Below are 115,343 nucleotides of genomic sequence, written 5' to 3' on the forward strand. Positions count from 1 at the left end.
GGTAGTAGATGCGCCCGAACCAGATGCGCATGTCGTCGAGCCCCGGAAAGTTCGTGAGCTGCACGTACGATTGCGGCAGGCGGATGCGCCCGTGATCGCCGTTGAAGGTCGGCGTGCGATCGAGATCGTTGACGAGGCTCGCCATGCCGACCGCCGACAGCTGCATGCCGTTCGAGAACTTGTACAGCGTCTGGTCGATCTCCAGTTCGCTGTAGACCTGGCATTCGTTGCCGAGCCGGTATTTGCTCTGTGCGCCCGGCAACTGGAAGCAGGCCTGCGAGTGACTGTCGCTGGTCCCGACGCCGGCCCGCAGATAGCCGTGAAACTGCGTCCACGGCGTCAACTGGTTCCAGGCCGACGACGGCGTCGGCGTGGCCACGTTGGCGGGGCTCGTGTCGGCCGGCACGACGCCGGTTGCCTGCGACAAGCCGCCCGCCGTGCCGTCCGCGGCGACCGTCGTTGCCGGATCCGGCGCCGCATGCAGCGCGGCCGACGCGACGGCCAGCGAGAAGGCGGCGGCGAGCCGCGTGAGCCTGAGCGGGGTGCGTGCGGGGCCACGCGCGGCCCGGCCTGCTTCGTCGATCATGAACGTGTCTCCAAACGTTGTCAGTGCGCCGCGTGCGATGCGCGGCGTCATCGAATAGCTGTGTGTGCTGCGTCGTCCGTCATGTTGCTGTCGGGCCGGCGCGGTGGACGATCCGCGCGCCGGCCCCGTACGAAGTCAGCCGGCGACGTCAACCCGCGACGTCGAGGTCCAGCACCGGCGGCGCATCGACGGCCGCCGGCCCGGGCGCGTGAATGCGAATCGGCTCGCCCGCGGCCGCGCTCGCATAGATCGCGTCGAGAATTTCCATCACGATCAGCCCTTCCTCACCAGGCGCCGGATGCGGGACGTCGCACAGGATCGCTTCCGCGTAGTCGTACATCGCGGAATGCGCGCCTTCCGCGGGCGGATTCAGGCGCATGTCGAACTGCGCGCCGTTCTGCTCGATGAACACATGCGCGTCGAACGTGTAGCCCTCGTTCAGGTTCTTCTGCAGCAGCCCGGCACGCGTGCCGAGCAGGCGCGTCTCCATCAACTCCGCTTCCTGGATGTTGGTTGCCCACGACGCCTCGAGCGCGAGCGTCGCGCCGTTGTCGAAGCGGATCAGCGCAGCCGCGAGATCCTCGACGTCGAACGTCTTGCCCGCGCGCGCCGCGAGCTCGCGCGCGATCGGATCGTAAGTGCTGCCCATCACCCACACGGGTTTCGGATAGCCCATCAGCCACAGCGCGAGATCGAGGCGATGCACGCCGAGATCGATCAGCGGCCCGCCGCCCGCCAGCGCCTTCGTGCCGAACCAGCCGCCGAATCCGGGCATCCCGCGCCGGCGATGCCAGACCGTCCGCCCGAAATAGAAATCGCCGAACAGGCCGCTATCGACCTGCGCCTTCAGCGCGCGCGACTGCGCGCTGAAGCGGTACGAGAAATTGATCATCAGCCGCTTGCCCGCGCGCTGCGCGGCGATCAGCATCTCGCGCCCCTCGTCCGCGTTCAGCGCCATCGGCTTCTCGCACAGCACGTGGCATCCCGCATCGAACGCGGCGAGCGTCAACTCGCGATGGAACTTGTTCGGCGTGCAGACGCTGACGACATCCAGCTTCTCCGCTGCGAACATCGCATCGGCCGATGCGTAGCGTGCGTCGATGCCCAACGCGTCGCCGACCTTCGCGAGCCGCTTCGCGTCGGGGTCGGCAATCGCGACCACGTCGACGTCCGGATGCTCGCGCCAGCCTTCGATATGCTTGCGGCCAATCCCCAGCCCGATCACGCCCACGCGCAGGCGGCGGCCGCGGGCAATCGCCGCCGCTTCCGGCAGCTCCACCTTGTAGTCGTCGTTCATGCGAGGTCTCCCGCGGTTTGTTGGATACCGACATGCGCGAACTGCCCGCTCTTCTCGCTGAGCGTTTCGAGCGGCGGCGAGTTCGGGCAGCGGTCGGCGAGATTCACGCGCGGCGCGGCCCACTGCACCGCGTTCGCGATCACGCGTTGCACGTTGCGGTCGTGGTAGGTCGGGTACGCTTCGTGCCCGGGGCGGAAATAGAAGATCCGGCCGTGACCGCGCTCCCAGCAGCAGCCCGAACGGAATACTTCGCCGCCTTCGAACCACGAGATGAACACGGTGCTGTCCGGCTGCGGGATATCGAAGCGCTCGCCGTACATCTCCTCGTGCTGCAGCTCGAAATACTCGCCGAGCCCGGCCGCGATCGGATGCGACGGTTCGACGACCCACAGCCGTTCCTTCTCGGCGGCCTCGCGCCACTTCAGCGAACAGTGCGTGCCGAGCAGGCGGCGGAAGATCTTCGAGAAGTGCCCGGAATGCAGCACGATCAGGCCCATTCCCTCGAGCACCCGACGCTGCACGCGCTCGACGACTTCGTCGGACACCTTCGCATGCGCCTTGTGCCCCCACCAGATCAGCACGTCGCATGCGGCAAGCCGCGCCTCGTCGAGCCCGTGCTCCGGCTGATCGAGCGTCGCGACGCCGATCTCGAGCGGCAGCGCGCCGTGCCCGAGCGCCGGCGTTTCCGCGAGCGCACTGGCGATCACCTGGTGCAGTCCGTCGGGATAGATCGCGCGCACGCCGGCGTTTTCGCGTTCGTGCTCGAATTCGTTCCAGACGATCACCGAAAGTTTCTTGTTTTGCATAACTATCCTTTTTGCATGAATGGGCGCCGATTCGACAGCGGCCGCGCGCCGTGGCCGCCTGAAAACCGTGAACGGATTGCGTGCGTCGTGCTCAGGCGGTCGCGCGCGCCGCGGTGGCGGCCTCGCTCGGCATGCGCACGGCCGCGCGCCCGTCCGGGTGAAACAGGTGCAGCGCGCCGGCCGGCAGGTCGACGCGGATGCGCTCGCCGATCCGCGCGCCGGGGGCGTCGGTCTTCGCGACGATCGGCTGCGCGGCAAGCGGTGTATCGAGGTAGAGATAGGTGTGTTCGCCCATCTGCTCGACGTGCGCGACTTCTCCCGTGACGTCGCCGGCCCCGACCCGCACATGCTCGGGGCGAATGCCCAGCGTCACTTCGCCGCCTCGCGCGAGGCCGTCGCCCGACACGCTCGCGCCGAGCGCGTGCCCGCCGGTCAGCACGCGCACGTCGCGGGCGCCCGCCGACACGACCGTCGCCGGCAGGAAGTTCATCGCCGGCGAACCGATGAAGCCGGCGACGAACTGGCTCGCCGGGCGGTGATAGAGGTCGAGCGGCGTGCCGACCTGCGCGACGCTCGCGACGCCGGCCCGCCCTTCGAGCGGGCGCAGCAGAACGATCTTGTCCGCGAGCGTCATCGCCTCGACCTGGTCGTGCGTCACGTAGATCATGCTGGTGTCGTCGAGGCTGCGATGCAGCTTCGCGATCTCGACGCGCGTCTTCACGCGAAGCGCGGCATCGAGGTTCGACAATGGCTCGTCGAACAGGAAGACCTTCGGCTTGCGCACGATCGCACGGCCGATCGCGACACGCTGCCGCTGGCCGCCGGACAGCGCGCCGGGCTTGCGCCCGAGCAATTCGTCGAGGCGCAGCGACGCGGACGCATGCCGCACCCGCCGGTCGACCTCGTGTTTCGGCAAGCCGAGGTGCCGCAGGCCGAACGCCATGTTTTCATAGACCGACATGTGCGGATACAGCGCGTAGCTCTGGAACACCATCGCAATATCGCGGCGCGCAGGCGCCAACGCATTGACACAGTGCCCGTCGATCCATACGTCGCCGGCGCTCTGTTCGTCGAGTCCGGCAATGATCCGCAGCAACGTCGATTTTCCGCAGCCGGACGGGCCGATGAACACGCAGAACTCGCCGGGCTCGACCGTCAGGTTCACGTCATGGAGGATCGGGGTTGCACCGAACTGTTTGTGAAGACCGCTCAATTTGATCTGGCTCATGCTTTCGCTCCTGTTTGACGACGGCGGGGGGTTACCCGCTCACCCCTTGACCGCGCCGGCCGTCAGCCCGGATACGATCTGACGCTGGCAGACCATCACCAGCAGCACGAGCGGCACCGTGACGATCACCGACGCGGCCATGATCGTTCCCCACGGCAGCTCGAAACTGCTCGCCCCGGAGATCATCGTGATCGCGACCGGGACCGTCCGCTGCCCGGACGAGATCGTGAAGGTCAGCGCGAACAGGAACTCGTTCCAGGCCGACACGAACGCGAGCAGCGACGTCGCGGCAAGCGCGGGCCGCAGCAGCGGCATGAAGATCCTGAAGATCAGCGTGAACACGCCCACGCCGTCGACCAGCGCGGCCTCCTCCAGCTCGCGCGGCAACTCGCGCATGAACGTGACGAGGATCCAGATCGTGAACGGCAGCGTGAAGATCAGGTCCGACAGCACGAGCGCGCCGAGGCGGTCGTACAGGCCGAGTGCGCGGATCAGCTCGAACAGCCCGGACAGGATCGCGACCTGCGGAAACATCGACACGCCGAGGATGCACATCATCAACACGCCGCGCCCGCGAAACGACACGCGGCCGAGCGCGTACGCAGCCAGTACCGACACCGCGAGCGACAGCGCCACCGCGCCGCCGGCGACCCAAGCCGAATTCAGCAGGTACGCGCCGAACGGCTGATCGCGGAACAACTGCCGGTAGTTGTCGAGCGACGGGCGCGACGGGAACAGCGACGTGTCGAACAGCGCGTCGCCATGCTTGACGGACGTGCCGATCATGTAGACGAGCGGGAACAGCGCGACCGTCAGCACGAGCGCCGACAGCACCGCGTATACCGCCGTCTCGAGCGGATGCTTCTTCATGTCAGCCCTCCTGGATCCGGCGCCGGCTGACGGCCATGTAGCCGACGGTGAACAGCACGATCGTCGCGAACAGCAGCATCGCCGACGCCGACCCGAAGCCCACCTGCTGGAAATCGATCAGTTGTTCACGCACGTACACCGACATGCTTTTCGTGATGCGGCTGTTCGACGTCATCACGTAGATCAGGTCGAACACGCGTAGTGCGTCGAGCGAGCGGAAGATCATCGCGACCAGCACGCCGGGCAGGATCAGCGGCAGCGTCACCGACCGGAACACCCGCCAGCGCGGCACGCCGTCGACACGCGCCGCCTCGTAGCAGTCGCGCGGCACCGTCTGCAGCGCGGCGAGCATCAGCAGCGCCATGAACGGCGTGGTCTTCCACACGTCGACGAACACGATGGTCGGAAACACGAGGCGTGCATCCGCGGTGAACGCGAGCGGTTCGTGAATCGCGCCGATCGCCATCAGCATTGCATTGACGATCCCGAACTGGTCGTTGAGCATCCAGCTCCAGATCTTCGCGGAAACGACGGTCGGGATCGCCCACGGCACCAGCACGGCCGCGCGCAGCAGCGTACGCAACCGCGACGGCACGTCGAGCAGCAGCGCCACGCCCAGCCCCGCGGCCGTCTCGAGCAGCACCGAGACGACCGCGAACAGCACCGTGTTGCCCACCGCTTGCCACCACGACGGATCGCGCAGGACGCCCGCCGCGCCGATGTAGTTGTCGAGGCCGACGAACCGCCGCTGCGTCAGGTCGGACAACTGCGCGTCGGTCAGGCTGAACCAGGCGGTGCGCAACAGCGGCCAGCCGGCGATCGCCACCAGCATCAGCATCGCCGGCGCGACCAGCAGCCACGCCTGGCGGCGGCGCGCCCTCGCCAGCCCGGTTCCCGTTCGCGCCGGGCTCCCGGCTAACAAAGGAGTCCTGTCTATCTGGATGCTTGCAGTTCTCATGGAAAGTCTCCCGTCAGGGCCGGCGCCGTCGGGCGGCCGGCCGGGTCGATCGGTCGTGAGGCGCCGCGCTCAGCGCCAGTTGCCGGCCGGCGCGAGCCGGTTGAGCGACGAGGCGAGCTTCGCGAGCGCGCTCGCCGCGGTGTCGCTGCCCGCGAGCACGTCGTGCGCGGCATTCCAGAACTGGTTGCTGACCTGGTTGTACCGGGCGCCGGTGACCGTCGACGGCCGCGCGACCGCGCTGTTGAAGGTCAGCAGCAGGTCGGCCATGAACGGGTTGGCCTGGAGGACGTCCTTGTCATGGTAGAGCGCGGGCATCGTCGGATTGAACGACGCCTGCACCGCGCGCATTTTCTGCACTTCCGCGCTCGACAGGTACATCACGAGATCGGCGGCGAGCTTCGGGTTCGGCGAGTAGCGCGACACCGCGAGCTGCCAGCCGCCGAGTGCGGCGGCCTGGCGGCCGTCGGCGCCGCCCTTCGGCAGCGGTGCGATGCCGACCTTGCCTTTCATCGGACTGCCTGCGCGGTTCGCGATCGCCCATGCGTACGGCCAGTTGCGCATGAACACCGCGTTGCCCGCCTGGAACACGCCGCGCGACTCTTCCTCGCCGTAGTTCAGCACCGCCTTCGGGCTGATCGTGCCGACCCATTTCGCCGCCTGGTCGAGCGCCTTGACCGCGCCCGGGTTGTCGATCGTGACGCGCCCCTTGTCGTCGATCACCGTGCCGCCGTTGTGGCTGGCGACCCACTCGAGCGCATCGCAGGTGAGCCCTTCGTACGCACGCCCCTGCCACACGTAGCCCCACACCTTCTCGTTGCCGGCTGCGCGCTCGCTCGCCTGGATCCTGCGCGCGGTCGCATCGAGTTCGTCCCACGTCGCGGGCACCTTCGCCCGGTACTTGTCGAGCAGGTCCTTGCGGTAGTAGAGCAGGCCCGTGTCGATGAACCACGGCATCGCGACCAGTTTGCCGTTCACGGTATCGTTCGCGACGACGCTCGGAAACGACTGGTTTTCCTGGCCTTTGCTGTAGGGCTTCAGGTCGACCAGGTGGTTTGCGAGGATCCCCGGCCAGACCGTATCGATCTGCATCACGTCGATCTTGTCCGATCCGCTGCCAAGGAGCTGCTGGTAGAGCGCGAGCGTCTCGCTCGAGTTGTTTGGCATGCTGATGAACTCGACCTCGTTGCCGGTCTTCGCGGCCCATTGCTTCGCCGAGACCTGGCAGATGTCCTGGTCGACGCCTGCCGCGCCGCACGCAATCCTCAGCGTCGCCGCGCCGGCCGTCGCGGCCGTCGTCGCAAGCGCCATCGCCAGCAAGACCGACTTGATCTTCGTCATAGGGTGTCTCCGTCCGTTTTTCGATTTTCGCGCCGTGGCGTCGCGACCGCGTCGCCGGTGCCGTACCGCTATGAAACACCCGTCGCGTTAATCGAACATTTCGGAAACACGCGTTGCCATTAACAATCGAAACAATCGGCGCCGGGCATCAGCCCAGCAACGCGACGAGCGCCGCCAGGTCGAACGGCTTCTGCACGAACGGCAGGTCCGCCCGCCAGTCGGGATGCGACTGATGCATCTCGGGCGGCAGGCCCGAGGTCAGCGCCACGCGTTGGCCCGGCCAGCGTTCGGCAAGCCGCGCGGCGAACGCGATGCCGCTGCCGCTCGCGCCAAGCGAAATGTCCGACAGCACCAGTTCGACCGGACCATGCCCGGCCAGCCAGCGCAGCGCAGCGTCGCCGTCGGGCACCGCCTCGGCCCGCGCACCGAGCGCCGCGAACTGGCTGACCACCGTGTCGCGCACCTCGGCATCGTCGTCGACCACCAGCACGCGCGCGCCCCGGTGTGCCTGCGCAGGCCGGTCGCGCGCGGCCGCGGGGCCGCCGCGCCGCACCGCCGGCCCGCCGGCGGGCGGCCCGCTGTCCGGCAGCCGAAGCTCGACCCGCGTGCCCCGGCCGACCTCGCTGTGAATCCGCAAATCGCCGCCGCTTTGCCGGACGAACCCGTACACGCTGCTGAGCCCGAGCCCGCTGCCTTCACCGGCGGCCTTGGTCGTGAAGAACGGCTCGATCACCTTGTCGAGCAGCACGGGCGCGATGCCGCACCCGGTATCCGTCACGCTCAGCACGATCGACGCCGGGCCGCCCGCCGCATCCTGCGCCGGCTCGCGATGCGCGGACAGCGTGAGCGTCCCGCCGTCCGGCATCGCCGCCGCGCTGTTGAGCGTCAGGTTGAGCACCGCGTTCTCGAGCTGGCCGCGGTCGACGTTCACCCACATCGTGTCGGCGGACGGCTCCAGCACGACGGTGACGCGCTGCCCCGCCGAATATTCGACCAGGTCGAGCATTTCCGCGAGCATCGCCCGTACCGCCACGCGCTCGGCCTGCAGCGGCTGACGGCGCGCGAACGCAAGCAGCCGCCGCGTGAGCCGCGACGCTCGCTCGGCCGCGCGGCGCGCACGTTCGGCCATCGTCTGCGTGTCGTGTTGCCCGTCGAGCCGCGGCAGCAACAATTCGAGGTTGCCGAGAATCGCGACGAGAAAATTGTTGAAATCGTGCGCGACCCCGCCCGTCAACTGGCCGAGCACGTCCATCTTCTGCGCCTGGCGCAGTTCGGCCTCGACCGCGCGGCGGCTCGTCAGGTCGCGGCATACCGATACCCATCCGCCGTCCGGCAACGGCTGACAGTGGAATTCGAGCGTCCGCCGGTCGCTCAGGTGCAGCTCGGCGGACGCGGCAACGCGCACGCCGTCCGACGTATGCGTCGCGGTCTCGGACGATACCTGGTGCCACCGGGCGGGCCGCGCCAGCGCGGCGCGCAGGGCAACGAGCGGCAGGCCCGCCCGCAACGCGGACGCGTCGATGCCGAGCAGCTTCGCGAACGTCGGGTTCCACGCGACCAGGCTGCCTTGCGTGTCGTGCACGGAGACGCCGTCGTTCATCGAGTTGAGCACCGACTCCTGCAGGCGGCGCTGCGCTTCGAGCCCCTGGGTCAGTTGCTCCTTCTCGATCAGGTTGGTGCGAAACACCTCGAACGCGCGCGCCAGCTCGCCGATTTCGTCGGGCCGGTGCATCGACGGCATCCGGTCCGACGTGATGCCCTTCGCCAGGCGCGTCATCACGCGCGTCATCGCCTGCAGCTTGTGCAGGATGCGGCTCGCGTAGGCCACCCCGAGCAATGCCACCGCGACGCCCGCGACGGCCAGCAGCAGCAGGCCCGACTGGCTCGACACCGCGACCTTGCGCACCTTGTCGCTACGCTCGCTCGCGATCTGCCGCAAGCGTTCGACGTAGCGGGCGGACTTGCCGCTGAGGTGATCCGCGTGACCGCGCAACAGCGTGACGAGATAGCCCGTCTGCGCTTCGCTCGACAGAAACTCCCGACGCACCGCGAACACGCTGCGCGCGCCGCCGTCGAGGCGCTGCAGCGCCTCGGCGAGCGCCGGCTGGCTGCGCTCCTCGCCGCGCTCGCGCACCCGCAGCCACAACGCCTCGTTGTCGCTCTCCGCGCTGCCGAGCTCCGCCGCGTTCGCCGCCTGCAACACGCCGGTCGTGCGCGCCCAGATTTCCAGCAGCGTCGGTGCCTGCCGCGCGATCACCCCTTTCTGGCGCGCGATACCGTCGCCGATGCTGTCGGTCGCGGCACGCAGGTCGCTCAGCTCCGCCTTGAGCTGCCGCTGCCGGCCCGATACGAGCAGCAGCCGCGCCAGATCCTGGTCGATCGCATCCAGATCGTCGATCACCGCGAGCCGGCCGCCCGCCTTCTCCGCCGTACCGGCCGGCTTGCCGAAACCCGGCGACAGCCGCCGGATGTCGCCGAGCAGGCCGCGCAGCAGTTCGGAATCGCTGTGCAGCAGGTCCGGCGAATCGGTCAGCATCATGCTCGGCGCCACCGCGGCCAGTTGCGCGACCTTGTCGGACAGCTCGAGCGCGCGCGCGATCTCCGGCACGACGTTCGCCTCGTATTCGTCGAGCGCGTTCTGATTCGCGCGCATGCCGAGCACGCCGACCACCACGACCGCCAGCGTGATGCCGAACAGCACCAGGAACGTCGCGATCAGCTTGGCCCGCACGCTCCACGGCAACAACGGGGTAGGGGGCATGCGCATCGCGTCACACGCGCACGACCGGCACCGAGAACACGTAACCGGCGCCGCGCTGCGTGCGGATATAGGTCGGGTGCTCGGGGTTCGGTTCGATCTTGCGGCGCAGGCGCAGGATCAGCACGTCGATCGTGCGATCGTAGACGTCGATGCCGAAACCGCGCGTGCGCTCCAACAACTGCTCGCGGGACCAGACGCGCGACGGCTGCTGCACCATCGCCGCCAGCAGCTCGAACTCGCCCTGCGTGAGCGCGCACGGATTGCCGCCGTGCGTCAGCGTCCGGGCGGCGAAATCGAGCGTCCAGCCGTCGAAGCAGAAGCGCGGGCCGCCGCCGTTCGGAGCGGGACGCGGCATCGACAGCTCGGTCGTGCGGCGAAGCTGCGCGCGCACGCGTGCGATCAGCTCGCGCCCGGACACCGGCTTCGTGATGAAATCGTCCGCCGCGGTTTCGAGGCCGAGCACGCGGTCCGTCTCGTCGCCCAGCCCGCTGATCATGATGATCGATACGTCGGACCGGCGCCGCAGTTCGCGCGCGACCGTCAGGCCGTCCTCGCCGCGCAGCTTCAGGTCGAGGATGACGAGCGCGTGCGGCGCGGCGGCCAGTTGCTGCTGCATCACCGCGGCGCTGTCGGCAGTCGATACGTCGAACCCCGCCTCTTCCAGCACGCCCCTCAACCAGGCGCGCACCTCCGGATCGTCGTCCAGCACCAGGACCCGATGTTTCTCTGACATGCGTGTTCTCCTCCATGCCGGCCGCGCTCGGAACGCGCGGCCGTGCCGGATGCGAATGTTGGCTGAAGCCGACCGACTCTGGCAAGTTCCGTCGGATGCGCGCCGGGGAGGAGAACCGCGACCCTGCGCGCGGAACGAGGCGCGCAGATATGAACGGGCGCGCGATTCTAACGCTGCAAAAAATTCGCCGGATACCCGTCGATACCGGTGAATACCCTGCACGGCGAGCGGACGCGACGCGTTCCCCGCATTGCCAATTCACGGTTACGACTGCACGCGTCGCACGCGGCATTGCCGCGCCGTTCGCAGGTTTGCCGACACTCGGCATGCCCGCATTCCGTCGTCACGTCCGGAACGCCGCGATACCGGCCCGGCCGGCCTCCCCCGCTCCCCCGACCGCTCGCCCGAAACCGCCGCCCTGCCTGGGCCCGCGCGGCTTTCGGGTGACCCATTCCACAAATACGCCGAATGTGCGCGCGCAACAATGTCGATGCCTCGCGCCCGGCGCCTGGCGGGACATTCGCTTCCCGCACGGCACCGGGCGCGACGGTCTTCAAAAACCACATCTCACGAGGACATACCATGCAACTCCAATCCCATCCCGCTTGCCGCCCGTTTTACGAAGCCGGCGAACTCACTCAACTGACCGCCTTTTATGAAGAGGGACGTAATGTCATGTGGATGATGCTGCGATCGGAGCCGCGGCCGTGCTTCAACCAGCAACTCGTTACCGACATCATCCATCTCGCACGCGTCGCACGCGACTCGGGCCTGCCGTTCGACTTCTGGGTGACGGGCTCGCTCGTCCCCGAGCTGTTCAACGTCGGCGGCGACCTGAGCTTCTTCGTCGACGCGATCCGCAGCGGCAAGCGCGACCTGTTGATGGCCTATGCGCGCTCGTGCATCGACGGCGTGTACGAGATCTACACGGGCTTCGGCACCGGGGCGATCTCGATCGCGATGGTCGAGGGCAGCGCGCTCGGCGGCGGTTTCGAGGCCGCGCTCGCGCATCACTACATGCTCGCGCAGAAGGGCGTGAAGCTCGGGTTTCCCGAGATCGCGTTCAACCTGTTCCCGGGCATGGGCGGCTATTCGCTCGTCGCGCGCAAGGCCGATCGGGGCATTGCGGAGCAACTGATCTCGACCGGCGAAGCGCACGCTGCCGAGTGGTACGAGGATCGCGGCCTGGTCGACCAGACGTTCGACGCGGGTGACGCGTACCTCGCGACGCGCACCTTCATCGACGTGATGAAGCCGAAGCTGAACGGCGTGCGCGCGATGCTGCGCGCGCGCGAGCGGGTGTTCCAGCTGACGCGCTCCGAGCTGATGGACATCACGGAAGCGTGGGTGTATGCGGCGTTCACGATCGAGCCGAAGGATCTCGCGTACATGGAACGCCTCGTGATGCTGCAGAACCGGCGCGTGTCGAAGCTGCGCACGGTGTAATGCGACAGGCGCCGCCGCTTGCCGGCGGCGCCTGTTCGTGAACGAAGCTCAGGCGATCAGCCTGAGCTTTCTCGTCTCCGCGAGCCACGCCTCGAACGCCTGTGCCGGCATCGGGCGGGCATAGTAGTAGCCCTGCGCATGATCGACGTCGATCTGCTTGAGGAATTCGGCTTCCGCATGCGTTTCGACGCCTTCGGCGACCACCGCGAAATTCAGCGCCTTCGCGAGCGACACGACCGAGCACACCAGCGCCTGCGAGCGCGGATTGCGGTCGATGCCCGTGATGAAGCTGCGGTCGAGCTTGATCGCATCCAGCGGCAGGCGCGACAACTGCGACAGCGACGAATAGCCGGTGCCGAAATCGTCGAGATGGATCTGCGCGCCGAGCTGGCGGAACTGCCGCATCAGCCCGTTGGCCGCATCCTCGTCCTCGATGAAGCAGCTCTCGGTCAGCTCGATGTCGAGCAGGCCGGGCTTCAGCCCCGCGGCGTCGAGGATCGACGCCATCTGGTGCACGATGTTCATGTCCTGCAACTGCCGCGCGGACACGTTCACCGCGATCCGGATGTCGAGCCCCTTCGCCTTCCATGCGGCAGCCTGCGCGGCCGCGGTACGCATCACCCAGCGCCCGAGCGGCGCGATCAGGCCCGACTCCTCCGCGAAGCGGATGAACTCGATCGGCGCGACGAGCCCGCGATCGGGCGACTGCCAGCGGATCAGCGCCTCGACACCGTGCACGTCGCCGGTCGCGATATCGACGACCGGCTGGTAGTGCAGCACGAACTGCTCTTCCTCGAGCGCCTTGCGCAGGTTCGTGTCGAGCCACATGTACTTCGCGACCTTCTGGTTCATCTCCAGCGAGAACACGCGGTACGTATGCTTGCCCTCTTCCTTCGCGACGTACATCGCGGTGTCCGCGCTGCGGATCAGCGTCTCGAGCGAATCGCCGTGCTGCGGATACATCGCGATGCCGATCGAGCAGCTCGTGTAGACCTCCATCAGCCCGAGATGAATGGGCGTGCGCAGCCGTTCGAGAATGATCTGCGCGGTCGCTTCGAGCAGCGGCCGCGTGCCGTGCTCGAACAGCACGAGGAATTCGTCGCCGCCGAGCCGCGCGAGCGTCGCGCCGGACGGCAGGCAGCCGCTGATGATCGCCGACACGTCCTGCAGCAGCCGGTCGCCGGTGATGTGCCCGTAGTGATCGTTGACGCGCTTGAAGTTGTCGAGATCGAGGAACAGGATGCCGACCTGCCCGCGCGATGCGGCGGTCTCGGCCGCAATCGCCGCGTGGATGCGCTCGCTGATCGCATGGCGGTTCGGCAGCCCGGTGAGCACGTCGGTGTTCGCGAGTTCGATGAGCCGATGCTGCGCGTTGCGCTCCTCGGTGATGTCGATGCCCGAGCAGATCAGGAACTGCTCTTCGACGCCGCTGCCGCTCTGCACGAACTTGTTGCGGAACTGGAACAGGCGCGGCCCGTTGACCGTGTTGATGTAGCGCTCGACCGCGAACGAGCGGTTGCTCGCGAAAAAGCCCGTGACGTTGCTGCGCGACTGCGCGCCCTGCTCGGGGCTCATGAACAGTTCGAACGCGCTGCGGCCGATCACGTCGACCTCGCGCTTGCCCGTCACTTCCTCGCACAGGCGGTTGAAGCGCTGCACCATCCCGTTGCGGTCGAGAATCACGACGAGCGAATTCACTTCGGACACGACCTGCTCGGCGAACGCGAGCCCGTGCGCGAGATCGCCCGCGACGGATTCGGTATCGGAATAGGCGGAAGCCGTGCCGGCCCAGTCGGTCGTGTCGACTTTCCGCCCGACGAGATGAAGGCTCACCGGTTCGCCGAACAGCGTGATGTCGAGCACGAGGTGCGACGTGACGCCGGTCAGCGCGCGGATGCGCGCGGCCTGTTCGCCCGTCAGCGCGACGGCGACGTTGGTCAGGCCGCGGACGGCCGCCAGTTCGAGGGCATTGCTGTCACTGCCGAGACGCCAGCAGGGGCTGCGCGTACCTACGTGCGCCTCGAGCACCGCGCTATCGTTTTCGTCATCCATGGAGACGCCCCGATCCAGAAAAAACGCACAGTGTAGACGGAGGCGACCCGGCCGGCCGCCCTTCCGGGGCGCGCATCGCGCGTTCCCGGCAGGGCAACCGTGATTGCCGTGATGATGGGCCTCGTCCCATACTTGTTTCCCGCTAATGCGACCCGGCGTTCGCGCGTGATGCGCGCAGGTGCTGCCAAACGAATGATGAGAGCCATCTTATCAAATGACGATCAGGAATGGCACTCACATTTAGAGCGGAGTGTCAAGGAATTGGGACTCGATTGGCAAGCCGGATTTTTCATGATTGGCAGCCTGCTCAATCGCGGTTGCGGCGGCGCGGGACGGGGTCGGCGAATTGGGCTGAGCGCCCCGCCGGGCGGGCGTTTGCGGCCGATTCCAGCAGCCATGGGCAGCGCTGCGACAAGCCATCGGCGACAGGGTCGGATCGCCTCGCGGCGCTCCGACTTTCCGTCGATTTTGATTCCTTCCGTGCGCTAATACGCAACTTTATTCCACAGTTCGCCGCAATGCCGTTCGAGCCCCGGCGCGGCGCGCCGGCGCCGGTCGCACGGCTCAGCCCGCCGCGCCGTATCCGCCGCCGCCCGGCGTTTCGACCACGAACACGTCGCCCGGCGCCATCTGCGCGCGGCCGATATGGCCGAGCGCCTCGACCGTGCCGTCCGCGCGCTCGATCGTGTTGCGGCCGAGCGCGCCGGCCTCGCCGCCCGCCGCGCCGAACGGTGCGTGGATCCGGTTGTTCGACAGGATCGACGCGGTCATCGGCTCGAGGAAGCGGATCCGCCGCACCGCGCCGTCGCCGCCGCGCCAGCGCCCGCCGCCGCCCGAGCCGGCGCGGATGCGATGCGAGTCGAGCCGCACCGGAAAGCGCCATTCGAGCACCTCCGGATCGGTCAGCCGCGAGTTCGTCATGTGCGTCTGCACCGCGCCGACGCCCGCGAAGCCGTCGCCGGCGCCGCTGCCGCCCGCGATCGTCTCGTAGTACTGGTAGCGATCGTTGCCGAATGTGAAGTTATTCATCGTTCCCTGGCTCGACGCGACGCAGCCGAGCGCGCCGTACAGCGCGTTGGTGATGGCCGACGACGTCTCGACGTTGCCCGACACGACTGCCGCCGGATACTCGGGGTTCAGCATCGAGCGCGCCGGCACGATCACCGTGAGCGGCTTCAGGCAGCCGGCGTTCAGCGGGATCTCGTCGCCGACCAGCGTGCGGAACACGTACAGCACGGCGGCCATGCACACGGCCTTCGGCGCGTTGAAGTTGTTGTCGAGCTGCGCCGACGTGCCGGTGAAATCGATTTCCGCGCGCCGCGCCGCCCGGTCGACGCGGATCGCGACGCGAATCTCCGCGCCGTTGTCGAGCGCATAGCGGTACGCGCCGTCCTGCAGCGCGCCGATCACGCGCCGCACGGCTTCTTCCGCGTTGTCCTGCACGTGCCCCATGAACGCGAGCACGACGTCGCGGCCGAACTGCGCGACCATCCGGCGCAGCTCGTCGACGCCCTTCTGGTTCGCGGCGACCTGCGCGCGCAGGTCGGCCATGTTCTGCTCGACGTTGCGCGCCGGGTAACGTCCCGACGCGAGCAGCGCGCGGGTTTCCGCATCGCGCAGCGTGCCGGCCGACACCAGTTGCCAGTTGTCGATCAGCACGCCCTCCTCGTCGATGTGGGTCGAATCGGGCGGCATCGAGCCCGGCGTCGTGCCGCCGATGTCCGCGTGATGGCCGCGCGAGCCGACGTAGAACAGCGGCGCGTCCGAGCCGTCGGCGAACACCGGCGTGATGACGGTCACGTCCGGCAGGTGCGTGCCGCCGTGATACGGGTCGTTCAGCATGAACACGTCGCCGTCGCGCATGCGGCCGCGGTTGCGCTCGATCACCGTGCGGATGCTTTCGCCCATCGAGCCGAGGTGCACCGGCATGTGCGGCGCGTTCGCGATCAGGTTGCCGTCGCCGTCGAAGATCGCGCACGAGAAGTCGAGCCGCTCCTTGATGTTCACCGAGTACGCGGTGTTCTGCAGCCGCAGCCCCATCTGCTCGGCGATCGACATGAACAGGTTGTTGAAGATCTCGAGCCGCACCGGATCGGCGTCGGTGCCGAGCGAGCGGCGCGTCGGCAGCGGCGTCGTGCGCGTCAGCACGAGGTTGCCCTGCGCAGTCATCCGCGCGCGCCAGCCAGGCTCGACGACGGTCGTGCCGTTCTTCTCCGCGACGATCGCCGGGCCGTCGATCGCGTCGCCGGCCAGCAGCGTGTCGCGCACGTAGAGCGCCGCATCATGCCATTGCCCGCCGGAATGGAAGCGCACCGCGGAATGGGCGCGTAGCGCGGCATCGTCGCCGTTGCCCTCGTTGCGCGGCGCGAGCGGCGCGATCTCCACCGGCGCGTCGGAGCGGCCGATCGCCTCGACCGACGCCAGTTCGGCGACGAGCGGCGTGCCGGGCATCAGGAACGCGTAGCGCTGCCGGTATGCGGCCTCGAACGCCTGCCGCATCGCGGCGACGCTGCCGGCCGGCACGTCGAGCGCCGAGTCGGTGCCCTGGTAGCGCAGGTGCACGCGCCGCTCGGTCGCGATCCGCTCCGGCGGCACGCCCTGTTCGAGCAGCGCGCCGACGGCTTCGTCGGCCAGCCGGTCGAGCGCCGCGTTCAGCGCCGGCAGCGACGCGTCGGACAACACGGCCTCGACCGCGCGCTCGCGCATCGCGGTCTGGTCGGCCAAGCCCATCCCGTATGCGGACAGCACGCCCGCGAGCGGATGCGCGAACACCTGCGTCATCCCGAGCGCGTCGGCCACGCCGCACGCGTGCTGGCCGCCCGCGCCGCCGAACGTCGTCAGCACGTAGCGCGACACGTCGTGGCCGCGCTGCACGGAAATCTTCTTGATCGCGTTCGCCATGCTGCCGATCGCGATTTCCAGGAAACCCTCGGCGAGCGCCTCCGGCGTCTCGCGCCGCCCCGTCGCCGCATGGATTTCATCGGCGAGCGCTTCGAACTTCGCGACCACGCCGTCGCGATCGAGCGGTTCGTCCGCATGCGGGCCGAACACGCGCGGGAAATGATCGGGCTGGATCTTGCCGAGCATCACGTTGCAGTCGGTCACCGTCAGCGGGCCGCCGCGCCGGTACGCGGCCGGCCCCGGGTTCGCGCCGGCCGATTCCGGCCCGACGCGCAGCCGCGCGCCGTCGAAGCCGAGCACCGAGCCGCCGCCCGCGGCAACCGTATGGATGCTCATCATCGGCGCGCGCATCCGCACGCCGGCCACCTGCGTCTCGAACACGCGCTCGAACTCGCCGTGGTAATGCGACACGTCGGTCGACGTGCCGCCCATGTCGAAGCCGATCACGCGCTCGAAGCCGGCCGCCTGCGCGGCGCGCACCATCCCGACGATGCCGCCGGCCGGGCCCGACAGGATCGCGTCCTTGCCCTGGAACGCGTCGGCGCGCGTCAGCCCGCCGCTGCTCTGCATGAACTGCAGGTTCACGCCCGGCATCTCGTGCGCGACCTGCTCGACATAGCGGCGCAGGATCGGCGACAGGTACGCGTCGACGACGGTCGTATCGCCGCGCGACACCATCTTCATCAGCGGCGACACCTCGTGCGACACCGACACCTGCGTGAAGCCGATGCGGCGCGCCAGGTCCGCCAGCGTGCGTTCGTGCGCGGTGTAGCGATAGCCGTGGATCAGCACGATCGCGAGCGCGCGCACGCCGGAGTCGAACACGCGGCGCAGCGACGCTTCGGCACCCTGAACATCGAGCGGCACGACGACGTCGCCGTGCGCGCCGATACGCTCGTCGATCTCGACGACGGTCTCGTACAGCGCGTCGGGCAGCACGATGTCGAGATCGAACAGGCGCGGCCGGTTCTGGTACGCGATGCGCAGCACGTCGCGAAAGCCGCGCGTCGTCGCGAGCGCGGTGCGTTCGCCCTTGCGTTCGAGCAGCGCGTTGGTCGCGACCGTCGTGCCCATCTTCACCATCTCGACGCGCTCGGGCGTGATCGGCTCGCCGGCCGCGAGGCCGAGCAACTGGCGGATCCCGGCCACGGCCGCGTCGCGGTACTGCTCGGGGTTCTCCGACAGCAGCTTGTGCGTGACGAGCGTGCCGTCGGGCCGGCGCGCGACGATGTCGGTGAACGTGCCGCCGCGATCGATCCAGAATTGCCAGCGTGCGGCGTCGGAGGGAACGGGGGAAAGGTGTCGGTCAGTCATGATGTCGGGTCGATGCGTCGTTGAGTCGAGGGGCGAGCGCCGCCGCACGGCGCGCGTCGCGCGCCATGTCGCCGGGTCGGTCAAAGGGGGAGAAAAAACGAAGGGCCGGCCGGGCCGCCGCTCAAGCGGCGTCGAGTTCGCGGCCGCGCGTCTCGGGCAGCGTCAGCGCGGCGACGATCACCACGCCGTACGCGGCGACCGCGAAGATGCCGATGCTCGTGCCGAGCCCGTATTGCTTGGACAGCGCACCGATCAGGAACGGGAACAGTGCCCCGATCGCGCGGCCCACGTTGTAGCAGAAGCCCTGGCCGGAGCCGCGCACGCGGGTCGGGAACAGCTCGGTGAGGAACGCGCCCATCCCCGAGAAGATGCCCGACGCGAAGAAGCCGAGCGGGAAGCCGAGCCACAGCATCGACGCGTTGGTGAGGTTCAGCGACGTGTACGCGAACGCGATCGCCATCGAGCCGACCGCGAACAGGATGAAGTTCGGCTTGCGGCCGAGGCGGTCGGTCAGGTACGCGCTCGTCAGGTAGCCGACCCACGAGCCGAGGATGATCATCGCGAGATAGCCGCCGGTGCCCATCACCGTGAGGTGCCGCTCGGTCTTCAGGAAGGTCGGCAGCCACGTCGTGATCGCGTAGTAGCCGCCCTGCGCGCCGGTCGTCAGCAGCGCCGCGCGCAGCGTCGTCGTGATCAGCTTCGGCGCGAAGATCTCGGTGAGGCGCGGCGCATCGGCTACTTTCGCCTGCGCGGCCTTCTCCTTCTCGTAGACGTCCGGCTCCTTCACGTAGCGGCGGATCGCCACGACCAGCAGCGCGGGCGCAAGGCCGACGAGAAACAGCGCGCGCCACGCCTGCTCGGCCGGCAGCACCGAAAACAGCAGCGCATACAGCAGCGCGCACAGCCCCCAGCCGATCGCCCAGCCCGACTGCACGAGCCCGACCGCCTTGCCGCGGTCGCGCGCACGGATCACTTCGCCGATCAGCACCGCGCCGGCCGTCCATTCGCCGCCGAAGCCGAAGCCCATCAGCGCGCGCGCGGCGAGCAGCTGGTGGTAATTCTGCGCGAGCCCGCACAACGCGGTGAACACGGCGAACCACAGCACGGTGAGCTGCAGCGTGCGCACGCGGCCGATCCGGTCGGACAGGATGCCCGCGATCCAGCCGCCGAGCGCCGATGCGAGCAGCGTGATCGTGCCGATGAAGCCCGCGTCGGCGAGCGAGATGCCCCAGGTCGCGACGAGTGTCGGGATCACGAACGACAGCATCTGCGTGTCCATCCCGTCGAGCATGTAGCCGACCTTGCAGCTCCAGAACGCGCGGCGCTCGCGCGGCTGCGCATCCCCGTACCACGAGAACAGGCCGCTACGCTCGAGGGGCGCGGGCTCGGCGGCGGGGGCCGCGAGGGTCTTGCTTTCCATGGTGATGCTCCTGTCGTTGTGCGCCGTCAAATGGCGATCGTGCGTGCGGTGTGTCGTGCGGGTGGTCGTCGCCCCGGCTCAGAATACGGCCAGCGATGCGTTCGTGATGTCGGTCATCAGCATGTGGCCGGGCGTATGCGCGATCGCGATCGGCAGCTTCGCGTCCATCAGCGCGGTTTGCGGCGTCACGCCGCAGGCCCAGAACACCGGCAGCTCGCCGTCGCGGATCGTCACCGCGTCGCCGAATTCGGGGGCGTTCAGATCGTCGATGCCCAGTTCGCGCGGATCGCCGAGATGGATCGGCGCGCCGTGCACGCCCGGAAACCGGCTCGTGATCTGCACCGCGCGGATCGCGTCGGCGCCGCGCATCGGCCGCATCGACACGACGAGCTGGCCGCCGAAGATCCCCGCGCGGCGGTTCGGAATCGACGTGCGGTACATCGGCACGTTACGCCCCTCCTCCACATGGCGCAGGCCAATCCCTTCGCGGGCCAGCATGTCCTCGAACGAAAACGAGCATCCGATCGCGAATACGACGAAATCGTCGCGCCACAGTGCTTCCAGCGACTCGACGCGTTCGGTCAGGCGGCCGTCGCGGTAGACGTTGTAGCTCGGCACGTCGGTGCGGATGTCGAGATCCTCGCCGAGTGCGTCGACCCGGAACGCGCCCGGCTCGCCGACGCCCAGCAGCGGGCAGGCTTTCGGGTTCGCCTGGCAGAAGCGCAGGAAATCGTGCGCGACCGCCTCGGGCAGGATCGCGAGGTTCGCTTGCGCGTACGGGCCGCAGTGGCCGGCGGTCGGGCCGCGGAACGCGCCGTGGCGCACGGACTGGCGGAATTCGGAAGGGGTCATGAGGGTCTGCCGCAGATCGGTATGTCGTCGGGATGACGGTGCCGTGTCATCGGATACGGCGAAGAATAGAAAAGAAAAAATTTTGTCGCCAACGAGTTTTTTTGCGCTCCGTGTATAGAATTTCTTAACGGATCTTGGGGTTTTCCCAGGCTCCGTTCACTTTTCCTCACCGGCAAAGTGCACATCCCCCCATCGCCCGACCGCCATGAACACGCGCTTTCTCGAAACCTTCGTCACGCTCGCGAAGCTGCGCAACTTCCGCACGACGGCCGCCGCGCTGCACGCGACGCCGGCCGCGATCTCGCAGCGCCTGAAGGCGCTCGAGGACGAACTGCAGACGGGTCTCGTCGACCGCGACAGCCGCGAATTCCGGCTCACGCCGAACGGCGAATACCTGCTCGGCTATGCGAAAGCCGTGGTCGAGGCGACCCAGGAGCTGCTGGCTGCCGCCTCCGGCGAGCGCGCGCTGCGCGGCAAGCTGCGGCTCGGCGTGATCGAGACCGTCGTGCACAGCTGGCTGCCGCACTACATGCGGCGGCTGGCGGCCGACTATCCGCAGCTCGAGATCGACCTGACCGTCGACGTCAGCGTCGTGCTGCAGCGCCGGCTGATGGCGGGTGAGCTCGACCTGATCATCCGCGTGGAAGGCAGCGACGAGGCGTCGGTCGTGTGCGATGCGCTCGCGAACTATCCGGTGCGCTGGATCGCGCGCGCGGGGCTGCTGCCGAACACGCGCACGGGGCTCGCGCGGCAGGTGCTGCGCCAGCCGATCCTCACTTACGGGCGCGGTACGGCGCCCCACCGTGCGCTCGAGGATATCGTCCGCACGCTCGCGCACGCGCACGGCGTGCCGCTGTCGGACACGCGCATCACCGGGTCGCCGTCGATCTCGGTGATCGTGCAGCTCGTGCGCGACGGGTTCGGCGTCGCGGCGATTCCGGTGCTGTTCGTCGATGCGTTGATCGAAAGCGGTGAAGTCGTGGAGCTGCCGCTGCAGCCGTCGCCGCCGTCGATCGTCGTGTCGATGTCGCGGCGGGCGGACGCGCCGAGATTCGTGCATGGCGCATCGATCGCGGCGCGGGCCGCCTGTCACGAGTACTGCGAGAAGAGCAAGCGGTTGCTGGTCGAAGCGCTTTGATGCGGTGCGGGCCGGCGGGTGGCGAGGCCGGGCAGCCGGCACGGATTCGACATCGCCGCCGGAATCACCCACAATCGCCCACAGTCGCCAGCGACGCGTGCGCGCCACGTGTCGTGAATGCCGGCACGGCCGTCCGGCATTGGCCGCTTCGCACGCCCCAGCACAACGAGAAGGCAACATGCAGACTCGCCCCGCTTCCGCTCGCCTGAACCTCGCGCGCGCCGTCATCGTCGCGCTGTACGTCGTATCGCTGCTGCTGCCGGTCGCCGCCGAACCGCCGAATGCGGCTGGCGCAACAAACTGGTGGCGCGGTTACATGGTGCTCGCGATCGGCCCGCTCGCGATCCTCGACCTGCAATTCGCCTGGCTCGGCAACCCGCTGCTGGTCGTCGCGCTGATCAAGCCGAACCGCATCGTGTCCGCGCTGCTCGCCGTGGTCGTGGCCTTCGCACTCGGATGGCACACGATACCGACCGGCCCGGACTTCAAGCCCATCCACGCATTCGGCATCGGGTACTACCTGTGGATTGCGTCGATGGTTGGCGGCGCCGCATTGCCGTGGATTGGCGGGCGCACGAAGAAGGACGCCGTCGCGCCAGCGGCGGTGATCGCGCCGGATGACCCGGTCGATCCGATGAATGCGATGGATTCCGCAGCGCCTGCCGATTCCAGCGACGCGGCGCAACCCCGCACCGCGCCGTCACCGCCCGTTTCGCCCATCCCGCCGAGCCGCTGGGTCGTGACCGCGACCGATACGCGCATCGAGGCGACCGACCCGAAAGGCGCAACGCACGGAATCGCACTGTCCGATCTCGGCGCGGTCGCGATCGAAACCAACGACCAGGGGCCGTACGAATCGGATGTGTGGTGGATCCTGTTCGATACGAACAAGCAGTTCGCGTGCGGGTTCCCGCAGGACGCCGAAGGCGCGAAAGCGGCCGTCGATCGGTTGCTCGACCTGCCTGGCATCGACCACCGCAAGGTCATCGACGCGCAGACGTCGGTCCAGAACGCGATGTTCCCGATCTGGCAGCGCGCGGCGCGGGCGGAGCCGAAAGACGGCGTAGTGCAACGCACCGACTGAACCCGCACCGCGACAAAGCCAAAGGGCACGGCCACGCAAACCCACGGCCGTGCCCGTGTCACCCGGCATCAGCCCGCCGGGCGCTCGCCTGCTTCAGTGCCACCGCCCCGTATCCGTCCCCGGCGCGAATGCGATCCCCCGCAGCACTTCCGCAAACTTCGCCGTCCTCAGCACCGCGAACTGCTCGTGCGCAGCCGTCGCCGCGCTGGTGTTCTTCAGCACGTCACGCACCGCAACCAGCCGGTTCGGATCCGCACCGATATCGCCGTTGCCGCTGACCGTCGACGTGATCGCCCAGATCGTCACCGTGCCGTCGCGTTCGACGCGGCCCGTCAGGTTGCGCAGACCGGCCGTCGCCGGTGCCCACGGCAGGCCCGTCGCCGAATTGTTGCCCGCCGGATAGCCTGCGACCGAATACGGCTGACCGAGGTTCAACCCGTTCTGCAGCGTGTATGCGAGCTTCCACTGCTTCGCCCCTGCGTCGTACACCCACTTCTGCAAGCCCGCCGTGGTCTGCGCGGCGGCATGCGTATACAGGTCCGCGCCGCCCGTATAGCCGTCGCCTTCGTCCGCGACATAGAGCGTGTTCGCGTCGGCGAACCAGATCCCGAACGGATAGGAGAGCGTCGTCGCGGTCTTGTTCAGCGTGGTCGGGAAGCCGGCCAGCACGCACATGTTGTTCGGCAGGCCAGCCGTCTGCAGCGTGGCCGCGTTGTAGGCGAGCGGCGCCGTCGGCAGCACGGCCTTCGGCGACGGCACGCCGACGCCCGACGGGCACGCGGTGCCGGTCGTATCGACGAAGTACACGGTGTTCACGCCGTTGCCGCCGCTGCCCTTCGTGTAGTACACGACGTTGTCGTGCACCGCGATGCCGCGGAAGTTGTCGTCCTTGCCGATCTTGTCGGCCTTCGCGCCGAGTTCCGCGACCGAGAAACTCGCGAGCGGCGTCGGCACGCCCGGATCCTGCTGCGCTTCGCGATGCTTCGCGCCGTCGATGAGCTGTGCGCCCGCGCCGAGGATCACGTTGTCCGGCTGCGGGTTCGAGCCGTTGCCGGCGTTGCCCGACGTGTAGTAGATCTCATGGCCGTCGCGATTGTTCAGGATCGCCGCGCGGCCGTTGTTGCCGCTGTACGCATTCGTCTCGGTGAAGCGGAAATGCCCGTGGCGATCGATGCGCGCGATCGCGCGGTAGAAGGTCTGCCCGTCCGGGTTCGTCGTATCGACCGCGAGCGGCGTGTTCGAGTTCGACACGTCGATCGCGTTGACCGGTGCGACGTAGCCCATGAACGTCAGATAGTTGCCGTCGAGCGACAGGTGCAGGCCGAGTTCCGACTTCGAGCTGAAGCTCGTCACCATCTGGTCGTGCGTGAAGCCGTTCTGCAGGCTGTTCGGCACTTCGAGCGTGCCGACGACACCGCCGGCCGGCGTGATCTGGTCGAGGAAGATGCGCGAAGTGATGCCGAAGTTGCCGTCGTAGCGGTCGTTGTTCCACACGTACGGATAGGTGCCGTCGTTCGGCGCGCCGGATGCCGTGCCGCAACCGCCGGTGGTCTTCGCGCAGTTCGGCGGCAGGATCTCGCCGGGCTGGACATTGCTCGACACGTTGTCGTACACGCTGCGGCTGAGGACCAGGAAGCCCGGCACGAAGCCCGGCGTAAAACGGCTGTCGCCGTCGTTGTCATGCGGGGCAGCGTGCACGCCGATGCTCGCGGCAATCAGCGTCAGTGCGAAGACAGGAACGGTACGATCGCGCAGCGCGCGGCGGCGCTTCGCGGACAAGGCGAAATTCGGCATGGACAAGGCTCCGTACGACATCGAGTGAGGATGTTGTTGGTGGACAGACTGACGACGTGAAGCCCCGCCACCTTAGCCATGCTTGATGAAGAATTGATTGCACGCGAGCGCGGGGAAACCCGCGCGCCAACCCGGGCTGCCGAGCGCGGCGCCTCGTTATTGATCCGTAATGCGAAAGAAATGCATCAGACAGCCATTCAGGCGGGTTGCCCCGCATGCGGCTGCGTGAGCTTGCCGTCGCCATACTCGCGCAGCACTTTCGAAATCACGACGCGATAGCCGTCCAGCCAGCGCGCCTGCTTCGTCTTTGCCTCGAGATGCGCCGGGTGCTGCATCAGCTGCTGCAGCGCGGCCTCCGACTCCCAGTAGTAGACGTTCTGGATCAGCCCCGATTCGGCGCTCTCCCACGTCTCCTCGCCGAGATAGCCGGGCGTCGTGCGCGCCATGTCGGCGATCTGCCGGTCGAGCCGGTGGAATTCGTCGTCGTATTGCCCGGCACGGAAAATGAAAGTCGACGCGTACATGCCCGCTCCATCGAAAGCGATTGAAAGAGCGCGAATTGTAAGACAAATGCGGCGTGCCGAGATCGTCACGCGGCGAGCGTATCGAGGTCGGGCCGGCCGGCGAGCCACGCGTCGATGCGCGGCGCGTCTTCACGCATGCCGGCCGCGGGCGCCGGCAGCGCCGCCAGCGCCTGTCGTGCGCGTTCGAGCGCCTGTGCGAAGCCACGCAACTCACGCGTCGCGGGACGGTCGTCGGCCAGCCGGCGCGCGAGTGCCGCTTCAATATTCACACCGATCAGCGCGAGTTGCGCATCGATGAATGCCATGCACAGCGCGTGGCAATGCGCGGACACCGATGCAACGGCCAACAAGACCGGCGCGATCGACACGGTCAGGTAGCCGCCCGGCGCAAGCCGCGACAGCGCATGCCGCACGTCCTGCCCGCCATCGGTCAACGACGCGAACACCGCATCTCGCCACACCACGCGCTCGAACACGAGCGCTTCGCGATATGCGTCGAGCGCCGCACGATCCGCGACCTCCCCGGCCGTCACCAGCGGAATCGGAAATGAAGATTCAGCGGACGATTGCGTGCGCGCCGTTTCGACGATGCAGTTCGCGCCGAGCCACGCAGCATCATCGCGCCGCGCGGCCAGCACGCGGGGCTGCAAGCGGTCCGGCAACATCGGATCGAGCGGCACCGCGCGGCAGATCGACGGCTTGTCCGCATGCACGCTGCAGCGTCCGTCGCCGGCCAGCGCCGCGCAACGGCCAAGCGACGGATAGTCGTAGCCCTGCAGCGTCAGCGCGATCCATTCGGCTCCCCCGCCGCCGGTGCGATGAAACAACCGCGCCGCCAGCGCATCGGAAGCCGCGACGTCGTCCGCATCGAGCGCGTGCTCGCGGCCGCCCGCACGCCAGCGCTCGCCGATTCGCCGCTTCGGCACGCGACGGATCGCCAGCGCACCGACGAAGCGATGCCGATGCCGGAACAGTTCGCGCAACGACAGCGCCGGTGCGCTGTTGCAGCAGCGTCCGCATGCGTTGCACGCGAGCAGATAGGTCTCTACCACGGCCGCCGCACCGAATCCTGGTAGCGCGTGAGGATGAAGCGCGCGACGTCGTCCGAGTGATATGCGGCGACGAGTTGCGTCACCCACGGCTTCGTGCGATCGGCCTCGCGCACCGTCAGCACGTTCGCATACGGCGAGCGTGCATCCTCGAGGCTGATGCTGTCGCGCGCGGGTTGCAGCCCGGCGCGCGCGGCATCGTCGCTGTCGATCGCGACGAACGCGGCCGTGTCGAGCGCCGCGTAAAGGCGATCGCGCCGCAGTGCGACGAGCTTCAGCCCGAGCCGGTTGCCGGTCACGTCGCGCAGCGTCGCGTGCAGGCCGGCCCGCTCGCGCAGCGTCACCAGCGTGTCGTTCTGCAGCAGCACGAGCGCGCGCGCCATCCCGCGCGGATCGGCGGGAATCGCGACCGTCGCACCGGGCCGCAGTTCGTTCAGGTTCTTCAGCCTGCGCGAATAGAGCGCCATCGGCAGCGTGACGGTCGGCGCGATGCCGGTCAGCGCGTAGCGTTTCCGCGCGCGCGTCGCGGCAAGCTGTTGCGCATCCTCGAAACTGGCCGCGTCGATCCGGCCATCGGCCAGCGCCGCGTCGATGCGCGATGCATCGTCGAATTCGACGACGTCCACGCCGAATCCTCGCGAGGCGGCGACCCGCTTCACTTCATCCAGGATCTGCGCATGCACGCCGCGTGTCACGCCGACGCGCACGGCCGGCGCAGCCGATTCGGCGGCAACGCTCAAACCCGAATGAACGACCGCGCACGCGGCCATCAGCCACGCGCCCGCGCAAACCATGACGCGCTTCATGACGCATCCCTCAGAATCGTGCGAAACCCGATATGCGACGCGCCGAGATCGGCTTCCTGCTGTTCGCGCGACGACGCGCGATAACGCACGCAGTAGTCGCGCGAGCACAGGAACGAGCCGCCCTTGATGACCATCGGCGTATCGTGCCGGCGCGTCGGCGGCGCGACGGCCGCCGTGTCGCCGTTCGTGTGCGACTGGTGCGGGCCCGTGTACGCGTCCTTGGTCCATTCCCATGCGTTGCCGATCATGTCGTAGAGCCGGAACCCGTTCGCCGCGTAGCAGCCGACGGGCGCGAGCCCCGCATGGCCGTCCTCGGCCGTGTCGAGCACCGGGAACACGCCCTGCCAGTAGTTCGCGGCCGGCTTGCCCTGCGCATCGCGCGGCGCCGCGTCGAGCGATGCGTCGTCGCGGCCGGCCTTGCCCGCGTATTCCCATTCGGCCTCGGTCGGCAGGTCGCGGCCGAGCCAGCGCGCATACGCGAGCGCATCGCGCTGCGTGACGAGCGTGACGGGCAGGTTGCCGAGCCCGTCGACGCCGCTGCGCGGCCCGCGCGGATGACGCCACGATGCCCCCTTCACCCACGACCACCACGCCAGGTCGCGCGCGTTCATCTCGTCGCGGGTCGGCACGTGAAACACGGCCGCCCCATCCTGCCGTTCGGCCTCGGTCACGTAGCCGGTCGCCTGCACGAACGCGGCGAACTGCGCAATCGTCACGTCGGTCTGGTCGATCCAGAATCCGCCGACACGCGTGCGACCGTCGCCGACCGGGCGCTCGTCCGCGTAGCCGCGCGTGCTGCCGAACACGAACGCGCCGCCGCGCAGGTGCACCATCCCGGCCTTCGGGTCGTCGCGCCACCCGGCCGGCAGCCCCGAATAGCGCGCGCATTGCCGCTCCGAGCCGAGCGGGGCGAGCGCGCGGCCGCGATTCGCGTCGTCGAATGCGTCACCCGCCGGTGCGACGGGATTGGCATAACCGGCCGCGAACGCGGCGGCGAACAGTGTGGCGGCAAGCGCCGCGCCGATTGTCCGGAACCGGAACCGCATCGTGTCGCCCCGGTTCAGTAGTAGCCGCGCGGACGCAGCGGTTCGACCCCGCCGACGTTGCTCATGTAGGTCTTCCACTGGTCGACGAGCGTGCTGATCACCGACGGGTTCTGCGCGGACACGTCGGTCGTCTCGCCGCGATCCGACGCGAGGTCGTACAGCTGCCAGTGACCGTCGAGCGGCCCGAGCGGCGGCTCGGTCCACAACGCCTTCCAGCGGCCGTCGGCGCTGCGCAGGTAGGCACGGCCGTATGCTTCGTCGCCGAACGGCGCGGTATGCACCTCGCCCGTCGCCGTGCCCGTCAGCACCGGCAGCAGCGACTGGCCGGTGACCGGATACACGTAGCGGTTGTTGTAGATCACCTTGCCCTTGTTCTGATCGACGCCCGTCAGCGTGTTGACGAGCGGCGGCGCCGGCTGCGACGGCGGCGTGACGCCCGCGACCGCGAGGAACGTCGCCGTGTTGTCGGTCACGTGCGTGAATGCGCGCAGCGTCGGCAGCTGCTGCGTCTGGCCCGGCAGGCGCACGATCGTCGGCGTCGACACACCGCCTTCGGCCGAATACCCCTTCGTGAGCCGGAACGGCGACGCACTCACCTCGGCCCAGCGCAGCCCGTATTGCAGGCGCTGCGCGTTCTGCTTGCCGTTGTCGGTGCCGAGCGTCGCGTAGATCGGCGCCTGCCCGTTCGCGGTGTCGGTCGCCGTCGGGTCCGCGCCCGAATCGATCGGCCAGCCTTCCGCGCCGTTGTCCGACTGGAACATGATGAACGTGTTGTCGTATTCGCCGATGTCCTTCAGGTGCTGGATCAGGAGGCCGATGTTGTAGTCGAGGTTCTCGACCATCCCTGCATAGATCTCCATGTAGCGCGCCTGCGCGCGGCGCTCGGCCGGCGACAGGCTCGACCACAGCTTGTCGACGTTGCCGGGGCCGTAGTCGCTGTAGCCGTCCGCGGCCGAATGCACCGCGCTGATGTATTTCGCGGCGGATGTGCCGTTGTTCGCGGTCGCGGGCGACGCGGCCGTCGTTTCAGGCAAGCCGTCGAACGGCTTGAAATCGGCGGGGATCAGGCCGAGCGCCTTCTGCCGCGCGATCCGCGCGTTGCGGATCGCGTCGTAGCCGGCGTCATACACGCCGGCATACTTGTGCAGCCACGGATCGGGCACCTGCAGCGGCCAGTGCGGCGACGTGTAGGCCGCGTATGCGAAGAACGGCTTGCCGTCGCGCCGGTTCGAATCGATGTACGAGATCAGCTTCTGCGTATAGAAATCGGTCGAATAGAACACGGCCGGACTGCCGCCCGCGCCGCCCGGCTGCCCGGGCTGGCCAGGCTGCACGTAGCGGCCGTCTTCCGTGTAGTTCGACGAGCCGGCCGGCTCGTGCGCGAAGTGGTTCGTCGCCGCGCCGCCGAGCAGCACGTAGCTGCGCTCGAAGCCCCACTGGTCGGGCGTCTGTCCGCTGCCCGTCGCGCTGCCGACGATCCCCGAGCCGATATGCCACTTGCCCGCGATGTAGGTGTGGTAGCCGGCATCCTTCAATAGTTGTGCGAACGACAATGCCCGGTCGTTCAGGTAGCCCTCGTAGCCGGGCAGCCCGCGCCGTTCGTCGGTCGGCACGCCCATCGTGCCTTCGCCGACGAGATGGTGGTCGGTGCCGGACACCAGCATCGCGCGCGTGATCGCGCAGACGGTGCCCGTGTGATGGTTCGACAGGATGCGGCCCGACGCGACGAGCGCGTCGAGGTTCGGCGTGTTGATCTCGCCGCCGAATGCATGGATGTCGGAATAGCCGAGATCGTCGGCCATGATGTACAGGATGTTCGGGCGTTTCGCGGCCAGCGGCGGCGTGGTGTTCGTCTGCGGCGACGGCGTCTCGCTGTCGACGCCGCCGCACGATGCGAGCGACAGCGCGCCGGCAATCGCGGCGCAGACGACACGGAAACGAAAGGCATGCAACGGCGACGCGGACTTTTTCATTGTTCTGAACGCTCGATCTACGGGAGCGGCGATCTTAGCGTCGCGCGCGCGGCGCCCAAAGTCCGATTCGTCACATGCTAACGGGGTGGCGGAATATGCGTGCAAGCAGAATGCCCGCTATCAGCGCGCGCACATGGGCGCGCCCCCCCGCCCCCGATACGTGCCGAAACCGGCCGCTGCCGGGCCCCAGCGTCTACGGCGCCCGACGCTTCAGCTTCGGCGTCAACTCCGCCCGCCGAGACTGCCGCCGCCATCCACGGCCAGCACCTGCCCCGTGACGAAAGCGGCTTCGTCCGACAGGAAGAACACGACTGCGGCCGCCACATCGCCGGACGTGCCGAGCCGGCGCGCGGGGATCGTCGCGAGCACCTTGCGTTCGGCTTCGCTGCCGACGGGCCGCGTCTGCCGGAACAGTTCCGTCTCGATCGGCCCCGGCGCAACCGCGTTGACGGTCACGCCATGTTCGGCCAGTTCGAGCGCCCATGTGCGCGTGCAGCCGACGAGCGCACTCTTCGCGGCGGAATACGCGGTGCGATCGAGGCTGCCGAAGATCGCGCGGCTGCAGATGTTGACGATGCGCCCGTAGCCACGCGCCTTCATCGCATCCGCAAAGTGCTGCGTAACCTGGATCGCGGCCCGCACATTGAGATCGAACACGGTCTGCAGCGACTGGAAATCAATCTGTCCAAGCGGTTGCGGCAACACGATACCCGCGTTGTTCACGATGCCGTCGACGTCGTGCTGCTCACTGACGCGTGCAAGGGTGGCCGCCGTCTGTTCGATGTCGGCGAGATCGCACGCGCGCAATTCGCCGGGGAAGTCGATGTCCTGTGTGTGACGCGCGAGACCGATGACGCGATGGCCTCGCTGTGCGAGCAACGCGCTGACCGCAAGGCCGATGCCGCGCGATGCGCCGGTGACGAGATACGTGCGAGATGACATGAGTGCTCCCGAAGTCCGTTCACATGAATGGCGTGGAAGGTGTTTTCCGGGCGGAGGCCCGGAACCTGCGCTTTCATCGGACGATTCTACGTGCGTAACGGGACGTTACGTCGTGTCGTTACGCGCGAACCCGTAGCAACACGTTACGTTTTCTCCGCGTCAGCCTCGCCGGGAATTTCCAGATCACGATTTTCCTTAAATATCGTCTGATTAAATTGCAATACTCCATTTGTAAAAGAAAGCTTGTTAATGAATATCCAATTCGAAAACGTTTTACATGACAGAAATATGCAGCCGAACAATTAGACGAATAACGACTTAAAAAAGTATGCCGTTTAAAAAATTGGCAGGCACGCCTCTTGCTGCCTCCCCCCACCATGTGCCGCGTTCGACCAGGAACGAATCACCCGAAAATCGGGCGGCGCCCTATTTCGTACAAATGATTCCGGGGTCGGGGAAATGGTATCGAACGCAAGCAGGCGATGGGCCTGGGGGGCCGCGAACGCGATTTCGATCACGCAAACGGACGGCACGGCCAACGCCAACGTGACGCAGTTCGCCGAAGGGGACGACGCAGAGCGGCACCGAAACCGCCAACGTGAACTCGTCGTTCGGCGGCGGCAACGTGACGACGATTTCGCAGTCGGGCGGCGTGAACGGCAACAACGCAACGGTGAACCAGCTCGCGGCGGCCGGCAACACGACGTCGATCACGCAGACCACGGACGGCAACAACGCAACGGTCAATCAGTGGTTCGAGTTCGGCGACAACGCGACGATCACACAGCAGTTTGGATACGGCAACGGCGCGTCCATCACGCAAACGGCCGCGTTCAACACGGCGTCGATCACGCAAAGCAGCTCGGCCGGTTCGACGGCATCCATCACGCAAGGTTCGGCGGACAACCAGGCGTATGTGACGCAGTCGGCAGCATCGGGCTCGACGGCGACGGTGAACCAGTCGGGTGACACCGGCAACTACGCCAATGCGTCGCAGACGGGCGCGGATGACGTGCTGAGCCTCACGCAGGCCGGCGGCTTCAACCTCATCAACGCATCGCAGGTGTCGGGCACGGGTAACCTGGGCTACGTGACGCAGATCGGCTACAACAACAACGCCACGCTGGTACAGCAAGGCAACGCGAACTACGCGAGCATCAGCCAGAACGGCCTCTACAACACCGCATCGATCAAGCAGCACTGAGCGCCGCCGGTGTAACGAAAAGGCCGGACGGTTGCCCGTTCGGCCTTTTTTCATTCGACAGGGGACGATCATGGTTGGCATTCACGATCTCGACGCCTATTTCGACATCGCCGCCAGCGCCGGCGGCGTGAACATCGTGCCGCACGTGCGGGCGGCCGCACCGGTCGACGTGTCGTACAGCCTGCGCATCGTCAAGACCGGCGAAGCAGGATCGGCCACGCTGACGCGCTCCGGCGAGTCGCGGCTCGCCGGCGGCGAGGACCGGCCGCTCGCGACGCTGAGGCTGAGCGTCGGCTCGGACGACATCTGCAACGCGACGCTGGTGCTGCACGTCAATGGCGAGCACGCGGAGTATTCGGTGGACTGCAATCCGAATCGGGCGTCGAATTGAGCGAGCGGCGCCGACGCATCAAGCCGCATGCCGGGCACGCGGGGAGCGGCGCGGTGAGCGCAAGGCCAACCGCGTACCGCGCGAAGTTCGCGGTGACAGGATGCACGTCGGCGCCGAAACGCGTTTCCCGAAGCGGGCCGCCGGGATCCTCGGCGTGAGACGATCATGCGCCGCGTCGGCCGGTCATGCTTCGTGGAAATGCCGCCCGCCTCAATCGTCCGACGCCAGCACGCGCGGTATCTCGTCGACGAGCGCATCGATGACGACACGCACCTTCGACGGCACCTGACGCGAGGCCGGCCGCACCGCGAACACGTCGGTACCCGACACGCTGTTGCTGTCCATCACGAGCGCGAGGCGGCCGTCGCGCAGGTAAGGCGCCATCAGCCAGCACGGCAGCCACGCGAGGCCCGCGCCGGCGGCGGCCGCATCCGCGATCGCCTGCAGGTCGTCGAGGCGCAGGCGGCCGGCCGGGCGATGGTCGTGCACCGCGCCGTCCGCGCCGACGACCCGCCACGGTGTCGGTTGCCCGCCGCGCGAATACGCGATGCCGACGTGCGACGCGAGTTCGTCGGGCCCCGCCGGACGGCCATGACGTTCGAGATAGCCGGGCGACGCGCAGATACCCATGCGCTGCATGCCGAGCTTCCGGCCGACGAGCGCGCTCGTATCGGCCAGTTCGCCGATACGCACCGCGATGTCGAAGCCGTCGTTGACCAGATCGGCCACGCGATCGCTGAACGACACGTCGATTTCGAGCCGCGGATGGCGCTCCACGAGGCGCCGCATGACGGGCGCCACGCATTGCCGCCCGAACAGCACAGGCACGCTGACGCGCAACCGCCCCGCCGGCTCGCGCTGCCCCACGTCGAGCGCGGCCTCCGTCTCGCCGAGTTCGGCCAGCAGCCGCCGGCACTGCTCGTAATAGACGAGCCCTTCGTCCGTCAGGCCGAGCTGGCGTGTCGTGCGCTGCAGGAGCCGGGTGCCGAGACGGCGCTCGAGCCGCGCGACGACCTTCGCGACGGCCGAGCGCGTGACGCCGAGCCGCAGCGCGGCCGCCGCGAAGCTGCCCGACTCCACCACGTCGACAAATTCGGCCACGCCTCTCAGCCGCTCGTCCATGCCATTCCGCTCCGGTTGGGTCACATGATTGTTGCCGCAAGGGCGACACGCATCGGCAAAATTCTCGCCAATGCGTCCCCATGCGCAACACTATGATAGTCCGCTCTATCTCGAAATATCGAAAAGGAGTCGACATGCACGCATGGCAAGTGAAACCGGGCGACGGCGTGGCCGGGCTTCGGCGCATCGACGCGACACGCCGCGCGGTCGGGCCGACCGACGTCGTCGTGAAGATCCACTCCGCCGGACTGAACTACCGCGACCTGATGTTCGCGCGCGGCGACTACCTCGGCATCGGCACGGACGCGCTGATTCCGGTTGCCGACGGCGCCGGCGAAGTCATCGAAACCGGCCGCGACGTCACGCGCTTCAAGCCGGGCGATCGCGTGATCAACACGTACTTCCCGCACTGGACCGACGGGCCGCCCACGCCGCGGAAAGTCTCCGGGTCGCCCGGCGCGCAATTCGACGGCGTGCTGGCCGAACACTTCGTGTCCGACGAAGCCGCGCTGGTCGCGATTCCCGCCCATCTGAACTACGACGAGGCGGCGACGCTGTCGTGCGCGGGCATCACGGCGTGGAACGCGCTGTTCGCCGACGGCGGCTTGAGGCCCGGCGCGACCGTCGTGCTGCTCGGCACGGGCGGTGTGTCGATCGTCGCGTTGCAGCTCGCGCATGCGGCGCGGCTGCGCACGATCGTCACATCGTCGAGCGATGCGAAGCTCGAACGCGCGCGCGCACTCGGTGCCAACGCAACCATCAACTATCGTGCGATGCCCGAATGGCAGGACGAAGTCCTGCGGCTCACCGGCGGCGCGGGCGCGGATCGGGTCGTCGAAGTCGGCGGCAAGGATACGCTGCTGCGCTCGGTCGCCGCGACGAAGATGGGCGGCATCGTGTCGGTGATCGGCGGCCTCAGCAGCTTCGCCGGCCCCGAACTCGGGCTGCTGTCTCTGATCGGCGGGATCCGGCAGCTGCACGGGATCATGGTCGGCAGCCGCGCGATGCTCGATGACGTCGTGCGGCTCGTCGACGCGAAGCAGATCAAGCCGGTGGTCGATCGCGTGTTCGGCTTCGACGAAGCGCCGCAGGCCTATGCGTACCTGCAGTCGGGGCAACACTTCGGGAAGGTCGTGATTCGCGTCGCGCAGTAAGCGCATCGAGGCGACGGGCCGTTCGGCCCGCCGCCTCTTCCGTCATCGCCCCGTCAGAACTTGTGACGGATCCCCGCGTGAACCATCAACTGCTTCGAGGTCGACGACAGATCCGCTGCGCCGGGAACATAGGCCTGGTCGAGCGACGAGCCCGTCGCATCGCCCGCGATCCGCTGGTACGCGCCCATCAGGTACACGTCCGTGCGCTTAGACAGGGTGTAGTCGGCCATCAGCCCGAGCGAATGGATCTTCGGCTTCGCGCTGCCCGTCGTCGCGTCATAACGCACCGTCGTGTACACGTACTGCGCACCGACGAACAACGCCGGCGTGAACTGGTATTTGCCGTCTATTTCGAAGTTCTGGTACTTGATCGACGACACCGTGCCTCCCGCGAGCGGGCCGGTCACCGGTTCGATCGTTTCGTCGCCGAACAGGTAGCCGACGTTCGCGGTCGGCCGCGTGACGTTGCTGTTCGTGTACGCGAACCCGACCGTCGCGGGCCCCGCCGTGTAGTTGATGCCCGCACCGAAGATCCGCAGCCGCGCCGCAGCGAAGTTCGCATCGGCGCCGACCGATCCCGAACCGGCGATCGCACCGCCCGACGTCGCGCCGGGGTTGTCCGCGTTCAGGAACGCCGCGCCGACGAGCAGGCCGCCCCGCTCGTACTGCGCGCCGACGCTCCATACGCGGTTGTTCGCAAAACCCGTGTCGTTGCTGAAGCTGTAGGTGCCGCCGAACGAGAAGCCCGAGAAATCCGGGCTCGCGTACTTGACCGTGTTGTTCACGCGAAACGTATTGCCGGTATTGTCGTTGTCGAGCGGGTGCGAGAACGGATAGACGCCCCAGCTCCCGTTCGCGGTCGTCGGCGCGAGATAGTCGACGACCGAATCGTATTGCCGGCCGAGCGTCAGCGTGCCGAAGCGCGTGCTGCCGAGCCCGACGTAGGCCTGACGCCCGAACATGCTGCCGCCCTGCGCGAGCGTGCCATTGTTCACGTTGAAGCCGTTCTCGATCTGGAACAGCGCGCTGTAGCCGCCGCCCAGATCCTCGGTCCCCTTCAGCCCCCAGCGGCTGCCCTGTGCGAAGCCGCTCGCCATCTGCCACGCCCCATGGCCACCGACGTTGTTCGTATAGTCGATGCCTGCATCGACGAGGCCGTAAAGCGTGACACTGCCTTGTGCGAACGCGGGCGCTGCGCACAGCGCCGGAATCGCGACAAAAACCGATCTCCAGTTCATCCGTATTCCTTATTTATTTTGGTTCGACCGCGCACGTTCCGTGCGCTGCCGCTTACTTCGCGCCGTAGATATCGAAGTCGAAATACTTGCGATTGATCCGCTGGTACGTGCCGTTCGCGAGAATCACTGCGAGCGCGTGGTTGAACGCATCGCGCAGGTCGTTGTCCTGCTTGCGCAACCCGAGGCCGTCGCCTTGCCCGAAGTATTTCGCGTCGTCGATCGGCGCGCCCGCGAACATGAAATCCTTGCCCTGCGGCTTCTTCAGGAACCCGTCGCTGGCCGCGATCGATGCCTGGAACGCCGCGTCGAGCCGCCCCGTCACGAGATCGGCGTACACCTGGTCCTGGTTCTGGTACGACACGACCTGCACGCCGGCCGGCTGCCAGTTTGCAATCGCGTAGTCGGCCTGTGCGGAACCCTGCTCGACCCCCACGCGCTTGCCCTTCAGCGACTCGGCGCTCGGCAGCAGCGGCGACCCCTTGTGCACGACCAGTCGCGCCGGTGCGTTCGAGATCCGGTTCGTGAACGCGATCTGCTGCATTCGCTTCGGCGTGATCGTCATCGACGACGCGATCACGTCGAACTTGCGCGCGAGCAGCCCCGGAATCATCCCGTCGAAGCTCGACTCGACCCACACGCAGCGCGCGTGCAGTTCCGCACACAACGCGTTCGTGATGTCGATCCCGAAGCCCGTCAGCGTGCCGTCGGGCAGCTTGTATTCGAGCGGTGGGTAAGTCGGATCGACCGCGAGGCGGATCTCCTTGCCCGTCCAGTCGCCGGCATGTGCTGTCCCTGCCGCCAGCGCCACCGCGAGCGCCACCATCCACTGTTTCATTGCCAGTCTCCTTGTGTAAATCGTGATTCGTGAACCGAAATCTTGCGACCGCATCACGCGAGGTACCGCTCCGCGAGCGCGACCCAGTAGCTCGCGCCGGTCGCGAGGCACGCATCGTTGAAGTCGTAACCCGGGTGATGCAGCCCGCATCCGGCGGCACCGTCGCCGTTGCCGATCGACAGGTAGCTGCCCGGGCAAACCTCGAGCATGAACGCGAAGTCCTCGCTCGCCGCGATCGGCCGCAAATGCGGAATCAGCGCCGCGTCGCCGCCCCACTCGCGGGCCACGTCGCGCGCAAAGGCCGTTTCCGCCGCATGATTGACGAGCACCGGATAACCGTATCGATAGTCGATCTCGGCCGTCGCGCCGTAGCTCGCGGCCTGTCCGTGCACGATCGCGCGGACACGCCGCTCGAGCAGCGCGCGCACGTCCGGCGACAACGCGCGCACGCTGAGTTCGAGTTCCGCATGCGGCGGAATCACGTTCGACGCGGTGCCCGCATGGATCGAGCCGGCCGAGACGATCGCCAGTTCCTGCGGATTCACGTTGCGCGACACCACCGTCTGCAACGCCATCACGATCGACGCACACACCACCACCGGATCGATCGTCGTGTGCGGCGCGGCGCCATGCCCGCCGCGCCCGATCACGCGCACGCGCACCTCGTCGGCCGACGCCATCGCCGCGCCGTCGCAGAAACCGAGCACGCCGGCGGGCAGGCCCGGCACGTTATGCATCGCGAACACGGCGTCGCACGGAAACTGTGTGAACAGGCCGTCGTCGATCATCCGCCTCGCGCCGCCGAGCCCTTCTTCGGCCGGCTGGAAAATCACGTTCAGCGTGCCCGCGAAGCGCGCGCGTTCCGCCAGACAGCGGGCCGCCGCGAGCAGCATCGCCGTATGACCGTCGTGGCCGCACGCGTGCATCACGCCGTCGCACCGGCTCGCATGCGGCAGCCCGGTGGTCTCGCGGATCGGCAGCGCGTCCATGTCCGCGCGCAGCCCGAGCCGTTTCCCGGTGCCGCGCGTCAGCGTCCCGACCACGCCCGTGCCGCCAAGCCCGCGCGTCACCCGATAACCCCACGTTGTCAGGCAATCGGCAACCAGATCGCTGGTCGCGTGTTCCTCGAAGCCGAGTTCGGGATGCGCGTGCAGCCGGTGGCGCAGCGCAATCATCTCCGTCTCGATGGCCGCCATTTCCGGTGGAATATGTTCGTGGTCCAACCCCGATTCTCCTCGATTCGTTCCGCGGGTCGATCGCCCGGATGACCGATCGTGGCCGAATCGTATGCAGCGAAAATCCCGGCGAACAGCCGCGGTTTCGTTATGATGAAAACCTTTCGTTGTCGGGTATCGCACCATGAGCACGATCAAGCTGCATCAGTTGCAGGCGCTCGTCGCGAGCGCGGAGGCCGGGAGCATCCGCGGCGCGGCGCGTTCGCTCGGGTTGTCGCAGGCGGCCGTCACGCGCGCGCTGCGCGAGCTGGAGGCGAGTGAGCGGCTGCCGCTGCTCGTGCGCGCGCCGGAAGGCATCGGCTTCACCGAATACGGCAAGACGCTGCTCACGCACGCGAAACTCGTGCTGAAGCAGCTCGAACACGCGCAAAGCGATCTCGAACGCATGCGCGGCCGCGTCGAGGGCCGGCTGAGCATCGGCGTGACGCCGTGGCTCACGGTGACGTTCCTCGCGGAAGCCGTGCTGCGGTTTCGCCAGCAGATGCCCGACGTGCGCCTCGAACTCTACGAAGCGCTGATGGCCGTCGCACAGCCGCTGTTGCGCGACGGCGGCATGGACTTCGCGCTCGGCCACGTCCAGCCGGGCGGCACGCAGGAATTCGCGTTCGAGCCGATGCTGCGCTACGAAACCTCGGTCATGGTGCGGGCCGGCCATCCGTGCGAACGCGTGCGCTCGATTCACGACCTGCTCGACCAGGACTGGGTGCTGAATTTCGCGGCCGACGGGCAGGCCGCACTCGTCGATTACCTGTTCACGCGCCACGGCGCGCAGATCGACGAGCGGCGCATCGTGCGCGCGCAATCGGTCGCGATGCTGCAGACGATGCTCGAGCAGGCCGACATGTGCACGTGGTGCCCGACGATTCTCGCCGCCGTGCCGCCGTTCGGCGACCGGATGCGTGCGTTGCAGTTGCAGGAGACGTTCGAGCCGCGCGACCTCGGGATCGTCACACGTCGCAGCAGCACGCTGAGCGACGCGGCACGCTGCTTCATCGACTGCCTGCTGCACGTGATCCGCCGACATGCGCGATCCGCGCGCAAGGAGGATCTCGCGCTGTTCAGGACGGTATCGCTGCTGATCTGACGGCAGCCCCGCCCGTCTCCCGTCCATAGCGCATCCGCGCGAATGCATTTCCGAATCCGTTATTGGATCGCGGCGCCGCGCATTTTTATACTCGTCAGCACTCTCTGTTAAAGAGTGCCAGCCAATTTCGACAGATCAGCACAGGACGAACAAATGAGCCTACGCCCCTTGCACGATCGCGTGATCGTGAAGCGACTCGACCAGGAAACCACCACCGCGTCGGGCATCGTGATCCCCGACAGCGCCGCGGAGAAGCCCGATCAGGGCGAAGTGATCGCCGTCGGCCCCGGCCGCAAGGATGCGGACGGCCAGCGCATCGTGCCCGACCTGCAGGTCGGCGAGCGCGTGCTGTTCGGCAAGTACGCGGGTCAGGCCGTCAAGCTGGACGGCACCGAGTTTCTCGTGCTGCGCGAGGAAGACATCGTCGCGGTCGTCAATCACTAACGGAGCGCAATCATGGCAGCGAAGGAAATCATTTTCAGCGACGTCGCACGGGCCAGGCTGACGGAAGGCGTGAACATTCTCGCCAACGCGGTGAAGGTCACGCTCGGGCCGAAGGGCCGCAACGTCGTGCTCGAACGCAGCTTCGGCGCCCCCGTCGTCACGAAGGACGGCGTGTCGGTCGCGAAGGAAATCGAACTCGCGGACAAGCTGCAGAACATCGGCGCCCAGCTCGTGAAGGAAGTCGCCTCGCGCACCAGCGACGCAGCCGGCGACGGCACCACGACGGCCACCGTGCTCGCCCAGGCGATCGTCCGCGAAGGCCAGAAATACGTCGCGGCCGGGCTCAATCCGCTCGACCTGAAGCGCGGCATCGACAAGGCCGTCGCGGCGGCCGTCGACGAACTGAAGAAGATCAGCCGGCCGACCACCACGAGCAAGGAAATCGCGCAGGTCGCGACGATCTCCGCGAACGGCGAGGAATCGATCGGCCAGCGCATCGCGGAAGCGATCGACCGCGTCGGCAAGGAAGGCGTGATCACCGTCGAGGACGGCAAATCGCTCGCGGATGAACTCGACGTGGTCGAGGGGCTGCAATTCGATCGCGGCTACCTGTCGCCGTACTTCATCAACAATCCCGACAAGCAGATCGCCGAGATCGAAAGCCCGTACATCCTGCTGCACGACAAGAAGATCTCGAACATCCGCGACCTGCTGCCGGTGCTCGAACAGGTCGCGAAGTCGGGCCGTCCGCTGCTGATCATCGCGGAGGATGTCGAAGGCGAAGCGCTCGCGACGCTGGTCGTGAACAACATCCGCGGGATCCTGAAGACGGTGGCCGTGAAGGCGCCGGGCTTCGGCGACCGCCGCAAGGCGCTGCTCGAGGACATCGCGATCCTCACGGGCGGGCAGGTTATCGCCGAGGAAACGGGCCTCACGCTCGAGAAAGCGACGCTGGCCGAACTCGGCCAGGCGAAGCGCATCGAGGTCGGCAAGGAAAACACGACCGTGATCGACGGCGCGGGCGATGCGAAGAACATCGAAGCGCGCGTGAAGCAGATCCGCGTGCAGATCGACGAAGCCACGTCGGACTACGACCGTGAAAAGCTGCAGGAGCGCGTCGCGAAGCTCGCGGGCGGCGTGGCGGTGATCAAGGTCGGGGGCGCCACCGAGATCGAGGTGAAGGAAAAGAAGGATCGCGTCGACGACGCGCTGCACGCGACGCGCGCGGCGGTCGAGGAAGGTATCGTGCCGGGCGGCGGCGTCGCGCTGATCCGCGTGCGGCAGGCGATTCGCGAGTTGCACGGCGTGAACGCCGACCAGAACGCGGGCATCAAGATCGTGCTGCGCGCGCTCGAGGAGCCGCTGCGCCAGATCGTCACGAACGCGGGCGAGGAAGCGAGCGTCGTCGTCGCGAAAGTCGCCGAAGGCTCGGGCAACTTCGGCTACAACGCGCAGACGGGCGAATACGGCGACCTCGTCGAATCGGGCGTGCTCGATCCGACCAAGGTCACGCGTACGGCGCTGCAGAACGCGGCGTCGGTCGCGGGGCTGTTGCTGACGACCGATGCGACCGTGTTCGAAGCGCCGAAGGACGCGGCGCCGGCGGCGGCGCCAGGCGGCCCGGGTGCGGGCGGGCCGGGGTTCGATTTCTGACGGTGCGGCGCGTGTGCCGGTTCGCCGGCATGCGCGCGTTCTCATGGACTCCCGCGGCGCGTGGCGATGAAAGTCGTCACGCGTTTTTTTTAAACCCGGTCTGCCGTTACGTCCATCCCGCGTCGACCACCCTCACCCCCTTGCTTCCACTCGCCGGCGTCCTCCTGACGGGCGTCGCCCGCCCGGGCCAGCGCATCGTCAACCTCTGGCAGCGCACGTCACACGCGGCGCCATCCCGCATGGCCCCCGAAACCTTTACGACCTTTTTACTTGCGCCCGCGCATGCGTTCACTAGAATGTGTTCGCAACCCATCCCTCACCGAGCACGCACATGCGCATCCGAAGTCCTCGCCCTCCGAGTTGCTTTTCTGCCTGACAGGCAGGACGCCTGCGTCTCTCTCTTCCCGAGCCACCGTCCTGCCAGCAGGCGGACGGTGCGCGCCGTAGTCATTCCCGTGCACGCTTGAACACGACGTCGATGCGTTAGCCGCGCCTCGCGCGACGCAAGCGTGTTCGCGCGGACATTCCCGTCACGACGCGCCATCGATCCGCCGCCGCGGCAACGATCGATCGGCATGCCCGCATCCGACCTGTCGATCCAGCCTCATTGATTCGCATACCTGATTCAATCAACGGAAGTTTCCGATACCGGAGCCCGATCATGTTCGAGATCGACAAGCAGTACACCCGCGAATTCATCCACACCGCCTGTGGCGGCAGCAAGCAGGCGTTCCTGCCGACGAAGAACGGCAAGGTCGTGGCCGCCTGCCTGCGCACGGACCTCAACCCGCACGCGCCCGACGTGATCCTCTGCGACGGCAGCGCGTCCGCGCGAGCGGCCGGCAGGACGCTCGCCGCGCAACGCGATGCGATTCCGGTGTTCATCCGCATGGCGACAGACGCATACCGCTTCGTCGGCCAGTACGTCGTCAGCGAATCGCTCACCGCGCCGCTCGACTGCGCGCCTTACGTGCGCAACAGCAGCTTCACGCCCGGGCAGATCTCGCGCGTGCTCAAGCTCAAGCGCTGCTGATACGCATGTGGGGCGCATCGCGCGCCCCGTTCCGGCCATCTTTCATACAGGAGCAATCATGCTTGGCCTGACGTTCTGGAAACACGTGATCGGCGAGCGGACCGATGCAATCCGCGATGACAGGGCGGCTGCACACGACCGGCACCGGCTGGTGTCGAGAACGCTCGTGCTGACCAGCGCCGCGGTGGCGTTCGCGGCGATTGCGTTCGGCGCGCCGGTCGTCGGCATTTCGGTCTTTTTGCTGACGACGCTGCCGTTCGTGCTGTCGGGCACCTGAAGGCGTGCGTATCGAGCGCGTCGCGCGAGCCGCGACGCAATCGATACACCATTTTAATGCCGCACCCCAGCGTATCTGACACCCTCTTTACGCGGTTTTGTCTAGGATTTCCCTGTCATCCCGACACGGAGAGATCCGCATGCAAACGCAGCAGGCCGCCTCTGGCGGCCACCCCGACCTTCCCCGCCGACACAGCGGTGCACCGGACACGACCCGGCTGGCCGCCGCCTGCCCGCCGGACCACATCCTGCTCGACGTGCCGGTCGAAAGCGCGATCCAGTTGTTCGACCTCGTCGCGCGATATATCGAGCGCAGCAGTGGCGTATCCGCCGAACGGGTCAGGACCGAACTGGTCAAGCGCGAACAGCTCGGCTCGACCGGCCTCGGCCAGGGCGTCGCAATTCCACATGCGCGTGTCGACGGGCTTCGCTCGGCCGTCGCGCTATTCGTTCGCACGCGGTATCCGTTCACCTTCAACGCACCGGACCGCAAGCCGGTGCGCGAATTCATCGTGCTCGTCCTCCCGAAAGAAGACGACCGCGCGCATCTCGAACTGCTCGCCGACGCGGCGCGGTGTTTCAGCGAACGCCCGTTCCGGCAGGCATCGCGCGACGCGCAGACACCGCACGAGATTCACCAGCTGATGCAACGCATGCATTGATGCCGCACCGTGCGGCGACAGGCATTCCCTTCATCCAATCGGACTCCCATGTTCCCAGACCCTGAAAGTCCCACCCCTACGTCGCGTCGCGTGGCCGGCCTGGCACGCTCGCTGCCGTTCATGCAGGCCCTGCACGGGCAGACCGTCGTCATCGTCGAGGGCGGCGCCGCGAGCGATGCGCGCGCCCGCCAGGCGTTCGCGCAGGATGTCGCGCTGCTCGCGCTCACCGGCGTTCGACCGATCGTCGTCCAGAGCTTGCCGGCCGCAGCCGGTACGCAATCGATCCACGCCGTGCACGCGGCGATGGCCGGCGTCAATCATGAGCTGGTGCGCCTGATCGGCAGTCACGGCGCCAAGGCAATCGGCATCGACGGTCACGATGGCGGCCTGCTGGTGGCGAGCGCCGATGCTGACCGCACCGGCACGAGCGCAATCGCACGTTTCGACGGCACCGCGCTGAACGCGTTTCTCGAAAACGGTCTGGTGCCCGTCGTGATGCCGGTCGCCCCGGACGACGCAGGCCACGATCGCCTGCTGCGTGCGGAACGGCTCGGCAGCCTCTTCGCGCAGCGCACGGGCGCCGTCACGCTGGTGATGATGGTTGGAAGCACGCTGCTGCGCGAACTCGGCGAGCTCGCCGGGCTTTACGGCATCACGGAACTCGAGCACTGGCTTGCCGAGCACCCGGCCGCTACTGCCGCGTCCTGCGTGCGCGAAGCGCTCGATGCACTCGCGCACGGCGTGCAGAACGTCCATCTCGCCGATATCGGGCAACCCGAATCGCTGATCGACGAACTGCTCACCGAAGAAGGGTCGGGGGTCGTGTTCTGCCGCCGCGGCAACACCGACCTGCTGTCGGAAACCCGCCGCTACTTCGCGGATTCGGCGAGCGTGCTGCGCGACGGCTTCAGCGTCGAGCAAAAGCAGGTCGTGCGGTTCTGAAGCGTGTAGCGATCGAACGCTTGCGGCGACCCGCGCGGGCCGCCGCAAGCGAATGGCGTCAGCGCCGCGTCGCGAGACGCCGCACGACGCTCACCAGCGCATCGACCTCGTCGCACGTGTTGTAGAACGCGAGCGACGGCCGCACGGTTGCCTCCAGGCCGAAACGCCGCAGGATCGGCTGGGCGCAGTGATGCCCCGAGCGCACCGCGATGCCCTCTTCGTTCAGCGCCTGCCCGACCTCCTCGGTCTCGTAACCCTTCAGCACGAACGACAGCACGCTCGCCTTGTCGCGCGCGGTGCCGACGAGCCGCACGCCCGGCACCGGCGCGAGCACGCTCGTTGCATACGCAAGCAGGTCGTGCTCATAGCGCGCGATGTTCTCGATGCCGACCCGGCTCACATAGTCGAGCGCGGCGCCCAGCCCCACCGCATCCGCGATGTTGCCGGTGCCGGCCTCGAACCGGTTCGGCGGCGGCTGGAACACCGTACGCTCGAACGTCACGTCCGCGATCATGTTGCCGCCACCCTGCCACGGCGGCATGTCGTCGAGGATCGCGCGCTTGCCGTACACGACGCCGATCCCGGTCGGCCCGTAGATCTTGTGCCCGGAGAACACGAAGAAATCCGCATCGAGCGCCTGCACGTCCACGCGCATGTGCGAGATCGACTGCGCGCCGTCGACGAGCGCCTTCGCGCCGGCACGATGCGCAAGCTCGACGATTTCCTTCACCGGCACGACCGTGCCGAGCGCGTTCGACACCTGCGTGACGGACACGATCCTGGTGCGGTCGTTGAGCAGCTTCCGGTATTCGTCGAGCAGCACCTGCCCCGAATCGTCGACCGGGATCACGCGCAGCGTCGCCCCCTTCTGCGCGGCAAGCTGCTGCCACGGCACGATATTCGCGTGATGTTCGAGATGCGACACGATGATCTCGTCGCCTTCGCCGACGTGCTGCACGCCCCATGTCTTCGCGATCAGGTTGATCGCCTCGGTCGTGCCGCGCACGAACACGATTTCATCCGGGGACGCCGCGCCGATGAAACGCCGCACGGTGTCCCGCGCATGCTCGTATGCATCCGTCGCGCGACCGGCCAGCGCATGGGCGGCGCGGTGGATGTTCGAGTTCTCGTGCGCATAGAAATACGCGAGCCGGTCGATCACGGCCTGCGGCTTGTGCGTCGTCGCCGCATTGTCGAACCACACGAGTTGCTTGCCGTTGATGCGCTCCTGCAGGATCGGGAAATCGCGGCGGATCGCGTTCACGTCGAACGGCGGGTGCGCGCCGCGATGCCACTGACCCTGCGGCTCGGGTGCAGGCGCATCGTCGATGAAGTAGCGCGGCACGTCGGCGCCCGACGCACGCGACACCGGCACGTCGCGATGCACGGCGAGCAGCTCGCGCAGCACGTCGTCGCCGGGCAACCCGAACGCTTCCGGCGATGCGAGGCCGTTCGACGGCACGACGATGTCCTGCGGCGTCGCCTGCCAGCCCTGCAGCGAACCATCGGTGAAGTAGTACGGCGATGCTTTCGCCGCGCCTTCCTGCACCGGCGCATTCGCTTGCGGCACGCCGAGCGCCGCGCCGCCGACGCGCGGCTCGAGCGCCGGCGCGATCGACACGACGTTGTCCGGCAACCCGTTCTGCGCGGCCGCATGCGGCGCGAGCGCGGGTGCGCGGTTGCCGAGCGACAGCACGTGCGTCGGTGCGGACGGCGCGAGGTTCGCGCCGGGCACTTTCCCTTGCGGGAGCGCGAGACCGGGCACGCCGGTGCCCGCGCCGCCCGGCCCTGCGAGCGGCGAGCCGCCCGGTACCGGGTTGCTCACCGACGCGAGGATCGGTGCAGCGGCCGGCAATGCCGACGGCACGCCGCCAACCGCACCGCTGCCCGCCGACAGCCCGGGCGCGGTGGCCTGCCCGGGCGGTGTCGCGAAGAACTCGGACGCGAGCCGCGCAAGCGTTGCCGGGTCGGGCAAGCCGGCCGGCAGCGGCGCATGCGGCAGCGCGTGCGCGTCGCCGCCGGCCAGGCCGGGATTAACGGTAGGTGTCGGGATAGTCATGGAACTTGGCGATTTCGACATCATCGAGGACAGCCAGCGCATCCGGCGAATGGACCGCGAGCGAGCAATACAGCGAGATCAGGTACGACGCGATCGCCTGGTTGTTGATCCCCATGAAGCGCACCGACAGGCCCGGGCCCTGCTCGCCCGCGACGCCCGGCTGATACAGGCCGACGACGCCCTGCCGCTTGTCGCCGACGCGCAGCAGCAGGATCTTGGTCTTGCCGTCCGCGACCGGCACCTTGTCCGACGGGATCAGCGGAATGCCGCGCCACGTGAGGAACTGCGAGCCGAACAGGCTGACCGTCGGCGGCGGCACGCCGCGCCGCGTGCATTCGCGGCCGAACGCAGCGATCGCGAGCGGGTGCGTGAGGAAGAACGCGGGTTCCTTCCACACCTTCGTCAGCAGCTCGTCGAGATCGTCGGGCGTCGGCGCGCCCGTCAGCGGGAAGATCCGCTGGTCGTCGGTCACGTTTGCCAGCAGCCCGTAGTCGGGGTTGTTGATCAGCTGGCTTTCCTGCAGCTCCTTGATCGTCTCGATCGTCAGGCGCAGCTGTTCCTTGATCTGGTCATGAGGACTGCTGTAAAGATCGGAGATCCGCGTATGCACGTCGAGCACCGTGCTCACCGCGTTCAGGAAATACTCGCGCGGCTGTTCCTCATACGGCACGAAGGTCTGCGGCAGCACGCTTTCGTCCTCGAGCTGCGTGCACGCGGCGCGCACGGCTTCCGGGTTCTTCACCTGGTTCAGGCGATAGATGCCGGCCTCGACCGGCACCCATTGCAGAAGGTGGGTCAGCCAGCGCGGCGTGATCGTGGAAAGCTGGGGGACGGTCTTGGTAGCGTTCGCTAGTTGGCGGGCGGCGTGATCGCTCAGCGCGGCCGTGCCGCTTGCAACGGTCGACATGTGGGGCTCCGGGTTCTTTAGATGAAAAACGGGATTGCTTATGACGCTCGACGATTATCGGAAGCACGCACCTGCCGGCTCAACATGCTATAGCCGTCATGTCGCGTGCAACCGAAAGGGAAACGGAACGGGGCAGCCTCAGGTAACGTACGCCCCCGGCAGCAGCGTCGAGATCGACACGTCGAACGCACGCGCGATCTTGTCGGCGGTGACGATCGACGCGATCGCCTCGCCGCGCTCGATCTCGCCGACATACGAGCGGTTCAGCCCCGCATGCTCGGCAAGCTGCTCCTGCGACCACGTGCGCGCTTCGCGCAGCTTGCGCACGTTGGCGCCGAAGTGATGGATGAGGTCGCTCATCGGGCCTCCTATGCGACCCGCGCCGCCGCGTGCGGCGCGGCGTTCGCTTCGCTGCGCAGCACGGCCTGCGTGATGTTCGCGCCGGCCGGTACGTCCTGCGTGAGCCACACGTTGCCGCCGATCACCGCGCCGCGCCCGATCGTCACGCGGCCGAGGATCGTTGCGCCCGCATAGATCACCACGTCGTCCTCGACGATCGGATGGCGCGCCAGGCCCTTCTCCAGATGGCCGGCCGCGTCGCGCGGAAAGCGTTTCGCGCCGAGCGTGACGGCCTGGTACACGCGCACGCGCTCGCCGATGATCGCCGTCTCGCCGATCACGACGCCCGTGCCGTGGTCGATGAAGAAGCCCGCGCCGATGCGCGCGCCCGGATGAATGTCGATGCCCGTCTCCGCATGCGCCTGCTCGGCGATGATCCGCGCGAGCAGCGGCAGGCCGAGCCCGTACAGCTCGTGCGCGAGCCGGTGATGGATCATCGCGAGGATGCCCGGGTAGCACAGCAGCACCTCGTCGACGCTGCCGGCTGCCGGATCGCCGTGGAATGCGGCCAGCACGTCGCTGTCGAGCAGCCGGCGAATCTCGGGCAGGCGGGCGGCAAATGCCTGCACGGCTGTCGACGCGACGTCATCGACGTTATCGGCCAGCACGTCGGCATTGCGCTGTCGCGCCGCGTAGCGCAATTCCAGCTTCACCTGTGCAAGCAGCGCATTCAACGCCGCATCGAGCGCATGGGCCACGTGAAAATTCTCGCTCTCCTGGCGCAGGTCGGGCGGCCCGAGCCGCATCGGGAACAGCACGCCCTTCAGCCCGCCGATGATCTGCGCGAGCGCCTCGCGCGCCGGCAGGTCGCGCCCGCCCGGCTCGAGCGAGCGGCGCTGCTTCTCGCGCCACGCGCGGCGCACGGTCTGCAGCGATTGAACGATGTCGTCGATGTCGAATGCGGCCATGCTGCTTTCTCCCTGTAACGGCCGTGAATCAGTCCTGCGCCCACGGCAGGCCGCGAAAACGCCAGCCATTGCTGCCGCCGCGATGCTGCCGTTCGTCGAGGTCGCCCTCGAACCCTTCGAGCACGTTGAATACCTGCGCAAAGCCCCCCTTCGTCGCGGCCTCGGCCGCCTGCGCCGAGCGGTTGCCGCTGCGGCACAGCAGCAACACGACGGCCGCCTTGCCGGTCTTCGCTTCCAGTTCGCGCACGAAGCGCGGGTTGCGCGTCAGGCTCGTGCCCGTTGCCCACGGCACATGCAGCGACTCCGGCACGTGGCCGACGAATTTCCGTTCCTCGGCGGTGCGCACGTCCACCAGCACTGCGTCGCCGGCGGAGAACAGCGCCCATGCGGCTTCCGGCGCGACGCCGCCCGCATAGGGCGTTCCGGCCGCTGCTGCCGCCGCGCGCGCGTCTTCGAGCGCCTGCTGCGCGGCGGTTCGTTGTTCCAATGCAACCGTCATGACACGTCCTTGTTTTCGTTGATTCGTATGATCAAAAAACGCCGGGAATGCGGCCGTTGCAGCTTGCGTGCTGTCTATAGCCGTCAGCGCCACTATGCGAGCGCGGCCGGGCAAGCAGAACCAATAAAAATTCATTTCCTAATCAGCGGCGCGAGGAATGCAATAGCCGGGGAGCGTGAACGGGCGGATCCAGGCGGGGAGTTTTGCGGCGGCCGGAGGCCATCGCCTGGTGCGCGAGATAGCGGGTGGGGAATCGAAACGATCGCGACATGACGCCGGGATGCGAGAAGCACGCCATCGGCCGGGTTGTCGGGTTGTCTTCGAGTTACCTCGACCAAACAGGCGAACCCATACTTTTCGAGGAAAGGATGATCAGAATGACACGGAGTGTTTTCTCGCCCATGCTTCCTGTCGAGATTCACTCGACTTGGTTCCGACGCGCCGGCCATACACGGCCTACCGGGCAAACGCGCTCGTTCAATGTTGAAGTCGCGGCTTACTCAACGTTGAACTCTCTGCTTTGCCGTTCATTCGACGTTGAACTTCCAAGGGCAGCCTGGCCCGTTCGCGCACGCGCGACCGGCTCTCATCGCACCCCTAAGGCGTCAATCGACGCTCCCCAAAGCGGTCGCTCCACCCTGCTTGGTACGCGGCCGTCGTGACGAGGTCTCTCGATTCAATTTGAAGCGGCAGACGTGCCCGGCACCTCTGGATGTCCGAGCGCCAACGACCGACGGGCGGACAGGGAATCGGAAACGACTTCCACTCCTTGCCGTTGATGTTCGACTGTCAGACGACGCTGCGCTCCGTCGCCAACAGCACCCTCTCCACGTGCGGCGAATTCAAGAATGCCCGCAAATGCAGGAGGCGCTCGTTCCTCATTGCTCGATGGCTCGGGCGCCGCGTTCACGCAGATAGCCGCATACCAGGCCGTTGAGTTCCCGCCGCACCTCGGGTACCGCGAGCGCGCCGCGCGACGCGGCGGCGTGGACCGTGCCTTCCACGGCCGCGGCGAGCACCTGGGCGGCAATCGTATCCCGCGGGTCGGCGGCGTGCGGCTCGCCTGGCCGGATCAACGCCTGGTAACGGCGCAGGTATTCCACCTCGAATGCGTCATTGCTTGAACGCGCCGCGAGTGGGACTTCTTCGAGCAGCACCCGATGCACCCTCTGATCCGCCGAATGGATCGCGATGATGCCGTCGATCAATCGAGCGGCCCGCGTCACAGGCGGAATGGCGTCGTCGCACGCGCCGGGATCCGGCAACGCGGCCAGTACTGCGTTGAGGTGACGCTCACGGATCGCCTCGGCCAGCGCCAGCTTGTCGGGAAAGTATTGATACAACGATCCAATGCTTGCGCCGGCGACGTGGGCCACTTCGTTGGTCGTGAACTTCGCCCAGCCGCGAGCGGCGAGAACGTGAGCAGCAGCCTCGACGAGTGCATCGACCGTGGCGCGCGAACGCTGCTGCCTGGGGACTCGGCGGCCCGATGGAGGGGGAGCGGAAAAGCGAGTAGCCATGGCTGTGGATTCACGCAAAAATTTCACTATACCTTCGCAGGCAAAACGTGTCGCTCGGCGATGCTGCCTGCGCCAGATCGAAGGAGTCTCCCATGGATTTGCATCCCCGCGTTTCACGTCAGGTTCAACTCGCCACCCACCCGGAGGGCAAGCTCCAGTCGGCTCATTTCTCGATTGTCGAGACTTCGTTGCCGCCTTTGGCGCCCCATCAAGTGCTGCTACGCAACCGGTGGTTCCGCGTCTCGGTGTCGACGCGCCTGATGGCCAGCCGCGACGCGAAAGAAATCAAGGGCATTCCGTTTCCGCCCCTCAAGCCCGGCGACGCCCTGGCGGACGCGGCAATTGGCGAAGTGATTGCCGCAGGGCCGGAATCCGGACTGCAGGCGGGCGAGATTGTCCTGCATCCGCTGGGTTGGCGCGACTATGCGGTCGTCGACGCGCATCGCTGCGAGGCGCTGCCCGGCGAAGGCCTCGATGCCGCGGCTTACCTCGGTCATGGCTCGACCGCCTATGCGGCGCTGACGCGTGGAATACAGATCAAGCGGGGCGACACGGTGCTCGTATCGAGCGGAGCAGGCGCCATCGGATCGATGGCCGGACAGATCGCGCGCAGGCTCGGTGCGGGGCGAGTCATCGGCAGCACGCGCAGCCCGGACAAGGCGGCGTGGATGAGGCGGGAGCTCGGCTATGACGCAGTGATTGTGCGCGACGGTAGTCCATTCGTCGCGCAACTGGCCGACGCCGCGCCCGATGGCATCGATGTTTTCGTCGACATGGTTGGCGGCGAACAATTGAGCGCCGCCGTGGCGCGGGCGCGAGAGGGTGCGCGTTTCGTCATCCTGGGTGCCCTCGTCGCGGAACTGAGTGCCGAGCACGCCAGCTCTATCGCGCCGGCCGAGATCGATACGTTTCGGCTTCCGATCAAGGGCATCACGCTGCGCGGCTACAGCGCATGCGAAGACGATCCCGGTGTGATCGACGAATGGCTGGACCGCCTGGACGAATGGCGGCACGCAGGTGCGATTTGTCTGCCGTGCACGACCTTCCGTGGCCTCGACAATGCCCCGGCGGCATTGCAGGAGGCGTGTGCAGGCAGGCTCAAAGGCGTGGTGCTGGTCGAACTGTAGTGCCGCGGCTGGCCAGATGAAGCGGGATAGGGATGTCGATCTTCCAGGAGAAGTCAGTGACGAATGCAAGTGTAGCGATTGTCTTTCATAGCCGTTATGGCCATACCGCACGGCAGGCGATGGCCGTAAAAGAAGGGGTCGGCCGTGCTGCCGGCGCAACGGGATTTCTTGTCGCTTGCGAGGACGCGCCAGCGCGCTGGGACGAACTCGCACTTGCCGACGCAATCATTTTCGGCGCGCCGACTTATATGGCGGGCGTGTCGGCGGAATTCAAAGCCTTTCAGGAGGCGACCTCCAGTGCGGTCATGTTCAGGGGCTTCCTGTGGAAGGACAAGATTGCGGCCGGATTCACGAATTCCGGCGCGCACGCCGGAGACAAACTGTCCACGCTTGTGCAGCTTGCGTTGTTCGCCGCCCAGCACGGCATGCACTGGGTCAATCTTGGCCTGCCTCCTGCCAATAACTCGACCACGGGCTCGGCGGAGGATCTCAATCGGCTGGGTTTCTGGTTAGGTGCGGGCGCGCAATCGAATACGGATCAAGGACCCGAGGCCGCGCCTCCCGAAGCGGATCTCGCCACCGCGCGCCACCTCGGCTGGCGCGTCGCCGATGCAGCGCTTCAGTTCGCGCGGGGCCGCATCGCATCGTCTGGTCGAGATTGCCAGGATCTTCAGGATGACAAAATCAATCTGTGACTATATGGGCGCCCGCCCCGCGAGCCAGGCGACTCGCCACTATGATGATCTCCTGGCCGCTCACTATTCGTGGATGAGTGGCGCGACGGTCAGCGATAAGGCCGCCGAGCAGAAAGCACTTCTTGCCGAGCTGGGCTTGAACTGCGGACCGAAGGCCATCGCCGTCGATCTTGGGTGTGGACCGGGATACCAGTCCATGGCGCTCGTCAATCTCGGCTACGGCGCTGTCATTGCGATCGACAGCAGCCGGGATCTTCTCGCGGAATTGGAAAAGGCGGTGGACGACGATCGGGTCACGCCCGTGTTTGCCGATCTGCGCGCCTTTCCAACCCTGGTCGAATGCGGCTCGGTCAGTGTCATCGTTTGCATGGGAGACACGCTGACACATCTGGAACGGCAGGACGATATATCGAGACTCTATCGGGACGCCTACGATGCCCTGGAGCCGGACGGGCGCCTGGTACTGACTTTCCGTGATCTTTCCCGGGAACGGGTGGGACTGGAGCGTTTCATTCCGGTGCGTGCCGACGACAAGCGCCTCATGACTTGCGTGCTTGAATACGAACCTGAAAATGTCGTGGTCACCGATCTGATCCATGTGCGTGAGGGTGAGGCATGGAGGCTCTACAAGAGCAGCTACAAGAAACTGCGCCTGTCACCCGCAAGCCAGGTCGCAGCGTTGCAACGGGTCGGATTCACCGTGGATCACGACAGGTCAGCCGGTCAAATGCACGCAATCTCGGCGAGAAAGTAGTTGATTGCCGAAGCCGTTTGCGGAAGTCTGCGTCTCATGGCAAAGACTGCGTACTAAATGCGCCGACGAAGCAGCACGCTGCCGAATCCGGTCGAAGCATTGCATCGGCGACGAGTTTGCCTTTCCGTCGCATTGAGAACGCCTCGTTCCAGTGACTGTTGCAACCGTACTCGGTGCTCGTCTACGTCGAGGGCATCGCCAGCCCGCTCTGCGTGTTCGCGTGAGGTCGGCGCATCAAGCACGAAACGCTCGGCGATCCCCTTCATCTCACGTCTGCCGGGTCGAGTGCGGTTCAGGCAGCATGGCATGATCTGTACCGGGATAAATGCTTAATCTTTTTTCATGAGAGTACGTCGGTTAGGCTGGAGTCCTTCAATCAACGGAGACTCCATTCGCATGAATCCAAGAATTGCGGTTTTGCCCGGTGACGGCATTGGTCCTGAAATCACGGCGCAGGCCGTCAAGGTACTCAACGCGCTTGATTGTTCCTTCGAACTGGAAGAAGCACCAGTTGGCGGTGCCGGCTATGCCATCCACGGCCACCCCTTGCCCGAGCGTACGCTCGCGTTGGCAAAATCAGCCGACGCTATTCTTCTTGGCGCCGTTGGCGACTGGCAATACGACAAGCTCGAACGACCACTACGACCGGAACAAGCGATCCTCGGCCTGCGCAAGCATCTGGCCTTGTTCGCCAACCTGCGTCCTGCGATGCTGTATCCGGAACTGTCAGCAGCATCGACGCTTAAGCCAGAAGTCGTTGGCGGTCTCGACATCCTGATCATCCGCGACCTGACCGGCGACGTGTATTTTGGCGAGCCGCGCGGCACGCGTATCGCACCCGACGGGCCATTCCAGGGTCATGAAGAAGGATTTGACACCATGCGTTACAGCACGCCGGAAATCGTTCGCGTGGCCCATGTCGCCTTTCGTGCCGCGCAAAAGCGCGGCAAGCGCTTGTGTAACGTCGACAAGGCCAATGTGCTCGAAACCTCTCAATTCTGGCGTGACACGATAACAAGGGTGGCCAGCGAATATCCCGACGTCGAGCTCTCGCACATGTATATCGACAACGCCGCAATGCAGCTGGTGCGCGCACCGAAGGCGTTTGACGTGATTGTCACCGGCAACCTGTTCGGCGATATCCTGTCGGACGAAGCGGCGATGCTGACCGGCTCGATTGGCATGTTGCCTTCTGCGTCCCTCGATGCGAATGGCAAGGGCTTGTATGAGCCGTCACACGGATCTGCGCCGGACATCGCGGGCAAGGACATCGCGAATCCGCTTGCGACCATCCTGTCTGCGGCAATGATGCTGCGCCATTCTCTGAACCTCCCCAATGAAGCCCTGCGTATTGAGACGGCGGTCAAGCGGGTGCTCATGCAAGGGCTGCGCACGGCTGACATCTGGGAAGCCGGCACGCGCAAGGTCGGCACCCGCGAGATGGGCGACGCGGTCGCTGCGGCACTCCCGACGCAAGAAGCCATTTCGTAAAAGCTGCTGCGTCTGCCGTGAAGTGCCTCAGTCGATCATGCTGTAGAAGGTAGGACCGCTGCTGCATGAACGTCCGAATGTCCGAATGTCCGAAATGGAGTGCGAATCCCGCCCGATGTGAAGGGCAGCGCCCGCCCCGCATCGGTCTGTGCTCCGAATGAACGACACCCGACCGCTGCAAGTCAATCACCGGACATCCCAACAATCACGACCGCACCGGCGTAAAGCCGTCGGCGCTCCAGTCCTCGCTGCCGACCCCGTGATGGACGAAAAAGAATCCCTCGGGGTCGTAGCGGTTCTTGATCGCTTTCAGCCGCGCATAATTCGCCCCCCAAAACGCTTCGCGCCAATCTCCACGGAAAAAATCTGCTTCCGAAAGATAGGAGCCGCTTTGTGGCGACAACGCTCCAAGAACGGCCGCAGCTTTGGCCACACGCTCGGCTTGGCGATATGCCTCCGTCATGTCAGGCGGCGTGATCGGGAGACCCGCAAACGGCGGCGGACCGCCCGCAGCCACAATCATCAAGGCGAACGCGTCGGCGACTTTGGGATTCATCGCGCACTGACGTGCGTGCTCATTCACTGCCGCAGGGGCACCGGCGAGTCCTTTGTTGACATGCAGTTCCACGGCCTGAAATTGGGCGGCCTTCACGAGCGCCCCGGCAAGCTGACCGCGTCGGGCTGGTTCGAGAAGCGTCGCGGGCAGCCATTGTGACGCGTAGCCATACAGAAATAGGGAGGCCTCGTCTCCATCGCCTCGCCACCAACCGTGCTGGGTGGCCGCTCCGGCTCGTGGGTCGGGCACCAGCCCCGGGTTGGCCTTGATATCCCACCAGCGGCGTGCGGGACCGGCGCCGATTCGAAGTTCGTCATTGAAGGCGAAATCTGCCGGTGAGGCGCGTACCCAATCGATGAAAGGTGCCCAGACCGATTTGGCCCGTCCGTCGTTGAGGCCCTGACACACCATCGACACGTGGACTTCGTCTTCGTGAAACACAAGCTGCTCGCCCCATTGGGGGTTGAACAGGTGTTCGGCATAGTGGCCGACGAGCCGTTCAACCAGCCGCCGGTAAGCCTCACGCGATGACGCCTTGACCGTGAACTCAGCCCAACCGAAGTGCTCAGGCAGATCGTGGGTCTGCAAAGTGAGCCTGGTCACCACACCGAAACTGCCGCCACCGCCGCCTTTCAGCGCCCAGAACAGGTCGGGCTCCCGCGATGCGTTGACGGTGCGGACAACGCCGTCAGCGGTGACGATCTCGGCCTGGAGCAGGCTCGCGGCCGCCAATCCGTAACGCTTCGAGAACGATCCGAAACCGCCGCCCTGGACGAGGCCGGCCACCCCCACGCTCGCACAACCGCCGCCTTGGACGTATCGCCCAGCCTGGGTGGTGACGGCCGTGTAGACGTCGATCCACATGCAGCCGGCCTCGACAGTCACAGCCGGCGTCGGAGGCATCGACGAGCCCAAGGGAACGAATGCATCGTGTAGCTCGATGCGGTTCATCGCGCGTGTCCAGATCAAAAGGGAATCCGGCGCGTTCGAGCCGCCCAGATAACTGTGCCCTCCGCCTTTCACCACCAGACGCAAATTGTGTTGGCGCACGAAATCGATGCCCGCAACCACATCGGCGGTAGAACGGGCCGCCAGAGCGTACGCGCTCGCGCGGGGTGTCCATCCGTCGAGCCACCCTGAGATCTGCGTGCCGCCAGGATCGTCACCGAGCGCGATCGGATTTCGCGCTTCCTCCAGGCGAGCTAGACAATCGGGCGTGCGGGGCGCTTGCGCGCAAGTCTCCCAGATGGTCGTCGGTCGCAACAAATTTCCACCCACTGCGCGACTCAGCGCCTCCCATTCCTCAGTGTCCGGCCACGCAGGATCGCCTGGCCGAACGCGGCCTGTTCCAGCCACCGCCGGAATCACGTCGGCAAAAATCGAGGGGGTTCGGAGGAAAGGCAGCGCGGCAACACCCTTCAGAAGGCATCGTCTCTTCATGGCGTCTCTTTTTCTCACCGTGAGCGAATCGGCTTGGCGAACCATCCTTTCCGGATTCTAAAGCGAGCCCGGTTCGCTCCGTCGAGCGAATGACCGCTGCAATAGAGCGAAACGACATCCTATTGTCAGCGCGACATCGTAGACGAGTCCGAGATGACCGCATCGGCCACGGCCTTCGGCTGGCTCAGCATCGACACATGGCTGCCGTTCACGCGCGTGACCGTCGCACCGGCCAGCCGCACGCCCGCGACGAACGCGCGGCGCACGCCGCGCCGCACCACGCCCACGCATGCCCGCGTCACAGATGCTCCACCTGCAGGATCGCCTCCGCGAACGCCTGCGGCGCTTCCTGCGGCAGGTTGTGGCCGATGCCGCCGGTGATCGTCCGGTTCGTGCTGGAAACGCACAGGGGCGGGCGAGCCGACCCGCATTCACCCCTTGAGCCACCCGGGCTCAAGAAGCCGTTCAGTCCTTCCGGTCCGGCAGGATATGCGCACGAATCGATCGCCCCCGCCACGATATGTGGTCGATCCGCGCGCGCAGCGTGTAGAGCCCCACCGACGACAGCGTGCTGAACCTGAGCAGCGCGACCGGGTTGCCAATCCCGGCCGGCACGCGCTCGATCGCATCGAACAGCGGGAATCCATACTGCGTCAGGAACGCGCCGACCTCGTCGTCGCGTGCATGTTCCTCGACATTGACCAGCAACAGTTCGGCCATCACGGCTCCTTTCTCCGTTCGTTCGTCCGCCCGTCACCGGATCAGCCGGCGCGTATGCTGCGCGATCATCAGTTCTTCGTTGGTCGGAATCACCCACGCCGGTATGCGGCTCGACGCCGTCGTGACCCGCGGCCCGCCGGCATGGTTCGCGTCGACATCGATCTCGACGCCGAGCCAGGCCGCACGGCGCATCACCCCTTCGCGAATCGCCGCCGCGTGCTCGCCGATCCCCGCCGTGAAGACGATGGCGTCGATGCCTTCCATGGCGGCGGCAAGCGACCCGAGTTCGCGCGCGATGCGGTAGACGTACAGCTCGATCGCGAAGCGCGCATGCGGATCGTCGCTCGCGAGCAGGGTGCGCATGTCGCTCGATATGCCGGACACCCCGAGCAGGCCGGAGCGCCGATAAAGCAGATCCTCGACGGCGCGCACGTCCATCCCGAGTTCCTCCATCAGGAACAGCACGACGCCCGGGTCCACGTTGCCGCAACGCGTGCCCATCGGCAGTCCGTCGACCGCCGTGAACCCCATCGTGCTCGCGACGCTCTTGCCCGCCACGAGCGCACACATGCTCGCGCCGTTGCCGAGGTGGGCGACGACCGTGCGCCCGCGCGCCGCCTGGGGCGCGACGTCGGGCAGCACGCTCGCGATGTACTCGTACGAGAGCCCGTGGAAGCCGTAGCGGCGCACGCCCCGGCCGGTGATCGACTCCGGCAGCGCGAACGCCTGGGCCACCGCGGGCTGCGTGCAGTGGAACGCCGTGTCGAAGCAGGCCACCTGCTCGATACCGGGCCGCACCGATTCGAGGATGCGAATCGGCGTCAGGTTGTGCGGTTGATGCAACGGCGCGAGCGGGGTGAGCTTTTCCAGCTCGGCCACGATCTCGGGCGTGACGCGCACCGGGCCGCTGAAGCGTTGCCCGCCGTGCACGACGCGATGGCCCACCGCCGCGAGACGATGTCCTTCCCGATGCGCCTCCAGGAACGCGGCGATCTGCGCGAGCCCTTCGTGATGGCCGAACGTATCGCCGCCGCTCCATTGCTGCTCGTGACGTTCCGCGTGACGGTCGACGGCGCTGAAGCGCGCGGTGGCCGTATACAGGCCGTCGACCTCGCCGTGCACGATCAGCCCGAGCGTGTCGCCCTGCACGTCGAATGCAGAAAACTTGATGCTCGACGAGCCGGCGTTCAACACCAGAATCGCGTCTGCCATGGCGTCACCCCGCGCGCGCGGCGGCTTCACGCTGCGCGTTCGCGACGAGCATCGCGACCGCGCATGAAGCCAGCCGGGTGATCAACGAATCGGCGCGACTCGTCAGGATGATCGGCACGCGCGCGCCGAGCACGATCCCCGCCGCGTCCGCGCCCGCGAGGAACGACAGGCTCTTGGCGAGCATGTTGCCCGCTTCGAGGTCCGGCACCATCAGCACGTTCGCATGCCCGGCCACCGGCGAATCGATCTGCTTGATGCGCGCGGCCTCGGGGTCGATCGCGTTGTCGAGCGCCAGGGGGCCGTCGACGAGCGCGCCGGTAATCTGCCGCCGGTCCACCATCTTGCACAGCGCGGCGGCTTCGAGCGTCGACGGCACTTTCGGGTTGACCGTCTCCATCGCCGACAGGATCGCCACGAACACCTGCGGAAATGCCAGCGCATGCGCAAGATCGATCGCGTTCTGCAGGATGTCGACCTTTTCCTCGAGCGTCGGCGCGATGTTGATCGCCGCGTCGGTCACGATCAGCGGATCGGCGTGCGCGGGCACGTCCATGACGAAGCAATGGCTGATGCGCCGGCCGGTGCGCAACCCGGCATCGTGACGCACCACTTCGGCCATGAGCTCGTCGGTATGCAGGCTGCCCTTCATCAGCGCGGCCGCCCGCCCGTCGCGAACGAGCCGCACCGCCGCGGCCGCCGACGCCTCGCTGTACGGCGCATCGACGATCTCGTGATCGCCGATCGACAGCCCGCACTGCGCGGCGGTCGCTTCGATCCGTGCGCGCGGGCCGACCAGGATCGGTGCGATCAGCCGCTTGCGCGTCGCCTCCAGCGCCCCCTCGAGCGAGCTTCGATCGCACGGATGCACGACGGCCGTCGGCATCGGCGCCAGCGCCTGGCAGTGTTCGATCAGGCGGCGATACTTCTCGTGTCGGGTTTCCATTGCGATTCCTTGCTGTCCGTCACTGCACACGATCGAGGGCCGCGACCGGCAGCTTGGCCGGCCCCTTGGCCGGCCGCTTCGCGGGCGGCGCGCCCAGCACCGCGCGGATGCGTTGCAGGGCCGCCCACTGTTGCTCGCTCACCGCCGCGCTTTGCACGCGCGGATCGCCCAGCAGCTTGTCCAGCAACGTCAGCAGCCGCCGGCGATCCTCCGGCCGGGCAAGCAGGGCCGGCAGCGTGGCGACGGCTTGTTGCGATGCGTACGTCGCGATGATCTCCTGTTCGCCGTAGATGCGCCGCCACTGGTCGGGCGGCAGGTCCGGAAGGTATTCGGCGTAGGTTTCGGCGAGCTCGCGCTCGGTCGCAAGCTGCGCCAGCGGAAACGGCTCGCCGCTGCGCTCGAGCAAAAACGCTGCGCGCGCCACCGCTGCGGTGTAGCCGCCCCGCTCGATCGACGCGAGCGCCTCCTTCACGAACGGCAGGTCGCGGGGATCCTTCGCCACCGGCGCAGCAGCGTGACGGTCGCAATACTGCTCCGCGAAGTGCAGCATGAACGGCTGCGTGTACAGCGTGAAGAACAGCGCCTCGGTGCCCGCATCGCGGATCGCGCGGAAATAGTCGAGCGACGCGCTGATGACGTCCGAGCCGCGACGCTCGAGCCTGCGCCACGGCTCGATATCGTCGGCCGGCTGGCGGTTCGCCTTGACCGTGTCGGCGGCCGGCTTCAGCCAGCGCAGCCACGGATTCAGGTCCGAAAATGCCCAGCGCTGAACGCGCAGCGGATGAAAATCGCGCAACCGTTGTGCCATGGTCTCGTTCGATGCCTGCTGCACGAACGGCTGCATGAACAGTTCATACGCGCGCTGCGTGAATTCGGACAGCTCGGCGACGGCCTCGAAGACATGTTCGTCCTTGCGCCCGAAGCGGTTGAAGTGTTGCGCGATCTCTTCGAGACGGTGCTCGGCGAAGGTGACGTCGTACGCGACCTTTCCGTCGGCGCCTTTCACCTCTTCGATCGACATCGCATAGAGGCCCGGCGGCAGCGTTTCGACGGCATCCAGCACGCTGACGATCTGTGCGTGCTCCTTCTTCGCGACCTTGCCCGACACGAAAATGCCGAGATGCCCGACATCCTCCTCCATCAACCCGATGATGACCTGCCCGCGCGACTTGATCTCCTCCGTGCTGCCGTAGATGTCCGCGACCCAGTTGAACGCCTGCTGCGGCGGCGTGATGTTGTCGCCCATCGACGCGAACAGGATGATCGGCGAGCGGATCTCGCGCAGGTCGAACGCCTTGCCCGTCCCGTCCCGCACCTCGCCGGACCAGAGCTTGTTGCCGATGAACAGGTTGCGCGTGATCCATTCGATCTCCTCGCGGTTCATCAGGTAGTAGCCGCCCCACCAGCGCTCGAACTCGAGGAAGCGCGGCGGCTCGGTGTCGATGTTGTCGTACACGTGGTAATACTTGTCCCACAACGTATTCGCCGGGTTCAGGTTCTCGAAGTTCTGCACGAGATACGCGCCGTCGAACTTGCCGTGGCCGAGGTCCGACGAGAACGACGCGAGCCAGGTGCCGCCGAGCAGGCCGCCGGCATAGCGCATCGGATTGTCGCCGGGCCCCTCGCTCCACGCGCCGCTCCAGTACGACATCGGGGCGCCGTTGATGACGATCGGGCCCGTATCGTCGGCGGACGAACTCGCGAGCATCATCGCGGCCCAGCCGCCCTGGCAGTTGCCGACGATGGCCGGCTTGAGGCTGTCCGGATGCAGTTCCCGCACTTTCCGGACGAACGCCTGTTCCGCCGCGCACACGTCGAGCAGCGTCTGGCCGGGCTCGGGCTCCTGGAAGAACACGACGAAGTACACCGGATGCCCCGCGCGCAACGCAACGCCGACTTGCGAATCGTCCTTGAAGCCGCCGATTCCGGGGCCGTGCCCCGCGCGCGGATCGATGATCAGGTAGGGCCGCTTCGCGGCGTCGACGATCACGCCGTCCGGCGGCTGGATGTGAACGAGCGCGTAATTGACGGGCCGCCCGAACTGCCGGCCGTCGAGCACGACGTCGTAGTCGAAATGCAGCACCGGCTTGAGCCCCTGGGCCGCGCGCTCGACGTATTGCGTGCCGCGCTCGCGCAGCGTGTCCCAGAACAGCAGCGAGCGCTGCACGGCGTCGACCGCGTAATGCCATGCGCTCAGCGGCAAGAAAGGTGCGCCCAAAGGAGCGGCGCCCGGGTCGTGGCTGGGGCTGGCGCTGCCGTCGAGTGCTTCGCCCAACCGTTTCCCGTACTGTTCCAGCGCGTGCCGCGTGCGCTTTTGCAGGACGTGGACAATCTCCGCGGCGATCTCGTCACTGCGCGCCAGTTGCGTGGCAGCATCCATAACACTGTTCTCCAGAGGGGCAAGGTGAATCGCGACGCATGCCGGGAGCGGCCGTCTCGCGTCAGCCGAGCACGTGCATCCCGGCGTCGATGTAGTGAACGCCGCCGGTCATCGCGCGCGCGGCATCGCTGGCGAGAAAGGTGCACAACGCGCCGACGTCGTCGATGTCGAGCGCCCGGCGCAATGGCGCGCGTCGTGCGGTGTCGTCGAGCAGGTGGTCGAAGTTCGGTAGCCCGGAGGCCGCGCGCGTGGGCAATGCCCCGGGCGAAACGGCGTTCACCCGAATGCCTGCCGATCCCAGTTCGACGGCCAGGTAGCGAACGGAGGCCTCCAGCGCCGCCTTGACCGGCCCCATCACGCCGTACTCGTCGATGACCCGGTCGGCGCCGATGTAGGTCATCGCCATCAGGCTGCCGCCGGAGGTCATCAACGGCTCGGCAAGCTTGGCCATCCTGATGAACGAGTGGCAGGAGGTATCCATCGCGAGTGCGAACCCTTCCGGCGAACTGTCGACCACCCGCCCGTGCAGATCGGCCTTCGGTGCATAGGCAACGGCATGCAGCAGAAAGTCGAGGCCGCCCCACTGCTCGCCGATCGCGTCGAACGCCTCGCGCATCTGGTCGGTCCGGCTCACGTCGAGCGGCAACGCAATCGCCGGCTTCAGCTGTTCCAGCAGCGGCTCGACGTACGGCCACGCGCGGTCGGATTGCCAGGTCACGGCCAGCTCGGCGCCCGCTGCGTGAAATGCACGCGCGCATCCCCAGGCGATGCTCTGCTCGTTCGCCAGGCCGACGACGATTCCCCTTTTGCCTTCAAGGGGCTGCAAGCCATTGTAAGACACGCGCGACTCGCGCACGTCGTGATTCGTCATCGCGAAACCTCGGGTCGAATTTTTTCACCGGACGAAACTGCGTCAAGGCCGGTTGGCCTTTATGCGGAGAATCATTGTATTGAGGGTTTCAAACCATCTGATCAATCACGCGACATGTTTTTGATTTTTATCAAAATCTCTTTTGAATCAGATAATTACGTTGAAATGTTTCGATCCATAAGTGCGCGTTTCATCGATATGTCATTCAATCGTGTGTGCAAGCGCGTGTTGCTTCTGCAGGCAGCAATCCAGTCATCGCCGTTCTCGCCATAAAAAAGAAACGAACGCGAGCGGCATGACTGCGCCGCCCCGCGTTCGTCGATTTCATGACCGGTTGGCTGCCCAACGCACGATCTGTCGCTTCGTCACACGGCACCGACCGGGCCATCCTTCGGCCGGTTGCGTGCGGGCCGCGCACCGGGACATCCCCACCTATCTGAATGCGATCGGCTGATCTGCCGGACGCGGCGTCTCGCCGCTACGCTGGATCCACCCGCCCCCCAGCGCACGGTACAGGTCGACCAGGTTGGTCCAGCGCGCCAGACGCGCATTGATCAGCGACTGCTGCGCGTTGTACAGGTCGGTTTGTGCGGTCAACACCGACAGATAGCTGTCGGCGCCGCTCTTGTAGCGCAGGTCCGACAGGTCGAAGCGGCGTTGCTGCGCGTGCGCGTTGCGCTCCAGCGCCGCGATCTGCTGATCGTACGTGCCGCGTGCGGCCAGCCCGTCAGCCACGTCGCGGAACGCCGCCTGGATCGTCTTCTCGTAGTTCGCGATCTCGATGCGCTTCTGCACGTGCGCGAGATCGAGGTTCGCGATGTTCGAGCCGCCCTCGAAGATCGGCAGCGCGACGGTCGGCGCGAACGACCAGGCCGCCGTGCCGGCCTTGAACAGGCCGCCCAACGTCGGGCTTGCCGTGCCGAACGCGGCCGTCAGCGAGATCCTCGGGAAGAACGCCGCGCGCGCCGCCCCGATGTTCGCGTTCGCGGCCAGCAGCGCCTGCTCGGCCTGCATCACGTCCGGGCGACGCGTCAGCAGATCCGACGGCAAACCGGCCGGCACGTCCGGGAGCAGGTTCTGCGCGTCGAGCGGCAGGCCCGGCGGCAGATCGTCCGGCAGCGGCTCGCCGATCAGCAGCACCAGATAGTTCAGCGCCTGCGCACGCGCACGCGCCTGCTCCTGCTGGTTCGCGAGCGCCGTCTCGACCACCGTCTGCGCCTGGCGCAAATCGAGTTCGGTGCCCGTGCCGTTGTCGAACTGCAGCTTCGTCAGGTCGTACGATGCCCGCGCGGTCTTCAGCGTGTTCTCCGTAACCTTCAGCAGATCGTCGGTCGACAGCAGCGTCAGGTATTGATCGGCCACCTGCGCCACCAGCGAGATTTCCGACGCCTGCCGTGCGTAGGCGGTCGACAGATACTGCGCGAGCGCCTGGTCCTTCAGGCTCTGCACGCGGCCGAACAGGTCGAGCTCCCACGACGCGGCAAGCCCGACGTTGTAGGCCCGGGTGATCGTGGCCTGCTCCGTCGGAGAAACACCCTGCGGATAGCGCTGGATGTTTCCCGTCCCCATGCCGTCAAGCGTCGGGAACAGCCCCGCGCGCGTGATCTGGTACTGCGCACGCGCCGCCTCGACGTTCAGCACCGACACGCGCAGGTCGCGGTTGTTCTTCAGCGCGATCTCGATCAGCCGCTGCAGGCGCGGATCGGCGAAGAATTCGCGCCAGCCGATGGCGGTCGCCGCCTGGCCGTTCGCGCTGCGTGCACCCGCCGCGGCGCCCGGCTGCGTCGCATAGACGCCGCCGGACGGGAACGCCTGCGCGACGGGTGCGTCGGGCCGCGTGTAGTGCGGCGCCATCGTGCAGCCCGCAGCGAAGAGCGCGGCCGCCGCCACAGCCGCGATGCGAATTCGACTCATGTTGCTCCCGTGGCGCACCGCCGCGGCACGCGTTTCAGATTGCACGTTCATACGGCCTCCAGCACGCGAGCGCGCTCGCTGGTCGCCGCCTCGCGATGGCGCTTCGCGATCAGCGTGTACACGGTCGGCAGCACGAACAGCGTGAACAGCGTCCCGACCAGCATGCCGGTGGAGACCGTGATCCCGATCGCGAAGCGGCTGGCCGCCCCCGCGCCGCGCGCGAAAATCAGCGGCACGAGCCCGGCGACCATCGCGGCCGTCGTCATCAGGATCGGCCGCAGCCGTACCGCGGCCGCGTGCTCGATCGCCGCGCGCCGGTCGAGGTGCTGCGTGCGTTGCAGTTCGTTCGCGAAGCTCACCATCAGGATCCCGTGCTTCGAAATCAGGCCGATCAGCGTGACGAGCCCGATCTGGGTATAGATGTTCAGCGTCGCGAAGCCGAGGTACAGCGGCACCAGCGCGCCGCACACCGACAGCGGCACCGACACGAGGATCACCAGCGGATCGCGCAGGCTCTCGAACTGCGCGGCGAGCACCAGGAAGATGACGACGAGCGCGAACACGAACGTGACGGTCAGCCGATTGCCCTCCTGCACGTATTGCCGCGATTCGCCGAGCCAGTCGATGTCGTAGCCGGCCGGCAGCGGCTGCTTCTGCAGGAACTCGACCGCTTGCCCCATCGTCACGCCGGGCGCAGCCACCGCCGACAGCGTCGCCGAGTTCAACTGGTTGAACTGCGTGAGGGCGTTCGCCTGGCTGCCGTTCGACACGCGCACGACGGTCGAAAGCGCCACCATCTTGCCGCCGCGCGTTTTCACGTAGTAGCGATTCAGCATCTCCGACGACAGGCGCTCCGCGCGTGCGACCTGCGGAATCACGTCGTACGAGCGGCCGTTGTGGTCGAAGCGGTTCACGTAGTTCTCGCCCACGAGCACGGCGAGCGTATCGGCGATGTCCTTCATCGTCACGCCGAGCGCATTCGCCTGGTTGCGGTCGATCGTCACGCCGACCGCGCGGCTGTCGAATGTCAGATCGCTGTCGACCACCGCGAACAGTCCACTCTTCGAGGCGGCGGCCTTCAGTTTGTCCATCGTCGCGAAAATGTCCTTGAAGTCGGCGGGCGCGCGCAGCACCATCTGGATCGGCAGGCCGCCGCTCGACGCGGGCAGCGACGGCAGCAGGAACGTGAACACCTGGTCGCCGGCGATCGCGTTCGCGCGCGCCTGCACGAGCGCCTGCAGGTCGGCCGCACCGCGTGTGCGCTTCGACCAGTCGACGAGGTTCACGCCGGCAAAGCCGAGATTGGCCCCGCCGACACCGTTCAGCACGAAGCTCGTGTCCGCTTCGGGCAGCGAGCGGAACACCTTCTCGATCTGCGGCGCGTAGCGTTCGAGGTAGTCGAGGTTCGCATACTGCGGCGCCTTCACCTGCAGCATGATCGAGCCCTGGTCCTCCTGCGGCGCCAGTTCCCGCTTCACGCCGCTGAACAGCACGCCGATGCCCAGCAGCACGCCCGCGCCGAACACCAGCACCGCCGGCCGCGCGGCGAGGCTCGCGTGCAGCAGGCGCCGGTAGCCGTGCGTGACGCGCGACAGCGTGTGTTCGATCGCCCGCGCGACGCGGCCCTCCGACATCCGGCTGTCGAGCAGCAGCGAGCTCAGCATCGGCGAAAGCGTCAACGCGATCACCGCGGACACACACACCGCCCCTGCGAGCGTGAAAGCGAATTCGCGGAACAACGAGCCGGTGAGCCCGCCCATCAGCCCGATCGGCGCATACACCGCAACGAGCGTGATGGTCATCACGATCACCGGCGACGCGATCTCGCGCGCGCCGAGCAACGCCGCGCGCGCCGGCGGCTCGCCCGATTCGATGTGCCGGTGAATGTTCTCGACGACGACGATCGCGTCGTCGACGACCAGCCCGATCGCCAGCACCATCGCGAGCAGCGTGAGCAGGTTCAGCGAGAAGCCCGCGGCCAGCATCAGCGCGGCGGAGCCGACGAGGGCGAGCGGAATCGTCACGACCGGGATCACGACCGCGCGGAACGAGCCGAGGAACAGGAAGATCACGACCACGACGATCGCGATCGCCTCGATGATCGTTTCGCGCACTTCGTCGATCGACGCGTTGACGAAGCGCGCGACGTCGAACACATCGCCGATCCTGATGCTGGCCGGCTTGCTGCGCTCCATCGTCGGCAGCAGTGCCTGCACGCCGCGCACGATATCGAGCGGGTTACCCGACGGCGTCGCGTTGATCGCGATGTTGACGGCGCGGTGCCCGTTCATCAGCGCGCTCGCGTTGTATTGCTGGCCGCCCAGCTCGATCGTCGCGACGTCGCGCAACCGCACGAAACTGCCGCTCGCCTCCGATTTCACGACGAGGTTGCCGAACGCGCCGACGTCGGTCAGGTCGGTGTTCGCGGAAATGTCGGCAACGGTCAGCGCGCCCTTCAACTGGCCCGGTGCGGCCTGCACGTTGTTCGCCTTCAGCGCGGCCGCGACATCGGCGGCCGACAGCCCGTGCGCGGCGAGCCGCGACGCGTCGAGCCAGACCCGCATCGCGAGGTTCTGCCCGCCGACGATTTCAGCCGACGCGACGCCCGGCACCGTGGTGACCAGCGGCTGCGCCACCCGCACCACGTAATCGGTGATCTCGGGGATCGACAACGTGTCGCTCGAGAAGCCCAGGTACATGACGGCCGTGGGCGCATCGGTCAGCTTGGTGATCACCGAGTCGTACGCGCCCTCGGGCATCTTGTACTTGACCTCCTGCACCTTCGCCATGATTTCCGTCATCGCGCGGTCGGCGTTCGCATTCAGGCGCAGCCGCGCCTTCACGACGCTCTTGCCCTGCGTCGACGTGGAGGTCAGATACTCGATGCCGTCCGCCGTCGCGATCGACTGTGCGATCGGCGTCGTCACGAAACCCTGCATCAACGCCTGCGACGCACCGGGATAGGCCGTCTCGACGCTGATCGTCGCGCTCTCCAGCATCGGATACTGGCGCACCGGCAGCGCGCCGAGCGAGCGCACGCCCACCAGCAGGATCAGCAGGCTGCAGACGAGCGCCAGCACCGGCCGCCGCACGAAGATGTCGGTGAAGCGCGCGCCTTGCGTGGTCTGGCTCATCGCACCGTCTCCCGTTGCGTGGACGCATCGGCCAGCGCCTGCACCTTCGCGCCCGGCGCGACGCGCAACTGCCCGGTCGTCACGACCACGTCGCCGGCGCGCAGCCCGTCGTCGATGACGATGCGGCCCCGCTCGCGTGCGCCGGCCCGCACCTGGCGCACGCGCGCCACGCCGACGCCGTGCGCGTCGCGCTGTTCGACCACCACCACGGTGTCGCCCGCCTGCGAGGTCTGCACCGCGGTATCCGGCACGCTGATCACCGCGTCGCGGCCCGGCAGCGCCAGATGCGCGTCGATATACATCCCCGGGCGCAGCAACTGGCCGGTATTGGCCACCGTGGCCTGCACGGTGATGTTGCGGGTCTCGTCGCCGACCTGCGGCTCGATCGCGGTCACGCGCCCTTCGAACGTGCGGCCCGGATACGCATCTGTCGTCACGCGCACGGTCTGGCCGAGCGCCACGCGGCTCAACGCTTTCTGCGGCACCGTGAAGTTCGCGTGCAACACGTCGAGATCCGTGAGCGTCGCGATCGCGTCGCCCGGGTTCAGGTACTGCCCGAGGTTCACGCGGCGCAAGCCGATCACGCCGGAGAACGGCGCGCGGATCGACTTCTGCGTGATGACCGCCTGGGTCTCGCGGATATCGGCGCGCGCGGCGTCAAGCTCGTAGCGGCGTGCGTCGAATGTCGCCTTCGGCTCGGCCCCGTTCGGCACGAGCTGCTCGGCGCGTGCGAACTGCCGGCGCGTATAGTCGGCCTTCGCCTGCAGCCCGGCGAGCTTCGCCTGCTCGGGAGCATCGTAGAGCTGCACGAGCGGTTGCCCGGCACTCACGCGCGACCCCGCGACGAACTGGATGCCGACGATGCGGCCCGCGACTTCCGGCGCGATGGTCACCTGCCGCACCGCTTCGAGCGAACCGACCGCGTCGAGCGTCGGCGCCGTCGCCTGCGGATTCACGACGATGGTTTCGACCGGCAACGGCGCCAGCGGCGACGCAGGCCGATCGGCGGCCGACACACGTTCCGTGCGCCACAGGAACAACGCGCCGAACAGGACGATCAACGCGCCCGCGGTAAAAAACATTGAGCGTCTCACCGATATCTCCCCAATCAATCAGTCATGACATCAGTGTGTGGGGAGCGGCCTGCCCCGGATGTCAATTTTTTGAATCCCCGTTTAAATATTTCGCATGCCTGACACGAAAAAAAACCGCATGCCCCGAACGAACGGGACATGCGGTGAAAAGACACCCGCCACGAGGTCAGATCGTCGTGGCCGGCGATCGCGACGCATGAAGGGTCCATGCGCGCGCATACGGGTGTGACATCGCCAACAGGACGGCGCCGAACAGCAGCAACGGATTGGTACTGACCGCCCCGCACATGAGGAACAGCACCGACATCGCGGCGGCGCCGGCAACGCCCCACGCGGTTGCGATGCCGAGCAGGATCGATAGCCCTGCCGCCAGTTCGAGCCAGGGCACGGCCAGGTTGACCGCGACGACGTGCGGCAGCGCGACGTGTCCGATCGCGCTGGCCAGCGCGAGCCGCACGGCTTCGGGCGCCGCCGTGGATCGCGAGACGGCGGCCGTCAGGAACGGCCCCGCATCGAAGTGCCCGAAGAGCTTCGTCAAGCCGGCCCAGATCCAGAACGCGCCGAGTACGAGCCGCAGCACGAGTGCGACGGCGGTCTTCATCGCGCCACCTGCGGATGCAGGCGATGCAGCTGCCGGAAACCGATCAAGGTCACGCCCAGCAAACACGCGAACATGACGGCAATCGCCGCATTCGTCTCCATGGGCAGCGCGCTGACGACCCCCGACACGATGGAGCCGAGCGCAAGCATCAGGCACCCCTGCAGGCTCGCGGCGGCGCCCGCGCGGCCCGGGAACAGGGCCATCGAGCGCGCCATCGCGTTGGAGAAGATGAAGCCCTGCGCAAACGCAATCAGCATGATCCCGCCGAGTGCGGTCACCAGGATCAGCTCGCCGCCGCTCGACGCCACGCAGGCCACCCCGAGCGCAAAGGTCACGATGCCGCCGCGCATCAGCTGCTCGCCGCTGTAGCGCCGGATCAGGCTCCGGTTCAGCGTCGTGCCGCACAGGTAGCACAGCCCGACGCCGAGCGCGGTCGAACCGAAATACGACGCCGAATGCCCGAGGCGGAACTGCACGATGTACGGCCCGATCACGTTCCACATCAGGAATGCCGAGAAGCTCATCCCGAGCATCGCGACCGCCGACTGGAACTGGGAATCGGACAGGATCTCGCGATAACCCGCGATGGTTTGCCGCGGCGTGCGCCGCAACTCCGGTCGCAGCGTCTCGCGCAGGCCCGCGAACGCGAACGACAGCACGACGAGCCCGTAGCCGCAGTAGACGACGAAGTTCCAGCGCCAGCCGGCCCACTCCTGCACGTGTCCGCCGATATACGGCGCGATCACGGGGCCGAGCCCGAACGCCAGGCTGAGATAGACGATCGCCACGCGGAAGCGGTCGCCCTTCAGCCGGTCGACCAGCACGGCGCGCGCGACGACCTGGCACGACCCGATCGCGAAGCCCTGGATCGCGCGTGCCGCCATCAGCACCTCGAACGACGGCGCGGCCACCGCGAGCGCGCTGCCGGCGATGAACAGCGCGAGGCCGAACAGCACCGACGGGCGCCGGCCCAACCAGTCGGCCAGCATGCCGAACGCGAGCTGGCCGATCGCATAGAACACGAGCGTGATCGTGATCGTGTTCTGCATCATGCTCGGCATGACGTTGAGTTCTCGACCGATGGCCGGGATGCTCGGCGCGTAGAGGTCGATCGCGATCCCGCCGACGCTGTTGATCAGCGGCGCCAGGAACACGAGAAAGTTTTCGTATCTTTTTGAGTCGGACATGGGGACGTTCCTGAAATGACGGGACAGGCCGACGCGAATGCGTGCGGCCCGTCGGGATCAGTGACCGTTTGCGGTGAATTCAACCTGCCTCGGCGGCATGCGGGCCGACGGCGGATCGTCGAACGGACTCCACTTCGGCAAGCCGTTGCGCCAGGCCATATCGCCGATCTTCACCATGATGACGCGCGGCGAGTTGTCGTAGTACGTACCCCAGTCGACATGCCTGTCGCGTACCCGGCTCACGCAGGCGCGGCCGAGATCGTCATAGGTGATTTGCAGCGACTGCACGATGTGACGCACCCGCTCCGTCGCCGTCATCAGCACGTACCGGTAGTGATGCTGGGCCAGCGTGCGGAACACGTTCGCGATCAGGTAGCGCCCGGCGCCCTTCGAGCCGAACGACGAAAACTGCCCGAGCTCGACCAGCTCCGCACGCGACAGCCCGTAAAGGCTCGTCAGCGATTCGTCGAGGTAGTGCTCGGAGAACAGCGGGGCGCTGTCGCCCCAGCTGAGCCCCAGGCACGCGTAGCCGGGCAACGTCATCGCGCGATCGGTCAGGCACCAGAACTGGTCCGGGCGAGGCTCCGGACGCGCGCCGTGCGCCTGGTAGTAATGCTGCGAGACCGCGAGCTGAATCTCGCGATAGGCGCTCTGGCCCGGATGAAAGCTTCGTACGATGTGCACGGTCGGCTCCCGGTCAGTACAGCGACGCCGCATGATCCCGCTCGATCAGCTGACGGCGCGGCCGCCCGGTGACCGTGTAGTAATCCTTGCGGAACCGTTCGATGTCCGTCACGACCCGGAAGCGCCGCACGCGCGCGAAATCCGCGAGCCGCGGTTCGAGCCGCGCCATCTCGTCGCGCACCGCCGCCTCGTCGTGCGCGGACAGCACGATCGCCGCCGGCTCTTCGCGCCCTTCGCCGAACACCACGATGTCGTCGATCAGCGCACTTTCCTTGTAGACCGTCTCCACCCACTCCGGCGAGATGTTGCGCGCCGTCGACAGGATGATCACGTGCTTCTTGCGACCGGTGATGTACAGGAAGCCGTCGACGATCTCGGCGATGTCGCCGGTGTGCAGGTAGCCGTCGGTGAGCTCGCACGACGTATCGTCCGAGTTGTAGTAGCCCGCGCAGAGCGTCGGGGTGCGCACGCGCAGCTCGCCGTCGACGATCACCGGCACGATCCCGTCGAGCAGCGTCCCGGCCGAGCCGATGCGGCGCTGCCCCGGGTAGTTCAGCGAGATGATCGAGCTGTTCTCGCTGAGCCCGTAGGCCTCGTAGACCTGGACGCCGCGCTTGTCCAGCGATTCGAGCACGGTGGCCGGAATCTTCGCGCCGCCCGTGATGATGTGCGGATTGCGGCGGCCGAACAGTTGCGTCGTGCCGGTCGACTCCAGCAATGCGTCGGCCTCCTCGAGCAGCTTCGGCGGCAGGTACAGGAAGTTCGGATCGACGCGGGCGATCAGGTCCAGGTAGTCGCGCGCATTGCCGCTGCGTGCGCCGTACTCGGCGTAGTTCGCGGGCATCAGCGTCAGCGAGCCGCCGGACAGCACCGGCAGGAACACGCCGAGCACCTGTTCGATCAGCAGGCTCATCGGCACGATCGACAGGTAGTCGAGCGGGCCGGCCGGCACACGCTTGAGCACATTCGTCACGAGCAGGCCGACGGCCTCGTCGCGGATCTTCACGCCCTTCGGCTTCGACGTCGTACCGGACGTATGGATGATCCCGCAGATGCCCGGCTCGATCCGCTCGCCGGTGGCTGCGCCCGCCGCCGGCCACGCACCGCGCTCGCTCGCGGCGTCGATGCATGCGATGCCGGGCAGGATCGCGCCGATCCGCGCGGCCGTGTGCGCGTCCTGCGTGAAGATCGCGGTTGCCTTGTGCAGCAGGCTGCCGATCTGCTCGTCGGAGAATTCGATCGGCACCGGCAGCAGCACGGCCTTCACGCGGAAGATCGCGAGCATCGTCGCCACCCACGTGTAGCTGGAGCGGGCGGCGATCCCGAATACGAGGCCGCTGCAATCGCCATAGACGTCCTGCAGCGTCGCCGCGATGCGCGCGACGTCCGCGCGCAGTTCGTCCAGCGAGTATTCGCGGCCTTCCATCTCGCGCACGACCACGCGGTTCGGCGCTTCGGCGAAATGACGTTCGATGAGTGCGCTGATCATGCAATGGCTCCCTTGCGATAGCTTTGCGCACCGAAGATGCGGCGCCCCGTGTCCGCGAGACGGCGGCGGCCGTGCATCACGCGGCTGTTGTCGATCACGACGATGTCGCCCTTGTTCCAGAACAGGTCGTACGTATAACGGGCGGTCACGTCCTTGATTTCGTCCCACACCTCGAAATCGATGTCGGTGCCGTCGGCCCACGTGATCAGCGGCGGCTCATAGTTCACGCTCGGCCCGAGGAGCGAGTTGCAGAACGCACGGCGGCCGGAGAAGCAGCTGGTGATGATCGCATCGGTCACACGCTCGGACGACACGAGAAACGGGTCGAGACGGCGATAGCGCTGGCCCTGAACGCGCTGGTTGACGACCTCGAGATGCGAGTCGTTCACTTCGTGCGCCGGCACCTGCAGTTCGACGCTCAGGAAGCGTTGTACGTTCGGCCAGGGAATGCGGCGCGAATACTTGATCTGGCGTTGCTCGAACAGGCGACGCACGGCCGGCGTCAGTTCGTGCAGCACGCGCTGCCCGTCGCAGATCGTCGTCTCGGAGCCGACGCGAGCCGGCTCGAGGCAGTAGAACCATTGCAGGTCGGGCGTGAACGGCAGGTTGCCGTTCTCACGGTGCAGGCCCATTTCGAGCTCGCCGGCATCGATTTCCGCGGTGTTTTCCGTCGAGGTCTTGCGTGCCGGATCGAACGTGACGCGCGCCGAATGCTGGCTGACGAAGTGATTGAAATCGTCGAGCGTATCCGCGAAATTGCGATAGATCACGACACCCGAATGGGCGAGCTGCTCGTACAGCCCGTCGGTATCGACAAGGTCGATCGCCTTTTGACCGGGCTCGAGGCTCTCGATCAACTCGAAGCCGAAACGCGGCAACGGTTTGTGCTGAACCTGCGCAGTGACTACGTCAACAACATCCATCATGGTTGCCTCTCAGTGTGGTTAGTTTTGCGTTCGAAGCACTGCTTCGTCGAACACTGACCAATCTACCGACACGGCCGGGCACACCGTTTTAAAAATTAAATGGTGGATGTAAATTTTGTTTAGGGTCTTGCAAGGAAGCCCGGCTTTGCTTCCCCGCCGGCAATAAACCGGACGGCGGCGATCGCCGGCCGGCGCGGGCACGTTGCGGCTACGCGCGCGGCAATTCCCCCGGCTCGAGCGCGTTGGCGCTCGCGAGATCCTTGAACAGGGTGCGCATGGTGCGGATGTCGGGGTTCTTTTCCATCGGCGTCGACCAGATCACGTCGAGCGTAAAGGTCGGGAAACCCAGCGGCACTTCGCAGATCTGCACCGTCGCCGGAATCGACAGGTACGGGATCAGGCGCCGCGGCAACGTCAGGGCAACCGGCAGCCGCGCGACGATGTTCAGGCAGGCCTGATACGTGTTGGCGCGCGCGACGATACTGCGCGAGCGGCCGAGCTTTTCGAGCCAGCCGTCGATCATGTTGCGCTCGGAGACCCACGGCGTCGGGAACACGTGGTCCATGTCGCAGAATTCGTCGAGCGAGACGCGCGTCGACTGCGCGAGCTTGCGCGACGCGGTCAGGCACACGAAGGTGTCGGAAAGAACCGATTCCCATTGCAGGTCGGGATGCAGCCGGTGATAGCCAGGGCCGAAGCCGATCGCGAAATCGATTTCTCCGGCCAGCAACCGTTCCACCGGCAATTCGCGGCCGAGGCGGTCGACGATCAGCGAGGTTTCGCGGCCACGCTTCATGAACGACTCGAGCACACCCGGCAGCAGCAGCAGCTCGAAGTACTCCGGCGCACAGACGCGCATCACGCGGCGTGCCGCCGCGACCACCTGGTCGTCATCCATGTCGGCGCAGTGGTTCACCGCATCGATCACGTTGCGCAGATACGGCTCGATAGCCTCGGCCTTGGGCGTCGCGACGAGGCTGCCGTGATCGACATCGAAGAGCACGTCGTGAAAGCAATTGCGCAACCGCTTCAGGCAATAGCTGACGGTGGGCTGGCTGATGCTCATGACCTCGGCGGTGCGGCGCGCGCTTTTGTGTTCGTACAGGCACAGAAACACCATCACGTCTTGTAAGTCGAGCTGGCGCAATACGTTACTGTTGAGCACGATTTTCCTCGTTGTTGTTGTCATTGGACTTTTCCCGGTTCCCCTCGACGCCCCGGCGATACTCCGGCGATCGTCGATCGCCCTTTTCCGTCACGCCTGGCCAGCCTCGTCCTGTGGCAGCGCCTCTCCCGGCAACGCGAGCAGCGCCTGCTTCAAGAGCGCCGCAAGCAGGGTACGGTCATCGGCATCGAGTCCGCCGAGCACCAGATTCTGCGTATCCACGTGCACATGCACGGCCCGGTCGATCAGTTCGAGGCCCGCTGGCGTCAACCGCACGGCCAGGCCTCGGCCATCCTGCGGATTCGGGACACGCTCGACGAGGTCAGCCTGCTCCAGGCGCATCAATCGGTTCGTGATCGCTCCGGACGTGATCATGAGCGAGCGGTAGAGTTGCGTCGGCGACAGCTCGTAAGGCTTGCCGGCCCGTCGAAGCGTCGCCAGCACGTCGAATTCGCCTTCCTTGAATCCAAACGGCGAAAGCGCCTCCGTACGCGCTTTCTCGCAGTGCTTCGCCAGCCGCGCGAGCCGGCCAAAGATTTCCATCGACGCGACGTCGAGCTCGGGGCGTTCGTGGCGCCATTGAGCCACAACCCGATCGACATGATCCTCCTTGGCCCACGCCATCATGAATGTCCTCGCATTTGAAGGGGCTCTCGTCGAGCGCTTGTCATCAATATATCTCAATATTAAGATAATCGCGAGAGCGCATGTTGGGCGCGACAACGGAGCAGACCCATGACAAAACTATCATTCGGAGACCACGATCTCTACTACGCGGATGTCGGCAGCGGTACGCCCATTTTGTTGCTTCACGATTTAGGCAGTTGCGGGCGCGCGTGGGCGCGCCAGATGTCGTTCCTGCGTCAGGCGGGTTTTCGAGTGATCGTGCCGGACCTTCCCGGCCACGGCGTGTCGTCCTCTCCGGATCGCATGCTCGATATCCAAGCATTCGCCAGCAGCCTGGAATGTCTGCTGGATCATCTCGGGCTGGAAAGCGCGAACCTGGTTGGCCTGTCGCTCGGTGGCGCCATTGCGCTGTCGATGGCAATCGACGCCCCGTCACGGGTTGGCAAGCTGGTGATCTGCAACGGATTCTCGAACCTGGTGGCCGACGATGTCGCGCGCCGGTTCGAGCTCTGGAAGGCAGGGTTCCAGCGCGGCGACGGCGCGACTCGCTGGTTCGAGGAAATGTGGCCGTTAATGGTGAGCGCCGAGTTTGCTCAAACGGAAGATGGAGAGATCGCCTATCAGATCGGCCATGCCCATGCGGCAGGCGCGGATTCGGCTTTCCTGGCGCGCCTTTGCGAGGGCATCGCGAACTACGACGTGCGCCGACGCTTGAATCTCGTCCGCAGCGAGACACTGGTCCTGCAAAGCGACGACGACGGCGTTCACCCGGCGATCGAGGGCCAGCGGCTTGCCGCCATGATCCCGGGCGCACGATTCAGTGCGCTGCCGGGAAGCGGGCATCATCCGAATCTCGACTGCGCCAGGACATTCAACTGGACGCTCTTGCGCTTTCTGTCGGATCACAACGAGCTGGATGCAGCCCATGTCGCCCCCCATTCGGAGTATTGCCGGGGCACGTAACCCCGGTGGCGACTTCGCTCCACCCGTCACGTCACTGGATGCGATTCACACGTCCGGCTGGCAACCCGCTACGAACGGGCCGGGATTGCTTGATCGGCGCGTTGCCGCGCCGAGCGCCCAGCGTCCTGCGACACCGCATCGTCGATATTCGTCGGCGACGGTCTCGCGGCCCGGCCGGCGCGGCGCGTCGCGGCAATCCGGCGTGCCCTCGTCACGCGGCGTCGCCCGGTTGGAATGGCCCGATGGATCGCGGATTTATCCGGTTCGTACGCGTTTTCAGCTGCCGCGCGGCGAGCGGCCCGCCTCCGCGGCAGCCCGCCGGTGCGGCGCTCAGAGCGCCTTGACGATCGCGCCGTCGACGCGAATGTTCTGCCCGGTGATGTAGCCCGCGCCGTCCGACAGCAGGAACGCGACCGTCTTCGCGATCTCGCCGGTCTTGCCGAAGCGGCCGGCCGGAATGCGTGCGACGATCTCCGGCGTTTCCGGCCAGCTGTCGATGAAGCCCGGCAGCACCGCGTTCATCCGGATGTTCTCGGCCGCATAGCGTTCCGCGTAAAGACGCGTCCACGCGCTCAGCGCCGCGCGCAATGCCGACGAAACGGGCATCGGCTGCTCGGGCGCGTCCGCCGCGAAGCTCGAGATGTTGACCACAGCGCCGCCGCCCTGCTTCTGGAAGATCGGCGTCACGCGGCGCATCACGCGCACCACGTTCAGCAGGATCAGGTCGAGCCCCGCGTGCCAGTTGTCGTCGGTGATCGCCAGCAGGTCGCCCTTCGGCGGATGCCCGGTGTTGTTCACGACCGCATCGATGCGGCCGTAGCGCGCGACCGTTTCCTGCACGAGCCGGTCGATGTCGCCTTCCTCCGTCACCGAGCCCTGGAGGCCGAACCCGCCCAGCTCCTCGCCGAGCGCCACCGCACTGCCGGACGGCGACATCAGCGCGACGCGATAGCCCGTCGCCGCCAGTTCGCGCGCGATCGCCGCTCCCATGCCCTGGCCTGCCGCCGTGATCAACGCTACTTTTTCTACAGTCACGATTTGCTCCTCGTTCGCATCCTGCCGCCGCGCAACCGCCATTCGGTGCGCCATGGTGGTAATGTAGGCGCATCCAACATGACTGTCGAACCAGTATTTCTGCCTTCAGCCGATAGTTTTTCTACAGCCTGACGATGCCGCCCCGCCCCTCCCGCCTGCCGCCGCTGAATGCGCTTCGCGCGTTCGAAGTGTCCGCGCGGCACCTCAATTTCCGCGCCGCCGCCGACGAGATCGGCGTCACGCAGGGCGCCGTCGCGCAGCAGGTGCGCCACCTCGAGGACGTGCTCGGCCTGAAGCTGTTCGAACGCCTGCCGCGCGGCCTCGCACTGACGCATGACGGCGCCGCGTACTTCTCCGATGTGCAGCGCGCGCTGCATGCGATCGCCGACGCGACCGACAAGCTCGTGAAGCGGCGCGCCGCGCTGACCATCAGCACGACGCCGTCGTTCGCGTCGAAATGGCTGATCCCGCGGCTCGCGCAGTTCACCGATGCGCATCCCGACTACGACGTGCGCGTGATCGCCGACCCGCAGATCGCGACGTTCCGCCACGACGGTGTCGATCTCGCGATCCGCTACGGCAAGCCGCCGTTCGGCAAGCATCTCGCCACGCATGCGCTGTTCCCGCTCGACGTGTGCGCGGTGTGCAGCCCCGCGCTGCTGGCCGCGCCCGCATCGCCGCGCGCGCTCGCCGGCCACGTGCTGCTGCACGACGCGCACGACCTGTGGCCCGAGTTCCTCGCCGCGATGCCCGAGCCCGTCGACGTCGATCCGCACAAGGGGTTGCGCTTCAACCAGACGTCGCTCGCGATCGATGCGGCCGTCGCCGGCCAGGGCATCGCGCTCGCCACCGATCCGCTGGTCGAGCGCGACATCGCCGCGGGCAGGCTGTGCAAGCCGTTCGATTTCGCGTTTCCGCTGTCGGTGGGGTTCTATCTCGTGTATCCGGCCGAGCGGCGCGACGACGACGCGATCGTCATGATGCGCGAGTGGATGGCCGCGCAGGTGGTGTCGGGCGGACGCCCTTGAGCGACATTCGGCAGCGTCAGGGCGCGATCCAGCGGCCTTCGTAGCCGCCTTCGCGCAGGTCGAACACCGCACGGCGATGGCCGGCGCGCGCGAGTTCGAGCCAGTCGATGCGCGTCACGGTCACGTGAAGCAGGCAGAAGTTGTCGTAGCCGTCACCGGTCGAGGCGGCGCTGTCGGCATGCGCGGCTTCAGGCGACTCGACCGGCATGCCCGGCGGCAACGGTGCGCGATACAGCAGCAGCGTATGCGGACGGCTCGATTGCCAGACCGCGCGCCGTTGCGCTTCGTCGCCGCAGATCGATGCAATACCTTCCACTCGAATCTGCACGAGCGCATCGAGATCGTTGGCGACGAGCGCGATACGCGGATCGCGTCGCAGTTCGGCGACCTTCTCCGAACGCGCGTCGGTATGAAACGACAGCACACGGTCGGCGCGGCTCACCTGACGCAACACGATCGTGCGCACCTTCGGCGCGCCGTCGACGCCGAGCGTCGCGGCCTGCAGCATCGTGAACGGCGAGCGTGGCGCGCTCACGCCGGATTCGAGGCAGGACCACAGGCGCTCGTACGTTTGCGCGAGCGATTCGGTAGCGGAGGCGGGCATGACGGGGCGGCGATCGTGCGGGTTGCGATCGCGCAAGCTTAACCGCTTGCGGCGGCAACGGCACGCGGGCGGCTCGGGCGGCGCGCGCGCCGTCGCTGTGCGGCTCAGTTGTAGCCGAGTACGACCGGCGCCGCGTCGCCGAGGTCGGCCGCCGGCTCCGCGCCGAAGCGGCCGAGCACGTCGGCCACATACTGCGGCCCTGCGCCGATCTGCGACGACCGGTGCGCGACCGGCCGGTTATCGCCCGCGCCCGGCGCTGCACCCATCGATACGGTGTCGTTGACGGTGATGGTCATGCTGCTGTCTCCTCACGCGGCGAGCGCCGCACCATGCGCGCGCACGAGGCGCGCCACGCCCTCCCGGATCGCGTCGACATCCGGCGCGGCAAACGACAGGCGCAGCGAGGCCGCGTCGACGTTGTCCGCGAAGAACGCCTTGCCCGGCACGAACACGATCTTGTTCGCGATCGCCTGTTGCAGCAGCACGTCCGACGACGACACCGCGCCGATCCGCGCCCACACGAACATCCCGCCTTCGGGGCGGTGGAATTCGATCGCCTCGCCAAGGCCGTCGCGCAACGCATCGCACATCGCATCGCATTTGCGCCGGTAGGCGGCCGTGATGCGCGGCAGATGGCGTTCGAGCGCGCCGTCGGCCAGATATTCGGCGGCGGCCGCCTGTGTCCACGGCGTGCTGCACAGATCGACCGTCTGCTTCGCGATCACGCAGCGCCGCGCGATCTCGGCCGGCGCGATCGTCCAGCCCACGCGCAGCCCTGGCGCGACGATCTTCGACAGGCTCGCGAAATGCACGATCCAGTCGCGCGCGCCATCCACTTCATCGGCGAGCGCGAGCATCGACGGCACGGCTTCACCCGCGAAACGCAGGTCGCCGTACGGATCGTCCTCGACGATCAGGAAGCGGTATTGCACGGCGAGACGCAGCAGCTTCAGCCGGCGCTCGCGTGTGAGCGTCGCGCCCGTCGGGTTCGCGAAGGTCGGCACCGTATAGAGCAGCTTCGGCTGCGCAATCGCGCCGGACGCAAGCCGTTCGCCGAGACGATCGACGTCGAGGCCCGCGCCGTCGACCGGAATCGTCACGATGCGCGCCTGCTGCAGACGCATCGCCTGCAGCGTCGCCGGATAGGCCGGCTGCTCGGTCAGCACGACGTCGCCGGGCGACACCATCACGCGCAGCAGCAGGTCGAGGCCCTGCTGCGAACCGGTCGTGACGAGCAGTTCGGCCGGCGTGCACGCCGCGCCGCGGCGCCCCATCAGCGCGATCAGTTGCTGCTTCAGTTCGGCGAGCCCGTCGGTCGGGCCGTATTGCAGACAGCGCACGGGCTGCGCGTACGCACGCTCGGCGGCTGCGTTCAGGCCGTCGACGTCGAACAGGTCGCTGGCCGGATAGCCGCCCGCGAAGGAGATCATGCCCGGCTCGGACAGGTACTTGAACAGTTCGCGGATCGGCGAGCCGGCGGGATTCTGGAACGAGGGGGTGAACGCGTACATGTCGTCGTGAGCTGGATGGCGCGGACGGCCGGGATAGCCGCCGAAGACCGGCCGCCGCGGTGCTTCTGGCGCCGCGGCGGTGCAATCGAGTCACGATTGTCGAGAGTCATTAAGGCCGCGGCAAACGATATCTATGCATTAGGTCTTGCGGTTTGGTCATCACACGGGGCGTGGACGGGAGCGGCGCAACGCCCCGTCATTCGGCGCGGCGATACCGGGTTCCGGGCGTGTGCTGCCGCGGGAAGGCCAATCCCGGCGATTGTTTCGCCAAGCGCGCACCCTGCCCGCCCTCGCTTGCCGGGACCGAGCCGGATCAGTGCGGCGTTCCGGAAGGCGCGGCCGTCGGCGGCTTGGGCTTCCACGTCGAGAGCGCGCGCGTGAGGTCGTCCGACACATAGTGCGGACCATCGAACAGATAGACCGGATAGCCGCGATACGCCGTCAGTTGCTTGCCCAACTCGTCGGCGCTGGCCGAACGGAACCCGCCGCGCTCGGCGGGCCGGAACGCCTCGGCGATGACCCGCACGCGCTGCTTGCCCAGCCTTGCAGCCAGCTCGTCGAGGTAGCTTCGCGCGACATACGGTTCGCGGGCATAGACGCCGCAGCCATCCTGGAAGAACACGCCGACGTCCGCGGGCAGCCACGCGGCGAGCCACTCCGCGAGCGCCTTTCCGCCGATATTGGTCTGGTCGTACACGCTCACCCAGAGCGGGCGCGGCAGCCGTTGCAGGATCGCGGCGAGCTTCGGCGCGTCCTGCCAGGTCGGATCGATCTCGGCCGGAAAGTAGTAGCCCGTGACATGCAGCGGGATCGATGCGCGCGCCACTTCCAGCGACTGGTCGGCCAGCGTCGACAGATGCGTGCGCGCCCGTTTTTCGTCCTGGTAGCCGGCGAGCCCCAGGATCACGTTCCGGGCCCACGGCTCACGACCGATACGTTCCCAGTCGGGAAGGTGCGCAGCGGGCTGGATGCGGGTGTTGGGGATGTACGCGGTATCGTCGACGACCGCCCATTGAACCAGCAGATCGTGTATGCCGAGTATCTGCCAGTTGCCGACGGGATTCGTCGTCGCGTTGTCCACCTGCCAGACAATGCCGTCCGCGTGCACGTCGTGCGCGGTCCAGCTGCAGGCGGCCACGACGAACGATGCGCCGATCGCCGCGAGCGTCGCCGCACGAGGCGACCGCGGCGCGGCAACGAACGGGCCGGGCCGCACGGCGAATCGAAACCGGCCCATGCGCTGTCGAATCCTGCGCCAGGCCGGGATCGCATACGTGGTCATCGCTGGCTCCCCGGAAGCATGCCTGCGCGTCATCGTAGCCGATCGAATGCAACCGTGCGACCCGCGTTGCCAATGCGGGTCGCACGGGGTTGTCGCTACGTCGGCTTCACTTGGCCGTCGTGCCGTCCACCCACTTGTAGCCCAGATTCGTGATACCGGTAATGAGACTCTGGAAGTCCTGATACGCCGGCAATCCGAGATCGGGTTCGAGCCAGTACGGATGGAAGAAGAACGACGCGAAGCCGTCCCGCACCGCCAGGCCATACTGGGCATTCGTCACGATCTGCTGCCACGTGTACGTGACGCACGAGAACGGGTCGATATTGCAGATGTTGTATTGCACGCTGCCCAGGTTCTCCGGAACGATCCGCTGCCCGTAGTAATCGGAGTTGATGATGTACGGGAAAAACTGCCCGGCCGAGAAGTCCTGGTTGGCGGCGCCCGTTCCGAGTTGCGGATCGGTCGCCGTGTAGTACACGGCCCGCTGGAACGTGGTCGGGAACGTCAGGGCTGTCGCCGACGAGGCGGACGGCGACATCTGGTACTGCGGCGCGGCAAAGCCGACGACCTTGTAGCCGTTGGTCTTGAACTCCGCCAGGCCATCGGCCATTCTGCCCTCCGCCCACGGGATGGAGTCCTCATCAACTGGCCGGTTCTGCACGGCGAACCAGAACTCGTAGTCGCTCCCGCTCACTGCATTCTGCAGGTTCGGCGTCGAATCGTACTGGTGCGTATAGCCGTGCATCACGATCGAACCGCCGTGCGCGATCGCGTAGTTCAACGCCGTCTTCAGACCGGTGGCCTGCGCCAGATGGATCGTTTCCGGCACGCCGCCGTTGTAGTAGCCGTTCGGATCCGTATACAGCGGGATGGTGGCCATCGTGAACGGGATCTTCTTCGAGTACAGGTAATTCGTCAGCTGCTGCATCGAAGTCGTCGTCGTATAGGCGTCGAGGTCCTCCAGACGGACGAGCGCACGGTGATTCACCGCTGCATTGGTATTCAGGATGTCGTGCAGGATGTCGCAAATCACCAGATAGCGATCCGTCGGTCCGATATAGGAAAACGGCATGTCCGCGAAGTACCAGAAGTTGCCCGAGCGCACGACGTAGGGCGTGGTTGCCCCGCTCTGGCTGTTCTTGATGGTGACGAGCGCCTGCGCCTTGGTGGTGTTGATCTGGGTCAGGCCGACATCCGGATCCGCGCTGATGACGCCGGTCGACGCGTTATACGAGTAGTACTTGACCATCGACAGGTTCTTGTACGTGACCGTGTCGTAGAAGCCGGGATTCGGATTGCTCGCCGAAGGCGTCGCGTTCATCCCGGCGAGGCCCAGGAAGCTGAACCCGAAGGTCTGGTTGAACGTGTAGGCCGTGTTCCATGCCAGCTGCCACAGGTTGTACTTGAACCAGACCACAGTCTTCGTGGTGGTCATCACGTCGCTCATGAACGCCGTCGGAATCGGGTTGTTGTAGTAGTCGCCGATATAGAACGTCGCGTCGTGGCTCCCGACCATGCCGGACGTGTAGTTCTGGATCGGCACCATGTCGATCGTCGTATTGAAGTGACCCAGCAGATTCCTCAGCATGATGCTGTACATCAGCCCCAGCTTCGAATAAGGATCGTTGGCCGGATTGTCGTAAAGGATGAGCGTATGGGCAGTGGTCGCCTGCGCGTGCGCAGTGCCCGGCAATGTCATTTGCGCGAGTCCGGCAAGCAGGGCGATGACGAGCAAGATCTTTTTCATGGCCGTTTCTCCCTAGTCACGTTCCACGTTGCCGTTGAGTTTCTTGACCGAATTCCGGCTGAACTTCGGGCGCCCCGTTTCCTTGTATGCCAATTCCCAATCCTCGTCGGACATGCCGGCTTTCAGTTTGACGTTTGCCGATCCATTCGGCAGTGGAGGCGGCTTGACCTTGACGGCCGGCGCATTGGCGGTCTGCTGTGCATGCGCGCCCTGAACACCGACGGTGAAGACGAGCGCAGCGATCAGTGCGACAAGTGATCCTGCAGCGCTCAACCCGTATCTGAATGATTGGCCACGATGAGAAACCATGATTTTCATCCTTTGATATGCAAAATAAATCCATCTCGCTCATGAAGCGAGCACGGTCAATCGCCATCCGGAATCGGGGCGCCATGTCGTGAAATTCTGCGGCGCAATTGAAACCAGACAAATAAATCCGGGAGGAGATGGTTTGACTTTCAAGCTAGAACCGTACCATCCGTCGCAAATGGGCATAGGGCAAGGGAAGAAAATCGACGCATCGACGCAGCACAAAAATGCGTCGATAAAACGTTTCAGGCGTGCAACGTGGCGGCGTCACGAATCAAATCGGACAAACGCGCGAAGCCTGTTCGTACGATTCGGGGAAAACCATTCGATCGCCGCGCTTCGCAGCGCGCGACGCGACACGCCTCACAGGTCGCATGCACGCGCAATGACGATTCGGGTGTCGGCGTTCCGCTTCGACGCCAACCGATCCGGACGGTCAGCGCCTAAATCGCATGACGATCTCCCGGGGGCGGCTGCCGTGGTCCGCCAGTGGGTCCGAAAACGACGTGTCATCCAGTCGATCGGCCGCATGTTTCAGCACTGAAACATTTCGCTCGGATTCGGTGGACCGGTCCGGCGCCGCTTCGCGCGCCGCCCGCAGGCTCAAGGGTCACGGTGCGATGGCGCACGACTTGCTTCACGATCCGTGTGCTGCGAAGTCGGTGCGCGGGGGTACCGCGCGCGTGCCGGGTGGAGCGCGGCTGCAAGCGTTGACGCATGCAGGGACGGCGGCAGGAAAGCGGTAAACGGGCGGTCAAAAAGTCATCCACTGAACCCGTTGCATCGCGCACGATGCAACGGGTTCACATCGGGAAAACTCGCATGCCGACAGGGTTTTTCCAGTTGACAGGAATTCGCATGGCGCAAGCCGCGGAGTGGACGTGACGGGGGCGACGAGGACGGGGAAAGTTTCGTCTTGCGTCGGTACGAGGAGGAATCATCCAGTACAAGATAAAAGTGCGGAATAAATGATGGATAACATGATTTGGAATGCGTATTTATATGCACTCAACCTTGTCGCCATTGTCACCGCAATCGTCATCCTGGTGAGCACACTGGATGACCTCACGCTGGACGCCTGTTACTGGTCCTTTGAAATCCGTCGCCTCCTGCGCCGCGAAAAATCGCAAACGGTTGATATCGGCATGCTGCGCGCGCTGGAAGAGCGGCATCTGGCGCTGATGGTGCCGGCGTGGAAGGAATACGACGTCATCGCCAAGATGATCGAAAACACGTTGGCGACGCTCGAGTACGAGCGATACGTGATATTCGTCGGCACTTATCACAACGATGCCGAGACCACCGCCGAGGTCGAACGGATGGTCCGCCGGTATCCGGGCAGGGTCACGCGCGCGACCGTCATGAACGATGGGCCGACCTGCAAGGCGGACTGCCTGAACTGGATCATCGAAACCATCCTGCGCTACGAATCGGTCCATCACATTCAATTCGCGGGCGTCGTCATGCACGACTGCGAGGATGTCATTCATCCGGTCGAACTCAAGTACCTCAACCACGCGATTGCGGATAGCGACCTGGTTCAGCTTCCCGTGCTGTCGTTGCCGCGGAAATGGAACGAGTTCGTCGCCGGATGCTACCTGGACGACTTCAGCGAAACGCACCAGAAGGATGTGCCGGTGCGCGCCCGGCTGACCGGCATCGTCCCGGGCGCAGGCGTGGCATCGTGCTACAGCAGGCGCTCGATCGAAGCGGCGATGAAGGAGCGCAACGGCGCGCCGTTCAACACCAGCTCGCTGACCGAGGACTATGACTTCAGCTTTCGGTTAAGAGACCTGGGGATGAAGGAAACCTTCGCGTGCATTCCACTGACGGGGATCGTTCGCGATGCGGCGGACAAGCGCGTACAGGGTGGCGCCGTCAATCGAAACCTGCTGGCCACGCGCGAGTATTTTCCGAAAACGTTTCGCACCGCGTACCGTCAGCGCACGCGCTGGATCCTCGGCATTGCCTTTCAGGGCTGGGAGCAGCTCGGCTGGAAAGGCAATCTGCTGATGCGATACATGTTCTTCCACGATCGCAAGGGCATCGTGACCTCGCTGTTTTCGGTCGTTGCCTATGGCGTGCTGATCAACTTCCTGCTGCTTGGCGCGCTTCATCGATCCGGCCATGTCATCCCGCCTGGCGCCTCGTTCGTCATGGCGACCCACTGGGTCATGCCGCTGCTGTGGATCAACACCGCGATGCTGTTTGCGCGCGCCGGGCAGCGCTTCCATTTCGTCAGCAAGCTGAACGGGCCGACCCAGGGGCTGCTCTCGATACCGCGGATGTTCGTCAACAACCTGATCAACTTCTACGCGGTTTGCCGTGCGTGGCGCATCTATATCCGCCACCTCGCGACCGGCAAGCCCATCGCCTGGGACAAGACCAGTCATACCTACCTGTCCAACGAAGCACTCGGGAAGGCGCGCCTGAAAGTCGGCGAGATCCTGGTCGGCTGGGGCGTGGTCACACTGGAGCAATTGCAGGCGAGCCTCGAGAAACAACTGACTTGCGGCAAGCGGCTCGGTGAACTGCTGGTCGAAGGCTGCGCGATATCCGCCGAATCGCTGGCGGATGCGATCGCCGAGCAGGCCGAGCTGCCCCGGGTGAGCCTCGGCAACGTCGCGGTGGGCCACTTCGCGGATTCACTGGCATTCGAACTGCAGTACGCGTACCGCGCCATCCCGTTTTCGACGGCGGACGACGGCACGTTGAACGTCGCGGTCGGACGGCCGCTCACCCAGGACGAACAGGATGTGGTGCGGCGCGGCGCCCGATCGAACGTGGCCTACTTCATCGCGTGCGATGCGGAGATTACCGCCGAACTCTCGCGGCATTCGCGATTCGTCGAACTCGCACGCACACGCGACGGCGATCCGGCGGCGCAGCACGGCGCTCCCGTCAAAAAACCGTCGGGAGAACAGGCATGAAGCATTCGAGACTTCCGATCGCGGCCGGCCTCAAGCGCTGCGCACGGCTGAGCGCACTGGCGATCGCCGTGTCGCTGGCCTGGCAGGCGCCGGCATCCGCCGCCCAGCAACTGACACCCAAGGCCTACAAGCTCGCCGACAGCGCCTACAAGGCGATCAACGCCGGCGACCTGCCCCTCGCTGAAGTGTATGCATCGCGCGCCATCAAGATTCAGCCCGGCAGCGAACAGCTCGGGCTACTGCTCGTCGACGTATACAGACGGGAAGGAAAAGTCGACGAAGCGGACGACATGGTCGAGTCGCTGATCGTTCGTTTTCCGAAGAGTGGAGCGGTACGCGCGCAGCATGGCTACCTGGCGCAGCGCCAGATGCGCTACGACGTTGCCTGCAGCGATTTCGCGGCCGCCGTCGCGACCGGGAAATGGAGCAAGGATCAGCAGCGCAACCTGCGTCTCGCCTGGTCGGACAGCGCGCTCGCGGCGAAGCGTCCGCATGAAGCCGGCATTGCACTGGCGCCGCTGGCCGACGAAAAATCGGCCGTGATCCAGTTGCGCATCGCGCAGATGAGCCTGCAGGCAGGCGACCGCGACACCGCCATCCGCATGGCCGAGCTGGCGGCCAGCGACGCGACGAACGACGGCGAGCGCAACATGGCCGCGTCGGTCGCGGCGCAGGCGCGGCAGGAAGATCAGGCCGCCGAGGCGCCGGTGGACAACACCGCGCAACAGAAATTGCAGGAGGCCTACGACCTCCTGCGCGACCACAAGGATCGCGAGGCGCTCGATGCATTCAACGAGGGATTTTCCGGCGGCGCCGGCAATGCGATGAACTACGCGGACGCGGGCTACGCCGCCAAGCGGATCGGGCTGAACCAGGAATCCATCGACCTGTTCGAGCACAGCCTCGATGCCGACGAAAACGAACACACCTTCGATGCGCAGCACAAGTTCGGCTATCGGCGCGAAGTCGAGCAGCTTCAGCGCACCTGGGGGTTCGTGCTGAGCGCGCCGTACCAGTCGGCCGCGTTCGGGCCGCAAGGCACCATCAGCGTGTTGCAGCCGGGTGTCGAAGTGTATTGGCAGCCGCCGAAGATCGGCTATCAGAACGGCCGCATCTTCCAGTTCTTCGTGCGCGGCTACGGCACGGCCTACGACGGCACGGGCAACGTGACCGGCATGCCGACCGTGCAGGGTTCGGTGGGCGCGCGCTACAAGCCGCTGCCCGACCAGAACGTCGTGCTGACCGCCGAGCGGCTGTTCCACGTCGGCAGCCTGTCGACGACGGACTGGCTGATGCGCCTGGGTTATTCGTCGGAAGGCGGAACCGACCTGAGGGTGACCGAACCGAGCTGGCGCAGCTGGCAGGCGTACATCGAGGGCGCTTACTTCATCAGCGCGGGTCGATACATCATTTATTCGGAGTTGCGTTACGGGCACACCTGGCGGTTGCCGATGATCAGCGATCGGCTGACCGTCTACCCGCACGCCGCGGTGGCCGGCGATCACGACAATCGAGAGCCGGACAAGACGGCGATCGGTGTCGGGCCCGGCATCCAGTTGCGGTACTGGTTTCGCGAGGGCCGATATAGCGCGCCGGCAAGCTATCTGGATGTCACGGTGCAATACCGGTTCGGGTTGACGTCAGCGGCACGCGCACGTGGTCTCGTGGTACGCGCGACATTGTGGTTCTGACTGCGACGCTGACGCTTGCTTTTGGATGACGCGACTGCTTAGCTCGGCGACTTGAGCGTGATGATCGTTTGACGCAACAACTGGAAGTACGGGCTCGTCGAATACGGGACCATTTCCTCGGCGTAGTACCACCAGAAGAACCCGCCGATGAAGCGCGGATCGGCCATGCTGTTGACCATCGGGTAGTACGTCTTGATCAGGTTCTGCTGCACCGACGCCGGCGCGGAGGTATCCGAGGTGCCGATTTCGCCGAAGCCGACCTTCGCGTTCGGGAAGATGCTTTCCAGCGCCGAGAAATCGTTCTTCCACGTCGGATTCAGCCCCGGGCAATCCTGGTACGGGTAGTAGCTGAACAGTGCGTAGTCGGCTTGCTGGCGGACCGTCGAGGACAGGAAGGTGGTCGGCCACGTCTTCCAGTAATCCTGCGGCTTCTCCCAGCAGTTGTTGCCCTTGCTGTCGTCGTTGTAGTACAGCGTGATGGCCGTCTTGCCACCGTTCGATTTGACGATCGTGTTGGCCGCCGCAACCATCTGGCCGATCTGCTGCTCTTCCGAGTTGACCACGGTGTTCGAGCCGTCCGGGTCGTTACGCAGCCATTCGCCGTTGATTTCGTTCGCGATCTCCCAGACGTCGACCGTGTTCTTCAACTGCGACACCAGTTCCTGCGTGCGTGCCTGATACGTGGCGAGCGTCGTCGGGAAATAGTAAGAATCGTAGATTTCGCCCATCACGTACGCGACTGCGTGCAGGCGCAGCAGCGGCGCGTAGTAGTCGGCGGCCGACGTACCCGGATCGAACACGACACGCACGGTGGGCTTGTACGGCAGGTTCTGCAGCGACGCGACAATCGCGTCCAGCTTGCTCAGGTCGTCGAGGGTCACGCCGTAGACGGGATTCTTCAGAGGTTCGACCTGGGCTTCAGCGGGCCGGGATAAAGGCAGGAGCCCGGCATAAGCAACGCATGCGGCGATGGCCGTGCGCGAGAGTTTTTTCGTCAGTCTTTTCAAAACAATTCCCGTCCAAAAGTAAGAAGAAGCGCGATTTTAGACGAAAATAAAAGCTAATTATCGGATGATATCGGAAGTGGCGAGCCCTAAAAAAATGGTTAGGATCGGTATCAAACGTGGCTGCGACACGGTGTCGCGCCGAGGCAGTTGTTACGTGATGCTGATTAAATGCACTACAGCATTGGTGCAGGGAACGGGTGCGAGGAACGGGTGCGGGCGAGGCGGCGGATGCGCGTCAGGGTAAAGCCGATGTCCGGTTGGCTGCACGCAAACGATTGCCGACGTCCGAGGCCGGTCCCGACCGACCTCGGCGTGCATGCGCGGCGCCACGCCACGAACCACCGGCGGCACCCATTCACCAGGCGACCGGATAGCGGAACCCCACCACAACCGGGATTCCGCTACGCGGCGCCTTGCGGAATTGCCGCCGCCCCGCCTCCGTGACCCGCTCAGGCGGACGCGTTGCGATTCGCCTCGATCACCGTCAACGCCGCCATGTTCACGATCCGCCGCACCGTCGAGCTCGACGTGAGAATGTTCACCGGCGCGTTGACGCCCAGCAGGAACGGCCCCACCGCCACGTTGCTGCCCGCCTCGGTCTTGAGCAGGTTGTACGCGATGTTCCCCGCATCCACGTTCGGGCAAACGAGCAGGTTGGCAGCACCCTTCAGCGGCGACATCGGCAGCAGCTTCGACCGCAAGCCCTCGTCGAGCGCGCAGTCGCCATGCATTTCGCCGTCCGCCTCGATATCCGGCGCCTGCTCGCGGACGATCTCCAGCGCCCGGCGCATCTTCACGCCCGAAGCCGCACTCCCCGACCCGAAGTTCGACCGCGACAGCAACGCCGCCTTCGGCGTCAGATTCAGCCATTCCATCTGACGCGCCGCGGCAATCGTGAATTCCGCGATCTGCTCCGCGTCCGGGTTGTCGTTGACGTGCGTATCCACCAGCGCGACCGTCCGCTGGTCGAGCAACAGGATGTTCATCGCCGCATAGGTCGACGCCCCCGGCTTCTTCCCGATCACTTCGTCGACGAACCGCAGGTGGTTGTGATACTCGCCCACCGTCCCGCAGATCATCCCGTCCGCATCGCCGAGCCGCACCATCATCGCGCCGATCAGCGTCAGGCGGCGCCGCATCTCGACCCGCGCCATTTCCTTCGAGATGCCGTCCCGGCACCGCAGCTCCCAATACGTCGTCCAGTACTGCGGGAACCGCTCGTCGTATTCGGGATTGGTCACTTCGACATCCTGACCGAGCCGGATCCGCAGGCCGAAACGCTCGATGCGCGCCAGCAGCACCTCCGGGCGCCCGACCAGGATCGGCCGCGCCAGCTTCTCGTCGACGATCACCTGCACCGCGCGGAGCACGCGCTCGTCCTCGCCTTCGGTAAAGACGATCCGCGCCTTGCCGCCGTCGCGCACCAGCCGGCGCGCCGTCGCGAACAACGGCTTCATGAACGCGCCGGAATGGTAGACGAACTGCTGCAGTTGCTCGACGTACGCGTCGAGATCGGTCAGCGGGCGCTTCGCCACGCCGCCTTCCATCGCCGCCTTGGCCACGGCCGGCGCGATCCGGACGATCAGGCGCGGGTCGAACGGCTTCGGAATCAGGTATTGCGCGCCGAACGCCACGTCGTACGCACCATAGGCCGCCGCAACGACTTCGTTCTGCTCTTCCTCGGCCAGCCCCGCGATCGCGTGAACCGCGGCGATCTCCATTTCACGGGTGATCGTCGTCGCGCCCACGTCCAGCGCGCCGCGGAAGATGTACGGGAAGCAGAGGACGTTGTTGACCTGGTTCGGGTAGTCCGAGCGGCCCGTCGCGATCACGACGTCGTCGCGTGTCGCATGCGCCAGTTCCGGGAAAATCTCTGGGGTGGGATTGGCCAGCGCGAGAATCAGCGGGCGCGGCGCCATCGCCTTCAGCATGTCGGCGGTCAGGATGCCGCCGACCGACAGGCCCAGGAACACGTCCGCGCCGCCGATGATTTCGGCCAGCTTGCGCGCATCGGTTTCCTGCGCAAAGCGCGACTTGGCCGGGTCCATCAGCGTGGTGCGGCCGCGATAGACGACGCCTTCGATGTCGGTCACCCAGATGTTTTCAACCGGCAGCCCGAGGTCGACCAGCAGGTCCAGGCAGGCCAGCGCGGCGGCGCCGGCCCCCGACGTCACGACCTTCACTTCCGAAATCGACTTCCCGACGACCTTCAGCCCGTTGATGAACGCGGCGGAGACGGTGATGGCGGTACCGTGCTGATCGTCATGGAAGACGGGAATCTTCATGCGTTCGCGCAGCTTCTGCTCGACCGTGAAGCACTCGGGCGCCTTGATGTCCTCGAGGTTGATGCCGCCGAAGGTCGGCTCGAGACCGGCGATGATGTCGACCAGCTTGTCCGGATCGGTTTCGTTGATCTCGATGTCGAAGACGTCGATCCCCGCGAACTTCTTGAACAACACAGCCTTGCCTTCCATCACCGGCTTGGACGCGAGCGGGCCGATATTGCCCAGGCCCAGCACGGCCGTGCCGTTCGTGATCACGCCCACCAGATTGCCGCGGCTCGTGAAACGGTGCGCCTGCAGCGGATCGGCGGCGATGGCCTCGCACACGCCCGCCACGCCCGGCGTGTAGGCCAGCGCGAGATCGCGCTGGGTCACGAGCGGTTTGCTGGCGACGACCGAGATCTTTCCCGGGGTCGGAAATTCGTGATAGTCGAACGCTGCCTGCTGCTGTGTCTCAGTCTGTTTCATGTTTTTCGATCCGGGCACGGGCGCCAGGCCAGTCCCGGCGCGATCCATGAAGGGGATTCTAGGGATCCGCCATAAGGTGATGATTCTGTTTTAATATCGGTCCATCACTTTTTCATGATGAATACGTGACCAGTCAATGACTTTTGACGCAAACGACGTGGTCAGGCGGCTGGGCGCCCGCTTGAAGATGCGGCACCTGGTGCTGTTGCTGCAGATCCAGCAGCACGGGTCGCTGACGCGCGTCGCGGAGCACATGGCCAGCAGCCAGCCGGCCGTGACGAATGCGCTGTCCGAGCTGGAGAGCATGTTCGGCACGCCGCTGTTCGAACGCTCGTCGCGCGGCATGCGGCCCACCGCGCTCGGCGCGGTCGTGCTCGAGCGGGCGAAGGCGATGATCAAGGATCTCGACCACCTCGCTCGCGAAATGGAGGCTGTCGCCGCCGGGCATGCGGCCCACCTGCACATCGGCGTGATTCCGTTCATTTCCGGGCACATGCTGTCGGCGGCGCTCAAGCGGCTGCAAGCGCGCATGGAGCGGCGCCTGACCGTGACGATTCACGAAGGCACCAGCGATCAGCTGCTGCTTCAGCTCAGGGATCACGGCGTCGACATCGTGATCGGGCGGGCATCGTCGGCGATCGACCTGGGCCAGGTCTCCTTCGAAGTGCTGTACCAGCAGCAGCCGCGCATGATCGCGAGCCGGCGTCTTGCCGCGAAACTGGCCCGCACCGCGCTCGACTGGCACAAGCTGCACGCGCTCGACTGGATTCTCGGCGCACCGCATACGCCGATGCGGGAACAGGTCACCGACCTGTTTCTGTCGGCCGGCATCGCGCCGCCCGTTCCGATCGTCGAAAGTTATTCCTCCAAGCTGATCGGCGAAATGATCGCGTCGAGCGACGAGGCCGTCTCGATCGTGCCCGCCGATATCGCGGAAGAACTGGTGCGGATCGCCGGCGTGGCGATCGTCCCGTACTCGCTGGTGTGGACGCTTCCACCTATCGCGCTGTTTACCCGCGCCGCCGATTCGCGCTCGCCTGCGCGGGATCTCCTCGTCGAGGCGCTGCGCGAGGTGTGCAGGGAGACTTACGGTGAAGCGCAGCGGTAGCGGTTCACGCACCGCCCGTGTTGAACGGCCCGCCGGGTCCGCCGAAAACGGTCATACGTCTCGACGAACACCGGGCACACCGGCCGCAGGCTACTTGCTCGCGGCGAGGCGCCGCATGATTTCCGCACGCTCGGCGCTCAGTACATGATCCGAGGCGTCGCCGCGCTCATAGCGCCTGGTTGTCCGGTAGGAAAACCGCTTCTTGTACAAACTGGTTGCGGGATCGAACGCCCACGCATCGACTTCGAAAAAGTGCTTGCCGAAATGATCCTCGTTGTCGGCCCACACGAAGTCCGCCCGAACGAACACCGGATAGGGCGACACGTCCGGCACCTTCCACATCGCGCGGTCGGCCGACTCCGTCTGCGTGACTTCCGGCATCAGGTTCTCGATCTTGCCGTTCGCGCCATAACGCAGGATCGCCACGCGCTCCAGCATCCCGCTGCCGCCGCCCGAGAACATTCCCGAGAAGAACACCCAGGAGCCGCCCGACGCAATCGGCAGCCGTTCGGACCGTGGCATCAGTCCGAACTGGTAAAGCTCCTTCGGCGAATTGGGAAGCGGCGTGGGCGGCATCTGGAAACACGGCGCACGGTCGGGAAGCACGCAGAGTTTCACGCCGGACAGCGGGAGTCCGTCGCTGTCCGTCCGCCCCTCCGCCTGGGTGAAACGCGGGAATGCGAGTTCGCTGGATGCGGCTTGAACATTGGCGACGCCAACGACAGAAAAGCCCAGGATCACCGCGAGCGTCTTACCGATCCAGCGCATACACCACCCTCTCTCATTTTTCGAATGACGCAGATTGTCGATGATCTGGCCGACTTTTGCCGAAAATCATTGCGACTTCATGCCATGCGCCGCTTGCGGAGGGCAACCTCCAGCATCTCGGCCGGCGAAAGCTCCCGCCCGTCGTACCCGGCGCCGAAGTAGGCGTCTGGCCAGAAGATGAGATCCGAAATGCGGTCGTCGCCCGTATTGACCGACAGACATCGAACCCAGTAATCGATCAGCGCCTGGCCGCCGCGACACGCGCAGACAGCATCGAGCAGTTCCACAAGCTCGGGCTCCGACAGACCGGTCGGGACAGCATGCCGGTCGATTGCCAGCTGCTTCGCAAATTCGTCGGCACTCGTCGAACCAAACGCGCCGAGCACATCGGTGTGATCGACATCGTCACCAAGCAATCGGGAAATCTGCTACAACTCCGCGCCGTATTCACGTCCGTTCTCGTGCAGTTGAAATACGGCTCTCGTCAGCGGCAGCAGGTGTCGAAGCTTGTCGTGGTCGACGGGGTCGTGCAGTTCGGCTCGCATGCGTGTTCCGGTTCCGACGATGCAGCGACTATTTGGACTCTGCAATCGCAGAAATGCAGAGCGCATGATCGGCGATCCGTTCGCGACCGTAGATTTGCTCGCACCGTATCAATCCCGCATATAGATGCTCGAACGTGGGCATGTCGACCGTCAGTTCCTTCAAAGCGTCGTATCCTCGCACGCACCGGTTACTGCGAAGGTAATAAGTAGACGGCGAGTGCCTCACACCAGGAAATGCGGGAAAGACTCTCGGCAATTGCTGCGGGGCGATCGGCGAACTCGGCAGAATCGACGACGTGCTTGCGACGAGAAAATCGTCGAAGCGCATCAACGCGGATACGGCAGTCTGCATGCAAAACTCGGCGGTTTCCTCAGGCGACTCGTCAGGCGACGGAGCCGGAAAAGTGAAAATCATGCCCAGACCAAAGCGAGGTTTAGGCGCACCGAAGAATGGCCATTGAGAAAACGGAAACTGTGCGAACGCATCGAACGCATACATCACGAGAACCCCAAGCAGCAGATATTTTCGCAAGAGCAAGTATTCCGATTCGAGATGAGTGTCGATTCAGCCAGATGCAAACTCGATTCCGGGCCCTGGCGTGATTTGCCTGAACGCTAACCAAGGGACCAATAAATTCCGGCGCCAGCATCAACGATGAACACGAGCGCAATGAGGAGGCAGACAACTCGCCAGATACCGCGCAGGCGAGTCGCCCCGAAATACGATCCGACCACGCCGACACACAACGTCACGGGCCAATATTCAGCGCCAGCAGCAAGCACGACGAGATAAAAAGGCCAATCAATGGTGATGTCAGTCATCCCGGAATGCTCGGTTGCGTGCGTGGCGCATGCGTTCGCTCATGGCTTGAATGATATCGCTCAGTCGCCGGAGGCGCCTCCCGCCGCCTGATGACACACCACCTCGATATTGTGCCCATCCGGCCCGATGACGAACGCCGCGTAGTAGTTCGCGTGGTAATGCGGCCTCAGCCCCGGCGCGCCGTTGTCCTTCCCGCCGGCCGCCAGCGCCGCGCGATAGAAAGCATCGACTTGCTGCCGGTTGTCGGCCGCGAACGCGATGTGAAGATGCGCCGGTTTCTCCGTCGTCTGGAACAGGCACAACGAAGGCTTGCCCGGCGGAGAAATCTCGATGCCGTACGAAGGCTCGCCCTCCCCCTGCACCACGACGCCAAGCGGTTCAAGTGCATTCAGGAAAAACGCCTTGCTGGCTGCAAAGTCGCTCACGCCGAATTTGACATGGTCAAACATGACTCCCCCTCGGATAGATGGGTCTGCCGGCACCCGGACGGAATGTGGAAATCACCGCGATGTTGCCACACGTAGCCGTCGCCGGCCCCCCCGCTCGCGACCGAACAAAAAAAGCCCGACACAGTCGGGCCAACGAGCGAGATGCAAGGAGAGATCCCGCTCACCCCTCATCGAGCGGTCACACCGTACGACCTGACGTCATCGTGATCCTGGCGATGGCCGACTACCGGGCGCGGCGTTGCAACCGATCGTCGATCGACAGGCTTGCCAGGAAGGATTCGGAAAGAAACGGTTACTGCGCAACCGGCGTGCCGGATGAACCGTCCGCCGGCATGGTCGGCAAGGGAATGGCCGCGCTGTTCGACCCGTTGCCCGTTGCGCCGGCTGTATTCGTGGTGCCCGTCTGTCCGCGGCGGCCGCGGTGCGCGCCACGCGCGACCGGCGGCGCGCTCGCGGCAACCGGCTGTATCGGCGGATGCGCGATGTACTGGAAGTTGTCATTGATCGCGCTATTGCCCGTATCGTAAGACCGGTGCACGAACACGCTGCTGGTCACCGGTTCGCTGGCTTGCGCGAACGCCAGCGGCACGGCGGACACCGTCGCGGCGGCCGCCGCCGCGCTCAACGCGGCGATCCGCACGAGCGAACCGGCATCGCGGACTGTCGGGCGTACTGTCACGTTAGGTTTCCTCCAATGTGCATCCGGTCGGCGATCGTTCGGCCGCCGGTGGCGCCCGCCCGAAAAATTGGCCCGCACCGGAAAGCGCGGGCCCAACCGAGAACACAACAACACCTTGGGGGGGTATCAAGGCGAGGCCAGTCTAGCCCGAGCCGCCCGAAAGAAAATTTCAGGCCAAATTACAGCTATTACTCCATATGACGAAGCCTCGGCCGCAGTCGTATGCGGCCAAGTGGTGACGCATCGTCCGCGAGCCCGCGTAACGACTTGGCTCCGCGCGTCGTTCGCCGGCGCGCTTCAACCTTCCATTTGCCCTGCAAACGCAGTCGCCGTCAAAGCCAGCGGCGTTGCCATTCGCGTAAGCCCCGGATGCCGCACGCACACCCTGCAACGAGCCCGATCAACGCGCGCCAGACAGATGCAGCGTGAACCATTCCACCGCCGCCTGGCTGGTTGCATCGAAGTGCTCGATATACGGCGTGAAATGTCCGCCCTCGAGCAAGAGCAAGCGCTTCGGCTCCAGCGCGCTCTCCCATGCCTTGAGGCACAGATCGGTGGGCGTCAGCAGATCCTGGTCGGCCACGATCATCAGCAACGGCGTGGGCGAGATGCGATCGGCATACTGGCCCGGCTCGTTCTCGCGCGACAGCTCGGCGCTGCGCAACGTCACTTCGTTTTTCCAGTTCGGCGCACACCGCGCCGCCGACTCGGTGAAGAACCGGTACGCATCCGCACCGGCCATCGCACAGGCCGTCGCGGGATCGGCGCTGACTGCCGGCAACATCGCCGGCGGGCCGCCCGCGAATCGCTGCCTGCGATCTTCAGCGAAGCGAGCCAGCATCGCCGGCACCAGATCGGAACGCGTACGGCGCAATGCCGACCGATAGCCGCTGATCGTCGGCACCTGCGACACCACGCATTTGACGCGCCGGTCGATCGCCGCGACTTCGAGCACGTGGCCGCCGCTGTAACTGGTGCCCCAGATGCCGATGCGCGCGGCGTCGACGTCCGGGCGGGTAAGCAGATAGCTGATCGCGTCGCGATAGCCGCGCTTCTGTTGCACGGGGTCGATCTCCTGACGCGGATACCCGTCGCTCGCGCCGAAATTCCGGTGATCGTAGAGCAGCACGCCGAAACCGCTGGCGGCGAACACTTCGGCGTAGCGGTCCAGATATTGTTCCTTCACGCCGGAGAAACCGTGCGCCATCACGATGGCCGGATACGTTGCCGTATCGGCGATGCGCCGCGCCGGCTCGTAGTACCAGCCTCGCAGCGTGGCGGCTTCGGACAGGAATTCGATGTCGTGTCGCGTCATGTCGGCTTACCTCGTTCGGTCGGTGGGTTCGATGACCGACACGATAAGCGTGCGCGCCGCGCCCTGCGTTTGCTGGAAAGACGTGTGCTACGCGGAATCGGACAGTTTCGCGTAAGCGCTGGGCGTCATGCCGGCAAACCGGCGAAACACGGTCGAGAAGGCACTCGCGGTTTCGTAGCCGAGTTCGGCCGCGACGGCGATCACCGAGCGTCCCGACGCCAGTAGCGGGCGCGCGGCCGAAATCCGGGCCTGCTGGCGCCACTGGCTGAACGACAGCCCGGTTTCGGCAGTGAAAAGCCGGGCCAGTGTCCGGCTCGACGCACCGACTGCATCGGCCCATTCCGCCAGCGTTCGCGGATCGGCCGGATTCGCCAGAATCGCGTCGCAGACTCGGGCAAGACGCCGGTCCTGGCCGGAAGGCAGCCGCAACGGCTGCTCGGGGGACCACTCGATTTCGGCCAGCATCAGCTGGATGACGAGATCGTCGCGTCCGTCGGGATGGATCTCGACCGGGAACGACGACGCGCGCACGATCAATTCACGCAGCAGCGGCGACACGTTGACGAGGCTCGGCCGATTCGGGGTTGCCGATCGGTATGCGCGCGGGTCGACGTAGGCGGTGCGCAATTCAAGGGGCCCGTGGGCGCGCATCGCGTGCGGCAGGTCGGGCGGAATCCACAGTGCGCGATGCGGCGGGATCATCCAGAGTGACTGGCACGCGATGACTTCGGCGATGCCCGTCGTGGTGTAGACGAGTTGTGCGCGCCGATGCCGATGCTCCGGGACGACGAAACCATCGGGGAATGCTTTCGGCATGACGGCGGCGATACCGGGTGCATGCTGGTAGTCGCGCGGGTCGGTGCTCTTCGTCACGCGTGCGATACCGGCACGCTTCGCCACTGCCGCCGTGTTTTGCTCGATCGCGTTGCCGTGGCCGCGCCCTTCGACCTTCATCGCTCGTCCTCTCATTTGTGCGGAATCGCCAGGTCATGCGGTCCCGGCGAATCGGACAGATGATACGAGAATGTCGAATCCCGGGGATCGCGGAATGAAGCAGCGAATCGGTCACGAGATCGCGCTGTCGATTCGCTGTACCGCGCACTCGATACGTCGCGTTGAACTTCCGGTCTCGCCGGTTTCGGCGCAGTCTGCGCGATCTTGGAAGTTCTGTTCCGTGCTGCTATCGTTGAGCACCTTTTGAAGATTTGGGAGCGGGAGATACATGCCCTTGATCTTGCGTCGAGCGATTGCGGCCGATGCCGCGGAGGTAGCCGAAGTCTATCTCCGGTCGCGCAACACGCTGGCATCCTACGCGCCGCTCGCGCATTCCGAAGCCGCCGTCCGCGACTGGGTTGCCAACATCCTCGTGCCTTCGGGCAACGTTACCGTTGCCGTGAACGATCAGCGCATCGTCGGCATGGCCGCACACGTGGTCGCCGACGGCGTGGCGTGGCTTGACCAGTTGTATGTGTGCCCCGAATTCAAGCGACGCGGGATTGGCGCTTCCCTCCTGGAATCGGTGAAATCGCAGACGGTCGGCAGGCTCCAGCTCCATACGTTCCAGATGAATCGCGATGCTGCCGCGTTTTATGAACGGCACGGGTTCATTGCGGTTGCATACAGCGATGGAAGCAGGAACGAGGAAGGTTGTCCCGATGTTTTGTATTGCTTGATGCGGTAACTTTCGGCTCGCATCATTTGTCTTGTCCGTCGTCGGCAAGATTGAAGGATTGCTCGGAGTCGGAAACGATGAGGGCTTTCGTGGGCAAACGCCAAATGCGGCCGTTCGACACGAAGCCCGGAATCATCGACAATCACCGAGACCACACGTTAAAGCTTATGCACTGTCCATACTGTTCCGCCGATCTCGTTGAAACGACCGGCGGAGCGCTCCGGTGTTCCTTGTCGGGGGCGCTTTTTAGCGCCGCTGTTCGGGAGCAATTCGAGACGCTTGCGCTGAAAGGCCCCTCTTTAACTTGCAAGTCGGCGCAGTTCAGGCTGGGACGATGGTTTTGCCCTTCCTGCGGCAAGGAAACCGACAACGGAGTTTGCGGCAAATGCGGCCTGATGATCACCGGTCGGCTAGCACGACAACTGCTGGAATTGAATCCACACGAGCGCAACTGAATGTATCGTCAAAATAAGGACAGACAGGCGAAGGGCAGTCAGAAATGCCTACTGCACATTATTTAGACGCGGCTTTTAGACGCGAGGGGAATAAGAAGTGGGCTCATGGAGCCGATGCAAGTGTGATCAATTCGTTCACGAAACCTGTTTTGCGGAACAAGCATATCTCTGCTCGCGACGGAAGGCTTCCTCGATGAGGATCATGTCGCAAAAGGCGCGGATGATCTGATCGCTGATCTCGCTCGGCGGTCCGAACTTCTACTTACATGCTGGAACTGCGGACGAAAAATCTTGGTGAGGGAGACCAAAGACGTGTTCGAGGCCCGGTTCTTCAAGCCGGAACAAGACAGATAAAATTTAAATCTGCAGGGGGTTCGCATGGCGCATCGAACGGCCGCTTCGAGAATCATCGAAGGACCGCAATGGGTCGGAACCCGCCGGACCGACGCCGCCCCGATACCGGCCGCTCGACGACGCGGCCGGATTCCATGACAATCTCTCCTGTCCCGTTCGTTCAGGGCAGGTCAATCCACGATGAACCCCCATGAAAGACTGGTTGAAATAGCACGACAGTCATCCTGGTGTATGTCTGCGCTGTCCGCGGTACGTACCATGGGCCTCGAGTCCTGGTGTATCGGCGCTGGGGCCATTCGCAATCTGGTCTGGGACTCGCTTCACGGATATGCGGCTCCGACACGATCCGCTGACGTCGATGTGGCCTACTTCGACCCGTCCGATTTGTCGCCGACGCGCGATGCGGAAATCCGGCGCGGCCTCACGGCGCAGCGTCCCGACATTCCGTGGGAGGTCACGAATCAGGCCGCTGTTCATCTTTGGTTCGAGAGCACATTTGGGCACCCAGTGCTCCCCCTCCGTTCACTGGCCGAAGCCGTTGCATCGTGGCCGGAATACGCGACGGCGGTAGGACTGACTTTGCTCAGGAACGGGACGATTGAAGTCTGCGCACCATACGGACTCGACGACCTCTTTTCCATGGTCGTACGACGCAATCCAGCGCGCGTCAGCATTGATACCTACCATCGGCGAATCGAGCAGAAAAGATACACGGACCGCTGGCCCCGAGTTACCGTCATCGCTTAGAAAAACCACCGGCTGTGAAGGGAGGGGTTGCCGACATAAGTCGCCCATAAACCGTCAATAGACGCGAAAGGATTTCCCGAGTGTTCACAACAGCGTTCGTCGTTGAGGTTGCCGCGGCCGAATCAGCGGTAGCGGACCTCCGGAGCCGGTTTGATGCTAGCTGCAACTTGGGCGTTCCGGCGCATATCACCGTTCTGTTTCCTTTCATGCCGCCTGTCGAAATTACACCCGATGTAGTTCGTCAGGCGGAAAGCGCACTGAGTGTTGTGCCGTCGTTCGAGTTTTCGTTGACGAAGGTCGGGCGGTTCGCGGTTACCACCTACCTTTCGCCCGATCCGCCAGCCCCGTTCATCGCCTTGACAACTGCACTGGTCGAGCGATTCCCCAGGTTCCGCCCTTACGGCGGTGCACACGATGGCGTCGTTCCACATTTGACTGTCGCGCACGGGGACGCTGCGACAGCACGTTTTGCTGCCGTTGAGCTCGAACGTCGGCTGTCTGCCCGGCAGGCGATTCGAACGTGCTGCAACTCCGTGGCGCTATTGGAAAATTCGTCTGGTCGCTGGAGGCGCATGCATGTCATTGATCTTCCGAAGATCAAGGCGCCACAGTCCGGTCTCGATAGTTGAACTACCGTGCCGGGCGTCTGGCCCGTCCGGAGGGAACGGCTCGTGCAGGACAACGAATTCCGCCCCATGCCCGTATCGCGACTGACGCATCCCGCACGTTACGTAATCCGCAGGAACATCCCCGCCTTCTCGGGCAACAGCGACGGTTGAAAACCGTAGCGCGCGTAGAACTTCGGCGTCCCGTGATCCGCCATCAGGCTGACATAGGCGGTCGGCGGCGCATGCTCGTGAATGTAGCCCATGAGTGCCCGCATGATCTGGTCGCCCACGCCTTTCTTCTGGTGAGCCGGCAATACCGCGATATCGACGATCTCGAAGAAACAGCCGCCGTCGCCGATTACCCGGCCAATTCCGACCGGGACGCCGTCGCAATACGCTACGACACTGAACAGACCATTCCTCAACCCGATCGTCGCGGCCTGCTCCGACTTTCTGCTCAACCCCGCGGCAAGACGAATGTCGATGTAGTCGGATACCGACGGGACTTCCTGTCGAACAACGTATTCCATGCGAACCCTTCAGGTTGGCCGTACAGGCAGAGGAAACGACCTCGCCGCGCATGCGTACCTCGAACCCGGCACCCGAACGCGCGCATCGGACCAGACCATGACCATGAATCCGGCGAGGCGATGGACCGCTGGTGCGGCCACCCACCATCCACTGCCTCGCCAAACCCGCAAAGCGCCTCAAAGAATCCGATCCAGCGCATCCGCAAACCGCGCAACCGCCCCATCGACATCGTGCAGCTTGTCGAGACCGAACAACCCCAGGCGGAAGGTCTTGAAATCCTCCCCCTCGTCACATTGCAACGGAACGCCAGCCGCGATCTGCAAGCCAACGTCGGCGAACTTCTTCCCGGTTCGAATCCCGTCGTCGTCCGTATAGCTGACCACGACACCCGGCGCCTCGAACCCTGGCGCCGCGACACTCCGGAATCCCTTTTCAGCCAGCAGCGCGCGAATGCGTTTACCCAGCTCGAGCTGCTCCTCTTTCACCTTGTCGAAGCCATACGCCTCGGTTTCCTTCATCACATCCCACAGCGTCGCGAGGCTGTCCGTCGGCATCGTCGCGTGGTACGCGAACCCGCCGCCCTCATAGGCTTCCATGATCTGCAGCCACTTGCGCAGATCGCACGCGAAGCTGGTGCTGGTCGTGCCGTCGATGCGTTCGCGGGCCAGCGCGCCGAGCATGACCATCGCGCAGCACGGCGACGCGCTCCAGCCTTTCTGCGGCGCGCTGATCAGGATATCGACGCCGCTCGCCTGCATGTCGACCCACACCGTGCCGGATGCGATGCAATCCAGCACGAACATCCCGCCGACCGCATGCACGGCATCCGCCACGGCGCGCAGATACCCGTCGGGCAGCATCATCCCGGACGCGGTTTCGACGTGCGGCGCAAAGACCAGATCCGGCTTGTGTTCCTTGATCGCGGCGACCACTTCATCGATCGGGGCCGGCGCATACGCGGCCTGCCGTCCCGCTTCGACCGGGCGCGCCTTCAGCACCGTCGTTTCGGACGGAATGCTGCCCATGTCGAAGATCTGCGACCAGCGGAAGCTGAACCAGCCATTGCGGATGACCAGGCACTTCCTGTTCGTTGCGAACTGCCGCGCGACGGCTTCCATGCCGAACGTCCCGCTGCCGGGGACGATCACGACGGACTTCGCGTTGTAGACTTTCTTCAGCGTGCCGGAGATGTCGCGCATGACGCGCTGAAAGCGCTGCGACATATGGTTGACCGAGCGATCGGTGTACACCACCGAATATTCGAGGAGCCCCTCGCGGTCAACATCGGGAAGTAATCCTGGCATGCTCGCCTCCGGTGAAAGATGAACGATGGAATCTGGGCAAGCAGTGTCCGTCATGCGATACCGCGCTGCACCCATGCAATTGCGTTATTGTCTCGACGAAAGCAGATTCTAACGAACCCCGCACGCCGCTTGGCGCATATTTTGTCGGCCGCCCGGCGCATGCCCGACGTGGGCGCCCCGCGGCCGTCCACGCCGACCGTTGCAGCGCACGAAGCCCTCGAAGCCCTGTTCCATGTATGGACAAATGGCACTTTCGCCGCGTGCCGCCTACCATGTCGACTCCCCCCTTCACGACAGAGTCTTCGATGATCCCCAACCGAGCATCATCACGGCAGCCGTCGGCCGATCCCGCGCTCGCCGAGCGCGTCGATGCGGTACTGTCCCGCCAACTCGAAACGCAACGCCTCGTCGGTGTGGTCGTCCTGATCGCACGCAACGGCGAACTCGTCTATCGCCGCGCAGCCGGGTTCGCCGACCGCGAAGCGCGCACGCCGATGCAGGAGGACACGCTGTTCAGGCTCGCGTCGGTGACGAAGCCGATCGTCTCGGCGGCCGCCATGGCGCTCGTTGCACAGCACAAGCTGTCGCTCGACGACGACGTCACGCGCTGGCTGCCCGAGTTCCGTCCGGCGCTGCGTGACGGCAGCGTGCCGGTGATCAGGGTGCGTCACCTGCTCACGCACACCGCCGGCCTCGGCTATCGCTACGCGGAAGCCGACGCGATGTGCGCGTATGCACGAGCGGGTGTCTCCGACGGGCTCGATGGCGCATCGATCACGCTCGCCGAAAACCTGCGCAGGATCGCGAGCGTGCCGTTGCAGTACACACCCGGAACCGGCTGGAACTACTCGCTCTCGATCGACGTCGTCGGCGCGGTCATCGAGGCCGTCAGCGGGCTGCCGCTCGCCGCTGCAATCGATGCGCTGGTGCTCCGCCCGCTCGGCATTCGCGACACGGGATTCGTCGCACGCGACGCCGCGCGGCTCGCGACGCCCTACGTCAACGACACGCCGCAGCCGCATCGGCTCGCCGAGGGCGAAACCGTGCCCATCTTCGAGGGAACCGTCGGCGTGACGTACTCGCCGTCGCGCGCGCTCGACCCGGAAGCGTTCGCGTCGGGCGGCGCCGGGATGGTCGGCACCGCCGGCGACGTGCTGAACGTGCTCGACACGCTACGGGCGGGCGGCGGCACGCTGCTGCCGGCCGACCTGGTCGACGAGATGGGGCGCGTCCACACCGGCAACCTCGCGTTGCCCGACCTGCCCGGCGCGGGTTTCGGGATCGGATTTTCGGTGTTGCGCGACCCGCAAGCGGCCGCGTCGCCGGAGTCCGTGGGCACCTGGCGCTGGGGCGGCGTCTATGGCCATTCGTGGTTCGTCGACCGCGCCCGCGGGCTCACCGTCGTGTCGCTGTCGAACACGCTCTACGAAGGAATGAACGGCCAGTACACGCTCGATCTGCGCGACGCGGTCTACGGCGCAGGCTGACACGCGCCACCACGCGCAACAAAAAAGGCCCGACACGGTCGGGCCAATGAGTCGAGACACAAGGAGAATCCCGCCCACCCTACCGGGCGGGTTACGCCGCGCTACACGACGTTCTTTTCGACGATCGGCCGGTTTTCCAGCACGCGCGACCAGCCGAGCGTCGACAGGTCGAGCGTGTCGTAACGCCCGCCCAGAATGAGTTCACTGACGCCGCGCCCCGTCGCCGGCCCTTGCTGCAGCCCGTGGCCGCTGTAGCCGTTCGCGAACACGACGTTGTCGAGTTCCGGGTGATACCCGATGATCGCGTTGTGGTCGAACACGTTGTACTCGTAGTACCCGGACCAGCAGTTCTCCACGCGCAATGCCTCGAACTCCGGCACGCGATTCGCGAGCGTCGGCCAGATCACCTCGTCGAACAGGTCGTGATCGACTTCGTCGAGCGGCAGGTCGTCCGGGTCGCGATCCGGGCTCGGCGACGTCCCGCAGATATACGTGCGCCCTTCCGGCCGGAAATACACGCCGGTCGGATCGATCAGCAGCGGGCAATCCGTGAGCTTCGCCGGCGACGACACGTTGAAGATGCTGCGGCGCCGCGCATACACGGGAATGTCGATGCCCATCATCGACGACAGCGTGCGCGTCCACGCACCGGCCGCGTTGACCAGCGTGTCGCACGCATAACGCTCGCCGTCGCCCGTCACGACGTGTGTGATCTTGCGTCCGTCGCGCTCCACCGACTTCACATCGGCCGCCACATAACGCGCGCCGAGCGCCTGCGCCTTCTTGCGCAGCGCCTGCACGAGCCCGTAGCCGTCGAACCAGCCTTCGCCGCTCACGCCATACGCGCCGGACACGAGATCGTCGACGTTCAGCCACGGAAACTTCGCGCGCAGCGCATCGCGATCCATCAGCCGGATGTCCGCGCCGAGGCTCGTCTGCAACGCATGGTTCTCGCGCAGCGTCGCATCGCCGGCCGGCGTCGCGAGGAACAGGTAGCCGCCTTCGTGCAGGTCGATCGACGGCCGGTGGCCGTCCACTTCGAGCCGTTCGCCGATCGTGCGCAGGAAGTCGATGCCGAACAGCGACATCTCGATCGACAGCGGCGTCGAGAACTGCTGGCGAATCGACGCGGCCGACAGCGCCGACGACGATCGCGCGTAGGTGGGGTCGCGCTCGATGACGGTCACGGAAACCGTGGGATCGGTGGCGCGCAGGAAATAGGCGATCGAGCTGCCGATCACACCACCGCCGACGATGACGACTTGAGAACTCACGACTGACTCCCGTTGCACATGTTGGGCGCGGCCAGCCGGCCCCACCCGTGGGTTGTTCGTGCCGCGTCACGCGCGGCGTCGCGTGGGCAGGCTCGTGCGGCGGCAACACCGGCGTGCGCCGCGAGCGCAACCGGTCGCCGATGGCATTTCAGCACGTCCGGCATCGCCGCGAAAGTCCGCGCGCGTGGTGCGTTCAATCCGCCGATTTCGTCGTGACGGGCTGCCACGCGGCGTTCTTCACCTCATACAGCGTCGAGCTCGGGTTCTTCAGGTCGCCCGTGTTCGTGAACGCGATCGTGCCCGTGATGCCGTCGTAGCGCGTGCCCTTCAGCGCGCCGTTGAAATCGGCCGGCTTCGTCGAGTTCGCCTTCTGCATCGCATTGATTGCGATCCACGTCGCGTCGTACGCGAACGGCGCATACGCGAGCATGTCGATGCCGTACTTCTGCTTGAATTTCGTTTCGAACTCCTTGCCCTTCGCGAGGCGCGACAGCGGCTGCCCGTATTCCCACACGGCCGCGCCTTCCGCCGCATTGCCGGCCAGCCTGATGAAGTTCGCGTTCATCACGCCGCCGCCCGCGAGGAACTGCGCACGGATGCCGAGCTGGCGCATGCGCTTCACGAGCATCGCGGCCTGTGCGTCAAGCCCGCCGAAGAACACCAGATCGGCCTGGGTGCTCTTGATCTTCGTGAGCTGTGCGCTGAAGTCCACCGCCTTGTCGTTCGTGAATTCGCGCGCGACGATCGTGCCGCCGTTCGCCTTCACGGCCTTCTCGAATTCGTCGGCTTCGCCCTGGCCGAACGCGGTGCGGTCGTCGATGATCGCGATGCGCTTCGCCCGGGTCACGCTCGCCGCATAGGCGCCTGCGTTGCCGGCGTTCTGCGTGTCGGTTGCGATCACGCGGTACACGGTGCCGAGACCGGCGCGCGTGATGTCGGGATTGGTCGCCGACGGCGTGATCATCGGAATGCCGGCCTTCGCGTAGATCTTCGAGGCGGGCAGCGTCGTGCCGGAATTGAAGTGGCCGATCACGACGGCCACCTGCGCGTCCGCGAGCTGCTGCGCGGCCTGCACGCCGGTGCGCGGATCGCTCTGGTCGTCCTGCGACGCGACGACGAACTTCACGGGCTTGCCGCCCACCGTCGTATGCGCGGCATTCGCTTCGTCGACGGCCATGCGCACGCCGTTCTCGATGTCCTTGCCGTACGCGGCGCCACCGCCCGTCAGCGGGCCGGCCACGCCGACCTTGACGACCGTCTCCTGCGCATGAACCGCGCCGGTCTGGAGCGCGAGGATCGCGGCGGTCAATGCGACGCCGGAAAGCGAACGAATGCGGAACGTCATGACAATCCTTGTTCTGGGGGCCGGGATGCAACGCGCGACCGCCGCGCGTCGGCAACTTCCCGCGTGCCGGTCATCTCGTCCGCCGCCGGGGCGTCATGCGATGCCCGCAAACCGGCCGGTCGATCGCCGCGGCTCCGTCTCCGAAGAGCCTTTCATCGCGAAAGAGGTGAATGGATTGTGGGTAGCCAATACCCGTGCAGCAAACGAAAATTCGGAACTATGTTGTGAGGATTTATCATCAAGTTCCGCGTTCGCGGCCGGCCCGCGGCCCGCGCAACGGCGGGCCGTGGGTCGATAGTCGCCGTGGGATACCGCGCCGGCGCCCGTCCATCAAGGCCGGCGGCGGTCATGCCGGCGGCTCATCACCATTGCAATGAAGACCCGGCCGGCCAGCGCGACGCCTGCGGCGCCGCGTCATCGGTCAGCGCCGATCGGTGCCCGTCTGCTTGCGCACCGCATCGGCCGCCTCGCCGGCCTGCTCCTGAATCCTGCCGGCCTGCTGTTCGGCGACGCCTTCCGCTTCCGTCTTGCGGTCGCCCGTCACCTTGCCGAGCGCTTCCTTGACCGAACCCTTGACCTGCTTGAGCCTGCCTTCGATGCGATTCCTGTCCATGGTCGTCTCCTGCGATGGTTGGGGAGAACCGGCGATGTGACGGCCAGCGCCGCACCGCCGAATGGACAGGATCGCAAGCGGGCGCCGCGCGCGGCAGATGCGGATGCACCAGCGCACATGGTGCATTCGTACCGACGGCGTCAGTCCTTGCCCTTTTCGCCACCCTTCTCGCCGCGCGCGCCATTCGCGTCGGCCGCGCCGACGATCCCGCGTTCGCGCGCCCACACGATCGCCTCGCCGCGGCTGTGCACGTCGAGCTTCGCGTAGATCGTCGCGACGTGATTGCGCACGGTGTTCGGCGCGAGCCCGAGGCGGCCGGCGATTTCCTTGTCGGCCAGGCCGTGGCACAGCAGGTCGAACACGTCGCGCTCGCGCGCGGTCAGGTCCGACAGCTGGGCGCCCGCATCCGGCGCATTCGCGCGCCGCACGTTCGCGAGCTTCTCGATCAGCGTGCGGCTGAACCATGACGCATCCTGCATCGCCGTTTCGATCGCGTAGACGAGCTCCATCTCCGTGCGCTTGCGATCGCTGATGTCGAGCAGCGCGACGAGCAGGCAGTCGCGCCCGTGTATCGCGACCGGGTCGGCCGACACGACGCAATCGCGCACATCGCCTTCGCGCGTGCGAATCTGCACGTCGGCGTTGCGCACGTTGCCGTCGCGCGCGAGCCGGCCTTCGATGCGCTGCCACGCGCCGCGTTCGGCCCACAGCCCGATCTCGTCCGCGGATTTGCCGAGCAGGTCGTCCTGCGCATGGCCCGTCATCGTGGCGAACGCATCGTTCACGTCGAGCAATTCGAAGCGCTCGGCCGTGACGATCGCGGTGGCGACCGGCGCCATCCGGAACGCCGTCGCGAAGCGTTCCTCGCTCTGCCGCAGCGCGCGCTCGGCCTGCTTGCGCGGCTCGAGATCCATGAACGTGAACAGCATGCAGGCCTCGTCGTTCATGTCGATCGGCTGCCCGGCGACGACCACGGCCTTCGCGCTGCCGTCCGCGCGCTTCAGCACGGCCTCCATCTGCGGAATCGTCGCGCCTTCGCCAAGCCGCTCGATCGCGAGTTCGCGCCGCTCGGCCTGTTCGAGCACGTCGACCTCGTACACCGAGCGGCCGAGCACGTCGTCGCGCGCGTAGCCGGTCATGTCGAGAAAGCCCTGGTTGACCTTCACGTAGCGCAGGTCGGCGAGCCGGCAGATCACGGCCGGCGCCGGGTTCGCGTTGAAGGTGCGCTCGAAGCGCTCCTCGGCGCTCGCCCATTCCGTCGCGTCGTGCAGCACGAGCGCGAGGCAGTCGGGTTCGCCGGCCGCGTTCGTCAGCACGAGACTGCGGATGCGGTGGACCCAGCTCACGGTCTCGTCGGCGGCCGATTCGACTTCGACCGTCACGTCGCTGAACTCCTCGCCCGCGATCACGCGATCCATCGGATAGTGGCCGTCGCGCACCGGGTGGTTGTTCCGGTAGCGCAGCCGGAAGCGCTCGCGGTAATCGGTGACGGTCGCGCCGAGCGCCTGCAGCTCGGTCACGCCATGCATCGCGAGCGCGGCCTCGTTCGCCCAGACGATCCGCTGGTCGGGCTCGATCAGGATCACGCCCTCGGTGAGCCCCGCGATGATCTGGTGCAGCTGGCGCCGGTCGGTATGCGACTTCAGCGCCTGTTCGTTTACCTGTTCGTTCATCGAATGGTTGTCCCTGTCGTCTGCATGACCGCCGGCCCGGTTGCCGCTGCGCCGACACGCGCCACGCCGGCCGGCGCGTGGGGCGATGATCGCGTGCCGCACCGGTGCGCGACAGATGCGAATGCACTATTCGTCATAGTACATTCGCGCCGCGCCGCCTCCGTGCGGCACCTCGCCGATCCCCAAGACATCCGCCGCACCGGCTTCCCGCGCGTCCCCGCCACCACGCGCAGCGCCTCCCCTTGACGACATCCCGTGCAAACGCACTAGCCGATCAGGTGAATTTGCGCGATGTCGGCGCCCGTTCGCGTGGGTACGCTGGTACTGCATCGGCGCTCATGCGCTGCCTTTCCGAACCGTGGAGGAGAAGCACGATGAAGCTGCATCAGACACCCGATCCGACACGGCCCGAGCCGCCTCCGGACAGCCCGCCCGAACCGCCGCCCGGCACCGATCCGCCGGTTCCGCTGCCGCCCGACGTGCCGCGCCCGGACACCCCGCCGCGCGAGCCCGGCTACGACACGCCGATCGCCCGGTGACGGACGACACGGCTCGCAATCGCTCATTTGGATTTGACACGTTTTTCCCGAAGGAGGACCCATCCATGAACAAGACCCGCCACCTTTCGACGCTGCTCGCCGTCAGCGCGGCTTTCCTGCTCGGCGCCGCGCCGCTCACGAACGCGGTTGCGCAGGACGCATCGACCGACAACGGCATGAAGGCCGAATCGAACCAGCCCGTCACCGACACGTGGATCACGACCAAGGTGAAGAGCCGGCTGGCCACCGTCGACGGCCTGAAGAGCGTCGACATCAGCGTGACGACGGTCGACGGCGTCGTCACGCTGACCGGCGTGCTGCCGACGAAGATCGCCGTGAAGAAGGCGATTGCCGTGTCGCGCGCGGTCAAGGGCGTGAAGCACGTCGACGCATCCGGCCTGAAGGCAAAGGCCTGACCTCCCGGCGCGGCACGCCGCCGCGCCTTCCTTTATCCCTGCATGACAAGGAGCACACGATGAACGAGGACAAGATCAAGGGCCAGTGGAAGCAACTCTCCGGCAAGCTGAAGGCCAAGTGGGGCAAGCTGACCGACGACGACCTGGCCGTCGCGGACGGCAATCGCGAGTATCTGGCCGGCAAGATCCAGGAGCGTTACGGGATCGCCCGCGACGCGGCCGAGAAGCAGCTGAAGGAATTCGACCGCGAGCTGTAACGCGACAACGCAACCGCCGCGGCGCCCACGGCGTCGCGGCCACCAGGACAACGACATGGGCAAATACCTGATCGCCTGGCTGCTCGGCGTACCGGTCGGGCTGCTGGTGCTGTTCTATCTGATCACGCACATCTTCTGACGGCGCGGCGCCGGCGCGCGCCGCCCGTATTCCACGGCATACTACGGCGACCGCCACGACGCCCGCGCGCCATCCGCCATGCCCCAGCCACCCCTGCAGGACACCAACCATCCCGACTACGCGATCGCCGGCGACACCGTGATCCGCCGCCCGGACGGCCTGCCGCTGTGGGGCAAGGACGGCAGGCCGCTGCCGATCGAACGGCCGCACGCGTTCCGCTGCATCGGCGGCCGCTGGTTCACCGACGGCGTACACGTGATCGTGCAAGGGCAACTCGGCAGCGCGATGGCGAGGCTGTATTACTACCGGATCGAGGATGCCGATCTCGAGACATTCGAGATCCTGAACCAGCGCTACGCGCGCGATGCGCGGCAGGCGTACTACATCACCGGCAGGACGATCCGCACGCGCAGCCCGCACGCCTTCCGGCCGCTCGTCTACGAAACCTGGAACCGGCCGGCCGACGGCCGCGGCGTGACGTTCGAGCGGTGCGAGCACGAGTACATCGCGACCGACGACGAATCGATCTACATGAACGGCCGCCGCATCAACGGCTCGCATGGCGCGAGCGCGATCGGCTTCCCGGGCGGCTACTTCGCCGATGCCGATCGCGTCTACTACTACGGCCGGCCGAAGGACATCGATCGCGCGAGCTTCCTGTGCGGGCCCGACGAGGCCGGCACCCTGCGATGCACCGACCGGGCCGGCCCGATCGAATCCGGCGAGCGGCAGACGGTGCAGGAGACGCGCATGTTCGACGACTGGCGCGGCTTCTTCACGATGCGCCCCGAACTGCGGGACTACTGGTGGCATCGGCAGCAGCAGCCGGCGGCCGACACGACGGTGCGATTCGGGGACGCGACGCTCACGGGCTTCGATCCCGCGACCTTCGCCGCGCGCGAGACGCGGTTCGATTTCGGTGCGGTCGACTGGCTGTGCGGCGACGCACACGGCATTCACTGGGCATACCGGGTCAGTGCCGAGATGCCGATCGAGCTGACCCGTTTCTCCGACCAGCCGATCGATGCGCTGCGCGTGCTCGGCCCGCACTATTTCACCGATGGCGTCACGGTGTTCTACGCGTTCACGCCCTCCCAGCCGCAGCCGCTGCGCGGCGCCGATCCGGCCGCGTTCCGCGTGCTGTCGGGCGGCTGGGCGCGCGACGCGACGCGGGCGTTTCATCTCGGCGTCGTCAAGAAAGGCATCGACCCGGATCGGCTGCAGGTCGAAGGCAGCTACGCGTGGGACGGCGAGCGCCTGTTCTGCGACGGCAAGCCGCTGCAGGTCGACGTGCCGGCCAGCGCGCTCCAGGTGCTGCACCCGACGTTCCTGCGCGCCGGCGACAAGCTGTTCTTCGGGCGCCGGCCGGTCTCGACGAAACGCGTGCACCTGCCGACGCTCGAGTTCCTCGACGAAGATTTCGCGCGCGACAGCAAGCATGCGTATATCGTCGGCTACGTGAGCCTCGTCGAGATCGACGGCGCCGATCCGGCCACGTTCCGCGTCGTCGAACCGGGGACCGCGGCGGACAGCGCGCGTCGCTACGACGCGCGGACCTTGCGCGACGCGACGGCGCCGCGCGACTGACGCACGCCGCCACACGCAATCGGGCAGGACGCGGTCGCGCCCTGCCCGATCGGTCATCCTTTCCATCGGCGGCGGCCCGCCGGTGCCGGCACGGCGATCGCGCCGCCGCACGCACCGCTGGCTCCTTCGCCAGCGTTACTTCGCCGCGTTCGCCGTCATCTTGAAGATGCCCTGCGCGTTGCCGGCATCGAAACGCAGGTCGGTCACCCAGCGGCGCGCCGCCTGGTCGAACGTGCGCTTGCGCGTGATGAACTCGTAGAACGAACCCGGCACGTTGCGCTTCACCGTGCCGCCGTCGCGCGTGCGGAATTCGCGCTCGACGATATCCGCGCGATACGCGGTCTGGAACACGCGGCCCGAGCGCGAACGCTCGACTTCCGGCTTCATCGGGCGGCCCTTCGCCTTCTCGTCGTCGGCCAGCTTGAACACGTCGGCGACGCGGTCGGTCGCATGGTTGAACGCATTGCCTTCGGTCGAGATCCACGCCATTTCCGCCGATTCGAGCAGCAGCGTGTCGTAGTCGAGTTCGTTCGGCAGGTCGTGCTGGCGCGCGAACGCCCCGACGATCTCCGGCAGCAGCGCGTGCGCGGCCTCCAGCGGCAGCCAGCCTTCGCGCTCGACTTCCCACAGCAGCGCGACAGCCGCCGGCGACAGCGGATCGCGCGACGTGCTCACCACGTTCGTCACGGCCTGCTGGAATTCCTTCGAGAAACGTTCCGGATGCAGCTCGCTGACGAAGAACTGCGCGATTTCGTCCGGTGCGTCTTCATGCGCATACGCACGGCCCGTCATGCCGAGCTTGTCGAGCGGGTAGCGGCCGTTCAGGCGGAAGCCGAGCGGACGCAGGATGCGCGTGAACGCGGCCTCGCCCGGCGGCAGCGCGCCCGTGTGCGGCCAGCGCACCGTGCGCAGCGCGCCGTGGTCGAAATAGACCGAGCCGCCGCTTTCGATCGCGTCGGCCGTATACGCGCGGCCGTTCGCCGAACGTTCGAGCAGCCCTTCGAACAGCGCCATGTTCATCGCCTGCGCGATTTCCGCGCGCGTGACGACGCCGTCCTCCCATTCTGCGAGGATGGCCGGCATGTTCAGGGTCGAGAACAGGGCGTCGGTCTTCGCCTGTCCCAGCAGCTTCGTCAGCAAGCTCTCGATATTCGGATTGCGCATCAGGATTCTCGTCTCGGGGGACCGCCGGCAAACGTGCCGGCAACTCGTCGGCCGGCCGCCCAGCGGGCGCGTGGCCTTGCGTGGGGAGCATTATTCAAAGGGTTGCAGCCGAGCGTAAAGCGAGATTAAATTGATACGTGATGAGTTTTTGGAATTATCGGCCGCTCCGCTGCTCCGCCTCCCGCCTTGTGTCGCGCGGGCCTGATCGTCAGACAAACGAACATCATGCGCAAATTCAAGATCCCCAACATGGGCGCGCTCGTGGCTTTCGAAGCCGCCGCGCGCCACGAAAGCTTCACGCACGCGGCCAAGGAGCTGTTCCTGACCGAAAGCGCGGTATCGCGGCAGATCGCGACGCTCGAGGCGAGCCTCGGCGTGCGGCTGTTCGCCCGCGTGAAGCAGCGCGTCGTGCTGACGCGCGCCGGCAAGCTGTACGGCACGCAGGTGCGGCGCGCGCTGGAGGCGCTCGACCGCGACACGCTGTCGATCATCGCGCACGGCAGCGGCGGCGGCTACCTGGAGCTGGCGGTGCTGCCGACCTTCGCGTCGCACTGGCTGATCCCGCGCATCAAGAGCTTCTACGACCGCACACCCGACGTGCGCGTGAACATGGGTAGCCGCACCGACCTGTTCTCGTTCGAGGACACCCACTTCGAGGCCGCGATCCACTACGGCAAGCCGACCTGGCCCGGCACGTCGTCCGACTACCTGTTCGGCGAGGAAGTCGTGCCGATCTGCTCGCCGGCGCTGCTCGACGGGCCCGTGCGCAGCGTCGAGGATCTGCTCGCCTACCCGCTGCTGCACTCGACGACGCGCCCCGGCGCGTGGGCGCAGTGGTTCGAGACGCACGGCGTCGAGGACATCCGCACGATGCAGGGCGTGCGCTACGAGCTGCACACGATGCTGATCAGCGCGGCCGCGGCCGGGCTCGGCGTCGCGCTCGTGCCGAAATTCTTCGTCGAGGAACAGTTGCAGCAGCTCGGGCTGATGGTGCCGTGCGACGCGGCGACCGTCGGCGATTCCGCGTACTACCTCGTGTATCCGACGGAGTTCAGCCACAGCAAGCCGCTGGAGCTGTTTCGCGGCTGGCTGCTCGAGCAGGCGAGCGCGTATGCGGCGCCGGAAGGAGAAGGTGACGCGG

At 66.1% G+C, this 115,343-nt stretch carries 103 protein-coding genes and 1 pseudogene (2 of these 104 cut by a window edge); 32 read left to right on the top strand and 72 right to left on the bottom strand.

The annotated features are described in order from the left end of the window. The 9 genes from HWX36_RS21010 to HWX36_RS21050 all read right to left on the bottom strand — a co-directional run. A protein-coding gene (locus HWX36_RS21010; protein WP_208457809.1) for a carbohydrate porin crosses the window boundary here: on the bottom strand, positions 1-586 show its 5' portion. 833 nt of this gene lie to the left of the window's left edge; 586 of the gene's 1,419 nt are visible here — the first part of the coding sequence; its start codon is at positions 584-586; its stop codon lies off the left edge, out of view. A 148-nt stretch (positions 587-734) separates the two neighbouring features. Then, a complete protein-coding gene (locus tag HWX36_RS21015) occupies positions 735-1,883 on the bottom strand; it encodes a Gfo/Idh/MocA family oxidoreductase (RefSeq protein ID WP_175954330.1) in 1,149 nt (382 codons plus the stop codon). Next, complete coding sequence (locus HWX36_RS21020) at positions 1,880-2,689, bottom strand: ThuA domain-containing protein (protein WP_175954332.1); 810 nt, start codon at positions 2,687-2,689, stop codon at positions 1,880-1,882. Before HWX36_RS21020 ends, HWX36_RS21015 begins: the two co-directional genes overlap by 4 nt. A gap of 91 nt (positions 2,690-2,780) precedes the next feature. Beyond that, entirely contained in the window at positions 2,781-3,917 is a 1,137-nt protein-coding gene (ugpC, locus tag HWX36_RS21025) for a sn-glycerol-3-phosphate ABC transporter ATP-binding protein UgpC (protein WP_175954334.1), read from the bottom strand. A gap of 39 nt (positions 3,918-3,956) precedes the next feature. Further along, positions 3,957-4,787 carry a carbohydrate ABC transporter permease gene (locus tag HWX36_RS21030; RefSeq protein WP_175954336.1) on the bottom strand — a complete coding sequence of 277 codons (831 nt, stop codon included), beginning with the start codon at positions 4,785-4,787 and terminating at the stop codon, positions 3,957-3,959. Position 4,788: 1 nt separating this feature from the next. Beyond that, a complete protein-coding gene (locus HWX36_RS21035; protein WP_175954338.1) occupies positions 4,789-5,745 on the bottom strand; it encodes a sugar ABC transporter permease in 957 nt (318 codons plus the stop codon). A 69-nt stretch (positions 5,746-5,814) separates the two neighbouring features. Further along, a complete protein-coding gene (locus HWX36_RS21040) occupies positions 5,815-7,083 on the bottom strand; it encodes an ABC transporter substrate-binding protein (protein WP_175954340.1) in 1,269 nt (422 codons plus the stop codon). Positions 7,084-7,231: 148 nt separating this feature from the next. After that, positions 7,232-9,844, bottom strand: a complete 2,613-nt coding sequence (locus HWX36_RS21045) for an ATP-binding protein (protein WP_175954342.1) — start codon at positions 9,842-9,844, stop codon at positions 7,232-7,234. Between the two features lie 10 nt (positions 9,845-9,854). Next, a complete protein-coding gene (locus tag HWX36_RS21050; RefSeq protein WP_175954344.1) occupies positions 9,855-10,577 on the bottom strand; it encodes a response regulator transcription factor in 723 nt (240 codons plus the stop codon). Between the two features lie 582 nt (positions 10,578-11,159). Here HWX36_RS21050 and HWX36_RS21055 point away from each other — a divergent pair. After that, on the top strand, positions 11,160-12,023 hold the full coding sequence (locus tag HWX36_RS21055) for a crotonase/enoyl-CoA hydratase family protein (protein ID WP_175954346.1): 864 nt from the start codon (positions 11,160-11,162) through the stop codon (positions 12,021-12,023). A gap of 48 nt (positions 12,024-12,071) precedes the next feature. On the opposite strand, the gene pdeR is transcribed toward HWX36_RS21055, so the two are convergent. The 4 genes from pdeR to HWX36_RS21075 all read right to left on the bottom strand — a co-directional run bounded on the left by pdeR (position 12,072) and on the right by HWX36_RS21075 (position 20,562). Continuing rightward, entirely contained in the window at positions 12,072-14,075 is a 2,004-nt protein-coding gene (gene pdeR / locus HWX36_RS21060) for a cyclic di-GMP phosphodiesterase (RefSeq protein WP_175954348.1), read from the bottom strand. Positions 14,076-14,639: 564 nt separating this feature from the next. Next, positions 14,640-18,290 carry a hydantoinase B/oxoprolinase family protein gene (locus tag HWX36_RS21065; protein ID WP_175954350.1) on the bottom strand — a complete coding sequence of 1,217 codons (3,651 nt, stop codon included), beginning with the start codon at positions 18,288-18,290 and terminating at the stop codon, positions 14,640-14,642. Positions 18,291-18,411: 121 nt separating this feature from the next. Beyond that, positions 18,412-19,710: an MFS transporter gene (locus tag HWX36_RS21070; protein ID WP_175954352.1), complete on the bottom strand. Its 1,299-nt coding sequence runs from the start codon at positions 19,708-19,710 to the stop codon at positions 18,412-18,414. Between the two features lie 78 nt (positions 19,711-19,788). Continuing rightward, positions 19,789-20,562 (bottom strand): putative hydro-lyase, encoded by a 774-nt coding sequence (locus HWX36_RS21075; protein ID WP_175954354.1) that lies wholly within the window; start codon positions 20,560-20,562, stop codon positions 19,789-19,791. A 205-nt stretch (positions 20,563-20,767) separates the two neighbouring features. Between HWX36_RS21075 and HWX36_RS21080 the strand changes: the two genes are divergently transcribed. Then, positions 20,768-21,700, top strand: coding sequence for a LysR family transcriptional regulator (locus HWX36_RS21080; RefSeq protein WP_175954356.1), 933 nt, complete (start codon positions 20,768-20,770; stop codon positions 21,698-21,700). 178 nt (positions 21,701-21,878) lie between these two features. Then, positions 21,879-22,784 (top strand): hypothetical protein, encoded by a 906-nt coding sequence (locus tag HWX36_RS21085; protein ID WP_175954358.1) that lies wholly within the window; start codon positions 21,879-21,881, stop codon positions 22,782-22,784. A 93-nt stretch (positions 22,785-22,877) separates the two neighbouring features. Here HWX36_RS21085 and HWX36_RS21090 read toward each other — a convergent pair whose 3' ends face one another. The 7 genes from HWX36_RS21090 to HWX36_RS21120 all read right to left on the bottom strand — a co-directional run bounded on the left by HWX36_RS21090 (position 22,878) and on the right by HWX36_RS21120 (position 30,918). Beyond that, positions 22,878-24,578: a hypothetical protein gene (locus HWX36_RS21090; RefSeq protein ID WP_175954360.1), complete on the bottom strand. Its 1,701-nt coding sequence runs from the start codon at positions 24,576-24,578 to the stop codon at positions 22,878-22,880. Positions 24,579-24,775: 197 nt separating this feature from the next. Next, positions 24,776-25,102 (bottom strand): antibiotic biosynthesis monooxygenase, encoded by a 327-nt coding sequence (locus HWX36_RS21095; RefSeq protein WP_175954362.1) that lies wholly within the window; start codon positions 25,100-25,102, stop codon positions 24,776-24,778. A gap of 65 nt (positions 25,103-25,167) precedes the next feature. Continuing rightward, positions 25,168-26,154, bottom strand: coding sequence for a YkgJ family cysteine cluster protein (locus HWX36_RS21100; protein ID WP_175954365.1), 987 nt, complete (start codon positions 26,152-26,154; stop codon positions 25,168-25,170). Beyond that, complete coding sequence (locus HWX36_RS21105) at positions 26,148-26,957, bottom strand: MetQ/NlpA family lipoprotein (protein ID WP_175954367.1); 810 nt, start codon at positions 26,955-26,957, stop codon at positions 26,148-26,150. Before HWX36_RS21105 ends, HWX36_RS21100 begins: the two co-directional genes overlap by 7 nt. After that, on the bottom strand, positions 26,954-28,003 hold the full coding sequence (locus HWX36_RS21110; RefSeq protein WP_175954368.1) for a formylglycine-generating enzyme family protein: 1,050 nt from the start codon (positions 28,001-28,003) through the stop codon (positions 26,954-26,956). Before HWX36_RS21110 ends, HWX36_RS21105 begins: the two co-directional genes overlap by 4 nt. Before the next feature lie 14 nt (positions 28,004-28,017). Further along, positions 28,018-29,976, bottom strand: coding sequence for an arylsulfatase (locus HWX36_RS21115; RefSeq protein WP_175954370.1), 1,959 nt, complete (start codon positions 29,974-29,976; stop codon positions 28,018-28,020). A 222-nt stretch (positions 29,977-30,198) separates the two neighbouring features. Continuing rightward, positions 30,199-30,918 (bottom strand): SDR family oxidoreductase, encoded by a 720-nt coding sequence (locus HWX36_RS21120; protein WP_175954372.1) that lies wholly within the window; start codon positions 30,916-30,918, stop codon positions 30,199-30,201. A gap of 598 nt (positions 30,919-31,516) precedes the next feature. On the opposite strand from HWX36_RS21120, the gene HWX36_RS21125 reads away from it, so the two are divergent. Then, positions 31,517-32,122, top strand: a complete 606-nt coding sequence (locus HWX36_RS21125) for a hypothetical protein (RefSeq protein WP_175954374.1) — start codon at positions 31,517-31,519, stop codon at positions 32,120-32,122. 70 nt (positions 32,123-32,192) lie between these two features. Then, positions 32,193-32,513, top strand: coding sequence for a curli-like amyloid fiber formation chaperone CsgH (gene csgH, locus HWX36_RS21130; RefSeq protein ID WP_175954376.1), 321 nt, complete (start codon positions 32,193-32,195; stop codon positions 32,511-32,513). Positions 32,514-32,556: 43 nt separating this feature from the next. Here the strand turns inward: csgH and HWX36_RS37285 are convergent. Both HWX36_RS37285 and HWX36_RS21135 read right to left on the bottom strand, forming a co-directional pair. Then, a pseudogene (locus HWX36_RS37285) lies at positions 32,557-32,655 on the bottom strand (EamA family transporter); the annotation flags it as partial. 68 nt (positions 32,656-32,723) lie between these two features. Continuing rightward, on the bottom strand, positions 32,724-33,635 hold the full coding sequence (locus tag HWX36_RS21135; RefSeq protein ID WP_175954378.1) for a LysR family transcriptional regulator: 912 nt from the start codon (positions 33,633-33,635) through the stop codon (positions 32,724-32,726). A gap of 134 nt (positions 33,636-33,769) precedes the next feature. On the opposite strand from HWX36_RS21135, the gene HWX36_RS21140 reads away from it, so the two are divergent. Then, positions 33,770-34,789 carry an NAD(P)-dependent alcohol dehydrogenase gene (locus tag HWX36_RS21140; protein ID WP_175954379.1) on the top strand — a complete coding sequence of 340 codons (1,020 nt, stop codon included), beginning with the start codon at positions 33,770-33,772 and terminating at the stop codon, positions 34,787-34,789. A 53-nt stretch (positions 34,790-34,842) separates the two neighbouring features. On the opposite strand, the gene HWX36_RS21145 is transcribed toward HWX36_RS21140, so the two are convergent. Genes HWX36_RS21145 through HWX36_RS21155 form a run of 3 tightly spaced genes read right to left on the bottom strand, consistent with a single transcriptional unit; the run spans position 34,843 to position 38,085 of the window. Beyond that, positions 34,843-36,027 (bottom strand): porin, encoded by a 1,185-nt coding sequence (locus HWX36_RS21145; protein WP_175954381.1) that lies wholly within the window; start codon positions 36,025-36,027, stop codon positions 34,843-34,845. Positions 36,028-36,079: 52 nt separating this feature from the next. Next, the gene (locus HWX36_RS21150) at positions 36,080-36,862 is read right to left on the bottom strand and encodes an ABC transporter substrate-binding protein (RefSeq protein ID WP_175954383.1); all 783 of its coding nucleotides are present in this window, start codon (positions 36,860-36,862) and stop codon (positions 36,080-36,082) included. Between the two features lie 53 nt (positions 36,863-36,915). Beyond that, a complete protein-coding gene (locus tag HWX36_RS21155) occupies positions 36,916-38,085 on the bottom strand; it encodes a M20 aminoacylase family protein (RefSeq protein ID WP_175954385.1) in 1,170 nt (389 codons plus the stop codon). 136 nt (positions 38,086-38,221) lie between these two features. On the opposite strand from HWX36_RS21155, the gene HWX36_RS21160 reads away from it, so the two are divergent. From HWX36_RS21160 to HWX36_RS21190, 7 genes are all read left to right on the top strand, one after another. Beyond that, on the top strand, positions 38,222-39,181 hold the full coding sequence (locus HWX36_RS21160; protein WP_175954387.1) for a LysR substrate-binding domain-containing protein: 960 nt from the start codon (positions 38,222-38,224) through the stop codon (positions 39,179-39,181). A 153-nt stretch (positions 39,182-39,334) separates the two neighbouring features. After that, positions 39,335-39,625, top strand: a complete 291-nt coding sequence (gene groES / locus HWX36_RS21165; RefSeq protein WP_175954388.1) for a co-chaperone GroES — start codon at positions 39,335-39,337, stop codon at positions 39,623-39,625. Positions 39,626-39,637: 12 nt separating this feature from the next. After that, positions 39,638-41,278 (top strand): chaperonin GroEL, encoded by a 1,641-nt coding sequence (groL, locus tag HWX36_RS21170; protein WP_175954390.1) that lies wholly within the window; start codon positions 39,638-39,640, stop codon positions 41,276-41,278. A gap of 661 nt (positions 41,279-41,939) precedes the next feature. Then, entirely contained in the window at positions 41,940-42,311 is a 372-nt protein-coding gene (locus HWX36_RS21175) for a DUF6697 family protein (RefSeq protein ID WP_039354345.1), read from the top strand. Positions 42,312-42,369: 58 nt separating this feature from the next. Further along, positions 42,370-42,588 (top strand): hypothetical protein, encoded by a 219-nt coding sequence (locus HWX36_RS21180; protein WP_244136479.1) that lies wholly within the window; start codon positions 42,370-42,372, stop codon positions 42,586-42,588. Between the two features lie 139 nt (positions 42,589-42,727). Beyond that, positions 42,728-43,249 carry a PTS sugar transporter subunit IIA gene (locus HWX36_RS21185; RefSeq protein ID WP_175954392.1) on the top strand — a complete coding sequence of 174 codons (522 nt, stop codon included), beginning with the start codon at positions 42,728-42,730 and terminating at the stop codon, positions 43,247-43,249. A gap of 48 nt (positions 43,250-43,297) precedes the next feature. Further along, the gene (locus HWX36_RS21190) at positions 43,298-44,191 is read left to right on the top strand and encodes an acetylglutamate kinase (protein ID WP_175954393.1); all 894 of its coding nucleotides are present in this window, start codon (positions 43,298-43,300) and stop codon (positions 44,189-44,191) included. 58 nt (positions 44,192-44,249) lie between these two features. Here the strand turns inward: HWX36_RS21190 and HWX36_RS21195 are convergent, their stop codons facing one another. The 6 genes from HWX36_RS21195 to HWX36_RS21220 all read right to left on the bottom strand — a co-directional run bounded on the left by HWX36_RS21195 (position 44,250) and on the right by HWX36_RS21220 (position 50,483). Next, positions 44,250-46,250 carry a family 2A encapsulin nanocompartment cargo protein cysteine desulfurase gene (locus tag HWX36_RS21195; RefSeq protein WP_175954395.1) on the bottom strand — a complete coding sequence of 667 codons (2,001 nt, stop codon included), beginning with the start codon at positions 46,248-46,250 and terminating at the stop codon, positions 44,250-44,252. Beyond that, positions 46,225-47,157 carry a family 2A encapsulin nanocompartment shell protein gene (locus HWX36_RS21200; RefSeq protein ID WP_021156739.1) on the bottom strand — a complete coding sequence of 311 codons (933 nt, stop codon included), beginning with the start codon at positions 47,155-47,157 and terminating at the stop codon, positions 46,225-46,227. Before HWX36_RS21200 ends, HWX36_RS21195 begins: the two co-directional genes overlap by 26 nt. 138 nt (positions 47,158-47,295) lie before the next feature. Continuing rightward, positions 47,296-47,517, bottom strand: a complete 222-nt coding sequence (locus HWX36_RS21205; protein WP_011356215.1) for a helix-turn-helix transcriptional regulator — start codon at positions 47,515-47,517, stop codon at positions 47,296-47,298. Positions 47,518-47,525: 8 nt separating this feature from the next. Next, the gene (gene epsC / locus HWX36_RS21210; RefSeq protein WP_175954397.1) at positions 47,526-48,464 is read right to left on the bottom strand and encodes a serine O-acetyltransferase EpsC; all 939 of its coding nucleotides are present in this window, start codon (positions 48,462-48,464) and stop codon (positions 47,526-47,528) included. Positions 48,465-48,492: 28 nt separating this feature from the next. Further along, entirely contained in the window at positions 48,493-48,963 is a 471-nt protein-coding gene (locus HWX36_RS21215; protein WP_175954399.1) for a rhodanese-like domain-containing protein, read from the bottom strand. 878 nt (positions 48,964-49,841) lie between these two features. Further along, positions 49,842-50,483, bottom strand: a complete 642-nt coding sequence (locus HWX36_RS21220; RefSeq protein WP_175954401.1) for a TetR/AcrR family transcriptional regulator — start codon at positions 50,481-50,483, stop codon at positions 49,842-49,844. A gap of 92 nt (positions 50,484-50,575) precedes the next feature. Between HWX36_RS21220 and HWX36_RS21225 the strand changes: the two genes are divergently transcribed. The 4 genes from HWX36_RS21225 to leuB all read left to right on the top strand — a co-directional run bounded on the left by HWX36_RS21225 (position 50,576) and on the right by leuB (position 54,550). Beyond that, on the top strand, positions 50,576-51,610 hold the full coding sequence (locus HWX36_RS21225) for an NADP-dependent oxidoreductase (RefSeq protein WP_175954403.1): 1,035 nt from the start codon (positions 50,576-50,578) through the stop codon (positions 51,608-51,610). 32 nt (positions 51,611-51,642) lie between these two features. After that, positions 51,643-52,305 (top strand): flavodoxin family protein, encoded by a 663-nt coding sequence (locus tag HWX36_RS21230; RefSeq protein ID WP_175954405.1) that lies wholly within the window; start codon positions 51,643-51,645, stop codon positions 52,303-52,305. Further along, positions 52,286-53,059, top strand: a complete 774-nt coding sequence (locus tag HWX36_RS21235; RefSeq protein WP_175954408.1) for a class I SAM-dependent methyltransferase — start codon at positions 52,286-52,288, stop codon at positions 53,057-53,059. The genes HWX36_RS21230 and HWX36_RS21235 overlap by 20 nt, the downstream gene beginning before the upstream one ends. Before the next feature lie 396 nt (positions 53,060-53,455). Continuing rightward, positions 53,456-54,550 carry a 3-isopropylmalate dehydrogenase gene (leuB, locus tag HWX36_RS21240; protein WP_175954410.1) on the top strand — a complete coding sequence of 365 codons (1,095 nt, stop codon included), beginning with the start codon at positions 53,456-53,458 and terminating at the stop codon, positions 54,548-54,550. Positions 54,551-54,755: 205 nt separating this feature from the next. Here leuB and HWX36_RS21245 read toward each other — a convergent pair whose 3' ends face one another. The 17 genes from HWX36_RS21245 to HWX36_RS21325 form a co-directional block, all read right to left on the bottom strand. Beyond that, a complete protein-coding gene (locus HWX36_RS21245) occupies positions 54,756-56,546 on the bottom strand; it encodes an FAD-binding oxidoreductase (RefSeq protein ID WP_175954412.1) in 1,791 nt (596 codons plus the stop codon). Between the two features lie 125 nt (positions 56,547-56,671). Next, entirely contained in the window at positions 56,672-56,848 is a 177-nt protein-coding gene (locus HWX36_RS21250; RefSeq protein WP_175954137.1) for a hypothetical protein, read from the bottom strand. 163 nt (positions 56,849-57,011) lie between these two features. Further along, positions 57,012-57,266: an RNA-binding protein gene (locus HWX36_RS21255; RefSeq protein ID WP_175954414.1), complete on the bottom strand. Its 255-nt coding sequence runs from the start codon at positions 57,264-57,266 to the stop codon at positions 57,012-57,014. A gap of 33 nt (positions 57,267-57,299) precedes the next feature. After that, entirely contained in the window at positions 57,300-58,478 is a 1,179-nt protein-coding gene (locus HWX36_RS21260; protein ID WP_175954416.1) for an acetate/propionate family kinase, read from the bottom strand. 4 nt (positions 58,479-58,482) lie between these two features. Next, positions 58,483-59,421, bottom strand: coding sequence for a phosphate acetyltransferase (locus HWX36_RS21265; protein WP_175954418.1), 939 nt, complete (start codon positions 59,419-59,421; stop codon positions 58,483-58,485). Positions 59,422-59,440: 19 nt separating this feature from the next. Beyond that, positions 59,441-61,801, bottom strand: a complete 2,361-nt coding sequence (locus HWX36_RS21270) for a DUF3141 domain-containing protein (protein ID WP_175954419.1) — start codon at positions 61,799-61,801, stop codon at positions 59,441-59,443. Positions 61,802-61,862: 61 nt separating this feature from the next. Further along, complete coding sequence (gene fabI / locus HWX36_RS21275; RefSeq protein WP_175954421.1) at positions 61,863-62,672, bottom strand: enoyl-ACP reductase FabI; 810 nt, start codon at positions 62,670-62,672, stop codon at positions 61,863-61,865. Between the two features lie 432 nt (positions 62,673-63,104). Then, positions 63,105-64,586, bottom strand: coding sequence for an efflux transporter outer membrane subunit (locus HWX36_RS21280; protein ID WP_175954423.1), 1,482 nt, complete (start codon positions 64,584-64,586; stop codon positions 63,105-63,107). 47 nt (positions 64,587-64,633) lie between these two features. After that, positions 64,634-67,720: an efflux RND transporter permease subunit gene (locus HWX36_RS21285; protein WP_175954425.1), complete on the bottom strand. Its 3,087-nt coding sequence runs from the start codon at positions 67,718-67,720 to the stop codon at positions 64,634-64,636. Next, positions 67,717-68,802, bottom strand: coding sequence for an efflux RND transporter periplasmic adaptor subunit (locus HWX36_RS21290; RefSeq protein WP_175954427.1), 1,086 nt, complete (start codon positions 68,800-68,802; stop codon positions 67,717-67,719). The genes HWX36_RS21285 and HWX36_RS21290 overlap by 4 nt, the downstream gene beginning before the upstream one ends. 178 nt (positions 68,803-68,980) lie before the next feature. Continuing rightward, on the bottom strand, positions 68,981-69,415 hold the full coding sequence (locus HWX36_RS21295) for a DoxX family membrane protein (RefSeq protein ID WP_175954429.1): 435 nt from the start codon (positions 69,413-69,415) through the stop codon (positions 68,981-68,983). Further along, positions 69,412-70,602 carry a multidrug effflux MFS transporter gene (locus tag HWX36_RS21300; RefSeq protein ID WP_175954431.1) on the bottom strand — a complete coding sequence of 397 codons (1,191 nt, stop codon included), beginning with the start codon at positions 70,600-70,602 and terminating at the stop codon, positions 69,412-69,414. Before HWX36_RS21300 ends, HWX36_RS21295 begins: the two co-directional genes overlap by 4 nt. A 57-nt stretch (positions 70,603-70,659) precedes the next feature. Beyond that, positions 70,660-71,286 carry a thermostable hemolysin gene (locus HWX36_RS21305; RefSeq protein ID WP_175954433.1) on the bottom strand — a complete coding sequence of 209 codons (627 nt, stop codon included), beginning with the start codon at positions 71,284-71,286 and terminating at the stop codon, positions 70,660-70,662. Positions 71,287-71,299: 13 nt separating this feature from the next. Next, entirely contained in the window at positions 71,300-72,775 is a 1,476-nt protein-coding gene (locus tag HWX36_RS21310) for an AMP-binding protein (protein WP_175954435.1), read from the bottom strand. Beyond that, positions 72,772-73,701, bottom strand: coding sequence for a TauD/TfdA family dioxygenase (locus HWX36_RS21315; RefSeq protein ID WP_175954437.1), 930 nt, complete (start codon positions 73,699-73,701; stop codon positions 72,772-72,774). Before HWX36_RS21315 ends, HWX36_RS21310 begins: the two co-directional genes overlap by 4 nt. A gap of 208 nt (positions 73,702-73,909) precedes the next feature. Beyond that, on the bottom strand, positions 73,910-74,866 hold the full coding sequence (locus tag HWX36_RS21320; protein ID WP_175954439.1) for a LysR family transcriptional regulator: 957 nt from the start codon (positions 74,864-74,866) through the stop codon (positions 73,910-73,912). 90 nt (positions 74,867-74,956) lie between these two features. Next, a complete protein-coding gene (locus HWX36_RS21325) occupies positions 74,957-75,493 on the bottom strand; it encodes a MarR family transcriptional regulator (protein WP_175954441.1) in 537 nt (178 codons plus the stop codon). A 108-nt stretch (positions 75,494-75,601) separates the two neighbouring features. Between HWX36_RS21325 and HWX36_RS21330 the strand changes: the two genes are divergently transcribed. Further along, on the top strand, positions 75,602-76,456 hold the full coding sequence (locus HWX36_RS21330; protein WP_175954443.1) for an alpha/beta hydrolase: 855 nt from the start codon (positions 75,602-75,604) through the stop codon (positions 76,454-76,456). Positions 76,457-76,786: 330 nt separating this feature from the next. On the opposite strand, the gene HWX36_RS21335 is transcribed toward HWX36_RS21330, so the two are convergent. Next, positions 76,787-77,491, bottom strand: a complete 705-nt coding sequence (locus HWX36_RS21335) for an SDR family oxidoreductase (RefSeq protein WP_175954445.1) — start codon at positions 77,489-77,491, stop codon at positions 76,787-76,789. 134 nt (positions 77,492-77,625) lie between these two features. On the opposite strand from HWX36_RS21335, the gene gcvA reads away from it, so the two are divergent. Then, complete coding sequence (gcvA, locus tag HWX36_RS21340; RefSeq protein ID WP_175954447.1) at positions 77,626-78,519, top strand: transcriptional regulator GcvA; 894 nt, start codon at positions 77,626-77,628, stop codon at positions 78,517-78,519. A 16-nt stretch (positions 78,520-78,535) separates the two neighbouring features. On the opposite strand, the gene HWX36_RS21345 is transcribed toward gcvA, so the two are convergent. The 6 genes from HWX36_RS21345 to HWX36_RS21370 form a co-directional block, all read right to left on the bottom strand. Continuing rightward, complete coding sequence (locus HWX36_RS21345) at positions 78,536-79,123, bottom strand: pyridoxamine 5'-phosphate oxidase family protein (RefSeq protein ID WP_175954449.1); 588 nt, start codon at positions 79,121-79,123, stop codon at positions 78,536-78,538. Positions 79,124-79,227: 104 nt separating this feature from the next. Continuing rightward, positions 79,228-79,419, bottom strand: a complete 192-nt coding sequence (locus HWX36_RS21350) for a hypothetical protein (protein WP_175954451.1) — start codon at positions 79,417-79,419, stop codon at positions 79,228-79,230. 12 nt (positions 79,420-79,431) lie between these two features. Then, positions 79,432-80,634 (bottom strand): PLP-dependent aminotransferase family protein, encoded by a 1,203-nt coding sequence (locus HWX36_RS21355; protein ID WP_175954453.1) that lies wholly within the window; start codon positions 80,632-80,634, stop codon positions 79,432-79,434. Positions 80,635-80,947: 313 nt separating this feature from the next. Beyond that, positions 80,948-81,916 (bottom strand): hypothetical protein, encoded by a 969-nt coding sequence (locus tag HWX36_RS21360; RefSeq protein ID WP_175954455.1) that lies wholly within the window; start codon positions 81,914-81,916, stop codon positions 80,948-80,950. 106 nt (positions 81,917-82,022) lie between these two features. Further along, positions 82,023-83,663: a DUF2334 domain-containing protein gene (locus HWX36_RS21365; RefSeq protein WP_175954457.1), complete on the bottom strand. Its 1,641-nt coding sequence runs from the start codon at positions 83,661-83,663 to the stop codon at positions 82,023-82,025. 12 nt (positions 83,664-83,675) lie between these two features. Beyond that, positions 83,676-83,981, bottom strand: coding sequence for a hypothetical protein (locus tag HWX36_RS21370; protein WP_244136481.1), 306 nt, complete (start codon positions 83,979-83,981; stop codon positions 83,676-83,678). Between the two features lie 962 nt (positions 83,982-84,943). On the opposite strand from HWX36_RS21370, the gene HWX36_RS21375 reads away from it, so the two are divergent. Both HWX36_RS21375 and HWX36_RS21380 read left to right on the top strand, forming a co-directional pair. Then, a complete protein-coding gene (locus HWX36_RS21375; protein WP_244136482.1) occupies positions 84,944-86,902 on the top strand; it encodes a glycosyl transferase family protein in 1,959 nt (652 codons plus the stop codon). Next, a complete protein-coding gene (locus HWX36_RS21380; protein WP_175954461.1) occupies positions 86,899-88,593 on the top strand; it encodes a bacteriophage N4 adsorption protein A in 1,695 nt (564 codons plus the stop codon). The genes HWX36_RS21375 and HWX36_RS21380 overlap by 4 nt, the downstream gene beginning before the upstream one ends. 38 nt (positions 88,594-88,631) lie before the next feature. Here the strand turns inward: HWX36_RS21380 and HWX36_RS21385 are convergent, their stop codons facing one another. Together HWX36_RS21385 and HWX36_RS21390 are read right to left on the bottom strand one after the other, a co-directional pair. Then, positions 88,632-89,534 carry a hypothetical protein gene (locus tag HWX36_RS21385; protein WP_244136488.1) on the bottom strand — a complete coding sequence of 301 codons (903 nt, stop codon included), beginning with the start codon at positions 89,532-89,534 and terminating at the stop codon, positions 88,632-88,634. A 515-nt stretch (positions 89,535-90,049) separates the two neighbouring features. Beyond that, positions 90,050-92,350, bottom strand: a complete 2,301-nt coding sequence (locus HWX36_RS21390) for an NADP-dependent malic enzyme (RefSeq protein ID WP_175954464.1) — start codon at positions 92,348-92,350, stop codon at positions 90,050-90,052. Positions 92,351-92,486: 136 nt separating this feature from the next. Here HWX36_RS21390 and HWX36_RS21395 point away from each other — a divergent pair, with 136 nt between their 5' ends. After that, on the top strand, positions 92,487-93,458 hold the full coding sequence (locus HWX36_RS21395; protein WP_175954466.1) for a LysR substrate-binding domain-containing protein: 972 nt from the start codon (positions 92,487-92,489) through the stop codon (positions 93,456-93,458). A 90-nt stretch (positions 93,459-93,548) separates the two neighbouring features. Here HWX36_RS21395 and HWX36_RS21400 read toward each other — a convergent pair whose 3' ends face one another. The 8 genes from HWX36_RS21400 to HWX36_RS21435 all read right to left on the bottom strand — a co-directional run bounded on the left by HWX36_RS21400 (position 93,549) and on the right by HWX36_RS21435 (position 98,991). Beyond that, on the bottom strand, positions 93,549-94,199 hold the full coding sequence (locus HWX36_RS21400; protein ID WP_244136483.1) for a hypothetical protein: 651 nt from the start codon (positions 94,197-94,199) through the stop codon (positions 93,549-93,551). Positions 94,200-94,303: 104 nt separating this feature from the next. Then, positions 94,304-94,642 (bottom strand): hypothetical protein, encoded by a 339-nt coding sequence (locus HWX36_RS21405; protein ID WP_175954470.1) that lies wholly within the window; start codon positions 94,640-94,642, stop codon positions 94,304-94,306. A 157-nt stretch (positions 94,643-94,799) separates the two neighbouring features. Further along, positions 94,800-95,303: a hypothetical protein gene (locus tag HWX36_RS21410; RefSeq protein WP_175954472.1), complete on the bottom strand. Its 504-nt coding sequence runs from the start codon at positions 95,301-95,303 to the stop codon at positions 94,800-94,802. Positions 95,304-95,386: 83 nt separating this feature from the next. Continuing rightward, positions 95,387-95,593, bottom strand: a complete 207-nt coding sequence (locus tag HWX36_RS21415; RefSeq protein ID WP_175954474.1) for a hypothetical protein — start codon at positions 95,591-95,593, stop codon at positions 95,387-95,389. A 60-nt stretch (positions 95,594-95,653) separates the two neighbouring features. Then, complete coding sequence (locus HWX36_RS21420) at positions 95,654-96,043, bottom strand: VOC family protein (RefSeq protein ID WP_175954476.1); 390 nt, start codon at positions 96,041-96,043, stop codon at positions 95,654-95,656. A 292-nt stretch (positions 96,044-96,335) separates the two neighbouring features. After that, positions 96,336-96,722, bottom strand: a complete 387-nt coding sequence (locus tag HWX36_RS21425; protein ID WP_175954478.1) for a hypothetical protein — start codon at positions 96,720-96,722, stop codon at positions 96,336-96,338. A gap of 400 nt (positions 96,723-97,122) precedes the next feature. Continuing rightward, positions 97,123-98,037, bottom strand: a complete 915-nt coding sequence (locus HWX36_RS21430) for an alpha/beta hydrolase (protein WP_175954480.1) — start codon at positions 98,035-98,037, stop codon at positions 97,123-97,125. Positions 98,038-98,124: 87 nt separating this feature from the next. Then, positions 98,125-98,991: a helix-turn-helix transcriptional regulator gene (locus tag HWX36_RS21435; RefSeq protein WP_175954482.1), complete on the bottom strand. Its 867-nt coding sequence runs from the start codon at positions 98,989-98,991 to the stop codon at positions 98,125-98,127. Positions 98,992-99,259: 268 nt separating this feature from the next. Between HWX36_RS21435 and HWX36_RS21440 the strand changes: the two genes are divergently transcribed. From HWX36_RS21440 to HWX36_RS21455, 4 genes are all read left to right on the top strand, one after another. Next, complete coding sequence (locus HWX36_RS21440; protein ID WP_175954484.1) at positions 99,260-99,718, top strand: GNAT family N-acetyltransferase; 459 nt, start codon at positions 99,260-99,262, stop codon at positions 99,716-99,718. 68 nt (positions 99,719-99,786) lie between these two features. Next, positions 99,787-100,164, top strand: coding sequence for a hypothetical protein (locus HWX36_RS21445; RefSeq protein WP_175954487.1), 378 nt, complete (start codon positions 99,787-99,789; stop codon positions 100,162-100,164). A 585-nt stretch (positions 100,165-100,749) separates the two neighbouring features. Beyond that, positions 100,750-101,265 (top strand): nucleotidyltransferase family protein, encoded by a 516-nt coding sequence (locus tag HWX36_RS21450; RefSeq protein WP_244136484.1) that lies wholly within the window; start codon positions 100,750-100,752, stop codon positions 101,263-101,265. Positions 101,266-101,345: 80 nt separating this feature from the next. After that, a complete protein-coding gene (locus HWX36_RS21455; protein WP_175954490.1) occupies positions 101,346-101,894 on the top strand; it encodes a 2'-5' RNA ligase family protein in 549 nt (182 codons plus the stop codon). 98 nt (positions 101,895-101,992) lie between these two features. Here HWX36_RS21455 and HWX36_RS21460 read toward each other — a convergent pair whose 3' ends face one another. Beyond that, positions 101,993-102,403, bottom strand: a complete 411-nt coding sequence (locus HWX36_RS21460) for a GNAT family N-acetyltransferase (protein WP_175954492.1) — start codon at positions 102,401-102,403, stop codon at positions 101,993-101,995. 177 nt (positions 102,404-102,580) lie between these two features. Further along, on the bottom strand, positions 102,581-103,708 hold the full coding sequence (locus HWX36_RS21465) for an aminotransferase class V-fold PLP-dependent enzyme (RefSeq protein ID WP_175954575.1): 1,128 nt from the start codon (positions 103,706-103,708) through the stop codon (positions 102,581-102,583). Between the two features lie 305 nt (positions 103,709-104,013). Between HWX36_RS21465 and HWX36_RS21470 the strand changes: the two genes are divergently transcribed. After that, positions 104,014-105,195: a serine hydrolase domain-containing protein gene (locus tag HWX36_RS21470; protein WP_175954494.1), complete on the top strand. Its 1,182-nt coding sequence runs from the start codon at positions 104,014-104,016 to the stop codon at positions 105,193-105,195. A 101-nt stretch (positions 105,196-105,296) separates the two neighbouring features. On the opposite strand, the gene HWX36_RS21475 is transcribed toward HWX36_RS21470, so the two are convergent. The 4 genes from HWX36_RS21475 to HWX36_RS21490 all read right to left on the bottom strand — a co-directional run bounded on the left by HWX36_RS21475 (position 105,297) and on the right by HWX36_RS21490 (position 110,100). Beyond that, a complete protein-coding gene (locus HWX36_RS21475) occupies positions 105,297-106,469 on the bottom strand; it encodes an FAD-binding oxidoreductase (RefSeq protein WP_175954496.1) in 1,173 nt (390 codons plus the stop codon). Positions 106,470-106,662: 193 nt separating this feature from the next. Then, a complete protein-coding gene (locus tag HWX36_RS21480) occupies positions 106,663-107,814 on the bottom strand; it encodes a branched-chain amino acid ABC transporter substrate-binding protein (protein ID WP_175954498.1) in 1,152 nt (383 codons plus the stop codon). A 421-nt stretch (positions 107,815-108,235) separates the two neighbouring features. After that, entirely contained in the window at positions 108,236-108,427 is a 192-nt protein-coding gene (locus HWX36_RS21485; protein ID WP_175954499.1) for a CsbD family protein, read from the bottom strand. A gap of 140 nt (positions 108,428-108,567) precedes the next feature. Further along, complete coding sequence (locus tag HWX36_RS21490) at positions 108,568-110,100, bottom strand: helix-turn-helix transcriptional regulator (protein WP_175954501.1); 1,533 nt, start codon at positions 110,098-110,100, stop codon at positions 108,568-108,570. A 374-nt stretch (positions 110,101-110,474) separates the two neighbouring features. On the opposite strand from HWX36_RS21490, the gene HWX36_RS37290 reads away from it, so the two are divergent. From HWX36_RS37290 to HWX36_RS21510, 4 genes are all read left to right on the top strand, one after another. Then, positions 110,475-110,639, top strand: coding sequence for a hypothetical protein (locus HWX36_RS37290; protein WP_226199110.1), 165 nt, complete (start codon positions 110,475-110,477; stop codon positions 110,637-110,639). Between the two features lie 65 nt (positions 110,640-110,704). Beyond that, positions 110,705-111,055, top strand: a complete 351-nt coding sequence (locus tag HWX36_RS21500; protein WP_175954506.1) for a BON domain-containing protein — start codon at positions 110,705-110,707, stop codon at positions 111,053-111,055. Between the two features lie 59 nt (positions 111,056-111,114). Beyond that, a complete protein-coding gene (locus HWX36_RS21505) occupies positions 111,115-111,312 on the top strand; it encodes a CsbD family protein (RefSeq protein WP_175864337.1) in 198 nt (65 codons plus the stop codon). A gap of 217 nt (positions 111,313-111,529) precedes the next feature. After that, on the top strand, positions 111,530-113,038 hold the full coding sequence (locus HWX36_RS21510) for a DKNYY domain-containing protein (protein WP_175954508.1): 1,509 nt from the start codon (positions 111,530-111,532) through the stop codon (positions 113,036-113,038). Between the two features lie 135 nt (positions 113,039-113,173). Here HWX36_RS21510 and HWX36_RS21515 read toward each other — a convergent pair whose 3' ends face one another. Beyond that, complete coding sequence (locus HWX36_RS21515; RefSeq protein ID WP_175954510.1) at positions 113,174-114,202, bottom strand: DUF1338 domain-containing protein; 1,029 nt, start codon at positions 114,200-114,202, stop codon at positions 113,174-113,176. Between the two features lie 225 nt (positions 114,203-114,427). Here HWX36_RS21515 and HWX36_RS21520 point away from each other — a divergent pair, with 225 nt between their 5' ends. Then, positions 114,428-115,343, top strand: the 5' portion of a protein-coding gene (locus tag HWX36_RS21520) for a LysR family transcriptional regulator (protein ID WP_175954512.1). 32 nt of this gene lie beyond the right edge of the window; only the first 916 of its 948 coding nucleotides appear in the window; the start codon lies at positions 114,428-114,430; its stop codon lies beyond the right edge, outside the window.

It is taken from the genome of Burkholderia sp. BCC0405, from assembly GCF_902833075.1.
Taxonomy (GTDB): domain Bacteria; phylum Pseudomonadota; class Gammaproteobacteria; order Burkholderiales; family Burkholderiaceae; genus Burkholderia.

Coding starts and splice junctions, on each gene's coding strand:
- HWX36_RS21015 (WP_175954330.1), bottom strand. CDS start 1,883: ATGAACGACGACTACAAGGTGGAGCTGCCGGAAGCGGCGGCGATTGCC.
- HWX36_RS21020 (WP_175954332.1), bottom strand. CDS start 2,689: ATGCAAAACAAGAAACTTTCGGTGATCGTCTGGAACGAATTCGAGCAC.
- ugpC (WP_175954334.1), bottom strand. CDS start 3,917: ATGAGCCAGATCAAATTGAGCGGTCTTCACAAACAGTTCGGTGCAACC.
- HWX36_RS21030 (WP_175954336.1), bottom strand. CDS start 4,787: ATGAAGAAGCATCCGCTCGAGACGGCGGTATACGCGGTGCTGTCGGCG.
- HWX36_RS21035 (WP_175954338.1), bottom strand. CDS start 5,745: ATGAGAACTGCAAGCATCCAGATAGACAGGACTCCTTTGTTAGCCGGG.
- HWX36_RS21040 (WP_175954340.1), bottom strand. CDS start 7,083: ATGACGAAGATCAAGTCGGTCTTGCTGGCGATGGCGCTTGCGACGACG.
- HWX36_RS21045 (WP_175954342.1), bottom strand. CDS start 9,844: ATGCCCCCTACCCCGTTGTTGCCGTGGAGCGTGCGGGCCAAGCTGATC.
- HWX36_RS21050 (WP_175954344.1), bottom strand. CDS start 10,577: ATGTCAGAGAAACATCGGGTCCTGGTGCTGGACGACGATCCGGAGGTG.
- HWX36_RS21055 (WP_175954346.1), top strand. CDS start 11,160: ATGCAACTCCAATCCCATCCCGCTTGCCGCCCGTTTTACGAAGCCGGC.
- pdeR (WP_175954348.1), bottom strand. CDS start 14,075: ATGGATGACGAAAACGATAGCGCGGTGCTCGAGGCGCACGTAGGTACG.
- HWX36_RS21065 (WP_175954350.1), bottom strand. CDS start 18,290: ATGACTGACCGACACCTTTCCCCCGTTCCCTCCGACGCCGCACGCTGG.
- HWX36_RS21070 (WP_175954352.1), bottom strand. CDS start 19,710: ATGGAAAGCAAGACCCTCGCGGCCCCCGCCGCCGAGCCCGCGCCCCTC.
- HWX36_RS21075 (WP_175954354.1), bottom strand. CDS start 20,562: ATGACCCCTTCCGAATTCCGCCAGTCCGTGCGCCACGGCGCGTTCCGC.
- HWX36_RS21080 (WP_175954356.1), top strand. CDS start 20,768: ATGAACACGCGCTTTCTCGAAACCTTCGTCACGCTCGCGAAGCTGCGC.
- HWX36_RS21085 (WP_175954358.1), top strand. CDS start 21,879: ATGCAGACTCGCCCCGCTTCCGCTCGCCTGAACCTCGCGCGCGCCGTC.
- HWX36_RS21090 (WP_175954360.1), bottom strand. CDS start 24,578: ATGCCGAATTTCGCCTTGTCCGCGAAGCGCCGCCGCGCGCTGCGCGAT.
- HWX36_RS21095 (WP_175954362.1), bottom strand. CDS start 25,102: ATGTACGCGTCGACTTTCATTTTCCGTGCCGGGCAATACGACGACGAA.
- HWX36_RS21105 (WP_175954367.1), bottom strand. CDS start 26,957: ATGAAGCGCGTCATGGTTTGCGCGGGCGCGTGGCTGATGGCCGCGTGC.
- HWX36_RS21110 (WP_175954368.1), bottom strand. CDS start 28,003: ATGCGGTTCCGGTTCCGGACAATCGGCGCGGCGCTTGCCGCCACACTG.
- HWX36_RS21115 (WP_175954370.1), bottom strand. CDS start 29,976: ATGAAAAAGTCCGCGTCGCCGTTGCATGCCTTTCGTTTCCGTGTCGTC.
- HWX36_RS21120 (WP_175954372.1), bottom strand. CDS start 30,918: ATGTCATCTCGCACGTATCTCGTCACCGGCGCATCGCGCGGCATCGGC.
- csgH (WP_175954376.1), top strand. CDS start 32,193: ATGGTTGGCATTCACGATCTCGACGCCTATTTCGACATCGCCGCCAGC.
- HWX36_RS21135 (WP_175954378.1), bottom strand. CDS start 33,635: ATGGACGAGCGGCTGAGAGGCGTGGCCGAATTTGTCGACGTGGTGGAG.
- HWX36_RS21140 (WP_175954379.1), top strand. CDS start 33,770: ATGCACGCATGGCAAGTGAAACCGGGCGACGGCGTGGCCGGGCTTCGG.
- HWX36_RS21145 (WP_175954381.1), bottom strand. CDS start 36,027: ATGAACTGGAGATCGGTTTTTGTCGCGATTCCGGCGCTGTGCGCAGCG.
- HWX36_RS21150 (WP_175954383.1), bottom strand. CDS start 36,862: ATGAAACAGTGGATGGTGGCGCTCGCGGTGGCGCTGGCGGCAGGGACA.
- HWX36_RS21160 (WP_175954387.1), top strand. CDS start 38,222: ATGAGCACGATCAAGCTGCATCAGTTGCAGGCGCTCGTCGCGAGCGCG.
- groES (WP_175954388.1), top strand. CDS start 39,335: ATGAGCCTACGCCCCTTGCACGATCGCGTGATCGTGAAGCGACTCGAC.
- groL (WP_175954390.1), top strand. CDS start 39,638: ATGGCAGCGAAGGAAATCATTTTCAGCGACGTCGCACGGGCCAGGCTG.
- HWX36_RS21175 (WP_039354345.1), top strand. CDS start 41,940: ATGTTCGAGATCGACAAGCAGTACACCCGCGAATTCATCCACACCGCC.
- HWX36_RS21180 (WP_244136479.1), top strand. CDS start 42,370: ATGCTTGGCCTGACGTTCTGGAAACACGTGATCGGCGAGCGGACCGAT.
- HWX36_RS21185 (WP_175954392.1), top strand. CDS start 42,728: ATGCAAACGCAGCAGGCCGCCTCTGGCGGCCACCCCGACCTTCCCCGC.
- HWX36_RS21190 (WP_175954393.1), top strand. CDS start 43,298: ATGTTCCCAGACCCTGAAAGTCCCACCCCTACGTCGCGTCGCGTGGCC.
- HWX36_RS21195 (WP_175954395.1), bottom strand. CDS start 46,250: ATGACTATCCCGACACCTACCGTTAATCCCGGCCTGGCCGGCGGCGAC.
- HWX36_RS21200 (WP_021156739.1), bottom strand. CDS start 47,157: ATGTCGACCGTTGCAAGCGGCACGGCCGCGCTGAGCGATCACGCCGCC.
- HWX36_RS21205 (WP_011356215.1), bottom strand. CDS start 47,517: ATGAGCGACCTCATCCATCACTTCGGCGCCAACGTGCGCAAGCTGCGC.
- epsC (WP_175954397.1), bottom strand. CDS start 48,464: ATGGCCGCATTCGACATCGACGACATCGTTCAATCGCTGCAGACCGTG.
- HWX36_RS21215 (WP_175954399.1), bottom strand. CDS start 48,963: ATGACGGTTGCATTGGAACAACGAACCGCCGCGCAGCAGGCGCTCGAA.
- HWX36_RS21220 (WP_175954401.1), bottom strand. CDS start 50,483: ATGGCTACTCGCTTTTCCGCTCCCCCTCCATCGGGCCGCCGAGTCCCC.
- HWX36_RS21225 (WP_175954403.1), top strand. CDS start 50,576: ATGGATTTGCATCCCCGCGTTTCACGTCAGGTTCAACTCGCCACCCAC.
- HWX36_RS21230 (WP_175954405.1), top strand. CDS start 51,643: ATGTCGATCTTCCAGGAGAAGTCAGTGACGAATGCAAGTGTAGCGATT.
- HWX36_RS21235 (WP_175954408.1), top strand. CDS start 52,286: ATGACAAAATCAATCTGTGACTATATGGGCGCCCGCCCCGCGAGCCAG.
- leuB (WP_175954410.1), top strand. CDS start 53,456: ATGAATCCAAGAATTGCGGTTTTGCCCGGTGACGGCATTGGTCCTGAA.
- HWX36_RS21245 (WP_175954412.1), bottom strand. CDS start 56,546: ATGAAGAGACGATGCCTTCTGAAGGGTGTTGCCGCGCTGCCTTTCCTC.
- HWX36_RS21255 (WP_175954414.1), bottom strand. CDS start 57,266: ATGGCCGAACTGTTGCTGGTCAATGTCGAGGAACATGCACGCGACGAC.
- HWX36_RS21260 (WP_175954416.1), bottom strand. CDS start 58,478: ATGGCAGACGCGATTCTGGTGTTGAACGCCGGCTCGTCGAGCATCAAG.
- HWX36_RS21265 (WP_175954418.1), bottom strand. CDS start 59,421: ATGGAAACCCGACACGAGAAGTATCGCCGCCTGATCGAACACTGCCAG.
- HWX36_RS21270 (WP_175954419.1), bottom strand. CDS start 61,801: ATGGATGCTGCCACGCAACTGGCGCGCAGTGACGAGATCGCCGCGGAG.
- fabI (WP_175954421.1), bottom strand. CDS start 62,672: ATGACGAATCACGACGTGCGCGAGTCGCGCGTGTCTTACAATGGCTTG.
- HWX36_RS21280 (WP_175954423.1), bottom strand. CDS start 64,586: ATGAGTCGAATTCGCATCGCGGCTGTGGCGGCGGCCGCGCTCTTCGCT.
- HWX36_RS21285 (WP_175954425.1), bottom strand. CDS start 67,720: ATGAGCCAGACCACGCAAGGCGCGCGCTTCACCGACATCTTCGTGCGG.
- HWX36_RS21290 (WP_175954427.1), bottom strand. CDS start 68,802: ATGTTTTTTACCGCGGGCGCGTTGATCGTCCTGTTCGGCGCGTTGTTC.
- HWX36_RS21295 (WP_175954429.1), bottom strand. CDS start 69,415: ATGAAGACCGCCGTCGCACTCGTGCTGCGGCTCGTACTCGGCGCGTTC.
- HWX36_RS21300 (WP_175954431.1), bottom strand. CDS start 70,602: ATGTCCGACTCAAAAAGATACGAAAACTTTCTCGTGTTCCTGGCGCCG.
- HWX36_RS21310 (WP_175954435.1), bottom strand. CDS start 72,775: ATGATCAGCGCACTCATCGAACGTCATTTCGCCGAAGCGCCGAACCGC.
- HWX36_RS21315 (WP_175954437.1), bottom strand. CDS start 73,701: ATGATGGATGTTGTTGACGTAGTCACTGCGCAGGTTCAGCACAAACCG.
- HWX36_RS21325 (WP_175954441.1), bottom strand. CDS start 75,493: ATGATGGCGTGGGCCAAGGAGGATCATGTCGATCGGGTTGTGGCTCAA.
- HWX36_RS21330 (WP_175954443.1), top strand. CDS start 75,602: ATGACAAAACTATCATTCGGAGACCACGATCTCTACTACGCGGATGTC.
- gcvA (WP_175954447.1), top strand. CDS start 77,626: ATGCCGCCCCGCCCCTCCCGCCTGCCGCCGCTGAATGCGCTTCGCGCG.
- HWX36_RS21345 (WP_175954449.1), bottom strand. CDS start 79,123: ATGCCCGCCTCCGCTACCGAATCGCTCGCGCAAACGTACGAGCGCCTG.
- HWX36_RS21350 (WP_175954451.1), bottom strand. CDS start 79,419: ATGACCATCACCGTCAACGACACCGTATCGATGGGTGCAGCGCCGGGC.
- HWX36_RS21355 (WP_175954453.1), bottom strand. CDS start 80,634: ATGTACGCGTTCACCCCCTCGTTCCAGAATCCCGCCGGCTCGCCGATC.
- HWX36_RS21360 (WP_175954455.1), bottom strand. CDS start 81,916: ATGACCACGTATGCGATCCCGGCCTGGCGCAGGATTCGACAGCGCATG.
- HWX36_RS21365 (WP_175954457.1), bottom strand. CDS start 83,663: ATGAAAAAGATCTTGCTCGTCATCGCCCTGCTTGCCGGACTCGCGCAA.
- HWX36_RS21370 (WP_244136481.1), bottom strand. CDS start 83,981: ATGAAAATCATGGTTTCTCATCGTGGCCAATCATTCAGATACGGGTTG.
- HWX36_RS21375 (WP_244136482.1), top strand. CDS start 84,944: ATGGATAACATGATTTGGAATGCGTATTTATATGCACTCAACCTTGTC.
- HWX36_RS21380 (WP_175954461.1), top strand. CDS start 86,899: ATGAAGCATTCGAGACTTCCGATCGCGGCCGGCCTCAAGCGCTGCGCA.
- HWX36_RS21390 (WP_175954464.1), bottom strand. CDS start 92,350: ATGAAACAGACTGAGACACAGCAGCAGGCAGCGTTCGACTATCACGAA.
- HWX36_RS21395 (WP_175954466.1), top strand. CDS start 92,487: ATGACTTTTGACGCAAACGACGTGGTCAGGCGGCTGGGCGCCCGCTTG.
- HWX36_RS21415 (WP_175954474.1), bottom strand. CDS start 95,593: ATGACTGACATCACCATTGATTGGCCTTTTTATCTCGTCGTGCTTGCT.
- HWX36_RS21420 (WP_175954476.1), bottom strand. CDS start 96,043: ATGTTTGACCATGTCAAATTCGGCGTGAGCGACTTTGCAGCCAGCAAG.
- HWX36_RS21430 (WP_175954480.1), bottom strand. CDS start 98,037: ATGACGCGACACGACATCGAATTCCTGTCCGAAGCCGCCACGCTGCGA.
- HWX36_RS21435 (WP_175954482.1), bottom strand. CDS start 98,991: ATGAAGGTCGAAGGGCGCGGCCACGGCAACGCGATCGAGCAAAACACG.
- HWX36_RS21440 (WP_175954484.1), top strand. CDS start 99,260: ATGCCCTTGATCTTGCGTCGAGCGATTGCGGCCGATGCCGCGGAGGTA.
- HWX36_RS21445 (WP_175954487.1), top strand. CDS start 99,787: ATGAGGGCTTTCGTGGGCAAACGCCAAATGCGGCCGTTCGACACGAAG.
- HWX36_RS21450 (WP_244136484.1), top strand. CDS start 100,750: ATGTCTGCGCTGTCCGCGGTACGTACCATGGGCCTCGAGTCCTGGTGT.
- HWX36_RS21460 (WP_175954492.1), bottom strand. CDS start 102,403: ATGGAATACGTTGTTCGACAGGAAGTCCCGTCGGTATCCGACTACATC.
- HWX36_RS21465 (WP_175954575.1), bottom strand. CDS start 103,708: ATGCCAGGATTACTTCCCGATGTTGACCGCGAGGGGCTCCTCGAATAT.
- HWX36_RS21470 (WP_175954494.1), top strand. CDS start 104,014: ATGATCCCCAACCGAGCATCATCACGGCAGCCGTCGGCCGATCCCGCG.
- HWX36_RS21480 (WP_175954498.1), bottom strand. CDS start 107,814: ATGACGTTCCGCATTCGTTCGCTTTCCGGCGTCGCATTGACCGCCGCG.
- HWX36_RS21485 (WP_175954499.1), bottom strand. CDS start 108,427: ATGGACAGGAATCGCATCGAAGGCAGGCTCAAGCAGGTCAAGGGTTCG.
- HWX36_RS21490 (WP_175954501.1), bottom strand. CDS start 110,100: ATGAACGAACAGGTAAACGAACAGGCGCTGAAGTCGCATACCGACCGG.
- HWX36_RS37290 (WP_226199110.1), top strand. CDS start 110,475: ATGAAGCTGCATCAGACACCCGATCCGACACGGCCCGAGCCGCCTCCG.
- HWX36_RS21500 (WP_175954506.1), top strand. CDS start 110,705: ATGAACAAGACCCGCCACCTTTCGACGCTGCTCGCCGTCAGCGCGGCT.
- HWX36_RS21505 (WP_175864337.1), top strand. CDS start 111,115: ATGAACGAGGACAAGATCAAGGGCCAGTGGAAGCAACTCTCCGGCAAG.
- HWX36_RS21510 (WP_175954508.1), top strand. CDS start 111,530: ATGCCCCAGCCACCCCTGCAGGACACCAACCATCCCGACTACGCGATC.
- HWX36_RS21515 (WP_175954510.1), bottom strand. CDS start 114,202: ATGCGCAATCCGAATATCGAGAGCTTGCTGACGAAGCTGCTGGGACAG.